Source organism: Nitrospina sp. P1_D6 (genome assembly GCF_052156615.1).
GTDB lineage: Bacteria > Nitrospinota > Nitrospinia > Nitrospinales > Nitrospinaceae > Nitrospina.
In genome coordinates this window covers 229461-317741 of record NZ_JBQKUN010000005.1, presented here as the reverse complement: position 1 = coordinate 317741, position 88281 = coordinate 229461, and the positions used below count along the sequence as shown (strand labels likewise).

Here is an 88281-nt window from a genome sequence, read left to right as displayed (position 1 = left end):
CCAGCATCGCTCCCAGCGTGCTTTTGCGTGAGGTGGAATTGCAGGGTGCGAAGAAAATGCGGGTTCGCCCGCCGATCCTCACACCGCCTGCCGTGTCCACATCGCTTCAATAAAATCTTTGGAAAAATAAAAAAACGGCCGGGAGATGTCTCCCGGCCGTTTTTCAGACCCGTCCTTCCCAAACTTCAGGCCGGCTTCCCGATTTGGGGGAAGTTGACACTTTCGGTTTCAAGATTTAAAACACGGAAAGCCGGCCCAGCCAAACGACGTTGACTCACTTGCAAATGACCTTCAACTTGGCGTTGCCCATCGTGGCGTTCACGATGCGCGCCTCGTCGAAGAGGGGGCCTTTGTTCGGTCCCCGTTCACCCGGAGCCACGGCGAAAATCGAGACGCCGTCTTTTTTGTATCCCAGCGTCTGATTGGGTTCCAACTGGTCCCAATCGTAATTGTCGCCGTTACCCCGGGCGATCCGGACCCGGGCCATTTCATCCCCGCTCAGGTTCTGAACGGTGATGTCCTTGTTGCAAAAGGCCGTGGTTCCCGGTTCCAGGATCATTTCCTCGTTGTTCATGCCTTCCACAAACCAGGGCTCGACGGTCTCTTCACCTGCTCCCAGTGCCGTGCTGGCGCCGAACGTCAGCATGGAACAAATTACGATGCCGGTAAAAAGCGTTTTCGTCCCTCTCATGAATAACCTCCAATCTGTATTCATTGAAGGGCCCGCACAAGCGGACCCGGTTTTAAAAGTGTGAGGCCAAACAAGTCAAGCGAGATTGACTTACTTGCAAAGCACCTTCAAATTCGCACTGCCCATGGTTCCATTGACAATGCGGGTTTCGTCCACGTGCTGCCGAGCGCCAGAATCACTGGAAAAAATGGAAACGCCGTCTTTTTTGTATCCAAGGGACTGATTGGGGTCGATCTGATCCCAGTCATAGTTGTCACCATTGCCCCGGATGATCTGGACGGTCGCTTCTTCACTTTCACTCATGTTGTGGACGGTAAAATCCTTGTTGCAGTAGGCCGTGGTGCCCGGCTCCAAAATCGTTTCCGCCTGGTTGTAACCTTCAACAAACCAGGGCTCCACCGTCATCTCCTCCGCACCAGCGGAGTTGGCACCGAAAACCGCCATTGAGCTGATTAACGCAAATGCCAAAACCGCTTTCTTGCTTTTCATGTAAAGACCTCCATCCTATCTAATATGTATGTGATGTTGTTTTTAAGGCAGGCACATTCCCGGAAACGGGAAACCCTCTATGTTCTATAATCAATACAAATTGAATGCCAAACCGCGGCATGGTCGTAACCCATTGATTCGATTCTCTTTGTAAAATGGGAAGTTAAAGAGGGAGGAGGGAAGTCCGGCCAAAATCTGCCCATTTTGGGTGATATTTATATAAGTAATTGTTTTTAATGATTTTTCAATTGGCCAAATTTCACCGAACTGACGAAAATTGGCCGCCGGATTGCGAGGTACCTATATTGATTTTATATCCCTCAATGAAGGATATTTCGGTCTTTTTCCTTAAATAAAGGCAAGTTGGAATGAAATACAATCTTCACCAGGTGCTCGATTCCGCGCGGGACGGCATCTTCATCGTGGGACGGGACCACCGGCTGGTCCTGTTCAACCGCGCCTGCGAGGAGCTGTACAACGTCTCCCGCGAGGACGTGGTTAATAAAGCCTGCTGGAAACTGTCTGATTTCGAAAAAAGCTGGCAGGAAGCCGCGCGTGCGGGCGGCCGCATTTCATACGGGGAACTGGGCGCGAAAAAGGAACGCATGGTTCTGCCCCACAAAAGCGGCAGGCAGGTGTGGGTGGAAACCATCTACACTCCCATTCTCGACGAGGAGAACAACGAAATCGCCTATGTCATGGGCGTGATCAAGGACATCACCGAACTCAAAGACATGGAGCGCGAAAAGGAACGCCTGCAGCAGGAAATCGGCAAGATCCGCGGGGAACTGGGATCGAAATACGATTTCTCCAGCATCGTCGGCCGTTCCGCGCCGATCATGCAGGTCATGAAGCTGGCCGCCGAGGTGGCGCAGGAGAACACCACCGTGATGCTGGTGGGCGAAAGCGGCACGGGCAAGGAACTGGTGGCCAAGGCCATCCACTACAACAGCCGCCGTGCGGACAAACCGTTTGTCGCGCTCAACTGTTCGGCGTTCCCGGAAACGCTGATCGAAAGCGAATTGTTCGGTTACGAAAAAGGCGCATTCACCGGCGCGGAAAAAAGCAAGCCTGGCAAAATCCAGCTCGCTTGCGGCGGCACGCTGTTTCTCGACGAGGTGACGGAGATGTCCCCGGCAACGCAGGCCAAGATTCTGCGTGTCATCCAGGAACGCGAATTCGAACCGCTGGGCTCGGTGAAACCGCAACGCGCGGACATCCGTATCATCGCTGCCACCAACAAGGACCTGGAGGCGCTTGTGGAGAAAGGGCAGTTCCGAGACGACCTGTTCTACCGGCTGTTTGTGTACCCGATCGTGATTCCGCCCCTGCGCGAGCGGCCGGAGGACCTGGCGCCGCTCATCGATCGCCTTCTGGAAAAATTCAACCACGACATGGCCAAGCGCATTCAGGGCATCGCGCCGGAAGCCCTGCAGATGCTGAAAAACTACCACTGGCCGGGAAACGTGCGTGAATTGCAGAACGTGATGGAACGGCTCATGATCCTGTCCAAGGGCGAGGTCATCCAGGTGGAGGACCTGCCGCGTTACGTGGTGGAATCCATGAAGCTGAACCACTCCCGCGAGCCGGGGACGAGCAATGGAATCCCTCCGGGGTTTTCGCTGGAGGATTCGGTCAACCAGTTCGAAAGTCGCATCATTCAGCAGGCACTCAAGCAATGCGGGCACAACAAGTCGCGGGCGGCGAACCTGCTCGGTCTGTCGCGCTCGACGTTCCGTTACAAACTGTCGCGGTTGAGTTGAGGGGAATTGTGAACCGGAACGGACGGATGTCAGTACATCAGGTATTCCCGTCGCAGGGGAAGGAAGGCCTGCGTGTCCGGTTCCCAGGACTGCTCGATATCGAGCAGCGAGAAGTTTGCGCCCAGCAGGTGTTCCCGCAATTCGGGGTTGCCGTACAGCAGGTCGATGGCCGGGATGTCGGTTATGAATTCATAAGGTTTGTCGCGCCAGGAAAACCGATCCGGAAAATCCTGCGAGATGGCGCGCAGGACAGCGATCCCCGTGATGAGGGGTTTGAACCGTTCCCGGTGTGTCACCTGTAAAAACACGCCCGCGCACAACTCGCCCCGGTGTTTCTGGAATCCCGGTTTGAAATACTGCGGACGAAACTGCACGCCAGGCAGGTTTTTGCGGTTCAGGCGTTCCGCCAGCCGGTAGGCATCGATCCCCGGTGCGCCACATTGCTCGAAGGGCAGGGTGGTCCCACGGCCTTCCGACAACTGCGTTGCCTCCAGCAGGCACATGCCGGGATACACGGTTGCGGTCGATACGGTCGGCATGTTGGGCGACGGCGCCACCCAGGGAAGCCCCGTTTCGTCGTACCACATGTTCCGGTTCCAGCCTTCCATGTGAACCACGCCGAGGTCGCATCCGATTCCGAAGTGTTCGTTGAACAGGCACGCCAGTTCCCCCGCCGTCATGCCGTGCCGGTTCAGAATCGGGTACTGTCCGACGAACGAGCGGTAACCCTCACCGACGCAGTTGCCTTCCACCTGGTGTCCGTTGATGGGATTCGGCCGGTCGCACACCACCATGCGCACTCCCGCCTCCCGGCAGGCTTCCATGCAGAACGCCATGGTGTAAACAAACGTGTAGTAACGCGAGCCGATGTCCTGGATGTCGAAAACCACGGTGTCGAGGTCGGCGAACAGCTCGGGAGAAGGACGGAGCGAGGCTTCGTCGGTTCCGTACAGGCTGTGGATGGCGAGGCCGGTGCCGGGATCGACGGAAGAGTCCACCGATTCCATGTCCTGCGCCACGCCGTAAAGGCCGTGTTCCGGAGCCAGCAGTTTCACCAGCTCGATTTCATCGTGTTCCTGGAAATGAAGCCAGCCGTAGCGGCCGTCGGCGGCGACGCAGGTGTGGTTGGCCACCAGTCCCACGCGCCTGCCTTTCAGGATATGGGCCGGGTCGGCCAGCAGACGGTCCAGCCCGGTCTTGACGTGAGTCATGGTGTGCCCGCTTTCGCTCAATCCCTATCTGGATGAGGGAAACTTGTATCCCTTGGGTATTACGATGATATTGGATTCCTTGTCCACATGGAACCGTTTTTCGTCTTCGGCGGGATCGTAGCCGATGACGGTGCCCGGCGGGATATACACGTCCTTGTCGATGATGGCCATGTTGATCTTGCAGTCGGGGCCGATGTGCACGCGGTCCATGAGGATCGAGTTGATGACTGCCGCACTGCCTTCCACCATCACGCTCCGGCCCAGGACGCTGTCCTGCACGATGCCGCCGCTGATGATGCTTCCCTCCGACACCAGGCTGTTCACTGCCTGCCCGCGCCGCCCTTCGACGTTGAACACGAACTTTGCCGGCGGCAGGCCGAAGGAATTGGTCTTGATGGGCCACTTGCGGTTGTACAGATTGAAAATCGGCTTTATGTTGCGCAGGTCCATGTTGGCTTCCCAGTAACTGCCGATGGTGCCGACGTCGCGCCAGTAGCCGATTTCTTCTTCCGTGATGTCCGGGACGCGGTTGGTGGCGAAGTCGTAAGCGTAAACCGCGTGGTTGCCGTACACCGAGGGCAGGATGTCCTTGCCGAAATCGTGCGAGGACTCCGTCTTGTCCGCGTCGGAGAACAGCACTTCCGTCAGGAACTTGGCATTGAACAGGTAGTTGCCCATGGAAACGTACGCCAGGTTCGGGCGGTCCGGAATGGGTGTCGGGTTTTTGGGTTTTTCCTGGAAACCGATGACCCGCCCCGCCTTGTCCACCTGGATCACGCCGAACTGATGCGCCTGGTCCACCGGAACCGGAATGGCGGAGATGGTGACGTCCGCCTGCTTTTCCGTGTGGTACTGCACCTTCTGCTGAATATCCATGCGGTAAATGTGGTCCGCACCGAAAATGGCGACGAGATCGTAATCCCGGTCCTGCACCAGGTTGATGTTCTGGTAAATGGCGTCCGCCGTGCCCCGGTACCAGCTTTCCCCGGTGCGCTTCTGAGCTGGAACGGGCAGGATGAAATGGTCCGGGAGAATCGAGCTGAACCGCCACCCTTCCTGCAGGTGTTCGGTGAGCGACTGGCTTTTGAACTGGGTGAGGACGTAGATCGCGTAGATGCGGGAGTTGATGAAATTGCTGAGCACGATGTCGATCAGCCGGTACTTGCCGCCAAAAGGCACCGCAGGTTTGGCCCGTTCGGCGGTCAGCGGGTGCAGCCGGCTTCCCTCGCCCCCAGCCATGATCATGCCCAGAATTTTCATTGTGTTCGCGCTCCAGTTCGTGAGAAGGGGAAAGAGGGGGAAGTTGCCCGATGGTTCTTATTTTAATGGTTTTGCGATGAATAGCAATCCGCAGGCCCGGCAATTCAACTTGATTTTCCTTTGGACAGTTGTATAGAATTGCCTCATGGGAATGAAAAGCTGGATCAGTGCAGGCTTAATCTTTTTGGTGTGTTGCGTGGGCACGTCCGCCTGGGCGTCTCCGCACGGCCACGTCATGGAGAAGTCCCCGTTTGTCAAAAAACAGGGAGCCCATGCCCTGCACTGTGCGCTGATGGGGCATGACATCCAGAAACCCTGCCCGCACTACCAGAAGCGGGGTTTGGGCGACCCGGAGATTCAACTGCCCTGTCATGACAATTCCGCTCCGGCATCCGGCTCCCCTTCTGCATCGAGCGTCTTTCTGCACAGTGTGCCTTTCAATACTCCCGCTTATGAGCGAGTGGTGGCGCTGCCTTTGTTCCGCTCCGGTTTTTCTTTTCATCTCCCTTCTATTCCGGAACCTCCTCCCCGGTTCCTCTAAACCCTTCGCTATTTCCAAAAAGTCGTTCCGGCTGGGAATCGAGTATCGTTTCCTTGCGCTTCTTTTCATTCCGGACCCCGGCTTTTCTTACAACAGGCGAAGCAACTCCATCGACAACATCATTATTTATTTTTGAATTGCTCGAAGTCCCTTCGGGTTCCGGCCCGTTTTGGGGTCGTTCCTCCCGAGAGCGGGGTGGAAATCCCTTTGAGTGATATTTCGGTCGAGTTCAAAGTGTTTGGAGGTTCCTTCATGTGGTGCAGGTATAAAAGACTCATTTATTTTGGAATGTTTCTCATTGCGGTCGTTCCCATTTGGGCGGGCACGGAATGGCAGACGCAACCCGCCTTTGCGGGTGATAAACCGGGTGCTTCCGGTGGCATCATTGAATGGGAACCGAACCCGAAGGCCATCGGCCAGGGCAACAGCGGGCAATTGAGCATCAGCGCATCGGAAGCCATCAAACTCCTTTATGCCGGAAAAGACAAGGGCAAGACGAGCATTCTCTATTCGCATTCGCACAACATGGGCGACTCGTTTTCGCCCGGGCACGCCGTGCATCCTGAAACTGAGAAAGTGAGCTCCCACGGCGAGAACGGACCCCAGTTGGAAACCGGACCGGGCATCGAAATATACACCACCTGGGACGGCAACGGGGATGTGCGCTTCGCCCGGTCCATGGATTTCGGCAGAAGCTTTACCGAACCGGTGCGGGTGAACGATGACGAGGGCGAATCCTTCCAGTCGTTCTTCGATACGGAAGTGGGACCCGACGGCAGCGTGCACGTCGCCTGGCTGGACGGGCGCGACAAGAACACCAACAAGCCGGGCACGTTTTCGCTGTTCACCGCCTCCTCCAAAGACCGCGGCACCACGTTCAGCAGGAACGTGAAGATCGCCGGGGACATCTGCCCCTGTTGCCGCCCGGCCATCGCCTTCGGTTCGTCGGGCGAGGTGTTCATGGCCTGGCGCCATGTGGATGAAGGCCACGAGCGGGTGGTGGTCGTCGCTTCTTCCAAAGACGGCGGCAAAACGTGGAGTGATCCGGTGCGTGTGACGAAAACGGGCTGGGTCATCGACGGGTGCCCGCATGCGGGACCGACCCTGCGCTTCATCAATGGCAAACTCTACGTTGCCTGGTACACCGCCATCGACCGCCGCGCTACCGTGAGACTCGCGGTGTCGGACGACCTCGGCCGCTCGTTCAAATGGGTGAAGGAAATCCAGGGCGGGGTGCTCGACCCGACCCACCCCTATATCGCCGAATCGGAAGACGCGGCCTACATCATTTTCCAGGGACGCGACCCGAACCTGGAGGGTGGGTGGGCGCCGGCCAAAGCATGGGTGGTCAAGGCGTCGGCTGACGGCGCTCTCACTGCTCCGCAGGCGCTGCCCACCAAGGGCAACGGGGTGGCGTACCCGTATCTGTTTTTCGGCAACGGCGGACGGGTGTATGCGACGTGGACCGAATTCAGCGAACAGGGCCCCGAGGTCATTCTGTGCCGGGGCCGCCTTCAACCTTTGTCTTGAGGGAGACGATCGATCATGCACGCTGAAGTGAGACCTCTCATTGACAGCATAAACTGGCCCCGCGCGGTGGTGTGTTCGCTTGCGTTCCACCTGGTGGTGATCTCGGTTCTGCCCCTGCTTCAAAGCGACAAGACGATTCCCGAACCGGAAACCAAAAAAGTGCGGATGACCATTGCGGAGAAGAAACCCGTTCCGGTTCCACCAAAGAAAAAAGCCGGTCCCAAACCCAGGGCACTCGAACCGCAGCTCATGAAGCAGGCACCCACTCCGGTGAAGACGCAGGTGAAACCGGTCCAGCCCATGATAATGCCGCCCCAACCCACAACGATGCCTCAGACACAACCGGTGTCCGCAAAGGTCGTGCATAAAACTCCGGTGGTGAAACCGATATTGCAACCGCAGGTTTTGAGCCAACCGGTGGCAACGCAGAAGGCGATGATCATGGACCGCACCTCCCGGCAACGGAAAACGAGACAGGTCGTCCACCCGATTCATCTGGAGACGCCGGTTACGAATTCTCAAAAGACCACTCAGGCCGCCGTCATGCAGACCCCGGTAACGACGCACGTGAAGCCGGCGCAGGTTCAGCCGGTGACGCCGCAACCGCTTTTCACCTCCAATGAAAACCCCGCACCGGTGACCGGCGCACAACCGGTGTCCCATTTTGAAAAGTATGCAAACGCATCCGTGGCCCCGTCGTTCTCCCAGCCGGTGCAACTGGAGGACTGGGGCGATGAAGGGCTGTCCGAGGAGGAACGCCGCCGGATTCTGGGCCTGTTTGCCCGGGGAGTTCAGCAACGGATCGCCGGCCATCAGGTGTATCCGGACACCGCCCGCCAGCGCGGTGTGGAAGGCCGCACTGTGGTGGCGTTCGAGCTGGCGCGTGACGGCAACCTGGTGCAGGTTTCGGTCGCCCAGTCGTCCGGATTCGACGTGCTCGATCAAGCCGCAATGAAGGCCATCCGCGACGGCAGTCCCTACGAGGCCATCCCGGCCAGGCTGGGCGATGCTTCGTTGTCCTTCCAACTGCCGGTTTCGTTTTTCATCGAATGACGGCCTGAATAAAGAAATTTTTGTAGAGAACAGGAGCGACACCATGACAATGTTTCAATCGGCAATGGATCTGGTCACCAAGGGAGGGATCATCATGGTCCCCATCCTGCTTTGCTCGGTGATCGCAGTCGCCATCATCATCGAACGGCTGGTGTATTTCAATAAACGTAAAGAAAACCCGGAAGCCCTGTACAAGGCGGTGCAGGAAGCGCTCCGCAAAAAGAACACGCCAAAGGCGCTGGAGTTGTGCCGTCGATCCAACGGGCCGGTGGCGCGGGTGCTGGAAGCGGGCGTGCACAATCACCACGCGCCCAAGTGGCAGTTGGAGGAAACACTGTCGATGGTGGGTCAGGAGGAGATGGAAAGCATGGAGCGCAATATCAAGGGGCTGGAAGTCATCGCCGCCATCTCGCCGCTCATGGGTCTGCTCGGAACCGTCATCGGCATGGTGCAGGCGTTCAACCAGGTGGCCGAATACAAGGGACAGGTGAACCCCAGCCTGCTCGCCGGGGGCATATGGGAAGCGCTGTTGACCACCGCCGCGGGCCTCGCGGTGGCCATTCCGGTTCTCGTCATGATGCATTTCTTTGACAAGCGCATCGAACGCCAGGGCTTCGCCATGGAGCGCTTCGCGCATTACTTCGTCCATTCCGTGGAACAGAACCGCAATACGCCGGGCACCGCCTCTTCCAAAACCCTGATTGCGTCATGAAGATTCGCCGTCATAAAAAACGGGCTCGTGTCGATCTCGCCCCGCTCATCGACGTGGTTTTCCTGTTTTTGATTTTTTTCATGCTCACCTTCGCCGTGCAGGGGCAGGGGCTGGACATGCTGTTGCCGAAGGAATCGCAGGCGGCCGCCGAGAACCCCGAAAAACCCATCATCATCGCCATCAAGCAGGATGGATCCATCAAGTTGAACGGGGAAACTCTTTCCACGGATGCCCTGCTGGATAAACTCACGCGAGCCCTGGCTACGCGCCGGGACAAACAGGTGGTTATCGAATCGAGTGAGGACGCTCGCTACGAGGTGTTCGTCAGTGTGCTGGACATCACCCGGCAGGCCGGGGTGAACGATTACTCGATCGTGATGTGAGGCCGATTCCATGATCCGCATCCGCAAATCCAAAGACACGTCCTTCGGACTGGACATGGCGCCGATGATCAACGTCGTGTTCCTTCTGTTGATTTTTTTCATGCTTACTTCCACCGCCATGAAGCACGGACAGGAAGTGGACCTGCCGGAGTCGCAGTCGGCGGAAAAAATCAATCAGGACACGGTGCAGGTCAAGGTGTACCCGCAAGGCGGCATCGAGGTGAATGGCAAGGCCACCGAACTGGCCGGGCTTCCTGCCGTGTTTGCGCAACTGGCGGCGGATAAAAAAGAGCCGGTGCTGGAAATTCAGGCCGACCGGAAGGCGTCCTTCAAGGTCTGCGGTGAGGTGATCCGCCTGGCCAATAAGGCGGGCATCCGCGAGTTTGTGTTCGCCACAGACCAGCCGCAGGGGAGCGCGAAGGTCCACACGCCGCTCTAGCGGTTTTTTCTCTTCTTAAAGAATCAGCGTGGTTGCGGCCAGTAGACCTGCGGCGGCCGGGTGGGGTCGGGCCGCTTTTTGCTGAAGAATTCCTCGAACAGCGCAAACGAGTCGCGCCAGGTGACGTTCAGGTGCGCGATGTGCACGAAGCGGTCGAGGATATACTGCCCCCGTACGTCGCCGGTGAGGTAGATGTTGTTGCCGAGCGTCCAGGTCTTGATGACGCCGACCTCCTGAAAATCCTCCGCCTTGTAAAACGGGTCGCCCTTGGCCAAAGGCACGCCCGGCTGAGTGGAATCGCCCCGGGGCGAGTTGAAATGCGCGCTGCCGCCTTCCCAGAACAGGCCGTACACGTACGTGTCCCACACCGTGGCGAACACGCGGAGCGCCACGCCTTCCTCATCCACCTGTGGCAGCGCCGGGGGATCGTCCTGGTTGACGAGGTAGTGGATGGTGAAGCCGATATTGTCCAGAAAACTGCCGGGGTGAAGAATTTTGCTGTGGTGGTAAGTGTAACCGGTGCCGAAGCCGTAACTGAGGTTGTTCCACACGCCGGGCCCGCTGTTCTTCTGTCCCCCCATGTGCACCCAGTAAACCTGTGCGTCCACCATGAAGCCACCCGCCTTCAATTGCGTGTAGTTGCCTGCCGCAAACTTTTCACGTTTCGTCTGCGTCTCCCGCTCCTCCCAGCTCAGCCACGTGTCCTGCAGGATATGTTGCGTGTCCCCGCGGATCTGGAATCCCTGCTCGATGGGTTCGATGTAGCGCAGGTTGTCGTTGAAGAACGCGTCGTGCAGGGGATGGTTCCGGTCGATGGTTCCGGCGGTGAACTGCCAGCCCGGTGCGAACCCCCAGTGCAGGGAGATGATGGGATCGACGCCCGATACGCGGTCGTCTTCACCGAAGGGAAAATCCAAAAACGCGCCGACGTCCACCGCCACCGCGGGTGCGATGGCGTACCGGAAATAGGTTTTGGTCTGGTTGCCGATCAGGGTGAAACCGTCGTTGATGGCGTCGATGTTCGTGTGTTCCTGGTTGTACACGAAGGTCTGGTTCTCCACCACGAAATGGAGAGGGGATTCGGCCCACGCCGGACGCGGTATCGCCAGCAACCCGCATGCGGCGACCCAAAGGGCCAGCCACCAGAGGATGGTTTTTAACTGGATTCGGTGTAATACGGGATTCGGGATCAAGACGGTCAGGGGCTCGTGTACGCCACAGGGAGTGGCGGGGTCCGTAACAAACAAGAGCCGTACCTTACCATAAAAGCAGGCTGGAACGAGGGAAAGATGCCGCAGGAGGTCCCGTCGATCGGCCGGGCAACCCCTGTCCTCTCCAGCGCGGTGAGTGGTGTCCGTCGCTCACCGGTAACTTGTAAGTAATTGATTTATAGAATTATATTTGATTCGTGCCCCGATGTCAACCGGAATTGGTAAATCCCCGGTGGATTTCCTCGAATATCGCCTTCCCTAACGGGCGAAAAAAATCCCCGGCCCCAAACGGGACCGGGGATTCTATTCAAAAAGGAGGGGGCTTTACATCATGCCGCCCATGCCTCCCATACCGCCCATGCCACCCATGCCCGGAGCGCCATGGGAATGACCATGGTCGTCCTTCTCTTCAGGCAGGTCGGTGATCATTGCTTCCGTGGTCAGCAACAGAGCAGAGATGCTGGCCGCGTTCTGCAATGCGGTGCGGGTGACTTTTGCCGGGTCGATGATGCCTTCCTTCAGCATGTCGACGTACTCGCCGGTGCGTGCGTCGAAGCCCATGCTTCCTTTCAGGCTCTTCACCTTCTCGACGATCACGGTTCCTTCTTCACCGGCGTTGGCTGCGATCTGCCGGACCGGCTCTTCCAGAGCACGGCGGATGATCTTCACACCCAGTTTGTAGTCGTGGGTGCCATCCAGCTTGTCCAGCGCGCTGAGGCAGCGCAGGTACGCCACGCCGCCGCCGGGCACGATGCCTTCCTCGACCGCGGCGCGAGTCGCATGCAGGGCGTCCTCGACGCGGGCTTTCTTCTCTTTCATCTCGGTCTCGGTGGCCGCACCGACTTTGATGATGGCGACGCCGCCGACCAGCTTCGCAAGACGTTCCTGCAGCTTCTCGCGGTCGTAGTCGGAGGTGGTCTCATCGATCTGGGTGCGGATCTGTTTGACCCGGGACTGGATTTCGGAAGGCTTGCCTTTGCCGTCGACGATCACCGTGTTGTCCTTGTCGATGGTGACGCGCTTGGCGCGGCCCAGGTCGTCCAGGGTGATGTTCTCCAGTTTCACACCGATGTCCTCGGTGATCACCTGGCCGCCGGTCAGGATGGCGAGGTCGTTCAGCATGTCCTTCCTGCGATCGCCGAAGCCCGGAGCCTTGACAGCGCAGACGTTCAGGGTGCCGCGCAGTTTGTTGACCACGAGGGTCGCCAGCGCTTCGCCTTCCACTTCCTCCGCCACGATGAGCAGGGGCTTGCCGCCCTTGGCCACTTTTTCCAGAACCGGCAGCAGGTCTTTCATGCTGGAGATTTTCTTCTCGTGCAGGAGCAGGTAACAGTCTTCCAGAACCGCTTCCATGCGCTCTGCGTCGGTGACGAAGTAGGGCGACAGGTAACCGCGGTCGAACTGCATGCCTTCCACGATTTCGAGAGCCGTCTCCATGCTCTTCGCCTCTTCGACGGTGATGACGCCGTCCTTGCCCACCTTGTCCATGGCTTCGGAGATGATTTCGCCGATGGCCGTGTCGTGGTTGGCGGAGATGGTGCCGACCTGAGCGATTTCCTTCTTGTCCTTGGTCGGTTTGGAGAGCTTCTGGATGGCCGGGATCACGGCGGCTACCGCGTCCTCGATGCCCTTCTTGATTTCCATCGGGTTGGCGCCGGCGGTGACGTTCTTCATGCCTTCGCGGAAAATGGCCTGCGCCAGAACGGTCGCCGTGGTGGTGCCGTCACCGGCGTTGTCGCTGGTCTTGCTGGCGACTTCGTTGACCATCTGCGCGCCCATGTTCTCGAACGGGTTTTTCAGTTCGATTTCCTTGGCGACGGTCACGCCGTCCTTGGTGATCAGGGGTGAGCCGAATTTCTTGTCGATGACCACGTTGCGGCCCTTGGGGCCGAGGGTCAGCTTCACGGTGTCGGCGAGCTGGTTGACGCCGGACAGAATCTTGTGTCGTGCTTCCTCGTCATATACGATTTGTTTTGCCATAGTATATCGTTCTCCTCAAATAGGGGGTTCGTGGGTTTATTTGCTGTCGATCACGCCCAGGATGTCGTCTTCCCGCATCAGCAGGAAATCTTCGGCGTCGATTTTCACTTCGGTGCCGCCGTACTTGCTGTACAGCACCTTGTCGCCGACTTTGACATCCGGTTTCACGCGTTTTCCGTCTTCACCGATCCGGCCCGGGCCGACGGCTTTCACTCGGCCTTCCGTGGGCGCATCCTTGGCGGAATCGGGAATGATGATCCCCCCTTTTCGGACTTCTTTCTCCCGAATGGGTTGCACCAGAATACGGTCTTGCAATGGACGAATGTTCATAGAACTGTGCTCCTTCCCAAAAAATGATAAACTTGGAATCCAGTAAACTGGATTGGTGATGGTGGGCGTCCTCCTGCAACGCCGCGTTGATCCATAACTTTTTATATAATAACCGGTTACGGGTTCGGGTCTGGGTCAAATAAGCAAGGGTTAGCACTCTTTGAGGTAGAGTGCCAGAAACGTTGGTCTTATATAATACGCCTTTCTGCAAAGGCAAGGTGTCCGGTCAAAAAAATCAAAAAAATGTTGCGAGTCCTATAAATGTCAAAAAAACAATCGTCTAAAGAGCTGGAAGTGTTCACCAATCCCAATCCGGACCGGGATTACGAGATCAACATGGAGTGCCCGGAGTTCACCTGCCTGTGCCCGAAAACGGGTCAGCCGGATTTCGCCACCATCGACATCACCTACATCCCGGACAAGCTGTGCGTCGAGCTCAAGTCGCTCAAGCTCTACCTGTGGTCGTACCGCGACGAGGGAGCGTTCCACGAAAAGGTGATCAACGAAATCCTCGACGACCTGGTGAAGGCCTGCCGCCCCCGTTACATGCAGGTGGTGGGCGAGTTCAACGTGCGCGGCGGCATCTACACCACGGTGTCGGCGGAGCACTACGGCAAAAGCGGAACGAAACGGAAATCGAAGAACAAACGCCCGTCGTCATGATGGGGCGGAGGGAGAAATCTATATTTAACTGGATGAGGTTCTATGTGGATCAGGGAAGGTGAGTGCCATTCATGCGGCGAGTGCTGCCAGACGGTGAACGTGACGGTGGTGCGGGACGTCACCCTGCGCCAGCACGGCACGGTTGAGGAACTGGAACGCTACCTGAAATACCGGGGCATTCAACTGGTGGGCGAGGACGTGGACAACAACTTCCTGTTTTACGCCATCCCCATTGCCTGCGACCAACTGGCCGATGACAAGCGGTGCCGGGTGCACGGTACGCCGGACAAGCCGCTCCTGTGCATGAAGTACCCGACGGAGCCGGACGACATTGAACAATGCGGCTACACGTTCCGCCGGGCGACGTTGCTGGACCGGGTGGGTTCATGACGGAACGGTTCGTCGAAAACGAAGACGGCACGGTGACCGACACCGCCACCGGCCTCGTGTGGCAACAGAGTTACCACTATGCCGAGACGGGCAACTACTGCTCGTGGTATGAAGCGAACGAGTACATCGAACATCTCAACCGCGTGCAACTGGGCGGGCATGCCGACTGGCGTCTGCCGGACCGGCTTGAGATGCAGAGCCTGTACGAAATCGCCCACACGTTCGAGTCGCGGGGACGGACGTACACCCTGCACATCGACCCGGTGTTCGAGTTCGGCTACGGCAGTTGTTTCTGGACGTGGCGTTCGCGCCTGTCGGGGGCGCTGGGGTTCGAGTTCGATGCGGGCAACCGGCACTGGTACCCGAAGGCCAGTTTTTCCGGCACCGTACGCGCAGTACGGGGTAATATGAACCCTTTTCTCCTTCTAACAAATCCGGAATGAAAAGAACGCGCACACCGCGAAACGGGCGGGCGGAGCCCGGCGGAAAACCCACCCCCCAGCAGATCGCGCGCGAAAAGCAGAAGGCGAAGGACCTGCGTCAGTCCACCTGGTGGCGGGTGCAGATCGACCGCGGATTGTGCCATTTCTGTGGCGAAACCTTCGGCCGGAAGGACTTGACGATGGATCATCTGGTTCCGCTGGCGCGTGGCGGCAAGAGCACCAAGGGCAACGTGGTGGTGGCGTGCAAGTCATGCAACAACGAAAAGAAGTATTACACCCCGGCGGAGATGATTTTAAAAAACAAGCTGGGTGGGGACGTTCAATTCTGACGAGAAAGGAATGCAGTCGGCATGGGAGAAGATAAAATGCTGAAGATCATGGGCTGGGGCACCCTGGTGGTCATCGTCCTTGGCATCGTGCTGTTTTTGTTCAAAACCTGAGCCTCCCGGACTGCAACGGTCCGGGTTCTCCCGTTTTCGCATGCAAAAGCTTCAGGTGGGGATGTCCATGCTTTTGGGCGGGGCCTGGATGGTCGGGTTGTCCTTCGCCATGAGGGCCTCGTACCGCGGGTCCACGCTTTCCTTCTTTTCCGCTTCCCGCTTGCAGATGCGCGACTCGCACACCAGCACGATGTGGTAACCCAGCTTCGACCGGATGGGCTCCGGAATCACGAACTTCTCGCATTTCAGGATGGCGTCCCTGAAATCCGGAGTCATGATGTCCTCCGACACGTCCATGTTGGGATAAACCCAGTCCAGGTCACCCCCTATGCGGCGGGTGCGGCAGGTGCTGTATTTTTTTGAGAATTTGGCAAAAAACTTTTCCACCTTGTCCCGGTCGATGAATTCCTTGTCCGGATCATTGCTCGGTTCGTTCTCGAGTTCTTTCTGGTAACCGATGATCGTCTGCCGAATCAGGTCCGCCGCTTCCCGGGTCGAAACCAGGATGTGCCGCGTACGGTGTTCCAGCGGTTTGCTGGTCTGGATTTTTGCCTTCTTTGGTTTGAAGACCTTGCGCGGCGGTTTCACCGGAGGCTTTTTGGGTTTTTCGCCTTCGGCCTTTTCCGGAACCTTGGGTTCCTTCGCGGTCAGGTCCCGCTGGTATATGGTCTTGTCCGGTTCTTGGGGTTGTTCGGTATCCGACATTTCAACACCTCAATCCAGTTTTCCGTTTTTCCAAAAGTCGATGTTTCATCTTATCGTAACCCGGTCCGGTTAAGATACCTTTTTTGGAGACCCGTACCAAACCGTCTCCAGGTAATTCAGGACCGCACCCTCGGCATTGCTCCCAATCACTTCATGAGCGGCCTGTTTGACCTCCGGAAGGGCGTTGGCGACGGCGATGGATTTCCCGGCGATTTTGAACATTTCCAGATCGTTCAGGTAATCACCAAACACCACCACGCGGTTCATGGGGATCCCCAGTTGTTCCGCCAGCTGGTCAAGCATGCTTCCCTTGTTTGCCTTTTTGTGAAACGCCTGCAACCAGTAATAACCGGGGTGCGCGATGTCCTCGGCGAAGTACAGGTTGAGTTCACGCGGAAACTGCCGAAGCAACGTGTCGTGCACGGGTTGCAGGGCTTCGGGCGTGTCAATCAGCAGGAATCCGGCGATGGCTTCGTTTTCCAGGAATTCATAATGTTCCACCCGGTGCAGGCGCCCGTCGCCTTCCAGGCTTTTCAGGTATTCCTGGGAGCCATGGTTGGTGACGTTGCGGTAGTAGAGACGGTTCTGGCTGCCGTACGCGTACACAAAGGGGTCGTCGCTCAGGTGATCGACCATTTGGATCATGGAATGAACCACATTGTGTGGAATGAAGTCGCACAACTCCAGGTTGCGCCCGGAATGAAAATCCGTGAGGTACACGCCGTTGAACAGAATGACCGGAATTTCAAGGTTCACCTCGCTCAGTATGGGGTGGGTCGATTCGTAACTGCGCGCGGTGGCGATGGTGAACATGAGACCGTCGTCAATCAGACGGTTGAGCCGGTCCGTGGACTCGGCGGAAAACTCACTGTGTGGATCCAGAAGGGTGCCGTCCAGATCGGATACGTACAAACAGTTTTTGGGATCTTTAAACATCGTTTTAGAATAAGGTGTAAGGAATCCGTAAAGCCGGGGACCTGATTTTGAAGCGAACCCCCCTCAAAGGAGAAGCAGCATGTATCCGCAACCGGCGCCTGCCAGGAAAGAATCTTCCAAGGTTGCAATCAAATTACCAACCTTGCAGCACGGGATCAAGATATTTGCTTGCCTGTGTGTGATCTTCATTGGGAGCCCTGCCGCGTGGGCGTTCGACTATTCGGAATGGGACGCGCTTCTTAAAAAGCACGTCAGGCCGACGACGCTGGACGGGGTGCGCCTGAATGCGCTGCCTTATAAAGTTCTAAAAAGCGACCCTGTCTTTGGCAAGGTGGTGGAGCAGTTCGAGGCGGCTTCCCCGGACGAGTTCAAAACGCGCGAAGAAAAACTGGCGTTCTGGATCAACGCCTACAACGTGTTTGCGGTGAAGATGGTGCTCGACCATTATCCCGTGGACAGCATCAAGGACGCGGGCGGGCTGTTTGGTTCGGTGTGGGAAAAGGAGGTCGGCGCCATTAATGGAAAGCCGATCACCCTCGATGAAATCGAACACGGCATTCTGCGCAAAATGGGGGAGCCGCGCATCCACATGGCCATCGTCTGCGCGTCGGTCAGTTGTCCCGACATCCGCAGGGAGGCCTACTGGCCGGATCGCCTGGAGCAACAATTGACAGAACAGGCGGAGCACTTTCTCATAAATCCGGGCAAGGGCCTGCGTGTGGACAAACAGCGCAAGACAGTTTATCTGTCGTCGATTTTCAACTGGTTCAAGGAAGACTTTGAGCCAAAGGGTGGGGTGCGGGAGTATCTTGCACCGTACGCACCGGAACGCAACCGCGCCGCATTAAAAGACTCCAGTTACGGCATCGAATACATGGACTACAACTGGGATTTGAACGCGCTATAAAGGAAGGAGGGGCGGGAAGGAAACCTTCACTCCTGACCTGGGGCTTCCTCCCCGCCTGGGCTTTGCTTCCTGCCTGCTCAATCCGCGTGTTTGCGGAGGAACGTCGGGATGTCGTAATTCGACTCGTTGGCCACCGAATCCGGCGACTCCTTGCGGATGGAGGCGGCCAGTTGCCTCAGCCCGCTTTTGCGGAACATGGGCGGTTTCGGCGCGCTGGGTTGCGGATCGCCGCCCACCACCTTTTTGTACGCGATGGCGCTCTCGTGAGGCGCGGCCACCGACCATTCCTCCTCCACCGGCTCTTCTTCTTCCTGCATTTCGGATTTTTCGAACCCCGTGGCGATCACCGTCACGCGCATCTCGCCCTGCAGGTGCTTGTCGATCACCGCACCGAAGATGATATGCGCGTCCTCGTGCGCGTTCTTCTGGATGAGCGATGCGGCTTCCGTGACTTCGTGGAGCGTCAGGTCGTCGCCGCCGGTGATGTTGATGAGCACGCCTTTTGCTCCGTCCACCGTGGCTTCGTCGAGGAGCGGGCTGGAGATGGCTTTTTCCGCCGCTTCCACCGCGCGATTCTCGCCGGTCGCCGTGCCGCCGCCCATGAGCGCCTTGCCCATGCCGGACATGATGGTCTTCACGTCGTTGAAGTCGAGGTTGATCAGCCCCGGGATGACGATCAAATCCGAAATGCTGCTCACCGCCTGGCGCAGAACGTCATCGACGTGGCTGAACGCGTTGGTGAGCGGAGTGTCTTTCGAGATGAAACTCAACAGGCGCTGATTGGGAATAACGATCAGCGTATCCACCGAATCTTTCAACGCCTGCAATCCTTCCTCGGCCTGCCGCTCGCGTTTCCTGCCTTCAAACACGAACGGTTTGGTGACGATGCCGACGGTCAGTGCGCCCAGTTCGCGGGCGATGTTGGCCACGGTCGGCGCACCGCCGGTACCGGTGCCGCCGCCCATGCCGGCAGTGATGAACACCATGTCCGCCCCTTCCAGCATGGCGCGGATCTGGTTTTTATTTTCTTCCACTGCGAGGCGGCCCATCTCCGGGTTGGAACCCGCGCCCAGGCCCTTGGTCACCTCCGCGCCCACCTGCACCTTGTTCATGCATGGGGACGATTCCAGTGCCTGCACGTCCGTGTTGACGATGATGAATTCCACACCCTGGATGTGCGAGCGCACCATGGCGTTGACGGCGTTTGATCCGCCTCCGCCGACCCCAACCACCTTGATGCAGGCGGAGTACTCGTTGTCCTGCTCAAATTCAATCAAGCCCATTTGTTCCTCCTTGTTCATTAAAAGAACTCTTCCATCCAGCCTTTCATGCGGCTGAAAATTTTATCGAACAGATTCCTTCCCTGGAGTTCCGTGTACTTTCCCGCCTTGTAGCAACGGTCTCCGTAAATGATCAATCCCGTGCACGTGGCGTACACCGGATTGTTGACAACGTCGATCAATCCGCCGAGACCCATGGGCGTGCCGATGCGCACCGGCGCCTGGAACACCTCCTCCGCCAGCTCCGCCATGCCCGGCATGGAGGCCGAACCGCCGGTGATGACAATGCCGGACGAGATGTGTTCCTCGAATCCCGATGTCTGGATCTCGTGATTGAGCATTTCAAACATCTCACGCACGCGGGCCTCGATGATCTCGCTCAGAATCTGCGCCGAGACCTTCATCGCCGGGCGGCCTCCAACGCTGGACACTTCGATGCCTTCATCCTCGGCGAGGAGCGCCGAGTAGGCGCACCCGTAGGCGTGTTTGATCTTTTCCGCTTCCGCGTTCGGCGTTCGGAGGCCGATGGCGATGTCGTTGGTCACCTGCGCCCCGGCGATGGCCAGCACCGAAGTGTGCTTGATCGCGCCCTCATAGAAGATGGCGAGATCGGACGTGCCGCCACCGATGTCGATGAGAGCCACGCCCAGCTCTTTCTCATCGCTGGAGAGCACCGACTCGCTGGAGGCGAGTTGCTGGAGCACGATGTCCTGCACGCCGAGTCCGGCCTTGTTCACACACTTGACGATGTTCTGTGCGGACGTTACGGCGGCAGTGACAATATGCACCTTCGCTTCCAGCCTCACGCCCGCCATGCCAAGCGGCGTCTTGATGCCGTCCTGGTTGTCGACGATGAACTCCTGCGGCAGAACGTGGATCACCTCGCGGTCAAGCGGGATGGCGATGGCCTTCGCCGCGTCGATCACACGGTCCACATCCTGCTGGTTGATCTCCTTGTTCTTGACGGCGATGATGCCGTGGCTGTTCATGCTCTTGATGTGGCCACCGGCGATGCCGACAAACACGGACTCGATTTCCGTACCGGCCATCAACTCCGCTTCCTCCACGGCGCTTCGAATGGATTCCACGGTGCCGTCTATGTTCACCACCACGCCCTTGCGCAGACCGCGCGATGGCGACTGGCCGAGCCCGATGATTTCGATTTCACCCTGCGGGCTGACCTCGGCGATGATGCAGCAGATCTTGGTGGTGCCGATGTCGAGGCCCACAACGTAGTTTTTCTTTTTGGACATGTGCGGGTTTCCCTCCTGTTAGGACTTCTTGATCGGTACGTCCGTGCCGCCCTCCCACGGCTCGTCGCGGACCACCACGCGGCCCGCAAACGACAGGTCGATGAACCGGGCCTTGCCGATGTCGGACTGCAATGCTTCCAGAACCACTTTAAAATTGTCGAACCCTTCCGCCAGCCGGTCCACCGCCATGCGCAAAGTCACCTGTCCGGATTTCGAGGTGAACATGAGATGATGCGGCTGGGTGAAACGCACAGCATGAAACGGTTGTTCGCGAAACGCCCCCAGTTGATTGAGTGCGTTCATGGCTTTGAGGCCGGGCACCACCCAGTCGATGTGCACCGGTTTGCCCAGTTCCACTTCACCGAGCGTCCCCGCCTGGATGATCGGCAGGTCACTGTAACCCCCGGAGTCGGGCGCGATCAGCACACCGTACGGGTCCATCAAATAGGTTTGTTCCAATTCCAAACGCGCGTAGGGGGTGCGTTCCTGAACATGAATATGCAGGCTCTGCGGCAGTTTGCGGATCGCCGAGACGTCCTGCACCCAGTGGTTGAGGCGAATCGGTTGCAACACCCCCTCGATGTCGGCGTGAAAAATGTTTTCACCGAACACCGGTTGTGCCGCCATATACAGGTGTTCCGCATCCACCGTCTTGTTGCCGTGAAAAGTGATGCGGCTGATGCGGAACTGCGGCGCCGTTGTGAAAAACTGGTACGCGTGGAACAGGCCGTACATCAACATAACTGCGAGCAACCCCTTGGCTCCCCAGTCGAGGCCGAGTCGCAGTACCTTCTGTACATTCACCTCGCGTTTGGGACCGGTGCGGTAACGCACAGCTTTTTTCTTCTGCCGCTTCGACCTCTGTGTGTGGGCGCGCTTCCATCCGGAAGAGCGGTTTTGCGGTGAGGTGGTGCTGTAATCGACCATGATGCGTCAGTCCCTGTAATCGCGCGTGGCGCGTTTGAGAATTTCCAGCACGAGTTCGTCGAAACTCATCCCGGCTTCCTTCGCCGCCATCGGCAGAAGGCTGGTCGGCGTCATTCCTGGAATCGTGTTCATCTCCAGAACGTAAGGCACACCGGCGTCGTCGAGGATCACGTCGACCCGCGGGAAGCCGCGCCCCTTGAGTGCGCGGAATACGGCGATGGCCACCTGCTGGCAGGTTTCGCGCTCGATGCCGCTCAGGTCCGCCGGACAGATGTATTCCGTCTTTCCCTTTGTGTACTTCGACTCGTAGTCGTAGAAGCCCGACTTCGGCCGGATGTGCACGATCGGCATCGGCTGTTCGCCGTGCATGCCGATCGCCAGCAGTTTGCCGTCGATGTACTGCTCGACCACGACCTCCTCCGTGTAGCGGAACGCCAGCTCCAGCGCGGCTTCCATTTCCGTTGCCTCGTGCACGATGGTGACGCCGAGGCTCGATCCCTGGTCTGACGGCTTCACCACCACCGGCAGGTCGAGATGACGCTGAAACGCGTCGCGCTCTGCTTTGCGCACCACCTGGTAGGCGGCGGTTGGGATGCCGTTCTGCATGAAAACCTCCTTCGAGGTGACCTTGTTGTAGGCCACCGAACTGCCCAGAACGCCGGAGCCGGTGTACGGAATCCGGGCGTATTCCAGCAGGCCCTGGATGGTGCCGTCCTCGCCGTAGGTGCCGTGCAGGGCGACGAACGCGAGGTCGATGCCCGCGTCCTTGATCTGCGTCCACACGTCGTGGGTGACATCGATCTCCACCGCTTTCAGGCCCAGTCGCCGGATCGCCTGCATCACTTCACGGCCCGTGGTCAGGGACACTTCCCGTTCTTTCGACAGGCCGCCCAGCAGGACGCCGATGGTTTTTTCTTTCAAAGACTGCAAGCGTTACCGGCTTTCAAAATAACTGGCCCGCCCCCGAACCGGCCAAAGTTCGGGGCAAAGGAAGGAGGGGTACCTTTGTTTTGCGGACCATATTCGTTTGTTCAGGCGAACGCCCCTTCCTGCGTCCGCGTTTCAACTCAATCCCATTCTCCGGCCAGCACGACCTCGGTTTCGAGATCGATTCCGGATTTTTCTTTCACCACCTTCCGCACGGTTTCAATGATCTCGCGGATATCCTCTGCTGTGGCCTCGCCCTGGTTGACGATGAAGTTGGCGTGCTTGATCGACACCGCCGCGCCGCCGATGCTGAATCCTTTCAGGCCCGCTTCCTCGATCAGGCGGCCTGCGGTGTCGCCTTCCGGGTTCTTGAAAACGGAGCCGGAATTGGGCAGCGTGAGTGGTTGTTTCCGCCGCCTGCGGTCGAGGTGCGCGTCGATGGCTTTCTGGATTTCCAGATGGTCGCCCTTTTTCAGTTTCAATTCGGCTTCAATGACGATGCCGCCCGGCGTGGGGAAAATCGTTTTTCGATACCGGAACGTCAACTCGTCGCGGCTCAGTGTTTCGACCTCGCCATCGTCGTTGATGCGCGTGATACTGCGGATGACGTCGCCGATCTCGGTACCGTCGGCCCCGGCGTTCATCACCACCGCGCCACCGAGCGATCCCGGAATGCCGACGAGGTCTTCGATGCCGGTCAGGGAGTACTTGGCGAGGTACTTGACGAGGTACGACATCTTGGTGCCTGCACCGACGCGCACGGAGGCCACTTCCTCGCCACTGGTGAGGCGCGAGAACACTGGCGTCTGGATGGTTTTGAACATTTCCTTGACCGAGAGCACGATTCCGGTGATGCCGCGGTCGGCCACTAGCAGGTTGGTGCCTTCTCCCAGCACGAACACCGGCAGGTCGCCGCGGTTCCTCAATACGTTTTTGATGTCTTCAATGTTTTTGGGGACGATGAAGTAGTCGGCCGGGCCGCCCACGCAAAGAGACGTGTGCCGGGACATCAGTTCGTTCTGCCGCACTTCTCCCTGAAGGGTATCCAGCCATTTCATGGAACGGGTCATGGCGTTTCTCTTATAAAATTTTTTGCCGAGGATGGTTTTGGGCACATCGGTGACGGTGGCGAAGTGCACGCTGTGTCCATGATTCATGTGGGCGTAACGGATGAGTCTGGATTTCCAGGGATCGTTCAGCATGAAGAGGAATCCTTTCCTGCATCTCCGCCGCGGAGCCGGGCGGGAAGGTTGGCGATCAGTTCGCGTCCGAGTTCCCAGATGTTCCCCGCGCCCAGCGTGAGGAGCACATCACCGGGCTGGAGAAGCTGGTTCAAACGGTCCTGGGTGGTTTTGCGGTCTGCAATGTATTCCACGTGCTTGTGGCCGAAGTTTTTGATGCCCTCGACCATGCGTCCGGCGGTCACCCCTGCGACAGGGTCTTCGCCTGCGGCGTAGATGTCGTTGACGATCACGCAGTCGGCGTTGTGAAACGACGACCAGAACTCCTGCATGAGCGAACGCGTGCGCGAATAGCGGTGCGGCTGGAACACGACCACCATGCGGCGTTCCGGCCAGACCTCACGCACCGTGCGCAGGGTGGCCTGGATTTCCACCGGGTGATGACCGTAGTCGTCCACCACCACCAGCGGTTCGGTGTCGTGGATGATCTCGAAGCGCCTCTGCACGCCGCGGAACTGTTTCAAGGCGTCGGCAATGGTGTCGAATGTGAGGTTGAGTTCCATCGCCACGGCCACCGCCGCCAGCGTGTTCAGCACGTTGTGGCGTCCAGGGGCAACCGAATGCAGGGTGCCCAGCGCTTTGCCGTGGTGGAACACGTCGAACCAGGTGTCGAGTCCCTTGAAGCGGATGTTGCGTGCGGTGTAGTCCGCCTGACTTGTCAGCCCGTAAGTGATGGCGCGTTTCTCCACGTGCGGGATGAGCGACTGGATGTTGACTTCATCGAGGCACAGCACCGCCGTGCCGTAGAACGGGACCTTGTTGATGAAATTCAGAAACGCTTCTTTCAGGGTGTCGAGCGTGCCGTAGTACTCCATGTGTTCTTCGTCGAGGGTGGTGACCACGACCACCGTCGGCATGAGTTTCAGAAATGAACCGTCGCTTTCGTCCGCTTCCGCCACGAGGAACTCGCTTTGTCCGAGCTGGGCGTGACTGCCCACGCTTTTGAGCTTGCCGCCGATGACCACCGTCGGGTCGAGTTCCCCGCCCGCAAGCAGGGTGCCGACCAGGGACGTGGTGGTGGTCTTGCCGTGGGTGCCGGCGATGGCGATGCCGTACTTCATGCGCATGAGTTCCGCCAGCATCTCCGCACGGCGGATGACCGGGACCGATTGCTCCCGCGCCGCTTTCACTTCTACGTTGTCCGCTTTCACCGCGCTGGAAGTGACCACCACCTGGCAGTCGGCGACGTTTTCCGCCGCGTGACCGTAGTGGATCGTCGCGCCTGCCTTCTCCAGGTGTTCGGTGACGGTGGAACGTGCGAGGTCGGAGCCCGTCACGTCGTAACCCTGGTTGATCAGCACTTCAGCAATGCCGCTCATGCCGGCTCCTCCGATACCGATGAAATGAATGCGCCGTGTTTTTCCCAGAAACATGGGGTCGCATGATCCTTCCTGTAAAAAGGGGCGGTATTAAATCGCCGCACCCATCAATTGACGGCACAGGTCGCGCACACGATTCGTCGCGTCGCGCCGCCCCAGCCTGAAACTGTTCTTCGCCCGCTCTTCCAGCCTGTCCGGATTCTGCATCGCGTCGAGGACGGACTGGGCGAGCTTGTGTCCGTTTATGTTGCGATCGAGGATGACCTCGGCCGCATCCGCCGCTTCCAGCACGCGTGCGTTGTGTTCTTGATGATTGTGTGCGGCGAACGGGAAGGGGACGAGCACCGAAACCTTGCCGGTTGCCGTCACTTCCGCCAGTGTTGTGGCTCCGGCGCGGCAGATCACGAGCGACGCCTTCCGGTACTGCTCTTCCATGTCGTAGATGAACGCCTCGGCGCGGGCGGAGAATCCCGCCTGTTCATAGCGTTGCCGAACGAGGGCTTCGTCCTTTTCCCCGGTCTGGTGAACGATTTGGAGATCCCCTTTCACGCTTTCGAGATGTTCAAGCGCTTCCAACATCGCCGCGTTGATCGACTGCGCGCCCTGGCTCCCGCCGAGGATCAGCAGGTGGAAGGGCTGGCCGGGTTTCCACGCCGTCGGTTCTTCTTCCCTGCAGAATTCTTCGCGGATCATGTTGCCCGTCTCCACCACCTTGCCGGCGGGGAAATAGTCCCGCGACTGCTCGAACGACACGGCGACCTTGCTTGCAATTCTGGCGATCAGCCGGTTGGTGACACCCGGCACTGTATTCTGTTCGTGCACAAGAACGGGAATTCGAAGCATCCACGCCGCCACCGCGACCGGACCCGACACGTAGCCGCCGACACCGACCACGAGGTTCGGCCGCTTGCGGATGAGAAAACACATCGACTGCGCCAGGCCCACCGGGAGCTTGCACCACGAAGTCCAGCGTCCCAGGCCCTTCTTGCCCAGCAGGCCGCTCGAGAGGATGGTTTTGAGCGGCAGGCCTTCGCGCGGTAGAACGCGGGCTTCCAGGCCGCGTTTCGTGCCGACAAAGGTGATTTCGATGTTTTCGTCCATGGCTTTCAAAGCTCTGGCCAGCGCGATACCGGGGTACAGGTGCCCCCCGGTTCCGCCTCCGGCTATGACGACGTAGTTCGCCATCGTGCATGCATCAACGTCGGACCGTTTGCTCCGATATGTTCAACAAAACCCCCATGCCGAGCATGGTGATCAACAACGACGACCCGCCCAGACTGATGAACGGGAGCGTCAACCCTTTCGTCGGCAGCAATCCCACCGCCACGCCCATGTTGGTGAACGCCTGAATAGCGACCAGCAACGTGAGTCCTGTGGCCAGGTGCGTGCCGTAAATGTCTTTTGCGTGGTACGCGATCTTGAAGCCACGCCACAGCACCAGCATGAACAGCGCGAGGATGCCCATGGTGCCGATGAATCCCAACTCTTCCCCGACGACGGAGAAGATGAAATCGGTGTGCGCTTCCGGCAGGTAAAACAACTTCTGCCGGCTGTCGCCCAGGCCCAGTCCCCATATGCCGCCACGTCCGAAGGCGAGGAACGACTGCACCGCCTGGAAACCGGTATCCGACGGGTCCGCCCACGGATCGAGAAACGACAACAGGCGGCGCTTGCGGTACTCCGCACTCAACACCGCCGAGATGAGGAACGGCGCGGCGGCGATGACGGAGTAGACCAGGTAATTTTTTTTCACTCCCGCGATGTACAGCATGGCGAAGCAGACAATCGAGATGATGAGTGCCGTCCCGAAGTCCGGTTGCAGGAGAATCAGCATGAAAAAGATACCGAGCACGATGAGGTTCGGCAGGAATCCGTAAGCGAAGTTGCCCAGCTTGTCGGCGCGTTTGACCAGGGATTTGGCCATGAACAGTATGACGGCGAACTTGGCCAGTTCCGACGGCTGGAACGAAAAGCCGCCCAGCACCAGCCAGCGCCGGGCGCCGCCGACTTCCTTGCTCATCTCCGGCATCATCACCGCGATGAGCAGGAATACGGTGGCGGCCATAACGGGATAAGTTGCGCCGTCCAGCTTGTGGTAGTCCACGGATTTCGCCGCAAACAGCATAGCCGTTCCAATCAGGACCCACAGCAGATGACGTTTCAGGAAAAACCAGGAGTCCTGGTATTCCTCCATCGCATACACCGCGCTCGAGCTGAACACCATGACGATGCCGATGAGCACGAGCAGGGCGACGGCGAAGGCCAAAATGCGGTCGCATCCCGGTTGTGCGTTTTTCTGGGCCATAAACCAATTCCTCAGGCGGAAACCGCATGAAATCCGCCGCTTCTTTCACAAACGTTGAACGCATTCGCGGAAGCGTTCACCCCGGTCCGCGTAATCGCGGAACATGTCGAAACTGGCGCACGCGGGCGAGAGCAGAACCACGTCGCCCGGTTCCGCGTGTCGGTAGGCGGCCTGCACTGCGGCGTCCATGCTTTCCGCCGCCTCGTGATCGAACGATCCGTTCAGCACCGCCTCTATCTTTGAACGGGCCTCGCCGATGAGCACAAGGAACTTGACCCGTCCAAGAAAGATTTCCTTGAGGGCGGAGAAGTCGCCCCCTTTGTCTTTGCCTCCGGCGATCAGGATCACCGGGCGGTCGAAGCTGTTGAGCGATTTTTCCACTGCGCCGATGTTCGTTCCTTTCGAATCGTTGATGAATTCGACGCCGTTGACGGTGCGTATCCATTCGAGACGGTGCGGCAGGCCTTCGAACTCGCGGAGCGTCGCCGGCATGGCGGCGGGATCGACTCCCGCAAGATAGGCCGCGGCCATGGCGGCGAGCACGTTTTCCATCTGCCGGGCTAGCGCCGGTTTCAAATCATCCATTTCAATCACCGGGATGGCGCTGCCGCCCCACTGCAGGAAGGCGGTGCCTTCTTCCAGGTAAGCACCCACCGGTAACTCGTACCGGGTGCTGAAGCTCACCGTCTGCGCTTTTTTGTTTTCAGCCATCTTTTTCACCCACGGGTCGTCTGCGTTGATCACCATCCAGTCGTCTTCGGTCTGGCGGGCGGCGATGCGTTCCTTCAGCGCGGCGTAGGTTTCCATTGAGCCGTGCCGGTCCAGGTGATCCGGAGTCAGGTTCAGAATCACACTGATGAACGGATGAAATGTATCGACGCCCTCCAGCTGGAAACTGCTGACCTCGAGCACCATGTAGTCCCTGGGGGGCGGATCGATCAGCGCCACGAACGGCACACCGATGTTGCCTCCGACCTTGATGTCGTATCCCGCGCCTTTCAACAACGCGCCGATGAGCGATGTCGTCGTTGTCTTGCCGTTGGTTCCGGTGACGGCGATGATCGGGGTCGTGCAGAGACGCGACGCCAGTTCCAGTTCGCTGATGACCTCCACGCCCTTCTGGCGCGCGGGTTCGAGTTCCGGATTGTGGATGTCCACGCCGGGGCTGAGCACGATGAGATCGAGCGTATCGCCCTCCGGGGCTGACGTTTCGAACCGGGTCTCGATTCCAGCATCGAGTTGCCGAACCGCCTCTTCCAGCTCCGCAAGGGGTTTCTGGTCGCACACGGTCACCTTCGCCCCGCGCTGTGCGAGGAAGTTGGCGGTGGCGATGCCGGTGCGGGCAAGGCCGACGATGGCAATGTGTTTTCCCGTTACGTCCATAAGCAATTCATCTCAGCTTCAGCGTGCTCAGGCTGAGCATGGCCAGCACGACGGCGATGATCCAGAAACGGACGATCACCTTCGGCTCTTCCCAGCCCAGGTGCTCGAAATGATGGTGCAGGGGGGCCATCTTGAAAAACCGTTTGCCTCCCGTGTACTTGAAATACGCGACCTGGATGATGACCGACAGCGCTTCGATGACGAAGATGCCGCCGACTAAAATCAACAGCAGTTCCTGTTTGGCGATCACCGCCACGGTGCCGAGGATGGCTCCCAGCGAGAGCGAACCGACATCCCCCATGAACATCTGCGCGGGATAGGCGTTGAACCAGAGAAAGCCCAGGCTCGCTCCGACGATGGCGGACGTGAGCACGGCGATTTCCCCCGCGCCGCCGACGTACTGGATATTCAGGTAGCCCGCGAATTTGAAATGCCCGGTGATGTACACCAGGGCGGTGTAAGTGAGCGTCGCGATGATGATGGGACCGATGGCCAGGCCGTCCAGGCCGTCGGTCAGGTTCACGGCATTGGAGGTGCCGACGATGACGATGACGATCAGCACCACGTACCAGCCGCCGAGATCCGGTGTGAAATCCTTGAAGAAAGGCACATACAGGTTGGTGGCGAATCCCATGCGATGAGGATCGAAGTAGGTGCAGAACAGGCCCACCATCGTGGCCACCAGGATCTGCCAGAACAGTTTCGACCGTGCGGTCAGCCCTTTGCCTTTGCGCAGTTTCAGAAAGTCATCGACGAAACCGATGAGGCCAAAACCAACCGCGACGAAAATCAGCAACCACACATACGTATTGGTGAGGTTCGCCCACAACAGGGTGGCGAGCAGGAATGTGAAGATGACCAGCAGGCCCCCCATCGTCGGGGTGCCGGATTTTGAAATATGCGATTGCGGTCCGTCGGTGCGGATGGTCTCGCCGACTTCCAGTTTCTGCAGGGCGCGGATGACCATGGGGCCAAAGACCAGGCACAGCACGAGCGCGGTGATGCCGGCGTAGGCCGAGCGAAACGTGATGTAGCGAAACACGTTGAAGATGGAATAGTCCGAACTGAGCGGATAAAACAGGTGATAGAACATATCCCTTTTTACCGGGCGGTGCCGGTGAACCTTTCGATCACGGTTTCCATTTGCGACCCACGGGACCCCTTGAACAGCAGGCAATCCCCTGCGCGAGCGTGTTGTTTCAAAAATTGCGCGGCGTTATCGTGTGTTTCCCCGCGGTGAATGTGTTCGGCGTCCATGCCTCGCTCGGCGGCGGCGTCTGCGGCGAGCCCCGCCAGCATGCCCACGGTAACGAGGTAGTCGATTCCGTTCTCCACCGCCCATTCGCCGACCTGACGGTGTGCGGGATTTTCCCGTTCGCCCAGCTCCAGCATGGCGCCCATTACCAGAAAACGGCGCCCGGTGCAGGGCAGGGCGTTGAGAGTGTGGATGGCTTCCCGCATCGAACGCGGATTCGCGTTGTACGTGTCGTTCAGAATCGTCATGCCGCTGTGTTCGAATACCTGGCCCCGCTGGTTGAGTCCCTGAGTTGCTTCCAGGCCGGGCACCATGCTCTCAATCTTCATTCCGAGGGCCGCGCCCGTGGCCAGCGCCGCCAGTGCATTCCGCACGTTGTGCATCCCCGAAAACGGCAGCCGGACCGGCGCCGTGGTGTCGAACACCCTTGCTGTGAATTCGATCCGGGTGATGTCGGCGGCGCGGATGTCGCGCGCCTGCACGTCGGCGGACGGATCGAGCCCAAACGTGATGGCTCGCGCGCGCAAGCCGTCGGCGAGCTCCAGCACCAGCGGATCATCCGCGTTGACGATGGCGGTCCCGTTTTCGTTCAATGCCTCGAACAGTTCGCCCTTGGCCGCCTGCACGTCCCTGATGGTTTTCAACTGCACCATGTGCGCTTCCGAGACGTTGGTGATGACGCCGATCTCCGGTTTGGCGATTTCCGCGAGGCGGCGGATTTCCCCCGCCGCGCTCATGCCCATTTCGATCACCGCCACATTGTGCTCGCGCGTCATGTTGAGAAGCGTGAGCGGCACGCCGATGTGGTTGTTCAGGTTGCCTTGTGTCTTGAGCGTTTTGAATCGGGTGCCGGTGATGGCCGCGATCATTTCTTTCGTGGTCGATTTGCCGTTGGTGCCGGTGACGCCGACCACCCGCACGTCCTGCTGATTGCGGTGATACGCAGCAAGATCCTGCAATGCTTTCAACGTGTCGGGTACGGCAACGGCGAAGGGACCTTCCTGTAATTCATCGAGGGGCAGGCGTGTGCGGTCGGAGACGATCACCCCGGCCGGCTTTTTAGCGATGGCCTCGTTCAGGAAATCGTGTCCGTCAAATCGATCTCCCTGAATGCATACGAACAGTTCGCCCGCTTTCAGGGTACGGGTATCGATCGACACGCCGGAGAAGCGTGATGTCGCAGAGCCCACTATTTTTTCCCCATTCACGGCTGAAATCACGGTTTGCAAATCGCTATCCATTCACGTTGAACCTTTGTTGCAGAGCTTCGGCCGCCTCTTCGCGGTCGTCGAAGTGAATCTTTTCCGTTCCGAGGATCTGGTAATCCTCGTGTCCCTTGCCTGCGATCAGCACCAGGTCGCCCGATTGCGCCTTGTTGATGGCGAAGCGGATGGCGTCGCGCCGCTCCGGCAGGACCATGTAGCGTTCCTCGGGATTGATGTTGTCCGGGATGCCTTCAAGAATCTGGTCGATGATCCCGTTCGGGTCTTCCGTGCGCGGGTTGTCGGAGGTGATGACGGCGAAGTCCGCCAATTCCGCGGCAATCCTTCCCATGACCGGGCGCTTGGTGCTGTCGCGGTCACCGCCGCACCCGACAACGACGATCACCTTTCCGGAAGAGATGGTGCGAGCGGCTTTCAATGCGTTGAGGAGAGCGTCATCGGTGTGGGCGTAATCCACCGCCACGGTGAAGTTCTGCCCCATGTCCACTTTGTCGAAGCGTCCCGGCACCCGCGCAAGTTCCCTCACGCCGCGCGCGATGGTGTCGAGGGCGATGCCCTGGATCAATCCCACCGCCGCCGCCGACAGGATGTTGTAGATGTTGTGACGGCCAAGCAGCGTTGATTGAATAGATGTGTCGCCGTAAGGTGTTTTCAGGATGAAGCGCACGCCGTCGGGATCGATCTTGATGTCTTCTGCCGTGACATCCGCGGATTGTTCGAGGCCGGTGGTCAGAGTGACCGAATCGATTTCGGAAGCGATTTCGCGACCGACGGCATCGTCGATGTTGATCACCTGCTTGCCAACGGTGCAATCCAGGAACAGGCTTTTCTTGCTTTGTTTGTAGTGGTCGAGCGTCTTGTGGTAGTCGAGGTGGTCGCGTGAGAAATTGGTGAAAACGGCGACGGCGAATTTGAGCTCGCGCACGCGCTTGAGAGCCAGCGAATGCGACGACACCTCCATGACACAACGCTGAACCCCCGCCGCCCACATCTCTGCCAGCATGCGGTTGATCTCAAGCGCCTCCGGCGTGGTCATCGGTGCCGGACGCAGGGTGTCCGCGTAGCGGTAGTTGATGGACCCGATGACGCCGCTGGGCTCTTCGTTGGCCTTGTAGATGCTTTCCAGCAGGTAAGTGAGGGTGGTTTTGCCGTTGGTTCCGGTGACCCCGGTGAGTTCCATGTGGTGCGACGGATCGCCGTGAAACCGGGCCGACACCCACGCCAGCGCGTGACGCGCGTCCCTGACGTGGAGCCCTGTGGCGTTCTGTCCGCCGACGCCCTGCTCCATCAAATCCTCGACGCCGGTTTCAGTGACAAACGCCACCGCACCGCGCTCCAATGCGTCGGCGATGAACAGACTTCCGTCGTGGTGGTGCCCCGGTATGGCGACGAACAAGGAACCCGGTTCCACTTTCCGCGAGTCGTAGGCGATCGAAACGATATCGCGGTCGAGCGTGCCCACGAGATTCTCCAGCGGAAAGCCGTTGATGAGTTTGGCCAGTTTTTGGTTCATCACAAAATAAACTCCGCAGTTTGCGGATGAGGATGCGTCATGGTTTGCCGTTTTAACGACGATCATGTCCGGTCCAGGACAAACACACGCTCCCTGCTCGATGGAATATGCAGGTAGCGCAGGGTTTTTTCAGCCAGGCGCTGGAACACCGGCGCCGCGACCTCTCCGCCCCAGTACGATTTTTGCGGCTCGTCAATCATCACCAGGATCACCAGCCGGGGTGCGTCCGCCGGCACGAAGCCGATGAACGAAGCGAGATACGCGGACGTGGAATATGTATGCGTTTCGGGATCGATCTTCTGTGCGGTACCGGTTTTCCCCGCGACCTCAAAGCCGGGAATGCCCGCCTGCTTGCCGGTGCCGTGTTTCACCGCCTGCTTGAGCATGTCGATCATCTGCCGGCTGGTATGACGCGTGAGCACGCGGCGAATGATCTGTTCTTCCGGCTGCTTCACCACTTCGCCGTTTTTCAGAACCTCGTGAGTGACGTGCGGCTTCACCAGAAGGCCGCCGTTGGCGATGGCCGCAATGGCCGCCGTCATCTGCAGGGGAGACACCGAAATCTCGTGCCCGAATGAAATGGATGCGAGTGACAGACCCGACCAGTCGGAAAGATCTCGCACCATGCCCGGCGTCTCACCCGGCAGGTCCACGCCCAGGCGGGAGCCAAAACCGAAGTTGCGGATGTATTCATGAAAGCGTTCCTCACCCAGCTTTTGCGCCACCTTGATCGCGCCGATATTGCTCGACTTGGAGATGATGTTTTGCAGGGTCAGCCAGCCGAAGCGGTGGTTGGCGGCTTCGCCGATGTGGATTCCGCCGATTTCGTAGTTGCCGTTTTCACAGAAAAAGATGTCGTTCGGCCGCGCAACGCCTTCTTCCAATGCCGCTGCGACGACGATGGGCTTGAAAATAGAACCCGGTTCGTATGCGTGTGTGACAGCGGGGTTGCCCCACCGTTTGCGCGGAAAGGCGGCAAAGTTGTTCGGATTGAATCCAGGGTAGGAGGCGAGGGCGTAGATGCTGCCGTCGTTCGGGTCCATCACAATAACCAGCCCGCTTTTAGCCTGGAACTCGCGCACCTGTTTTTCCAGTTCCTGTTCGGCATGGAACTGGATGACTTCGTCGATGGTCAGGACCAGGTCGCGGTTGCGATGCGAGGCGTCGTCCGGACCCGTTTGCAGATACCGGCCGCGCGCGTCCTTTTCCACCACCTTCCGCTTCAGTTTGCCCTTGAGCAGGGACTGGCGCTCGTGTTCGATTCCCGCCAGGCCCTGATTGTCCAGACCGACGAAACCCAGCGTGCTGGCGGCCAACTGGCGGCGCGGGTAGAACCGCTTGCTTTCCTTAATGAAACCCACGCCGGGCAGGTCCAGTTGACGAAGCTGCGCAATCTCGTCCAGACGTGCCTTGCGTTTGATCCAGACAAAATGTTTTTTTGAATTCACTTTTTCCAAAACGGCTTCCGGATCCAGGTTCAACGTACCGGCCAGGGCGCGGGCCGTCTCCTTGGAATTGAAAATTTCGCGGGGATCGATGTAAACGGATTCCACATCCAGGTTGGTTGCCAGCAGGTTCCGGTTTCTATCGAAAATATGGCCCCGGCCGGTGACGACTTCCACCGTCCGCAAGTACTGTTTCTGCGCCTGGTACAGGAGCTCGTCGTGCTGGAAGATCTGCAGATGCGCGAGCCTGCCCGCCAGGGCAAGGCCGCAAACCACAAACAGAACAGAAACCACGGCCATGCGGCCTTTCAGGGCGGAATACAGGGTTTGCGGTGAATTTTTTTTGATGCGGCGCATGGCCACGCCCTCACTTCACAAAGATCGTAACGATCTGTTCCGGCCGGGGCTCCTGCATTCCCAACCGGTGTTCGGCCAGGTACTGGACCCGGTCCAGGGACAGCAGGCTGTCCCGCTCCAACTGAAGGAGGGTGTGTTCACGGAGCAGCTTGGTGTGGAGCCGTTGCTGCGCCTGGAAGTCGTACGCCAACTTGACCATCTTTACGTTTGGCCAAACGTAAAAGAGTCCGCCAAGGAGAAACAGGAACAAGCCGATCGTCACCACGCGGAATTCCATGGGCGACAGGTGAATCTGGGATCGGACCCATCTCAACCAGGATTGCGGATCAGTCATGGATGCGCTCCGCCGCTCTCAACTTCGCACTGGAGGCCCGGGGATTGCGTTCCACTTCCAGGGCCGACGGTTTGACCACCCTCCGGGTCAGAACCTTGAGCCTGCTTTTTCGCCCGCACACGCACATCGGCGTCCTGGGCGGGCAGATACAGCCTTTTGCCTCGGTACGGAAAAAATCTTTGACGATTCTGTCTTCGAGAGAATGAAAGGAGATCACCACCATGCGCCCGCCGGGGGCGAGGCAGTCGATGGCGTCTTCGAGTGCTTTCTGGATGTGGTCCAACTCACGGTTAACCGCAATGCGCAGGGCTTGGAAGGCTTTTGTGGCTGGGTGAATACGGGGTTTACGCGACGGTTTCGCCGCGCTGGAGAGGATTTGGGAAAGTTCGAAGGTTGTTTTGATGGGATGGGAGCCCTGCGCTTTGCGGATCAACCGTACGAGTTGTCTTGGTCTTTTTTCTTCTCCATACTTGCGAAAAATCTGTTCGAGCTCGAAATCGGAAAGCGTTTCGAGCAAATCGGCGGCCGTAGGGCCTTCCTGGCTGCGATCCATGCGCATGTCCAGCGGCCCATCGAAACGGAAGCTGAACCCCCGCTCGGCGACGTCCAACTGCCGGGAAGAGACCCCGAAATCCAGCAGGATGCCGTCCATCGCCGGCTCGTTCTGCCGGGCGAGTATGCTTTTGACTTCGCTGAAGCTGCCGTGCACCAGAATGACCCTTTCCTTGTAGGTGGCCAGCCGTTGTCTGGCCCGTTCCAGGGCTTCGGTGTCCCGGTCGATTCCCAGGACCCGCAATGTCGGCCCGGCGTCTAGCATTGCCTGCGTGTGACCCCCGTCCCCCAGGGTGCCATCGACAATGAGCCTCTTGTTTTGGGGTTCTATATAATGAAGGACCTCCTCTAACAGAACTGGCGTGTGGTAACCCACCATGGCGGAATCGGCCCTCCACGATCCCCTCAAATCTCAAATCGGTCGGCGGACCAGATCTCGAACGTCTTGGACATGCCGACCAGAATCACTTCTTTTTTCAGCCCGGCGCGATCACGCTGGTGCTGGGGTATCAGGATTTTTCCGGACTTGACCTCGCATTCGCTGGCCTGTGCGTAAATTTCGCGCATTTTGTTGCGGTCGTCGCCGTCCAACCCGGACAGGTGGCTGAGCTTTTCCTCGTTCACCAGCCATTCCTTCTGGGGAAAGACAATGAGGTATTCGCGGTCCTTATTCCCCTCCTTGTCCGGCATCACGGCGACCACAAGGTTGTGGTTGTCGTATTGCTTGTCCAGAAGGCCCTTGAACTTCGCCGGAACGTTGAGACGCCCCTTTTCGTCCAGGTTGACCTGATATGTCCCTAAAAAACCAACCATTTCTACCCTGCCAAAGGTAATTCGGTTGCCCGCCATAATGTGACACTATATGACACATTTAGACACTATGCTAGCATAACGTGACATTCTGTCAATAAAAAAAGAAAAAATCGGGCGGAGGCCTGAAAGGCCTTCTGCAGGGCTCCGACAGGGCTTTGGTGGGGGGTTGGGTTTCCTATTACTCTGGAAACAGGCGGACAAAACCGATCCCGCAATGAGGCCAGATTTAGGTGGAATCCGGGTGGTGGGTTGTGGGTACAATAGGAAAGAGTTGATGGATTTTTAAAGCAGGGCTTCCGGCCCTGGCACGGGGTAAATTGCTTTGACAATATTTATTGGCCAGTGATACTATGGCTCCAATCGAAAAGGATTGGATTCATTCAGGTTAACCCTTTTATTTAAAGAGATTGCAGACCCATGCAACATCGAAAAATCAAGTTCATGGTGGGGGCCTTTCTGATTGTCGGCGCGATCGCGTACCTGATCACGACCAGCATCAGCAGCACCTCCAAATTCTTCGTTACGGTTGACGAGTTGACCGCGGGATTGGACACGTACCGGGGTGCCGGTCTGAAAGTAAAGGGAACCGTGGTGGAAGGCTCCATCACCCGCAACCCGGAAAACTTCCTGGATGTCGCGTTTCAGATAGAGGAAAAGAAATCCGTTTTGCCCGTCACCTATACCGGCGTCACGCCGGATATGTTTGAGGACGGCCGGGAAGTGGTCATCGAAGGCACCATCGGCCGCGACGGGGTGTTCCATGCCAATACCCTGTTGACCAGTTGTCCGTCCAAGTACGAAGCGGAAAAGGAAGCGGGAAAATCCCACCCGGGCGACATTCCCATAGACGGGAAACAAAAACAGCCTGCTTTGGAAAGCCCGAAAATTCTGACCAAAAAGACCGCCATCTAATTTTGCCCGCTACGGGATCGCCGGGAAGCGCCCGGTTTTCCAGTGCGGGTGTTTTGGGCGTGATGTTTGTTTTAAGGAACCGTAAAGCATGAATGAACTGGGTGAATTTGCATTGATGGTGGCGTTGGCCACCGCGCTGTACGGCGTCGTCGGTTACGTGATGGCGTTCCGCAACAACCGTGTCGATCTGTATATGAGCGCAGACAAGACCCCGCTCATCGTCTGGAGTTGCGTGGCGGTGGCTTCCGGTTCATTGTGGTACGCGTTTCTCACCAACGACTTCAGCGTCGAATACGTGTGGGCCTATTCCAACCGGGAACTGGATATCTTCTATAAATTTTCCTCGTTCTGGGGCGGGCAGAAGGGGTCGCTGTTGTTCTGGACGCTCATTCTGTCCACTTACATGATGGTGGTGTATATCCAGAACCGCAGGCAGAATGTCCGCCTGGTGCCCGTCGCTTTGGCGGTGATGATGGTCATTGCCATCTTTTTTCTCGGTCTGCTCAATTTCAGCACCAATCCTTTCGAACGCATTCCGCTTCCCCCGGAAGACGGGCGCGGCCTGAACCCATTACTGCAAAACTACTGGATGGTGATTCATCCGCCGACGCTGTACCTCGGTTACGTCGGCTTCACCGTGCCTTTCGCTTTCGCCACGGCGGCATTGCTCACCAAGAATCTCGACGACGGCTGGATCCGCATGACCCGCAAGTGGACGCTGGTGTCGTGGTTCTTCCTGTGCATGGGCAACCTGTTCGGCGCGCAGTGGGCGTATGTGGAACTGGGCTGGGGCGGTTACTGGGCGTGGGACCCGGTGGAAAACGCCGCGTTCATGCCTTTGCTCATCGCCACGGCGTTTTTGCATTCTGTGATGATCCAGGAAAAGAAGGACATGATGAAGGTGTGGAACATGTCGCTCATCCTGCTCACGTTCGTGATGACCATCTTCGGCACGTTCATCACCCGGAGCGGGCTCATCCAGTCGGTGCATACGTTCGACGAAGCGACCCTGGGTTATTACTTCCTGGCGTTCCTGGGAGTCATCATCACGTTTTCTACTGTCCTTATCCTCAAGCGCCTGCCGTTGCTTAAAAGCAAAAATGAGCTCGACTCGTTTTTGTCACGTGAAAGCAGTTTTCTGTTCAACAACCTGGTGCTCCTGGGCATCACGTTCGCAACATTCTGGGGCACCATCTTCCCGATCATCTCGGAAGCGTTTCGCGGCGTGAAGATCACCGTCGGCCCCCCGTTCTACAACCAGGTCAATGTGCCCATCGGGCTCATCCTGCTTGCGCTGATCGGGATCGGCCCCGTCATCGCGTGGCGCAAGGCGACGTGGTCGAACCTCAAAAAGAATTTTACCAAGCCGGTGATGATCGCGCTGGCGGGCGCTGTGGTTCTGTTTCCCTTCGTGCCGCTCACCGACAAGGCGGAGATTTATTCGTACATCACCTTCGTCCTCTGCATTTTTGTCATGGCGTCCATCATCACCGAATTCATAAAAGGTTCGGTGGCGCGCCACGCGGCTCATGAGGAGACGTATCCTGCGGCCCTGTCGCAACTGGTGTGGAAGAACAAGCGGCGATATGGAGGGTATATCGTGCACATTGGCGTGGTGCTTCTGTTCGCGGGCATTGCGGGATCGCAGGCTTACGATACGGAATTCCAGAAACACCTGCAGATCGGCGAGACGTTCAAGCTCCGCAATTACGACATCACTTACGAGCGGTTGATGGTGAAGGAACAGACTTCGGTGAAGACCCGCGTCATCGCGCAGTTGGGCATCTCGGAAAACGGCCGCCGTGTGTGGACCGGCAACCCGGAAAAGGAATTTTACAAAGGGCAGAAACAGCCTGTCTCGGAAGTGGATCTCAGGTCTACCTGGAAAGAGGACCTGTACCTGATCCTCGCGGACTTCAATCCGGACAACAGCTCAGCCACCATCAAGGTGCACATCAACCCGATGGTGAGCTGGATGTGGACCGGCGCGTGGATCATTGCCTTCGGCACGTCCATCTGCATGTGGCCGGACCGGCTGGAGTCGCGCCGCCGCCTGGAGCGGCTGAAGCGCCAGGAAGCCATCTTTGTCCCGGCCCAGGAGTGAGCAGTATGCGTAACCGAACATTGATAACCTTTTCGCTCTGCCTCTGGGTGTTCGCCGCCGTGCCGGCATTCGCCGCCACGCAGTTGGAGAACCTTGAGGATGCGCTGATGTGCACCTGCGACGACAAATGCGGCAAGGTGCTCATCAATTGCAGTTGCGATCACTCCGACAAAATGCGCGGCGAGTTGACCAAACAACTGGAATCCGGTTTGACCGTCAAGCAGATCATCCAGACTTATGTGGACAAGCACGGTGAGACCGTGCTCTCCGCCCCGACCAAATCCGGATTCAACCTCACCGCGTGGATCACGCCTTTTGTGGCGCTGGTGATTGGTGGCTTCGGCGTGCGCAAGGCCATCGTCGCCTGGACGCGCAGGTCCCCTGGAAAAGCCGAAGGTGAAGACGCATCCATGACGGATCAGGCCGACGGTGAGACGCCGCAGAAAAAAGCAGAAAACCAGCCGTACCAGAACCGGTTGAAAGACGAACTGGATCGGTTGGAAACCTGAGCCCATGACCGGTGTCAACATCCTTCAGTTCCTTGTCGTCCTTGCCATCCTGATCGCGGTCGGTATCCCTCTGTTTTCCAAGCTCAGCGGCAAGAAGTTATATTCCCCTCTCGACCCCGCCGGTGAAGAATACAAGCACCTGCTCGTACGCAAGGAAGAAGTGCTGTTGTCCATCAAGGAGCTCGAATTTGACTTGAAAACGGACAAGGTATCCCAGGCCGATTACGACGCCCTCCTCGCCAAGCTGGAAGAGGAGGCGTTTCAGATATTGAAACGCATCGACGAACTGGAAGAGCAGTTCAAATCCAAAAAGAAAAAGAAGCCCAAACAGTCCAAGCAGGTGGATGCGGCCTGAAGGACCAAACCGGCGCCTGTATTCCGGCGCGCCCCACCATCGAATAACCGCCAGCCATGTCCGAACCCACCGTCGCCCCGTCGCAGGAGCCCGCAATTCAGGTGCGGGGTTTGCGGAAAAGTTTCGGTCACATCGAGGCGGTCCGTGGCATTGAATTCGATCTCAAGTGCGGCGAATTCCTGACGGTGTTCGGGCCGAACGGCGCAGGCAAGACCACGCTCATCCGCATGCTGTCGTCGTTGACGCGTCCCACCAGCGGCAGCGCGATGGTGGCGGGATACGACGTGACGGCGAACGACCCCGCCATGAGGCGTGAAATCGGCGTCATCTCGCACGCAAGTTTTTTATATGCGGACCTTTCGGCGTTCGAGAACGTGCAGTTCTACGCGAAGATGTACGGTGTGGACAAGCCGGCGGACCGGGCGAAGCAGGTCATCGACGAGGTCGGTCTGCTTCCGCGCATGCACGACCGCGTTCGTACGTTTTCCCGCGGCATGCTGCAAAGGCTGTCGATTGCCCGCGCCATCGTGCACGATCCGTCGATCCTGTTTCTCGACGAGCCGTATACCGGGCTGGATCAGCACGCATCACTCAAGTTGCGCAAACAGTTGGAAACCCTGCATACCCAGCACCGTACGGTATTGATGACAACGCACGATTTTGCACGGGGGCTGGAAATGTGCGATCGTGTGGCCATTCAGGCGCGCGGCCGGTTTGTTCTGCACGAACCGGCGGCGAACATTGACAAGAGCTGTTTCGAAACCCTGTATCTGGAACAGATTGCCCGGTCAGGGTGATCACATCCAGCAAAGGGACATTGGCTGCGGCGTGGTTAATCGGGCATAATGGACGGCTGAACCTGGTCATAAATAAATGAACGGTTACTTTCAACAGATCGGCGCCATCGCCGCCAAGGATTTCAGCACCGAGTTCAAGACGCGGGAGCTGTTCAGCTCGATGTTCGTCTTCGGCCTCCTGGTGATCCTGATCTTTATCTTTTCGGTCGATCTGAGTCTGGTCAATGCCAATGCCGTGGGGCCGGGCGTGTTGTGGGTCGCCATCCTGTTCGCGGGCACATTGGGACTCAACCGCTCGTTCACGCTGGAAAAGGAAAACGGTTGTTTGCAGGGACTCATCCTGACCCCGGTGGACCGCTCTGCGATTTATTTCGGCAAGATGGTGAGCAACCTTGCGTTTCTGCTTGTCATGGAAGCGTTCCTGCTTCCGGTGTTCATGGTGTTCTTCAACATCGATCTGGTATCGCACCTGGGACCTTTGCTCGTCGTGCTGTTTCTGGGAACGCTGGGGTTCAGTGCGCTGGGCACATTGCTTTCGTCGCTGTCGTCGAACCTGAAGACGCGCGAGATCATGTTGCCGATTCTCCTGTATCCGCTGATGGTGCCCATTGCCATCGGTTCCGTGCGCATGACCAGTCAGATCCTGATGGGCAAGACGCTTGCGGACAACCTCAACTGGCTGGGCCTGACATTGTGTTTTGACGTGATTTACATCGGTGTGTCCATCATGACCATCGATTACATTTTCGAGGAGTGAAGGAATGGACAACCTGGGATTTCTGTTCGCCGCCAATGCCTTCGTGTGGGGCGGCATACTTGTTTATGTGTTCACCCTCATGAAGCGGAACCGTTCGCTGAAGGCGGATCTCGACCTTTTGAACGAAACCCTCAACAAGGACAAGCGGCATGACTGAGCCTGCAAACGAAACAGCCGCCAACAACGGCGGCAATGGTTCGGTCCTGCTGGTGCTCACCATCGGTGCGGTGGTGGCGATGCTGGTCGCCATATATCTTTATGTGCCCACCGAACGCACCGAAGGTGTGGTCCAGCGCATCATGTACTACCACATTCCGTCTGCGTGGATCGCATTCTTCGCTTTCTTCGTGGTGTTTTTGTGCAGTATTCTGTTTCTATGGAAAGGGGACCGGGAATGGGACATCTACGCACATGCTTCGGCGGAAGTGGGCGTTCTGTTCTGCTCGCTCGTGCTCATCACGGGACCCATCTGGGCCAAGCCCATCTGGGGAACCTGGTGGGTGTGGGACGCGCGGCTGACTTCCACGCTGGTGCTGTGGTTGATTTATGTCGCCTACCTGATGCTCCGTGTGCAGACCGATGCCGGGTCCACCCGCGCCAAGTACGCGGCGGTGGTGGGCATTGTCGGGTTTCTGGATATTCCGCTGATCCATTTTTCGGTTCTGTGGTGGCGCACGTTCCATCCCAAACCTAAAATGATCACACCGGAGGGATTCGGCGCAGGCATGGACACGCCCATGATCATCACGCTGATGATCGCCCTCGGCGCGTTCACCCTGCTTTACTTTCTGCTCATGTCCCAGCGCGTCTCCCTCGAACGGATGAAAGATGAAGTCGACCGGCTCAAAAAAGAGAAACTTTACTCTCATTAAAAAGTACGCCGCAATCTACATTGTGCTGTTTGCAGGCGCGCTGATGGCGTTTGTCAGTCACTATTACGAAACGCCGGTGACGCCGGAAGAGGTTCAGGTGGCCTCCGTGCAGACGCAGGAACGGTCGGCGGTGGGGTACATGGCTCCGGGGTTCACCGTGCGCAACCTGAAAGGCAACCGCGTCAGCCTTGCGGACTTTGAAGGCAAGGTGGTGATCCTCAACCTGTGGGCAACGTGGTGCGGTCCGTGCCGTATCGAGATGCCGGGATTCGAAAACCTGTACCGGCGTTTTCGATCGGAAGGACTGACCATTCTCGCGGTGAGCCTGGACAAGGACAACGACCAGAAGGTGCGTGACTTCGTGGAGGAGTATGGGTTGTCGTTTCCGGTGCTTCTCGACGCACAACATAAAGTGGAAAGCCGGTACAATACCTTCACCATTCCTACCACCTATGTCATCGACCGCAAGGGGCGCATCGTAGCCGTGGTGGACGGGGCCAAAAACTGGGAGGCGCAGGAAACCTTCGACGCCCTCGAACTTTTACTCAAACCATCCTGAAACCTCCGGGGCGGCAGCCCCGTTCTTTGTGAATTCCCATATGGAAGCGCATTCTGAAATTCTCTCAGCCAACAAACTGTTCTACGAAGCGTTCAACAAGCAGGATATCGACGCGATGAAATCGCTATGGCAGGACGACGGCTCTTCCATCTGCATCCATCCCGGGTGGCCCGTATTGCGGGGCTTCGATTCCATAATCCAGAGCTGGAAGGACATTTTTGAAAACACGGACCACATGGAAATCCGTTTGAGCGACGTCAGTGTGGTGGTGTCGGGGGACATGGCCTGGGTGAGTTGCCAGGAGAACCTTTTTTCCATTCACATGGCGGGGGTGCAGAGCTCGCATGTGCACGCCACCAATCTGTTCCGCCAGACCAACGGTTCGTGGAAGATGATCCTGCACCACGCCGCGTCGGTGCCGTCGCCTTCCTCCACCGGCGAAGACGAACATTAAGCCCACCGGCTTCTATTTATTTCAACTCCGCAGGTGACACGCCACCCAGTGGCCGGGCGTGGTTTCCTTCAACTCCGGTACTTCAGTCTCGCATTGTTTTTCCTTTATCGGGCAGCGTGGATGAAAGGCGCAACCTGCGGGTGGATTCGACGCGCTCGGTGCATCGCCTGCCACGATTTTATTCTTCTCTCGAGGACGGATGCCATCCATTTTCGGAATCGCGTCGAGCAGGGCCTCGGTGTAAGGATGGCCGGGAGAAGTATACAGGGTTTCGGCGGATGCCATCTCCACGATCCTGCCCAGGTACATCACGGCAACCTGGTCGCAGAACATCTCCACCACACCCATGTCATGCGAAATAAACAGGTAGGACAACCCCATTTCGTCCTGCAATGACTGCAGGAGATTCAGGATCTGCGCCTTGATTGAAACGTCCAGTGCCGACACCGCTTCGTCGGCGACGATGAAACGGGGCCGAAGTGCCACCGCGCGGGCGATGCCGATGCGTTGACGCTGGCCGCCACTGAACGCGTGCGGGTAACGTTTGGCATCATCGGGAGACAAACCGACTTTACGCAACAGCTCCGCCACACGGTCGCGGTGTTCGGATGGCGCGCCTCCATTGTGAATTCGAAACGGCTCTTCCAGAATTCTGCCGATGGTCATGCGTGGATTGAGCGAGGCGTATGGGTCCTGAAAAATCACCTGCATCTCTCTTCTTAGCGGAACCATCTCCGTATGCGAAAGGCTTGTGATATCCCGTCCGTCGAACACGATGCGTCCTGCGGTGGGATCGATCAGCCTCAACACCGCACGCCCGGCGGTTGATTTTCCGCACCCGCTTTCACCCACCAGTCCCAGCGTGCTGTTTTCCGGTATGGAAAACGAAATGCCGTCCACCGCCCGCACCCCGCCTGGGAAAACCTTTTTCAGGTTTTCGACAACGAGCAGGGAATCGTTATTTGTGGGGGTGGATGTATTCATCACTCAATCGTTGGGATACCAGCAGGCCACCTGCTGGCCGGGTTCGGTGGTTTCCAGTTCCGGTTTTTCCGTTTGGCATTTTTGCTGCGCAGAGGGACAACGCGGATGGAACGGGCAGCCTGGAGGCAAATGGCCCAGCGCAGGCACACTGCCTTCCATTTCATGAAAACGTTTGCGTCGGGACTTTGCACCGGGGCGGGGAATCGATTCAATCAATCCCAGCGTGTAGGGATGACGCGGTTTGGAAAACAGGTCGCGTACCCGTCCCGTCTCCACAATGTCCCCGGCGTACATGATGAGTGCGCGTTGCGCGATATTGACGACGAGGCCGAGGTCGTGGGTGATCAACAACACCGACATGTCGCGTTCCTGCTGGATGCGTTGCAGGAATTCCAGAATCTGTGCCTGCACCAGTACGTCGAGGGCCGTGGTCGGCTCGTCGGCAATGAGGATCCCGGGATCGCACGCCAGGGCCATGGCGATCATGGCGCGTTGCCGCTGACCGCCGCTCAATTCATGCGGATAACATTTCCAGCGTGACTGCGGGGAGGGGATCTCCACCTGCCGAAGGAGGTCAATGGTTATTTCCCGCGCTTCCTGGGTGGCGATGTTGCGGTGCGCGCGCAGGGTTTCGACAATCTGCTCGCCGATGGTCAGCACCGGGTTGAGCGACGTCATGGGTTCCTGGAACACCATGCCGATGTCGTTGCCGCGCACGGCACGTAATGCGTCGTCGTCCAGGGCCAGCAGGTCGCGTCCGTGGAACAGAACTTTTCCCGACACGATTCGCCCCGGCGGTTGTGGAATGAGACGAAGAAGGGACAGGGCACTCACTGTTTTGCCGCTTCCAGACTCACCCACCACCGCCAGTGTTTCTCCTGCGTTCAGTTTAAACGTGATTCCGTTGACCGCAGTGACTTCCCTTCCGTTGACGGTGAAACTCACCGTCAGGTTCTGAATGTCAAGTTCGGTATTGGATGCAGTCATAGGTCGGAAGTTTTGTGAAAGAGGGTGACTTGCGGGCAGCCCTTGGATTCCGTTCCACTCTCCGCAGGTTTCCGCCAGCCGCCCCCGGGCCTGCCATTTCAGTGCAGAACGGGGTCTCGCCCCTCGCGCCAGGAATATCGATTCTATCGTATCACTCTCAACCAATTCTAAGTCCGGACGCCGAATTTGCAAGCCGGGAATGGGTGGCGTCTACGGTATTGAACGGGTTGCAGATTTTGGATATGCTTGACCCTTTTGCGACTTCTTCCTACGGAATTCTATATGTTGATCTACAGCTGGAACGTCAATGGCATCCGTGCCGTGGCGAAAAAGGGCTTTGGCGACTGGATGGATTCGGTCGATCCTGACGTGGTGTGTCTGCAGGAAACCAAGGCGCACCCGGAGCAGGTCCCGCCGGAGGTGGCGTACCCCGAAGGCTACGAGGCCTACTGGTGCCCGGCCACGCGCAAGGGTTACAGCGGTGTTGCGGTGTTTTCCAAAACCAAACCGAAACAAGTCCACTACGGTATGGGGATCGAACGTTTCGACTCGGAAGGACGTTACCTGCGCCTGGAGTATCCCAAGTTTGATTTGCTCAATATTTATTTTCCGAACGGCACCAGCGGCGACGAGCGGTTGCAGTTCAAGATGGAATACTATGACGCGTTTCTCGACCACTGCGAGACGCTTCGCAAAAAACAGAAGAAAAAACTGGTGATCTGCGGCGACGTGAACACTGCGCACAGGGAGATCGATCTGAAAAACGCAAAGCAGAACGAAAAAAATTCTGGTTTTTTACCGATGGAACGCGAGTGGATCGACAAGTTCATTGCGCACGGATACGTGGACACGTTCCGCGAGTTCTGCCGGGAACCGGACCAGTACACCTGGTGGACCTATCGGGCCAATGCGCGGGCCAGGAACATCGGGTGGCGCATCGACTACTTTTTTGTCACCCGGGACCTGCTTAAAAACGTCAAAAACTCCTTTATCACTCCGGAAGTTATGGGTTCGGACCACTGCCCCATCGGGCTCGAGATCGTTTGACGCGAAATCCGCCCTCACCTGTGATATTCTGGCGGTGACAGAAATTAGACCCCCACCGGGCCCCGGCGGCCCGTTTTTATTAGAAAGGATCATTCATGAGTTTTGAAGTGGATCGCTCCTATCACGGTTTTAAACTGAAAAAACAGGAAAAGCTGAAAGAGCTCAATTCGCTGGCGTTGTTTTTTGAGCACGAAAAAACCGGAGCCGAACTGCTGGTGATGGAAAACGACGACGACAACAAGGTGTTCAGCGCCACCTTCCGCACGCCTCCTTTCAATGACACCGGCGTGGCGCACATTCTGGAACACAGCGTGCTGTGCGGCTCCCAGAAGTTCCCAGTCAAGGAACCGTTCGTCGAGCTCATGAAAGGAAGCCTGCAGACATTCCTGAACGCGATGACCTTTCCGGATAAAACCATGTACCCGGTGGCCAGCCGCAACCGGAAGGACTTCTTCAATCTGATGACGGTTTACCTCGACGCGGTGTTTTATCCGAAAATCACCGAGGAAATTTTCAAGCAGGAAGGCTGGCACTACGAACTGGACGCGCCGGAAGGGGACATCACCTACAAGGGGGTTGTCTACAACGAGATGAAGGGCGTGTTTTCCAATCCCGAAAGCGTGCTCGACCGGCACCTGGCGCACTCGTTGTTTCCGAAAACACCTTACGGCTACGAGTCCGGTGGCGACCCCCTTCGCATTCCCCAGTTGACCTACGATGAGTTCAAGGAATTCCACCGCAAGTATTATCACCCGACCAACAGCCGTCTGTTCATTTACGGTGACGGCGATACCAACGAATACCTCAAGTACTTGAATGAAGAATACCTGATCCGTTTCGACAGGCTGGAGGTGGACTCCCACATCGGCCTGCAACGCCGCTTCAGTAAACCCAAGTGGAAGGACGTGCCATACGCCGTTTCCAAGAACGAGTCGGTCGAAAAGAAAACCTACGTCGTGGTCGGCATGAAACTGGGCAAGGCAACGGATTACGAGCACTGCCTGGCGATGGAAATCCTGAGCCATATCCTGCTGGGCAATTCCGCCGCGCCGCTTCGCAAGGCCCTGCTTCAATCCAACCTCGGGTCGGAAGTCATCGGCGGCGGCTTCGACGACAACCGCGCGGAAACGCTGTTCGCCGTGGGCATGAAAGGTGCGGATCGTGAGGACGCGCAGAAAATCCTCGACCTCGTTTTCGACACGCTCAAGGACCTGGCGGAAAACGGCATCGATGAGGACCAGATAAAGGCATCGGTCAATACCATCGACTTCAAGCTGCGCGAGGCCAACTTTGGCGGGTTTCCCAAGGGCATCGTGTACAACATCCAGGCCCTGGGGTCGTGGTTGTACGACGCGGACCCGATGGGGCATTTGAAATACGAAAAGTTGATGAAGAAGATCAAGAAAATGATGAACGAAGGTTATTTTGAAACGCTCATCAAAAAGCACCTGCTCGATAACAATCACCGCAGTGTGCTGGTGCTGTACCCGAAACCGGGTCTGGGCGAGAAGCAGGATGCTAAGGTGAGAAAGGCGCTCCGGGAGATGAAATCCGGCCTTTCCGACAAAGACATCGAAAACCTGATCGAGGAAACCAGGGCGCTCCAGGAAATGCAGATGGCGCCGGACGCGCCGGAGGCTCTGGCCACCCTGCCTCGCCTGCATTTGAATGATGTCGAAAAAAAGGTGCCGAAGTTTCCCTGTGAGGTGAAACGAAAAGACAAGCCGACGGTTCTGCTCCACGACCTGTTCACCAACAACATTGCTTACACGCAAATCTGCTTCGACACCAACGCGGTACCGCAGGATCAGATTCAATACCTGGGCCTGTTGGGACGCATGATTCTTGGCATGGGAACGAAGAAACGGGACTACGTGGAGATGTCGCAACAGATCGGCATCCACACCGGAGGCATTTCCCCCTCGCATTTTTCTTCCGTCACGTTCGATGACCGGAGCCACCTGCTCTCGCACCTCAATTTCAGCGGTACGGTGCTGATGGAAAAACTGGATGCGCTGTTCGACCTTTATGCCGAGCTGTTCACCGAGCGCGACTTCAGCAACACCGGCCGGCTGGTGGAGATCATCCGCAGTGCCAAGGCGAACATGGAAACGTCGATCGTGCCGCACGGCAACCAGTACGTGCTGTCACGGCTGCAGGCCTACCATTCCCGGCTGGGACAGTATGACGAGTGGACCGACGGACTCACCTACTTCCGGTTCCTGGAGGACCTCTACGAACGCGTTGAAAAAGATCCGGAGGCGGTGGCGGACGAGTTTCGCCAGGTGGCGGACAGGGTGCTCAACCGCGACAACATGCTGGTGAACATCACCTCTCCGGCAAAGGATTTTTCAAAAATCGACAAACGGGTGAAGCACCTGACGGAGATTCTGCCGGAGGGGACCCATCCGCGTGTGGATTACAAATTTGAGGCTCCCGCGCCGAACGAAGGATTCATGACCACCAGCACTGTTCAATACGTCGGCAAGGGTGCCAACCTGTATCAACTGGGCTACCAGTATTCCGGCAAGTTCGAGGTGGTGAAGGCCCTGTTGCGCACCGCGTTTTTGTGGGACCGTATCCGGGTTCAGGGCGGGGCCTACGGAAGCATGATCAACTTCGATCTGTATACCGGCGACCTGGGACTGGTCTCTTATCGCGATCCCAACCTGAGCGAGACACTGGACGTGTACGACGAGATCGGCGACTTTCTCGCCCACCTCGATCTCCCCGGCGAGGAGCTGGAGAAAATCATCATCGGGTGCATTGGCAAGATGGACCCGCCGCTCACGCCGGACCGCAAGGGTTCCATCTCCCGCGCCGAGTACCTGACCGGAATGACGCAGGAATTCAAGGAGCGGCGGCTGGAAGAGTTGATGTCCACGACACTGGAAGACGTGCGCGGTTACGCCGAGCTGTTCCACGCGGTGAAGGAAAAGGGGTCCGTGTGCGTGCTCGGCAACGCGGCGCGCATCAAGAAAGACGCGTCGCGGTTCGACCATCTGGTGGACGTTTTCAAATGAGCGGCACGCCCCTCAGCTGAGGGAACGGGCCGTTTCGAACGCGCGTTCCATGTCCGGCAGTTGACCGAGATCCGGCACCACTTCCATGTAGCGGATGACCCCGTCCTTGTCCAGCACCAGCACGGCGCGGGCGAGCAGGCGGTTCTCACCGATCAACAGGCCGCTGGCCTTGCCGAAGGTGGCTTCACGGTAATCCGACAGAAACAGGATGTTGTGAATCTTGGCCTCGCGTGCGAAGCGCTTTTGTGCGAAGGGGAGGTCGCGGCTGATGGTCACGAGCCGCGCCGTTTCATCCAGCCCCTTGTTTTCCTCGCTCAGAATGTGCGTCTGCTTTTCGCACACCCGGGTGTCGATCGACGGCACGATGCTGACGATGGTCACCTTGCCTTTGAATCCCTCCTTCAGGTCCACCATATTGAGACCCGCATCGGGGAGTTGCACGTCCGGCAAGGGTTGGTTGACCTGCAACGGCTCGCCCATAAGCGTAAGCGGTTTGCCACCCATGGTGACGTGGAATCCACTTCGCGCGGAAAGCGTGGTGGCCAGGAGGGCCGTGGTGAAGACCGTAATTAAAATCAAAGCGATGGATTTTCTCATGATGAATGCCTCGCTGTGGTTGGAATGAATATTGAGGTCCCGGTATTGAAATTGGGATGCCCCGCTGCCCGGTGGGGATTCGCCCGGACTTCTAAAATTTAACGATGGTCGCCCCGTCGCCGCCTTCGTGGCGCTCGCCGGGGGTGAATTCCTGGCCGATGCCGCTTGTCGCCAGGTAGTCGCGCACCATCGTTTTGATCTTGCCCATGCCGTGGCCGTGGATCACCGTCACCTTCGGCAGTTTGTTGACCACCGCCTGACTCAGGAACAACTCCAGCGCATCCTGCGCTTCCTCCACGCGCATCCCGCGCAAATCCAGGGTACCACGCGGATGCGACTGCGACTCGGTTTGGATTTTCACGGTTTCCGTTTTCTGGTTTTTGCCCGCGGAGGGAGTGCGACGAATATGGCCTTTCAGCCGTTTGGTTTCGACAACCGTAACGAGGTTGCCGAGGCGCACGCGCACGCGGTCTTTCTGTTCAGGGTTTTCGAGGAGCACGCCGCAGGCATTGTAATCCTCGACCAGGATCTCATCCCCTTCCTTCAATTTGTCGGGCGGCACATCCCAGCCGTTGCGATCCGGACCGGTCTCTGACAAGGGTGTGTGACCCAGTTGCCGTAGTTGTTTTTCCGCTTTACGCAGTTTCGGCAGGTCGCGGCTTTGCCGCACGCCATCGATCAGGTGGCGGATTTCGCGTTTGGCTTCGCGCACGTAGGTCTGGATGCGCTTCGCCTTGGTCCGGGTGTAGTCTTTCTCCTGAGACCGCAGGGCATCGGTCAACTGCTGTTGCTCGCGTTTGAGGGCTTCGATGGCTTGCCTGTCACGGGCGATGGAATCCTTTTCGTTTTCCAGATCGAGTTTCTGCCGGTTGAGGTCCTGCAGGAGCGCTTCGGCGCGGCGGTCTTTTTCCGCGTAAATGCGCCGGGCGTGTTCGATGGTTTTCAGCGGCAGTCCCAGCCGTTGCGCCGTCTCCAGGGCCGCGCTGTCGCCGGGCACGCCGAAAACGAGGCGGTAGGTCGGTGCCATTTTATCGAGGTCGAACTCCATGCAGGCGTTCAGGAATCCCTCCTGCGTCTGAGCCAGTGTTTTGAGTGCGAGGAAATGCGTGGACACCATCGTTGTGAAGTTGCGCGCTTTCATTTCAAGCAGGATCGCCTCCGCCAGGGCCGCGCCTTCCTGCGGATCCGTGGCGATGCCCAGTTCGTCAAGCAGGATGAGCGCACCCGCTGCCGCCCGCTCCAGAATGTGGATGATTTTTTTGATGTGGCCGGAGAAGGTGGACAGGCTGAGCTCGATGTTCTGCTCGTCGCCGATGTCGGCGTACACTTCGGGAAAAAAGCGCATCTCGGAGCGGGGCCCGACAGGCAGGAACAGGCCGCACCTCGCCATCAGCGCCATCAACCCCACGGTTTTGAGGGTCACCGTTTTGCCGCCGGTGTTGGGCCCGGAGATGATGACAATGCGCGTGTCCGGGTTCCATTTGATATCGTTGGCCACCACTTTTGTGCCGTTCAGCACCAGTTCCGGATTGCGTGCGTGGTGCAGGGTGAGGGGGCCGTCCTCATGGAATGTATAGGGACGTGCATCCATCTTCCGGGCCAGTCGTGCGCGGGCGTGGATGCCATCCAGAGCCACCAGCTGCTGTTGGTTGCACATCAGCACGTCGGCGTGTTCTTTTATCTGAAGCGCAAGCGATTCCAGGATGCGCTGGCGTTCGCGTTGCACCGCGAGGCGTGCGAGCTTCACCTGGTTGTTGAGCGCCACCGCCTGCGTCGGTTCCATGAACACCGTCTGGCCGCTGGCGGAACTGTCGTGCACGATGCCCTGCAGCCGGCTTTTCGCATCGGCGCGCACCGGCAGAACCAGCCGCCCGTCGCGTTCGGTGTAGTAGGCGTCCTGCAAAATGTCCTTGTAGGAACCCGACATCAGCTTGCTCATGGTCGATTCCAGGTTGTCGCGGGCGCGCGCCGCATCGCGCACCGCCTGCTTCAACTCCGGCGACGCGTCGTCCTTGATTTCGCCGTCGTCGTCGATGCACCGTTCGATTTCGCGGATCAGTTCCGGTACCGGTTCCAGTTGTGAGGCGTAAGGAGCGAGGTGCGGGGCCGATTCACGTTTGCCGAGGTAGCGCTTGAGATCGCGCACCAGCCGCAGCGATTCGGCAATGTGCAGGCAATCGCCCGCTTCGACCAGCAGGCGTTCACGGACGGAGGTGAGGGCGGGATCGAGATCGGAAAACACGCGAAGCGGAATCGATTCCACCTCGTCGAACAGTGCGACCATTTCCGAGGTTTCTTGAAGACGCGTGTGCGCTGCTTCGAAATCTCCGGCGGGGGATTCACTTTCCAGTAAAGAGCGGGTGAGGGAAGACATCGCCTGTTCGGCGAGGGCGCGTTGAATCCATCCCCAACCCAGCAGGGTCATCGACTGGTTCAGCGTGATGTCAGGCGATGGGACGTCCTTGGGGTTCATGGCACGGAGGCAAACTGGACTTTTTCTTCCAGGTTGATGGTGATGCGGGCGTCATAAAGCAATTCCGGGTCCCAACGTCGTTTGAAACCCGAGAGCAGCACTTCCAGGTCCGGTTCCACCTTCTCATGGAAGCTCACCCGCTGGGGGCCTGTGACGAACTTTCCGTTTTGTTCGCTCAACTCCTGGAAGGTAACCAGAAATTTTTTGTCGAAGTCCACCTGGTCCGCATTCAGATACACTTCATGTTCAAGCAGGTTCTTGGCCACGATTTCGAACAGGTTCGGTTCTTTGTGTACCGCGAGCAGGGTGGTGATCTTGCCGTCGCGGATGTTCATATTTTCTTTTTCAGGTCCCGGCAGTTGCAGGGCAGCCATCTGCAAGCCACGCGTCACTTGTGCCCAGTGTATGTTGTCGAGGTGATTTTCCTCGCGCACCATTCGCAGGATGTGGGGATGCGGATCGCGTCTGGTTTTTTTCAACCATTCCACCAAAGGCGGGACCTCGGAGTCGGGCAGAAAATGCCCCCCGTGGGCCATTCCCTGTTCCCGGTGCTCGCGGTATTCAATTGTGTATTGGAGATCATTCAGGATTTTCCGGATGCGTCGGCTGTACTGGATCGGGAAAATCGGGTCGTGCACGCCCTGGATGCTGTAGATCGGCGTGTTCTTGAGGTTCACCAGAAAATGAAGGTAGCGGTCGGTGATGGCCCCGGCGATGGGCACGATTCCCGCGAAGTGGTCCGGATAGAACATGCCCGTCATGTATGCGCCGATGGCGCCGTTGGACAGACCCGCCAGAAACACGCGGTTGTGGTCCACGGGATACTGCCGCTTGACCGACTGAATGAGGTCCATCACCATCTCTTCCGCACGCAGGGACCACCATGCACCGGCCGGGTAGCTGGGGCAGAGAATGATGAAATCTTCGTCCTTAAGGCGCGGCAACCAACTCTTGACGGTGCGGTCGCCACTGCCACCCATACCGTGGAGGATGACGATCATGGGATAGTCCCGCCCCGCCTCCAGTTCCGGTGCGTACAACGCGTACGGGTAAGTCTGGTCGCCATTGGAGTATTCCAGATCCGTGTGCAGGCCAGGGGTTCCGCCGGTGCCCCGTCCGACCTGTTTCAGGTATTGCTTGACCGCATTGTGAGGCGTGTTCTGCTTGTTCAGGCGGGCCAGTGCCTCCTGCTCGACCTGGGGGTCATTGGTGGACAGGTAGAGATCCACGTCGCCTTCCAAATCGTAAGGCGGTGGAGCCGCCATTTTCGGCGCTTCCGGCTGCGGCAGGCAAGCCACCAGGACGGCGGTCAGTAGTATTCCGCAAATGGCATTTTTCATACTCTGATCTTGACACAAACCGAGCCCGCAAGTAAAGACTGGGGACATCTCCTGGTTTAGAAAAAAGTGTTGATTTTAAACGCAAAGCTTCATAACATTTGAAAAGTGACTGGAGTCCAACCCGTTCATCAACACGCTCTCTTGCCTGATCTTATGACTGCCACCGCAACCACCCCATCCCAAACCACAACGATAAAGCCCGGCACCGTGGTGCTCGGCGAAGGCCGGTTTTCCGGCGGCGATGCATACCGCGCCCTGTTCCGCATTAGAAAAGGGGGCTTCGAATACCTGGGCCAGGTGAATGTGCACCTGGGCGAGGAAGGGGTGCGCCTCGAAATGTTCAACGCCAACTACCTCCAGTTGTTTGACGCTGAACCGGAGGCGGTGATCTCTACTTTGGAGCGGATTGTGCTCAACCAGCTTCTGGGACGCGATGCACTCAACGACCGCTTTCGGGATGTGATCCATTCACGACTGGAAGAATCCATCCTGCAACCGCTGCAACCTCAATCTCCGGTTGAGGAGGAAGCCGACCCGCGCGATCTGCAGGGCATTTTTGACCGCCTGAATGCCGAGTATTTTGAGGGCAAGGTAGAAGCAACGATCGAATGGTCCAAGGAAACCAAGGCCGCCAACCGGCGCTCGGTGAAATTCGGGTCTTACGATTCCAGGAAGAAACTCATCCGCATCCATCCGCGGCTCAGGCAGGAATTTGTTCCCCTCCCCGTGCTGGAATTGACCGTTTTTCATGAGATGTGCCATCAGGCCGTTCCGCCGGTGCGCCAGAAAGGGCAGTGGAAAACCCACCACAAGGAATTCAAGGCCCGCGAAAAACAGTACAAGCACTACAAAGAAGCGATGCAGTGGGAAAAGAAGCACTGGGCCAAACTGCTCGCTCCCTCCTCCGAAGAATAATTTCTTCTTGATTTCAGTTTAATCACCTCAGGCCCGGTCCTTGTCCGGCGAGCCGGTGGGTTCGGTGTTGGCAGGTTCCGGCGACGTGGGCAGATTGATAATGAACGTCGTGCCCTTGCCGACTTGGGATTTGACATCAATGTGGCCGCCGTATTTTTCCACCACGCGATGCACAATGTTGAGACCCAGGCCCGTTCCCGACCCCTGTTCCTTGGTGGTAAAAAACGGATCGAAAATCCGCGTCAGGTGCTCTTCCGCGATTCCGGGTCCCGTATCGCGGATGGACACCGTGACGGTTCCATTCTGCTGGAACGTTTTGATGGTCAACGTCCCTTTGCCCTCCATGGCCTGCACCGCGTTGCGAACAATATTCAGGAACACCTGTTGCAGCTCTTCCGGTTTTGCTTTGACCTTTGGCAAATTCCCATAATGTTTTTCAAGCGCGATATCGTCTGAGTACGAGTCCAGCAGTGCGATGTCCAGCGCCGCATCGATGCGCTCATTGATGTTGACGGTCTGGTCCGAATCCTGTTCATTGGTGCGGGCGTAACCGGACATGTTCAAAATGACGTTTGCCATATGGCGGGACCGGTCCAGAACTTTCTGGGCATAGGCCTTGATTTTCGGCTCGGTGGCCTGGTCCACAATGGCTTCGGTGTAGCCCATGATGGAATAAAGGGGATTGTTCATCTCGTGTGCGATGCCCGCGGTCAGTGTGCCGAGCCCGGACAGTTTGTCCGCCTTGGTCAACTGGTCCAGAAGTTTTTTCTCTTCTGTGATGTTTTTCATGATGAGGCCGATCCGCCTCCCTTCCATTTGCTTGAATTTCATATCGAAAAACTGGTACGCGAAAAACAGTTCACCCAGTTTGATGGTCGGTTGCCAGTCTTTCGTATGCGGCGTGGTGGGTGCCAGCGGGTCCTTGGCGCGATAACTTTCGCTTTGCAGGTGGTGCAGTTTGGGAGGCTGGCCCGTACTGTAGTTTTTAAGCTCCATTGCGAGGAACGCCCATTCCTGATGTTGTTTTACTGGAACTTCCTGCAGGAGTTTGCCAAAGTAACTTTGCCGGAGAAGGCCGGTGATTTTTTCAAACGCCGGGTTTGCGTACTCAATGCGCAGGCTGGCATCGAAGATGAGAATCGATTCCGGCACACTCATCAAAATGCTTTCGGTGTACTCCCGCAGGTAAATCACTTCCCGGCTTTTTTCTTCAACCTGTTGCTCGAGCCCGGTGAACGTTTTACGCAACAACGCGTTCATGATATTGATCTCTTCCGCGAGCAGTTCGATTTCATCACCGGTTTTTATCTGGAGGGGTTTCACGGATTCCCCGCGCCCGATGGACTCCGCGGTTTTCTGAAGCTCGCGAATGGGTTGCACAATCCGGTTTGCGGCCAGCGACCCCATCACTGCGATGAGGAGAATGGAGACGAATCCCGCCGCGGCCATCCAGCCGAGAAGTTTCCGCGTAGGTGCAAACAACTCTTCCGAAGACTGCCATGCAAACGTGTACAGTCGTGGCCCCTGGGTCCCGGCAATGATCTTGTTTGTGGAAGCAAGAGGCGAAAAGCCGATGATGGACAGACGGTGACTTCCGTGGCCATCACTCTGAGTTTCCACCCAGTTGGCTTCCGGCCCCGTGACATGTTTCACCAGCTCAGGCTCGCTCAACCGGTGTCCCGTGGGCAGGATGGGGCAGTCCAGCACGACCCCGTTGGAGTTGATGAGCATCACGTGACCGGTCTCCCCGAACAGGATGTTTTCAATCGACGGCGAGAAAAAACGTTTGCTGGAATAAAGGCGGTGCAGGACACCCATGCGGGTCTGGTCACGGGTCCGAATCGGTACCGCGATTTCAAAAAGGTACGTGTTCAACTTGGTATCGAAATGCAAACGCCCGAAAGCTTCCGGGAGTCCCTTTTCCATGACACCAACCCATGTTGCGCGCGAACTGTTATCGCGTTCGGGGTAGTCATTGATGGTGGCCACCAGGTTGCCCGAGGCGTCGGTGACAAACAAAGCCTTGGTGGATTCCACCGCGCTGAGATCATCACGCAAAAAGTTGCTGAGTACGCGGCTCGCTCCATTTCCCTGGATTTCCTGATAGGTGGGGGGCAGGGGGGGGATGCTCTTTAGTGTGTCCTCGGATTCCGTGACCGAGCGGTTGTGTTCCTTGACATTGATGATGAGGGTGGGATGGGAGGCCCAGTGCCGCATCTTTTGAAATTCGTCTTTGATCAATAAATCGATCTTGGTGGATGTTTCATAGGCCAGTGCCTTGAAACTGGCACCGATGACCTGCGTCAGCGACTCGTTTCCCTGAAAGAACGACCACGCCATGGCCAGGACCAAAGGAATGGTACCCACTCCTATGACCATGCCGACCAGCCTGTTTTTCAGCCCGGAACGGACGCGGACGCGCTGTTTGGGTAATGGAGTACCGGCAATGTTCATAACCTGGTCGGGAAGCGACAGGCAAAACACGCCTGCCGTGGGGAAACCGGGACCTCCACCCGGAACGCATTGTTTCTTAACCCGAATTTGTTAATCCGGGCGGGCACCCTACCTTGTAGTCAATATAGGACCGGACTTCTCAAATTTCATCGGTTTCCCTAAAAAAAGTGGCCGGAATCCCACCCCGGCCCTATGTTTACTACTAATGAGTCGAAGGCCGAAAGGGGGAACCGCCCGGCCGTTATTTTTCCCCGCCTTTTCGGGCGGTGAGAGAGACTGATTTTAAAATTCCTATTGGAGGGACACATGGTTACCGGAAAAATTTTGGTCATTGATGACGAGCAGGATGTCCGGGATGTCATTCGTCTGCAACTGGAACAGCACGGGTTGCACGTGTTGGAAGCGGAAAACGGAGAGGAGGCCATCAAGGTCCTTCATTCTGAAAACAACCTGGTCAACATCGGGGTCATTTTGTGCGACATTCGAATGCCCAAGATCAACGGCATCGAAGCGATCGACTATCTCAAGAAAAACGCCCCGGGAATTCCGATCGTGGTGATCACCGGTTACCCGGATACGGAACTGGCCGTTGGTTTGATGAAGAAGGGAGTCAAGGACTACCTGGTGAAACCGGTAGAAAAAGAGAAGCTGTTCAAGGTGGTGGATCAACTCATCGCCGCCGGCAAGGATTTCGATTTTTGATAAGTTCCCATCCATTCAAGGTAAAAAAGGCTTTGCTTCCGTCCGGTTGCAAAGCCTTTTTTTTTCGACTACATTGCAGGCGGCATGCACAAGCCGTTTGACGGCAACCCCTCATCTTTCACTTTGTAGATCCCGTTTGAATGACCTCCCTTGATGAAAACATTGCAGTGGTTCGCCAGCGCATCTGCGAAGCCGCATTGCGTGCGGGACGAGACCCGGAGTCGGTGCGCCTGGTTGCCGTCAGCAAAACCGTGCCGATGGAACGGATCCGTGCGGCGAGACAGGCCGGTGCGGACGTGTTTGGCGAAAACAAGGTGCAGGAAGCGATGGAAAAAATCGAGACACTTGGTTCCAAAGACTTCCACTGGCATTTCATCGGACATTTACAGAAAAATAAAGTAAAGTATGTGGTCGGGCATTTCGACCTGGTGCATTCGGTGGACAGCACCGCATTGGCGGATAAACTGGACACGGAAAGCCAAAAGCAGGGGGTGGTCACGAACGTCCTCATCCAGGTCAATGTCTCCGGTGAAGCATCGAAGTTCGGCATCGATCCGGGGAACCTGGAAGACCTTTTGCGCCGGGCCGGTGCCCTTTCCGGCATCGCGGTGAAGGGATTGATGACCATCCCGCCCTACACGCCGGATGCAGAAGAGGTGCGCAAGCACTTTGCGAGTCTGCGCACTCTTCGCGACCGCATGCGCGAATGCAAATTCCCCGGCATCTCGCTGGAGGAGTTATCGATGGGTATGTCCCACGATTACGAAATCGCTGTTGAAGAAGGCGCCACCTGGGTGCGTGTGGGAACGGCGCTTTTCGGCGAACGCTCCGGTTGAGCTGGGTTGGTGATTTTCCCGAATAAATGGAGTGAATTGCAGTGCTGACCAACAAACGAATTGGATTCATCGGCGGTGGCAACATGGCGGAAGCCATGATCAAGGGGCTTTTGTCCGCGTCGTTCATCGAGGCCAAAAGCCTGATGGCATCGGACATGGTGGGAGAACGCCTGGAGTTTTTGAAGCGCGAGTTTAAAATCAAAACCACCACGGACAACCAGGAACTTGTGCAGAAAAATGACATCATCATCCTTGCTGTTAAACCGCAGGCGGTGAAGTCGGTGTGTGCCGGTATTCATGAGCAGATCGATGAGAAAAAACTGGTGATCTCCATTGCCGCGGGCGTTCCCATCCACGCCATCGAGTCCCTCTTGAATCCCGAAGCGGACAAGAAAGTCGGCGTGGTCCGCACCATGCCCAACACCCCGGCCCTCGTTCAGGCAGGGGTGACGGCGCTCTCGGCAAGCGACCACGTGAGCAAGAGCGACCTCAAGGTCGCACACCGTATTTTTGAAGCGATCGGCCGCACGGTGGACGTCCCCGAGGCCCAGCTGGACGCGGTCACCGGGTTGAGTGGAAGCGGCCCGGCGTACATTTTCATGATCATCGAGGCATTGTCGGATGCGGGAGTGAAGATGGGCCTGTCGCGCGATGTGTCGAACGCGCTCACCCTGCAGACGGTCCTCGGTTCCGCCAAGCTGGCGCAGGAAAGCGGGCGTCATCCGGGAGAGCTGAAGGACATGGTGTGCTCCCCCGGCGGCACCACGATTTCCGGTTTGCACTGGCTGGAAAAAGGAGGGCTCCGCACCACGCTCATCAATGCCGTCGAAGCGGCGACGCAACGTTCCATCGAGCTTGGTCGAAACGCGGAAAATAACCAGAATGGAAACGATTCTCAATAGCAGTCCCGCCCCCGGAAACCCCCGCCCCGCCATGGTATTTCGCACTTCAAGGCATTGACAGAAAGTCGGAGCGACATGATATTAATTATGGAAGGAGGCCAAGCCCCCTCCCATACAACCGGCGGTTCGGCTGGAAGAAGACCCGAGCAACTGGGTGGAAAGACAAAGAAGGAATCGCGACCGGTTGTATGCCAACCGGGGTAGGCAAAAATGAAGAAACAGGGTTGGCCTACCCCGCGGCGGCGAGAGGTCTTTCAGGAACAAGATGAAAATCCTGAAAGGCTTTTTTATTTAGCGCGGTATTTCTGCACCTCGCCCCAGCCCGCAAGTCCCAGCCCGAGGAACATCAGCCACACCGGGTGCAGGACTTTCTCCGGATCCTTGAACATCAGGATGAGCATGATGATCACCGCCGACATGGCGAGGATGATGCCCCAGTACATCTTCTCCTGTCCCTTGACGAACAGGTCCGGATTCTTCAGCTGCTTTCTCACCTCCGGACGCAATTCAAAATGAAACATGGCGGGGGATCTCCTTAGCGCAGGACCTGATTCAGGCTTCCGGAGCGGAAACCCAGTATGTCGACGGTGACGAACTGAAATCCGATTTCCCGGAATTTGGATTCGATGATCCGCGCCTGTTCCGGGTCCAGGAGCATCGGCAGGTCGTCCTGTGGCGCCTCGATGCGTGCGATGTCGCCGTGATGCCGAACGCGCACCTGCCTGAGACCCATGGCGAGCAGAACGTCTTCCGCCCGCTCGATCATCGACAGTTTTTCCGTCGTCACTTCCTGTCCGTAGGGCACCCGGGAAGCGAGGCAGGCCATTGCCGGTTTGTCCCAGGTGGGCAGGCCCAGCTCCTGCGACAGGTCGCGTACGTCCTGTTTGGTCATTCCGGAGTCGGCCAGGGGGCTCAGCACCTTTGCCTCGTCTGCGGCCACCAGCCCGGGACGATGGTCGCCCAGGTCGTCGCTGTTGGTGCCGTTCAGGATGTAGGGCAGGCCGCGCTCGGACGCGATGCGTTTCAGATGATCGTACAGCTCCGTCTTGCAGAAATAACAGCGGTTGGCCGGGTTGGCGGTGTAATCGGGATTGTGGATTTCCCCTGTATCGACAATCAGGTGCCGGGCGCCGATGTGCCGGGCGAGTTTTTTCGATGCTTCCAGTTCCCGTTCCGGCACGCTGGGTGAGCGGCCGGTGACGGCAAGCACACGTTCTCCCAGAGCAGCATGGGCTATCGCCAGCACCAGCGTGCTGTCGACCCCGCCGGAAAACGCCACAATCGCGCCAGGAAGCGCCGCGATCTGCGCCTGCATTCGTTTGTGTTTGTCGTGTAAGGTCATGGCCGGTTGGTCCGTGCGCTCAAAACAGCGCCATTACTGGTTACAACTTACCATGTCCCCGGAATAAAAAAAAGATCCGGGAGCAGGGGGGAGGCTCCCGGATCATCAGAAGGAGGTAAAACCAGATTGAAGTTAGCTGCTGACTCTCATTGTATAAAGTCCACGGAAATCTTGAAAGAAACGGCAAGAACGGGTTTCATGCGGCAGGAAAGGTGCACGAAAACCCTAATTGGGTAGGGTTATTCAAGTAAAGGATATGTTTCAGGAAACGGACGCAGGCCACCCTATTGGGTTACAGTTTGTTGTGTAGAAACTGCAGCGATTCCGATAGAAGAGGGGTTGCGCTGTAACTGGTAAATAAAGTGTGCGATCAGCCGCCGATGGCGTGCATGGCCCGGGCGGGGCGTTCGAAGTCGTCCAGGTTGATCTTGTGGCCCGGTTCCTTGGTGACCAGCGCGGCGCGGATGCGTTGCTCGATGTCCTGGTCCGTGGCCGCGCTGTCCCGCACCAGTTCCTTCAGGTTGTGCTCGTTGGTGGAGAACAGGCAGGTACGCAGTTTGCCGTCGGCGGTCATGCGGATGCGGTTGCAGTAATCGCAGAACGGGTTGCTGACCGCGGTGATGATGCCGATCTTGCCCTTGCCATCGGCGAACTCGTATTCGCTCGCCGGGCCGATTTCCAGCGAATCCTGGATCGGCGTGATTTCAAATTTCTTGCTGATGAGGTCGATGATCTCGTGACCGAACAGCACCTTGTCGCGTTCCCAGATGTGGTCGGCGTCGAGGGGCATGAACTCGATGAAGCGGATCTCGAATCCGTCGGAGCGGCCGAGTTCCACCAGTTTCAGGATTTCCGGCTCCGAGAAATTGCGGATGGCGACCGCGTTGACCTTGATCGGGAAGCCCGCTTCGCGTGCGGCGTCGATGCCTTCCATCACCTGTTCCAGGCAGTCGCGGCGGTTGACGTGGGTGAACTTGTCCTTGTCCAGCGCGTCGAGACTGATGTTCAGCCGGTGCAGTCCCGCTTCCCTGAGCGCCTTCGCATGTTGCTTCAGGAAAAACGCATTGGTGGTCATGGCGATGTCTTCAATGCCCGGCACGGCCCTCAACATGCGTACCAGTTCCGGCAGGTCCTTGCGCAGAAGCGGTTCGCCGCCGGTGAGGCGCAGGCGGAAGATGCCCATTTTGGACACCACACCGACGATGCGGGTGATCTCCTCAAACGAGAGCAGGTGGGAGCGGTCCATGAACTCGACGTTGTCCGCAGGCATGCAGTACGTACAGCGGAAGTTGCAACGGTCGGTGACGGAAATGCGCAGGTTGACGATGCGGCGGCCCATGCCGTCAATCAGAATAGGGCGTTCCTGGCTCTCGGAGATGGACATCGGACTTCCTCTCACGTCGGTGTGACACCCGGGTTTTCCGGCAGTTTGCCATACTCCGGGCAAGTTCGCCCACACTCTTGCAGGTGGGGGTTTATTTGGTAGAATTATACCCTTTTTGAAAAAGCGATGTACACCCCAAATGCTTTTCCCGGCAGGGGGTCGGAAGATTCCGGAAAGAGCATAAAACGAGCCCATCGCCCCACCCCGGCGAAGGCGGGGAAAAATAGCTTTTGAGGGAGAGGGGAGGCGCTGAACGCCCTGTGTGCCCGCATGCTCCGGAAATGCCGAAAAATCCTTAAAAATATGGAGATTTCGGGCTTTTGGAAGGAACCTGAAAGACGCCTTTGCATCTAATCATTAAGGGGATGGGTCTGCCTGCTCAAGATTGTCCTGATTTTCCCAGGCGTTTGATATACAATAGGGCCCATCTGACAGAGGCATGAAAACGGGATTGCCCGACTGTGGGAAACCCCTTGTAAACGTTTCAAACACAAAGATTTATAATGTCTGTCGCTGAAGAGAAATTCTCCACCAAATTCGAGGAAGCCGCGAGCAAGCCGAAGCACCGCGGAGCCTTCTACCAGGAAGATGCCACGGAAAAGGGAATGGCATTGGTTGAGGCCAAATTCAAGGATATGAAGCTGTACTGGCTGGTCGACGTGGTCGAGGGCCGGGTTTACAGCGCCAAGTTCTTCGCCTACGGCGGCAAGGTGTCCGTAGGCATCTGCGAGCAGCTGTGCTCCATGGTCAAGGGACTCACCATCGACGAGGCCTGTTCCCTGCTGGGAGCGGACGTCGAACGTGCGCTCCGCGACGATCCGGAGGAACCGGCGGTGCCGGAGTCCAAAAAGACCGCGTTCGGCAACGTGCCGGAACTGCTCAAGATCATCAAGGAAAAGTATCCGGAAGCGCAGGCGGTGGCACAGGCCACGGCGTCCATCAGAGACAGCGGCGCCGGCAAACCGAAAAGCACCCGCGAGCTGACCATGCAGGAGCAGGCATGGCTGGACTTGGATGAAGCCGACCAGATCAAGCAGGTCGAACTGGTTCTGGACGAGAAAGTCCGCCCGGCGCTGATGTCCGATGGCGGCAACATCCAGGTATTGGAAGTGGTTGACGGCGAGCGGGTTCTCGTCCAGTATCAGGGGGCCTGCGGCAGTTGCGGCTCTTCGCTGGGGGCGACGTTGTCGTTCATTGAACGGACCCTGCGTCAGGATGTGTACAGCGACCTGCAGGTCGTCCCCAACATGTAATGAATTTTTAGAATCCGTCTCTTAAGGAGTTGGAATATATGGCTAAGGAAACCGCCCGGAATGTAACGGACGTCGATGAGGTCCTGGAGAACCGGGGTGAATACAAATATGGCTGGCGTACGCTGATCGAATCCGAGACCTTCCCCAAGGGATTGAACGAGGATGTCATCCGTGCCATTTCGAAGAAAAAGGAAGAGCCGGAGTTCATGCTGGATTTCCGTCTCAAGGCCTACAAGAAATGGCTGGAAATGAAGGAACCGAAATGGCCGAACGTGCACTATCCGCCGATCGACTACCAGGCCGTGTCCTACTACTCGGCGCCGAAGCCGAAGGAAAAGCTCGACAGCCTGGACGAGGTCGATCCGGAAATCCTGCGCACGTTCGAAAAGCTGGGCATTCCGCTGGAAGAGCAGAAGCGGCTGTCCAACGTGGCCGTGGACGCGGTGTTCGACAGCGTCAGCGTCGCCACCACGCACAAGAAAAAGCTGATGGAGGTGGGTATCATCTTCTGCTCCATCTCCGAGGCACTGCAGGAATACCCGGAACTGGTCGAGGAATACCTGGGCACGGTTGTGCCGGTGGGTGACAACTATTTCGCCGCGCTCAACAGCGCCGTGTTCACGGACGGTTCGTTCGTGTTCATTCCGCCGGACACCATCAGCCCGATGGAACTGTCCACCTACTTCCGTATCAACACGGAAGAGACGGGGCAGTTCGAGCGCACGCTCATCATCTGCTCGGACAACAGCTACGTATCTTATCTGGAAGGTTGCACCGCACCGCAGTTTGACACCAATCAGCTGCACGCGGCGGTGGTCGAGCTCGTGGCTCTGGACAACGCCGAGATCAAGTACAGCACCGTGCAGAACTGGTATGCCGGCGACCCGGAAACGGGCAAGGGCGGCATCTACAACTTCGTCACCAAGCGCGGCAAGTGCCAGGGTAAGAAATCCAAAATCTCCTGGACGCAGGTGGAAACCGGTTCCGCCATCACCTGGAAGTACCCGAGTTGCATCCTGCTGGGCGACGACTCGCAGGGCGAATTCTACTCTGTGGCCCTGACCAACGGCCACATGCAGGCCGACACGGGCACCAAGATGATCCACATCGGCAAGAACACCCGGTCGAGCATCATCTCCAAGGGCATCTCCGCGGATCATTCCAGCAACAGCTACCGCGGTCTGGTGAAAGTGAACAAGGGCGCCACCAACGCGCGCAACTACACGCAGTGCGACAGCATGCTGGTGGGCGACAAGTGCAGTGCGCACACGTTCCCGTACATTGAAACCGGCAACAGCTCCGTGCAGGTGGAACACGAAGCGTCCACTTCGAAGATCAGCGAGGAGCAGTTGTTCTATTTCGAACAGCGCGGCATTTCCCGCGAGAACGCCATCTCGGCGCTGATCAACGGCTTCTGCAAGGAAGTCTTCAAACAGCTTCCCATGGAATTCGCCGTCGAGGCGGAAAAGCTCCTGGCCCTGAAGCTGGAAGACAGCGTCGGCTGAGTCCCATCATTCGGAAACACCGGCCAGCCAGGCAGGGCCCCGCGGCTCGATGCCTGGCTGGTCTGTTTTGAAAATCAGAGAGGAACAGGTTAATGCTAGAGATCAATGATCTGCACGCCGGATTCGAAGGCGTCGAAATCGTCAAGGGTGTGTCCCTGACGGTGAACAAAGGGGAGGTTCACGCCATCATGGGCCCCAACGGGTCGGGCAAAAGCACGCTGTCGAAGGTGCTGGCCGGGCACCCGGCTTACCAGGTGACGGCAGGCACGGTGAAGTTTGAAGGCAAGGACCTTCTGGACATGGACCCGGAACAGCGTGCGCTGGAAGGCATCTTTCTGGGTTTTCAGTACCCGGTGGAGATTCCAGGCGTCAACAATGCGGAGTTCCTGCGCATGGCCTACAATGCCAAGCGCGTTCACAGCGGTGAAGAGGAACTCGATCCGCTGGACTTCGACGACCTGCTGATTGAAAAGATGAAACTGGTATCCATGGACCCGCGCTACAAGGACCGCGCTCTCAACGACGGGTTCTCCGGCGGTGAGAAAAAGAAAAACGAGATCCTGCAGATGGCGGTGCTTCAACCGAAACTGGGCTTGCTGGACGAAACCGATTCCGGTCTGGACATCGACGCGTTGAAGGCCGTAGCCAGCGGCATCAACAAGCTCGCCACCAAGGACAACGCGCTGATCCTGATCACCCATTACCAGCGCCTGTTGAACTACATTGAACCCGATTTCGTGCACGTGTTCTCTCACGGCAAAATCGTCAAGTCCGGTGGAAAAGATCTGGCGCTTGAGGTCGAGAGCCAGGGTTACGACTGGGTCGCCACCGCCGCGAAGTGAGGAGAGGGTATGTCCACGACTTTAGATGTGATCAGTGAAAGTGAGCAGGCGGTCCTCGACCTGCACAAGGAATTTCTGAAAGACGCTGTCCCAACCCTGCAACCACTCAACGAAGCGGGCATCCGGCGTTTCGAGGCGGTCAAGTTTCCCCACCGCAAGCACGAGATGTACACCTTCGTCAACACGCACGACCTCACCGAAACTCGGTTTCAACTGACCGGTCACGCGGCCGCCGATGCGAAGGCGGTGGAGGCGGCGGTGTATCCGTCCTGCCGGGACCGGGTGATTGTGTTCGTCAATGGTGTGTACGACGAGAAACTGTCCAATACATCGGGACTGGAAGAGGAGGTGACGCTCACGCCGCTCGTCCAGGCCATTCAGGATGCGGCCGTTCAGGAATACCTGCTGGCGACGGCGGAAGAGGAAAACGATGTGTTCGCCGCGCTCAACAGCGGTTTCGTGAAAGACGGCCTCGTCGTGACCGTAGCGGAAAAGGCGGTGATCGAAAAGCCGCTGCAGGTCCTTTACATGTCCACCGGTACGGCCAACGGATCGGCGGCAAGTCACCCGCGCCTTCTGGTGAAACTGCAACCGCGCGCCGAGTTCAAACTGGCGGCGAAGTTCATCGGGCAGGGAGCCGGGTATTTCGTCAACGCGGTGCAGGATTTTCTGGTGGACCCGGACGCGGGGCTGACTTACTGGCAGGTCCAGCAGGACAACCCCGGTGCGTGGCACATGTCCAAAACGCGCGTGCAGTTGCACCGCAACAGCCGTTTCGTGTGTACCAACGGATCGTCGGGCAGCCGTCTCGCCCGCCACCATTACGAAGTCCGTCTGAAAGACGAAGGCGCGGAACTCAACATGCACGGCATTTGCGTTCTCGAAAACGAGGAACAGGCGCACAATTTCGTGCGCGTTCATCACGAGGCCCCGCACTGCACCAGCAACCAGTTTTTCCGCAACGTCATCAACAACAAGGCGCGCGCCAGTTTCGACGGCACCGTGATTGTCGACAAGGGCGCGCAGTTGACCAACTCCGACCAGTTGATCAACAACCTCATGTTGTCGGACGACGGCAAGGCGGACGCCAAACCGAACCTGATGATTTTCGCCGACGATGTGAAATGCACTCACGGCGCGACGGTCGGGCAGATCGACGAGGATCAGTTGTTCTACCTGAAGACGCGCGGCCTGTCCGCGGCGGTGGGCAAGTCCATTCTGACCAAGAGCTTCGTCACAAGCATCATCGATGCGGTTCCGTTTGAGGACGTGGTTCGGGATTTCAATCAATACCTGCTTAAGAAACTGGAGGCCGAAAATGTCTGACTCCGGCACCGTGACGTCCCCCAAACCGGTTTTGGATGTCGATAAAGTCCGCAAAGACTTTCCCGTTCTCTCGCAACAGGTGCACGGCAAACCGCTGGTTTACCTGGACAATGCCGCCACCACGCAGAAACCGTGGGCGGTCATCGAACGGGTGCACAAGTTCGATTCGGAAGAATACGGTACGGTGCGCCGCGGCGCATACAAGATGAGCGAGGGCTCGACGCGCATGTACGAGGAAGCGCGGCAGAAGGTGGCGGATTTGCTGGGCACGCCCGACCGCAACGAGATCATCTTCACCAGCGGCACCACGCAGTCGGTCAACCTGGTGGCGCAGAGCTACGGTCGCAAATTCCTCAACGAAGGCGACGAGGTCATCATCTCCCAGATCGAGCACCACGCCAACATCGTGCCGTGGCAGATGATCACCGAGGAGAAAGGCGCGAAGCTCAAGATCATCCCGTGCAACGACAAGGGCGAACTCCTCATGGAGGAGTACGAGAAACTGCTGAGCCCGAAAACGAAGGTCGTCGCGGTCAACCACGTGTCGAACGCGCTGGGTACGATCAACCCGATCAAGGAAATCATCGATCTCGGGCACAAGGCGGGGGCGGTGGTGTTGATCGACGGGGCGCAGAGCACGCCGCACATGAGCCTCAACGTGCGCGAACTCGACTGCGACTTCTATACTTTTTCTGGCCACAAGATGTACGGGCCGACCGGCATCGGTGGTGTGTACGGCAAGATGGACGTCCTCAAAAGCATGCCGCCTTATGTGACCGGAGGAGACATGATCCGGCAGGTGACGTTCGAGAAGACCACGTTCAACGAGCCGCCGTCGCGTTTCGAGGCGGGCACGCCGCCCATCAGCCAGGCCATCGGCCTCGCCGCCGCCATCGAGTACATGCAGGCCGTGGGCATCGACAAGATCGCCGAATACGAACACCAGCTTCTGGAGTACGGCACGCGCCTTTTGGAGAACATCGACGGGCTGCGCATCATCGGCACCGCGGAGAACAAGGCGAGCATCCTGTCGTTTTACCACGATCTAGTTCATCCGCATGACATGGTGACGCTGGTGGATCAGGACGGCATCGCCGTGCGCGGCGGCCACCATTGCGCCCAGCCGACCATGCAGAGGTTCAAGGTTCCGGCCACGACACGCGCCTCGGTTTCGTTCTATAATAAATTCGAGGAACTCGACGTTCTGGCTGAAAGCATTCGCAAGGCAATCAAGGTATTCTCCTGATCAGGCACCCGATAAAAAGGTGTCAGGCCGAATGCGCCCGGGAGCCCGCCTCTTGAAGTCGGACAGGCGACCGCTGGTTTTGAAAACAAATTGAAGGTAACTTGGGATGTCTTACAGTAACGAGTTGTACCAACAGGTGATTCTGGATCATAACAAAAAGCCCCGCAACTTCCGGGAAATCGATAACGCCACGCACCAGTGCCACGGATTCAACCCGCTGTGCGGCGACGACTACACAGTGTACCTCAACGTCGATGACAAGGGGATCATTCAGGACATCAGTTTCATGGGATCGGGATGCGCCATCTCCAAGGCCAGTTCCTCCCTCATGACCCACAACCTGAAGGGCAAAACGGTGGACGAAGCCAAGGTCATGTTTGACGAGTTTCACCGCATGGTGCTGGGGGAGTTCGACCCCGAAGAAAACAAAGACAACCACCTGGGCAAGCTGTCGCTGTTCAAAGGCATCCGCGAATTTCCCTCGCGCATCAAGTGTGCCAGCCTGTCCTGGCATTCCATGGTGGGGGCGCTGGATAAAAACAGCGACGTCACCACCGAGTAGAACCGGGAGCAACCCGGCCTGGCTCTCTCCTAAGCAAGTCTGGAGGTGAACGATGCCAACCCTCACCCTGACCGACCTCGATTCCCGGACCCGACCGGGCGATCTGTTCCATCCCCTCGACGACGGCAAACTCATCTGCACCGCCTGCGGGCACCGTTGCACCCTGAAGCCCGGCCAGCGCGGCGTGTGCAAGATCCGTTACAACCTGGACGGACAACTCCTCGTTCCCTTCGCCTACACGGCGGGGGTGCAGAACGACCCCATCGAAAAAAAACCGTTTTTCCACGCGCTCCCCGGCACCAATGTGCTCAGCTTCGGCATGCTGGGGTGCGATTTCCGGTGCGCCTACTGCCAGAACTGGTTCACCAGCCAGACGCTCCGCGACGATCGTGCGACACAGAATTACCGACCGACGACTCCGCGAGAAATCTGCGATCTGGCCATCCGTCACGGCTCCAAAACCATCGTCTCCACCTACAACGAACCGTTGATCACGAGCGAATGGGCGGTCGATGTATTCAGGGAAGCGCGGTCGCGGGGCCTTGTGACCGGGTATGTTTCCAACGGCCATGGCACCCCGGAGGTTCTGGAGTACGTAAGGCCCTGGCTCGATCTGTTCAAGATCGACCTCAAGTGCTTCGACGAAAAAAAATACAAACTGTTGGGCGGAAACTTTCAGGAAGTGCTGGACACCATCCGTCAGGTGCACGAGATGGGATTCTGGCTGGAGATCGTGACGCTGGTCATTCCCGGTTACAACGACAGCGATGAAGAACTGAACGGCATTGCCGAGTTTCTCGCCGACGTCTCTCTGGATATTCCCTGGCATGTGACCGCCTTTCACCCTGACTACAAGATGGGCGATACCGGGGCCACCCCGGTTGTGACGCTGGATCGCGCCCGCCACATCGGCCTTTCCAAGGGACTCCGGTTCGTTTACAGCGGGAACCGTCCGGGAGAGGTGGGCGATTCGGAAAACACGTTTTGCCCGGGGTGCAGGTCCACGCTCATAGAGCGGCGCGGGTTTCGGGTGATTTGCAATCGGCTCGGGGAGCAGGGGGCGTGTCCCGATTGCGGAGAGAAAATTCCGGGCAGGTGGACGCTGGCGGCTTGAAGAAAACCGCTCCGTGGCCGTCAGTTGACGGGGTCGCGCTCGATTTCAAACAGGAAGGTTGAGCCTTTGCCCTGCTCGGTTTCAAACCAGATGCGCCCGCGGTGCAGGTCTTCGATGATCTCGCGGCAGGAAAGCAGCCCGAACCCGTTGCCATCCGGTTTGGATGTGTATACGTCCTTGAACAGAACCTCCTGTATCTCACTGCTGATGCCGTCGCCAAAATCCTGTATGCCCACCTGAACCCGGTGGCCTTTATCATTCAGGTGAACGTGAATTTCGCCTTCCGGCTCGGTGGCGTACCCGGCGTTGATCAACAGGTTCTGGATCACACGTTTGATGTCCAGGTAATTGAACCGGGCGAAGTGCTCCGTCCCATTGTTCTGAAACACAACCGTTTTTCCTTTCAGGTGCTTGTGCAGGCTGATCTCTTCCACGGTGTCGTGCAGCAGTTTGGTGAGATCATAATCGGACTTGGTGTGTTCCACGGTCTTGCTTTTGATGCGTGAAAGACCTTGTTCGACCATGGTCAGCAGATCGCATTTAACGGAAGAGATGGTGTCGTGGCACTTCTGGGCGGTGTCCCACCCCTGCCGGGGCCGATGTTCCTGATTGGTGCCTCGCAGGTTGCCCAGCAGTTCGTAGGCCCAGAACTCCGCATAGCCCAGGGGAGTCAGGCAGTTCTTGAGGTCGTGGGTGAAATGGCGCAATGACAGGATGTCCTGCTCCAGCGCGCCCAGCAGGCCCCGGATGTGCGTTGACAGGATCTGCAACATCTCCCACAGCGCCTGTGGATTGCTGCCCACGGTTTGCCGGAACAATTCCTCCTCAACCTCCAGCAGCAGGCTTTCCTGGCAAGCATGTGCGTTTGCGGACCGTGGTTTGAAGTCGATGAGGGCCATCTCTCCCAGAAGATCCCCGCTTTGCAGCCGGGTAATAAGTTTGCCGCCCCGGGTCACCTCGATTTCTCCGCTCATGATGACAAAAAGAGACTTGCTGGTGTCGCCTTCCTTGAGGAGCACATCTTCTTCCTTCAGGTGCCATTCCCGGCCTTCGCTCAGAAGCTTTTCCAGATTCGCCGTGTCGAGAAGGCCGAAAACCCTGGTTTGCTTCAACAACTGGAGCTTGACGGCCGGTGTTTGAAAAGAGGGATTTTGAGGCTGGATATCGGAACTCATATGGCAGTATCCTGTCGTGTGATGAATCGAGACTGGTACTATTTATCGTAAAGAAATTACATATCAGGTTCAATGCTTTATAACGTCTTATGGATCTTTGTGATTTGGAAACTTATTTAAAAATAATGGTTTGCGGAATACCCGCTACCGTCTGGGTTCGGAAGAAACATAAGATCCCGGAGTGTCTGGGGTCTGGTCAAATGCTTTGAAATTTAGGACAATATAGGCAGATTCCCGGGTCATTTCACACATTTGCGGAATCAGATATTATCAACCATTGCGAAAATTCTTTCTGGAATTTAAGCCAATCCGAGCGAGGAAATTGTTTTGCGAAATAAAAAACAAATAGGCAAAGCCCTGGGCCGTGTGCCCAGTGGATTGTTCATTGTGACTGCCTCACATGAGGATCGGGAAGATGCGGTGCTGACGAGCTGGGTCAATCAGTGCTCGTTTGAACCGCCTGCGGTGACCATTGTGCTTGGCACAACCCGGCCGGCACGTTTGCTGGTGGAGGCCTCAGGCGCATTCACCTTGAATATTCTTGGTAAAGAATCCAACAGCCTGCTCAAACATTTCTTTAAACCGCCCGCGGAAGGCGTTTCCATTTTTCAGGGACTCAATGTGTCCAAGGGACACAAGGGAATCAAGATTCTGGATGATTCCGTGGCTTATCTGGAATGCGAGGTTCGCGAACAACAAAGGTTCGGTGATCATATTCTTTATACTGGCGAGGTTGTTGGCGGCAAAACCTTGAAAGGTGGGGAACCCTATGTACACGTGCGCGATACGGGGTTCAGCTATTGAGAGGAAGGAGGTGGGCTATTCCAGCCCCAGCATTTGCTTGAAATCGGTACGTGTCCACAACCAGTAAAACAGGGTGACGACGAAAATGAGGGTCGCCACCGTGCCGATAATGGCAAAAACCAGGCGTTTGGGGTTTTCCTTGTAATAGTCCTTCACGTCCACGGCGAAGCTTTCCACCACGCCTTCGTCGGGACGCTTGCGCCAGGTCTTGTCAACGACATCCTTGCTGTAGATGATGCCGATGATGACGAGGATGATCAGGATTTCAATTGCGCCGATCATGGTTGTGCAGTTCCTTCCCCTGTTGCCGGGCTCAGAGTTTCGAGACCGGGTGCCGGGTCAAACGAAATGTGTTTCTTCGGAGTCTGGCTATCGGGGGTGGTGGCGCTCCAGGCGCAACGGAATCCGTAATCGTCTACCATGGCTGCGGGGTAGCTGTTGTTACGAAAGGAAGCGTATACGAACGACCGGAGGTCCCGCCAGGAGCCTCCTTTCAACACCTTGTATTCGCCGCCGATCTGACCCTTCGGGTTTGATTTGTGATTTTCCTCTTTATAATACTCCCGGTCATACCAGTCGTCCACCCATTCTTTCACGTTTCCAAGCATGTGAAATACCCCGTAAAAGCTCTTTCCTTCGGGCATGGAATCAACGGGAACCATCACACGGTGCCGGATGTTTTCGTTCCATTGCAGGTTGTAGCGGCTCTTCTGGGGTGAAATGGGATCGTTCCCCCACGGAAACAGGTTGCCGTTCGGACCCCGCGCCGCTTTTTCCCATTCCGCCTCAGTGGGCAGGCGCTGGTCCTTCCATTTGCAGTATGCCGCCGCACCGAACCAGCTTACGTTGTTGGCGGGGTAATCTTCCAGACCGCGCCGTGGAATGAAACTTCCTCCCTTTTGTTCGATCGTTCCAAATTTGTTGATTCCGAAAAGTCCTTTGGTCTCCGGCATGGCATTCAAAAATTCGGCGAATTCGGCTGCAGACACTTCATATTTGTCGATGTAATACGTGTCCAGGTAAACCTTGTGTTTCGGCGCTTCATCGTCGCCATGATGATCGTCGCCCATGATGAAAAATCCCTGCGGCACCTTCACCATGCCTGCGGGCACGACCTCACCAATATTTTCCAGCATGGTGCGGGCCTCATTGGCCAGTTCGCCCTTCGGGTTGGTCGAAAGGAAGTCCTTCAGGCGTGACTGGGCCTGCCGGGTCTGTCCGCCTTCGAAAAGAACCCAGCCGGCGAAAAAATCGATTTCCACCAGGCCCGGATACCCCTCGCGTGCTTCGTTGAGGTCGTCGATCATGCCCTCGACCGTCTTTTCGTCTTTCGCTTCGAGAGCTCTTCGGTACCACTGCTGCGCGGTTTTGAAGTCTTTCTTCAGGACATGGTAGAAACCGAGGTTCATGTGGGCCAGCGTGGTGAATGGAGAAGGTTTCGGGCTGGCGGTCAGTCCCCGTTGGGTCCACTCCACCGCCTTGTCCAACTCCCCTTTGCGGTAATGCACCCAGCCCATTTGCACGTAGGCCGGAAGGCTTTGCGGGACCCGCTCAAGGATGTACTCGTACTGAACGATGGCCTTGTCGAAGTCGTCCATCAGGTAATACGCCTCGCCCATGCGCTCGTTGATTTCCAGGCGTTCAGGAAACGTTCCCTGCATCCATTCGAATACTCCGAGTGCCAGTTGAGCCTCCCCCATTTCCAGCAGGATGTTGCCCATCTGCATGCGCACTTCAAACTGGCCGGGTTGCAGGCGGTCGAGCAATTTGGTGTGGAGCAGGGCGGCAATGTGATTTCCCGTTTGCACGTAAAGGCGCGAGAGCAGGTCGTGCACCGGTGGAAAACGCGGTTCCCGCTCCGCCACTTGTAAGAACGTTTCTATCGCTTCGTCGGTGCGGTCCGCCTGAGCGTACGCCACGCCCAGGTTGAACAGCGACGACAGGTTTTCCGGATCCGCTTCCAGGGCTTTTTTGTACTGGGCGATGGCGTCTTCCATACGGCCCATCTCGGAATAAACGTTGCCAAGATTGTTCAGCGCGTCGATGGACTCCGGATTGATCTCTGTGGACAGGCTCAGGTAGAACACCGCGGTGTCGGGGTGCTGGTTGCGGTAAAATGTGAGACCCACATTTGAAAAATACGCGCCCAGCGTTTGCCGGGCGTTGAGGTTGGTCAGAAAGTACGATGCGTTTTCCGCAACCTGAAAACGGTCGCGGTAAAAATCATCTCCAAACTGGGCACCATCCTGTGTCGCCTCGATGTTGGCGCGGTATTGGGCTGACTGGTACCGCACGAAAAAGTGATTCGGCAAAGGCACACCGTAGAGGGGCAGGTCCAGCCGCTGGCCGAGGATCAAATATAGCAAGGACAGGTTCATGCAGTAACCACGTTTCGTCTCCAAAAGGCCGTGCAGGAACAGCTCCGCAGGAACCGTCGGCATTCCCGCCGCATCCACGGAATCAGTGAACCGGTATCCTTCCTGCTTGTGGATGAGGCGGGTGAGCACTTCAACGGCTTTCTGCGGGGTCGGCTCTTCTCCCAGTTGTTGTTTTGCCTTGCCGGTGAGGTCGTCCAACTGCTTGCGCAGGCGATCGAGATCGAGCGCCGGCTGCCAGTGTTTGGAGACCAGCAACAGGGTTTCGGACAGGTCGATTTCGTCCGGAGGACGATTCACCGCTTTCCGGATCGTGTCTTCCGAGACAGGTGCGGCGGCGGTGTTCCAGGGAAGGCACAGGGTCAAAATGAAAAAGAAAACAAGGGTAAGACGAGCGGGACGGGAAATCATACGGTACCTGGCGACCTCTTTTAAGGTGAAAAGGCAGTTCGGAATTTTTCCTATTATATCAAATGCAGGGACATTGACGAGACCCCGCTTTCGAGCCAGAAGACCGTCTCATTCCCGCCGAAGCATCCAGCCTTCCACCAGGAACACGCATGCCAGCAAGAACAGAAAGGGACCCACCAGGGGCAGGCCGCCTTCCATCTGCGACGATTCCCTGATGTCGGAATCGCGGAGAACCGTCACCGCATAACCAGGCAGGAATTTTTTCACCTCGTCCGGTGTGAGGGTTTCGGTCACGGATTCGGTCGTGTCGATGTTGACCGTCACGGTGCCGATGTACCGCGCATCCGCCGGAAGCTGATTGACTCGCGTGCCCGAATCGCCTTCACTGCGTTCGCCCTCAGGGGATTGGGTTGACTGGTACAGGCGGTAGGGGCCGGGGGTCCAGGTGTCCTGGAACTGCAAATCCGAGTCGCCGGTTTTTTCCAAAGCAAGGATACCCCCGCCCGGTGTTACGATGTAAGCATACGGCCCGACCTCTTCCATCAGGATGGGGTGCCCCACCTTGAGATCCTGATCGGACAAACTTTCCAGGCTTTGCGCGATGTACTTCACCCAGCGTTGCACCCACGGCAAAAACGTGGGCTGGATGGGGAACTGGTTCCAGTCGCGGTCGACACTGGAGGTGAATAGCATCACCTTGCCGCGGCCGAAAGATGATTCCACCAGCGCCGGGTACTCGTTGGTGTAGCGCATAGGTACCAGAAAATCGCGGTCCGCCCGCGGTGCCACGCTGTACAGCGCATAAAAAGCCACCTGCGCCATCTGTTGCATGGATTTTCCCTGAAACGTGCGGAGCACCGGGTGCGGGTTTTCACCCCCCTGCAATCTAAAAGGTTCACTCTTCCCATCGACCTGGTTGAGTGTCTGGAGGGTAACGGGAAGCAGAATCCCCATTTTCTCATTGTAGAATTTTGCATCCACCTGGTCGCCCAGCGATATGAACAGGCCGCCTCCCCGTTTCACAAATTCCTCCAGCCTGCGTTCGTAGTCAAAGGGCAGGGACCGGACGTTGCACAAAATGACCACGGAGTACTGTTCCAGTTTGCGGTCAGGGAGTTCCGCCAGGGTCGAAACCGTAGGCTGGATGTCCGTGACGGTGGCGCGAAACGGGTTCAGGGCCTTTTCCACGTAAAACGATTCGTTCTGGTGCGATACACCGCGCGGATCGCCATCGACAATCAGAACCTGGATCTTGCGGTCGGGTTGAAACGAAAACAGCCTGCGGTTGTCCACGTTCTGTCCGTCGTCCTGGATTTCAACATAACCCTGCACGGCCTCCCTTCCCAGATATGGAAAGGAAAACGCCTTGTCCATGCGGCCGCCGGCCGGCAGGTCGATGAAATCCTCGCTTTTGGTTTGGCCGTCCACTACAAGCGCCACGCGCAATTGGGAGATGGCAATGTCCGGTTGCAGGTTGACGATGCTCGCCTCCACGCGCAGGATGCGATTGTTGGTGAGAAATTCCTGCGTCAGGTCAACGTGCTCCACCAACGCGCGGTTTTTTTCCATGCGGTGTGCGGAGAAGTCGATGACCTTGATCGGCACCGATCCGGGATCCTCCGTCAGGTTCTCCAGTTCCTTTTCCTTCCAGCCGTTACGGTCGAGGTCGGTCAGCACGAAGATTCGCCGGTTTTCCTCCTTTGCCGTGCTCAGCAGGTCATACGCTTTGGTCAAGCCCTGGCCGATACTTGTGGTCTGAAACGATGGTTTCGAAAGTTTGAGCAGTTTGACGATCTGGGCCGCATCGCCGGTCCAGTCCTGCACCACCCGGGCCGGATCGGAGGCGTAAACGAGACTGAAGGTGTTGTTGGCGGGAAGGCGTTCCAGCAAAGCCGCCGCAAACGCCACAGTCTGGTTATAGAGGGTCTGGTCCTTGGACTGGGCCGCCATGCTATAGGAGTTGTCCACGAGGATCACGTTGGCGGTCGGTTTCGACGGAAGGAACTCCTCCGGTCCGCCGAAGGAAAAGATGGGGCTCGCCAGGGCGAGGCTCAAACACGCGATCGCCAGGCAACGGAACAGCAGGAGCAGAAGCCGGTTCGGTTGCGAGCGGCGGATGCTCCGCTTCTGCACCTGCTCGAGCAGGTAAACAGCCGAGAAGGGGATCCGTTTCTGCTGGCGGCGGGTGAGCAGGTGCACCAGGATGGGCAGGGCGATGCCCAGAAGGCCCAGCAGAAACCACGGTGATAAAAACTGGAGACTCATAGTTTCAGCAGGCTTTTGCGCCGGAGCAGGTAATAACGGAGCGCCTGTTCGAGCGGCGTCGCGGTGTCCAGAAACTGGTAATCGATTCCGAGGGATGGGCAGTTGGTCTGGAAATGGCCGATGAACTCCTGCACTGCGGCCTGGTATTGTTCCCGCACGTCTGCCGGATCCAGGCCGACAGGAGGGTCGTCCTCCAGCGATTCGAACATGATGTCGCCGTCGAAAGGCAGGTGGATTTCATCTGGATGCAGAACCTGGAACAGTAAAACTTCCAGTCCGCGAGAGCACAGGAACTTCAGGGTTTTCAGGACATCGTCGTCGCGAACCAGCAGGTCGGAGACCACTATGATCATACCGCGACCCGGCAGCCGTTCTATGATGTCTCCCACCACCTGGCTGATGTGCGTTTCCCCCTGAAACTCGCAACCCGCCAGCGCATGCAGGATGTGCTGGAAATGCGACGGTTTGGATCGCGGCGGGATGTGGTTGGTCACCGACCGGTTGAACGTGAGCAGTCCCACCGCATCGAACTGCTTGAGCAGCAGGTACGAAAACGCCGCCACCAGCGTGCGCACGTACTGCGCCTTGGGCATGGCGTCCTGTTTTTTGAGCGGCGAGGCGTAGCCCATCGATCCGCTGGTATCCAACAGGATGGTGCATTTGAGGTTGGTGGACTGCTCGAACTGCTTGACGTGGTACTTGTCCGTTTTGCCGACCACCTTCCAGTCGATATGCCGGATGTCGTCGCCCGGGGTGTATGCCTTGTATTCCGCGAACTCGACGCTGGATCCCTTGTGGGGACTGCGGTGCTGCCCGGAAAGCAAACCCTCCACCAGCGTCATGGCGCGCAGGCTGAGTGATGAAATTTCCGAAAGGATTTCCGGGCGATACAGGGTTGAAGGGTCTTCGGCCATGAATGGACTCTCAGGCGGTATCAGGAGGTATATAGATACATCTTGTTTCCTATCATCTCACAGTTTCCGGATTGCGGAAATACCCCGCACGCCTTTCGGACGGAAGAAAGGCAACCGGATTTCCCTTTAATATTGTTCTTACGTGTACAGGGGTCGGTTGACAAAATACCAAGGGGGTCTACAATTGAAACCAAGTCCAAACGATTTCAGCCGCTTTGGGCGCATCCGGAAAAATCCGACCGGACCCCGGAACTTGAGCTAATATCGGGGTTCCAAAATTAACCTGAGATGTTTATACTGAAATGACGAGACCGTTCAACGATCAACCCGTTGAAGTGCTGATTGAAAAAAATTTGAGTGCCGACGGCACCTCGCTTGACCTTCATGTGAAGTACATTGGAGACGAGGGAGTCAAAACGCTGGCACAGGACCAGCGATTGAAAAACCTGAAGCAACTGAACCTGGAGAGGAATGAACTCACCGTCGAAGGGATTCGCGCGCTGGCGGAGTCGCCCGTTCTCACGCAGTTGACCTGGCTTCACCTGGAGCGCAACGATTTGGATGACCAGTCCGTTCAGCTTCTTGCGGGGTCGGCAAACTTTTCGCACCTGAAACAGTTGAATTTGTGGAAGAACAAGGTGGGACCGGAAGGAGCCAAAGCCATTGCCGAGTCCCTCCATTTGTCCGGGCTGGAGGTGCTGGACCTGGCCCAGAACCGAATCGGCGATGAGGGGGCACGCGCCCTCGCCGCGTCGATGACGCTGACGGACCTCAAGTACCTCGATCTGTTCGGCAACGGCCTGACGGAGGAGGGCCAGACGGCCATCAAACAATCGGAGACGTTCGCCAAAGTCAAAGATCTGATCCTGGCTTGAAACTCTCCGCAGGAGGGGACAAATGCATACCTGCCAAAGTGTATCGGCTCGTGGATGGGGTTCAGGTTGGATCGGAACAATTCTGCTGGGTATTGTGATTTTTGGGGGCGCGGTTCTACAGCCCGTCCCGGCACTTTCAGCCAACGTCTATGAAGAAGTGGCCCAGCGGGATTCGGATATGGAAGTGACCGATGCGTCCAAAGAGGCGCAGGAAAAACTGGATGGGGCCACAGGCGGTATCACTGGCATATTTCAGGACATCAAAAATTTCTTTGTGGATACCTGGACGGGTTTCGACAACTGGATGAAAGCCCTGTTCGGGTTCGATCGTGGCGAAGGCTCGGAGGCCTTCTTTGGCACCATCATTTACGCCTTCCTGATTCTGGTTTTTCTGTTTGTCGGCAAGTTCATCTACAATATTTTTTCCGGCCTGTTCAAGTACCGGGGTGGCCGTTCGGGAGAGCGTTGATGCCCCCATTTGGACCTGCCCGTACATGCCGAGGTCAGGGCCTGGCCGGTCTCCAGCCGCCCTCACTGAGACGCACCGCGCGATCCCCTGACTTTTTAAGAAACGCTCGTACCCGCCTCATGGCACTTTCGTAATTCTTTTCTGAAAATTGAGTGTGTCCCGGCCCCCGGTACCGCCGGGAAAAAACGGACAGTCTCTGCGCCGTGCGCAGCCGGAACCGGCTTTCGTAAAACACCGCCTCTCTCTCCGTCACCCCCGTGATGGGTGGCGTCTTCCCCACCCGCGCCAAGAGTAAATTGAGAAACGATTCGTCCGTTTCGCGTTTGAGCGGCGGCACCAGCACCGCATCGGAATGTTCCAGCATGCGATTGTCGTCGGTGACCGCAGGCGCTTTCTTCCAGATTGGATTCAACGCATCGTTCCCCGAGATGTAGAAATCCATGAAGTCGATGAAACTGTAGAGACCGATGTCCTCTGCCAGGGATTTCAGGCTCTGGTTTTGGCTCACGGCATCGAAACGCCTTTTGTCGAGTTTCAGGGGGTGCTCCGTCCCGACCAGCAGGACGATTCGGGTGAGAAAACTGTTCCAAACGGAGACGTGCGGAAATTCGGCTTGGAAAGTGCTCAATATGGCCCGGGCGTCCTCAGGTGTCACCAGGTGCAGGGGCAGCCACTGCATCATGATGCCGCCGCGTTTCAGGCGGGCTCGCGCCTCGGCGTAAAATTCCCTCGAATACAGGTTGTTCACTCCTGCCTGCACCGGCGACATGGGCTCCAGGGTGATGACGTCGTACCGGCGATCCGTCCAGCGGATGAAGCGGCGCGCATCCTGAATGTGAATATCCACATTGGGTTTGTCGAGGACGTGGTGGTTCCAGCGCTCAAACCAGTGCGCCATGCCGAGTACGTTTCGGTCGATCTCCACTCCGTCCACGCTCACCCCGGGAAACGCCGCCACGGTACCCAGGGTGTTTCCCGTGCCGAAGCACATGACCAGCGCATCTTTCGGGTCGGGATGCAACAGCATGGGAACCAGTCCCATCGCCTGCATGTAAGCACTGCCGCCAAGGGAGTCGGACGCGGTGGCGGTACTGAATCCATCCACGTACAACGTGCGTCCGCCGCTTCGCGTATCCTCCACCACACTCAACGTGGAGAAGTCGCCTTCCTCGTAGTCGAGGAGTTTCAGTTTGCCGGATGGGGTGTCGATTTCAATACGCGCCAGGTTGCCCTCACCCGGTGTGTGGGTGGAGGCCATTGGAGGAGACGCGGCCCAGACGGCTCCCAGCAGAAATGCGGCGGTGGCGTAACCCGTGACAAAGCGTTTCAGCGTTTTCCCGCAGTGCCACGTCCACGCGGTGACGGCCAGGAAGAGCAGACCGCCGAACAGGGCGAACAACGACCCCCGGATGCCGAGCAGGGGCACGAAAAGGAACGGCGTCAACACCGTACCGGCAATCGCACCCACGGTGTTCACCGCGTAGCTGTTGCCCAGCGTGCGCTCGACCGTGCCGAACAGGTTGAAGTGAATGTGTCCGGCAAGTGGAAAGATCATGCCGAAGCCGAGGGTGGGCAGGATCATCAGGCCAAAGGCAACGAGTGACCGCATCCACAGGGTGCGGACAGCGGTGGCGTCCACGTCATAAAACAGCCTGTCCAGTTCCTGAGTCCATACGGTGATGAAGTCCAATGCCGGTATGGCCAAAAGGCCCAGCGCGGCGACGGCGATCTCAACGGAAATGAATTTTGTGACCCAGTTTCCAGTGCCGAGTATTTTTTCGGCGACGAGACTGCCAAGACCGATTCCGAACAGGAACGTTGCCAGGATGATGGCGAAAGAGTAAAGGGAGTGGCCGAGCGGAAACACGAGCACGCGCGTCCATAAAATTTCGCTCGACAGCGCCACCATGCCGGAAAAGAAAAACAGAAAGAGCAGCAGCCACGCGAGACCGCGGTCGGGAGGCGATTCGGTTTTTGATTTCGCCGATCCGGATTGTTTCTGCAAGGACGGGGTGTGCTGTTTCCGGTCGGGGGTTTCATCCGCCCGCCACAACCAGCACACGGCGAATATCAAAAGATTCAGCGCCACGGCCGAGTACAGGGTGCCCTCGATTCCCAGAAAGCGGGTGCCGCCGAACTGCGTGTACAGCACGCCGCCCATGGCGCCCAGCGTATTGATGCCGTAGAGCACCGAAAGGTCGGTGAATATCCGGTCCTGCCGGTCCCCGATGCGCCAACGCCCGATCACGGGCAGCGTCGCGCCCATCATGAACGCTGCGGGGAGCATCAGCAGGGTGCAAAGCACAAACTCCCAGAAATGGAGGAGCGTGTCCGACCCCAGTGAGAGGGCCAGCAACAGCGGATAACCCATCTCGACGAGGTGCAACAGGAACGGAAACCCCAGGGCGTAGAGGCCGATGGCTCCTTCCAGTACGCCGTAAAGGCGCACCAGCCGGTCGGGTTTATCGGTGAAACGCGGAAGTATGCGTGCACCGCCCCACGCACCCATTGCAAGCCCCGCCATGAACGCGCACAGCACCGCGCTGATGGCGTACAGCGTGCCACCAATGAGAAGCGTGATCTGCTTGATCCAGAGCAGTTCGTAGGTCAGGCTGGTCCAGCCGGACAAAAACAGGCAGCCGAAAAGGATCGCGCCCCGGGATCGAATAGGATTCCAACGCATTGAAAGGATTGCCCCAAAGTAGGCAGTGATTCTCACATAATCGTTGAAGGGAGTCAACGCCGACAGCCTCACTCGGGGCAGGGCAAAAGGGCGGCGTCCCCCGTCCGGGGCTTTATTCTTGCCACCGCGCATCCGGTCTGGTAAAAACGAACGTCCCTCCTCACGGACCGGGAATCCAATCTGGCCCGGCACCTTTTGGCGGCTTCTTGCCTGCCTCGTCCCGGAGTGATACCCTTTTTCACAATCAGACATTTCCACCGCCTGGTGGGCCGATTCCGGTCGGTTTAACTTTTTTGAATTTGTAAGGAAGAATACGGATGTGGGTTTCTTTGTTTAAGAAATGGACCGTGCCTGCGGTTTTGGTGTGGATGGTTACAGCCCTGCCCGCAATGGCGCAGCCGGAATATTTTGAGGGCGATGTCACCGGCGACATGAACCTGCCGGATGTGGTGGCCCGAGTGAATGGCGTGGACCTGGAGTCCAAGTACATCCGGTTCGAGCTCAACCGCATGCTGAAGGACCGGGAAGAGGCGGTGCCGCTGGACCAGCGTGAACGCCTGGCGCTCGATATTCTTGACCGGGAGATCAACCGCGAATTGATCTACAAGGAAGGCGGAAAATCGGGGTACACCGTTGATTCCGAACTGGTGTCGGAACAGTTCAGCAAGTTGAAGGAAAACTACGAATCGGAAGAGGCTTTCCAAAAAGCGCTTAAAGCCCGTGGACTGACTGAAGCGGACATCAAGAAATCGATCGAAGTCGATCTCACCGCCAACAGCCTTCTGCGTGATCAGGTGAAAGGCAAGATCGTCATCACCGATCAGCAGGTGGAACATTTTTACGAGCAGAGGAAAAACGTGTTCCAGCGGCCGGAGGCGTACCGCGCCCAGCATATTTTTGTGCCGCTCATTCCCGTGGATGTCATTGAGGCAACCCCCATTGAGCAGTTGAAGACGGACAAGGAAAAATACATTGCCGAGGCACGCAAAAAAATTGAAACGGTTTACGAGAAGGTGAAGGCAGGTGCAGATTTTTCGGAGCTCGCACGCGCGCATTCGGAAGATATGGGCAGTGCCGAAAAGGGCGGTGACCTGGATTTCATATACAAGGGCGTGTTCGACCCGGAAATCGACGAAGCGGTCTCCAGGCTCAAAATTGGAGAGGTGAGCGGCATCGTCAAAAGCAAGTACGGATTTCATATTCTCAAACTCAATGAAACCAAACCCGCAGAAAATGTGCCGCTGGAGGAGGTCAGGTCCTCCATCCAGAATTACCTGTTCACCAGCGAGGCGGAAAAAGTGATCGCACGCTACATCGACAGCCTGCGTAAAAAAGCCGACATCCAGGTTTTCTACCAGCCCGCGGGGTGAGGAATAGCCCTTCTACGGGTCGGAAAGCCTGTGCTAGAATGTGGGCTTCTTGACAGGTAAATCTGGAATCGGCGCGGGGCAGATCCGCCAACGCCCTGCGGTCTACATAACGATCACCCAAACATTTCAAACCCTCTGGCAATTCAAGGAGTAACATCATGGCCACCTACACCAAACCGGAAGACGTTCAATCCACCGTGGAGGACGATCCGCAGGCGCGTAAGGCGCTGGAAGAGGTGTTTTCGAACACCGCCCGCTGGGATGCGGGTTTCAAGGGCTTCACCGCGGATGTGACGGTCAACATCAACGGCAAGGAAGAGAAGGGCACCGTCACCGTGAAAGGCCCGAAGGAAATCGAGCTCAGCCTCACAGACGAGAGCATGAAGGAATTCGCCTCGGAAAACCTGGCGTCCATCGCCATGCACCGCGGACCGCGCTCGTTCGATCAGTCTGACGGCAAATACAAGCTGACCTTTGGCGACGACGGCACGCATCCCATGGGCCGCGCCGTGGTCATGGGCGGAGATGGCATGAGTTCGTTCTACCGCATCAAGGAAGGCCGTATCCGGCAGATCAACCGCAAAACGCCGCACGTTGTGTTTTCGATCAACATCGAAGACAGTGTTAAGAACGAGGAAGACAAGTTCCTGACCCGCAACTACACGGTTTACTATTTCAATCCGAAGGACAACTCGATCAAGAACGTCGAGAGTTACACCGACGACTACACCCGTGTTGGCAATTACGACCTGCCGCAACGGCGCCGGGTGATCGACGTGCAGAACAGCGAGGTGGTGGTCAGCACCATGACCCTGGAAAACCACAAGGCGCTGTAATCGTTTTTTACCGAAACGTAAAAACCCGGTGGGGGATGTCCCCGCCGGGTTTTTTTTATGGTTTAAGGGCTTTGGGGGGTCAGGCCTTTGCCGCCAGCACGGCGTCTTCGCACCGTGTGCCCGCAGGCACGGTGACTCCATCGCCCAGGACCGACCGGGTCACCTGCGCATCCGCCTCCAGTGTGACGCCCTGCCAGCAGATCGTGTTGTCCACGGTCACGTTTTCCCCGATCACACAGCCGTCGGCCAATACCGTGTACGGACCCAGCCGCGCGCTTGCGGCGATGGTGCAGTCGTTGCCGATGTGCAACGGCGGGATGATCGTGGCGCGGCCGGGATCGGCGGACGCCTCCGGCAGTCGCCAGCGTGCCGTTCCGTCCAGAAGGTCGCGGTGGACGCGGTGGTAGCTGGCCGGCTGGCCTATATCGATCCAGTAGTCCTCGTGAATGTAGCCATATACCGGCAGGCCCTCTTCGATCATCTGCGGAAACACGTCGGTGGTGGTGCCGGAGAACACGCCCTCCGCCATGTAATCGAAGACCCGCGGGTCCATGATCTGGATGCCGGTGAAAGTGTAGCGGTGATCCGTTTCCGGCGTGCTTTTGGACGGCACGCCGGGCATGTGCACGATGCGTCCGCCGTCGTCGATTTGGATGGGGTCGCAGGTTTCCGGCGAGTCGCCTTCCTTGAGCACCAGCGTCAGTACCGCTTTTTTTTCTTCATGGAACGCCCGCACGCGCGTGAGGTCGATGTCGGCGAACACATCAGAGTTCATCACCAGAAACGGCGCACCGTCCAGGAACTTCTGTGCTTTCTTGATACCTCCGGCGGTGCCGAGGATGGCTTCCTCTTTCGACCAGTTGATGTGCACGCCGAAGCCGCCACCCTCGCGGAAATACGCGGTCACTTGGTCCGGCAGGTGGTGCAGGTTGATGGTCAGGTCGTTGATGCCCTGACCGCGCAGGAGTTCGAGGGTGTGTTCCAGCATGGGTCGGTTCATCACCGGAACCATGGGTTTCGGGGTATGGAGGGTGAGCGGTCTCAGCCGCGTGCCGAAGCCCGCCGCCAGGATCATCGCCTTCATGATGGCCCGGCCAGCGCCTTCAGTGATTCGGTGTACGGGGGACGCGCGATGCCGCGTTCGGTGATGATGGCGGTGACGAACTCGTTCGGCGTCACGTCGAACGCCGGGTGCGAGGCGTCCACGCCTTCCGGTGCGATGCGTTGCTTGTTCAGCGTCACCACTTCCTCCGCACTGCGTTCCTCGATGGGGATGGCGTCGCCGGAAGCCAGCGTGAGATCGAGCGTCGAGACCGGTGCGGCGACGTAGAACGGGATGCCGTGCTGGCGCGCCATCACCGCCACCATGTAGGTGCCGATCTTGTTGGCGACGTCGCCGTTGGCGGCAATGCGGTCGGCCCCCACCACCACCACGTCGATCTCTTTCTTTTTCATGAAATGTCCGCACATGTTGTCGGTGATGAGTTTGACCGGGATGTTGTCTTCCTTGAGTTCCCACGCCGTCAGCCGCGCGCCCTGCAGGAATGGCCTCGTTTCGTTGGCGAGCACGCGCACGTTCTTGCCCGCGTTCACCGCCGCGCGCACCACGCCGAGTGCGGTGCCGAATCCCGCCGTCGCCAGCGCTCCGGCGTTGCAGTGGGTGAGGATGGTGCTGTTGTCCTCAATGAGCGACTGGCCGAAGCCGCCCATCTTTTCGTTGGTGGCGATGTCTTCGTGGTAGACCGCCATTGCTTCCTGCTTAAGCCGTTGCTTGAGGTCGGAGACGGACAGGTGGCTGTGTGCTTTGGTCACTGTCAGCATGCGGTCGATGGCCCATTTCAGGTTCACCGCCGTCGGTCGCGCCTGTCCCAGCCGTTCGCATTGTTGTTCCAGTTGAGCGAGAAACGCGTTGAAATCGGCGGCATCGGTGGCGTTGGCACCGAGGCTGATGCCCATGGCCGCGGCCACGCCGATGGCCGGTGCACCGCGGATGATCATGCCGCGGATGGCCTCGCCGACGTCTTCTATCGTTTTGCAGTCCACAAAAACGGTTTCAGCGGGCAGTCGGGTCTGGTCGATCATCCTGACCACCCCGTCGAGATATTCAATTGTTTTGACCATGTTGAAAACCAGTATGAGTGAATGAAATCAGGTCAGGTGCGGTTTCAGTTTTTCGTGGAACGCCGTTTCATCCATGCCGTTCACCTGGATCACCTTGTTGCGGGAGGTGGAACCGCTGACGATGGACAGCATTGACGGAGCCATGCCCAGTGTTTTTCCCAGCAGTTTCAGGCAGGCTTTATTCGCCGCGCCTTCCACCGGTGGTGACGTGAGCCGGATCTTCAACGCTCCGTCATGAACTCCCACGATTTCGTTTCGCGCCGCCCGGGGTTGAATCGTAACAGAAAACGTGAGGCCGTGGTCATTCTTTTTGACGGGAAGGGACATGGGAAAGACCCTGTAGGCGGCCAGTCAGGCTCACTTCAAATGGATTCGGTGCGCCGCCGGGGTCACTGCAATTGCATGGCCAGCATGCGGAGCGACGTCACCAGGAACTCCTGCAGGAACACGATGCCGAGCAGGATGATGATCGGCGAAAAATCGATACCCATGCCGCCGCCCATGCCGATCCAGTTGCGCACGCGGTTCATCAGGGGATCGGTCATCGCGTGCAGGAACTGCACGATGGGGTTGTAGGGATCGGGATTCACCCACGACAGCAGTGCGCGGATGATGACGATCCACATGTACAGGTTGAGCGCGATGCCCAACACGGTGGCGGTGGCGTTGATGAATTCGGCTAGAATAAACACGGACGGATGAAGTGGTTCCCGGTTGCCGGCAGGCGGTAAACGGGCGGAGAAAATTACAGTTTCGGTTTCGTTGTCAACCTGACTTAACCTATCTGAAAACCCCTGTCATGTCAACACGACCCGTGTTTCGGCACTTTTCCCTTTTCAGGCAAATCCGAAAACGTTTATAGTGGATTCGCCAACCGCATGACGCGAATTATTAGGGATGGAAAGTCATGGATAAAAGCAAACGCGCCCGCGTGAAAGAACTGCTGACAAAGGGCGAGCCGCGCGACGACGTCATTGTCGAAGGGTGGGTGAAAACCCGCCGCGATTCCAAGGGCGGCTTTTCGTTTCTGGAGGTCAACGACGGCTCCTGCCAGAAAAACATCCAGGCCATCGTCGATCACTCGCTCGACGCGTACAAACAAAACGAAAAGAAACTCCATACCGGAAGCTGTGTCGGGGTGCGCGGCAAGCTGGTTGCCTCTCAGGGCAAGGGGCAGTCGGTGGAAATCCAGGCCGGCGAGCTGTGGGTGTACGGCGGCGCTGACCCGGAAACCTATCCCCTCCAGAAGAAATACCATTCGCTGGAGTTCCTGCGCGAGATCGCCCACCTGCGGCCTCGCACCAACACCATCGGCGCGGTCATGCGGGTGAGAAACCGACTTGCGTTTTCCATCCACCGCTTCTTCCAGGACCATGGCTTCGTGTACCTGCACACGCCGATCATCACCACCAGCGACTGCGAGGGCGCGGGCGAGATGTTCCAGGTGACGACCCTCGACCTCAACCAGGTGCCCAAGGACAACGGGCAGGTGAACTACGGCGAGGATTTTTTCGGGCGCAAGGCCAACCTCACGGTCAGCGGTCAACTGGAAGGCGAGATCTACGCCATGGCGCTGTCGCTCATCTACACCTTCGGGCCGACGTTCCGGGCGGAAAATTCCAACAC

At 57.6% G+C, this 88281-nt stretch carries 85 protein-coding genes (1 of these 85 cut by a window edge); 41 read left to right on the top strand and 44 right to left on the bottom strand.

Annotated elements, in window-relative coordinates; all coding sequences use genetic code 11:
• Nucleotides 1–274: 274 nt before the first annotated feature.
• Both ACTRXA_RS11110 and ACTRXA_RS11105 read right to left on the bottom strand, forming a co-directional pair.
• Nucleotides 275–691 carry a hypothetical protein gene (locus ACTRXA_RS11110; protein WP_442427257.1) on the bottom strand — a complete coding sequence of 139 codons (417 nt, stop codon included), beginning with the start codon at nucleotides 689–691 and terminating at the stop codon, nucleotides 275–277.
• A gap of 90 nt (nucleotides 692–781) precedes the next feature.
• Nucleotides 782–1180 (bottom strand): hypothetical protein, encoded by a 399-nt coding sequence (locus ACTRXA_RS11105; protein ID WP_442427256.1) that lies wholly within the window; start codon nucleotides 1178–1180, stop codon nucleotides 782–784.
• A gap of 368 nt (nucleotides 1181–1548) precedes the next feature.
• On the opposite strand from ACTRXA_RS11105, the gene ACTRXA_RS11100 reads away from it, so the two are divergent.
• A complete protein-coding gene (locus tag ACTRXA_RS11100; RefSeq protein WP_442427255.1) occupies nucleotides 1549–2943 on the top strand; it encodes a sigma-54 interaction domain-containing protein in 1395 nt (464 codons plus the stop codon).
• Nucleotides 2944–2972: 29 nt separating this feature from the next.
• Here the strand turns inward: ACTRXA_RS11100 and ACTRXA_RS11095 are convergent, their stop codons facing one another.
• Nucleotides 2973–4154 carry an exo-beta-N-acetylmuramidase NamZ family protein gene (locus ACTRXA_RS11095; protein ID WP_442427254.1) on the bottom strand — a complete coding sequence of 394 codons (1182 nt, stop codon included), beginning with the start codon at nucleotides 4152–4154 and terminating at the stop codon, nucleotides 2973–2975.
• A gap of 24 nt (nucleotides 4155–4178) precedes the next feature.
• Complete coding sequence (glgC, locus tag ACTRXA_RS11090) at nucleotides 4179–5414, bottom strand: glucose-1-phosphate adenylyltransferase (RefSeq protein WP_442427253.1); 1236 nt, start codon at nucleotides 5412–5414, stop codon at nucleotides 4179–4181.
• A 196-nt stretch (nucleotides 5415–5610) separates the two neighbouring features.
• Here glgC and ACTRXA_RS11085 point away from each other — a divergent pair, with 196 nt between their 5' ends.
• The 6 genes from ACTRXA_RS11085 (at nucleotide 5611) to ACTRXA_RS11060 (ending at nucleotide 10072) form a co-directional block, all read left to right on the top strand.
• A complete protein-coding gene (locus tag ACTRXA_RS11085) occupies nucleotides 5611–5955 on the top strand; it encodes a hypothetical protein (protein ID WP_442427252.1) in 345 nt (114 codons plus the stop codon).
• A gap of 288 nt (nucleotides 5956–6243) precedes the next feature.
• On the top strand, nucleotides 6244–7485 hold the full coding sequence (locus tag ACTRXA_RS11080) for a sialidase family protein (RefSeq protein ID WP_442427251.1): 1242 nt from the start codon (nucleotides 6244–6246) through the stop codon (nucleotides 7483–7485).
• Between the two features lie 15 nt (nucleotides 7486–7500).
• Nucleotides 7501–8538, top strand: coding sequence for a TonB family protein (locus ACTRXA_RS11075; protein ID WP_442427250.1), 1038 nt, complete (start codon nucleotides 7501–7503; stop codon nucleotides 8536–8538).
• 43 nt (nucleotides 8539–8581) lie between these two features.
• Nucleotides 8582–9250 carry a MotA/TolQ/ExbB proton channel family protein gene (locus ACTRXA_RS11070; protein WP_442427249.1) on the top strand — a complete coding sequence of 223 codons (669 nt, stop codon included), beginning with the start codon at nucleotides 8582–8584 and terminating at the stop codon, nucleotides 9248–9250.
• Nucleotides 9247–9633 (top strand): ExbD/TolR family protein, encoded by a 387-nt coding sequence (locus ACTRXA_RS11065; protein WP_442427248.1) that lies wholly within the window; start codon nucleotides 9247–9249, stop codon nucleotides 9631–9633. Before ACTRXA_RS11070 ends, ACTRXA_RS11065 begins: the two co-directional genes overlap by 4 nt.
• A 10-nt stretch (nucleotides 9634–9643) precedes the next feature.
• Nucleotides 9644–10072, top strand: a complete 429-nt coding sequence (locus ACTRXA_RS11060) for an ExbD/TolR family protein (RefSeq protein WP_442427247.1) — start codon at nucleotides 9644–9646, stop codon at nucleotides 10070–10072.
• A gap of 23 nt (nucleotides 10073–10095) precedes the next feature.
• Here the strand turns inward: ACTRXA_RS11060 and ACTRXA_RS11055 are convergent, their stop codons facing one another.
• From ACTRXA_RS11055 to ACTRXA_RS11045, 3 genes are all read right to left on the bottom strand, one after another.
• A complete protein-coding gene (locus ACTRXA_RS11055; protein ID WP_442427246.1) occupies nucleotides 10096–11319 on the bottom strand; it encodes a hypothetical protein in 1224 nt (407 codons plus the stop codon).
• 288 nt (nucleotides 11320–11607) lie between these two features.
• Nucleotides 11608–13263 (bottom strand): chaperonin GroEL, encoded by a 1656-nt coding sequence (gene groL, locus ACTRXA_RS11050; RefSeq protein WP_442427245.1) that lies wholly within the window; start codon nucleotides 13261–13263, stop codon nucleotides 11608–11610.
• A gap of 36 nt (nucleotides 13264–13299) precedes the next feature.
• On the bottom strand, nucleotides 13300–13593 hold the full coding sequence (locus ACTRXA_RS11045; protein WP_005005736.1) for a co-chaperone GroES: 294 nt from the start codon (nucleotides 13591–13593) through the stop codon (nucleotides 13300–13302).
• A 261-nt stretch (nucleotides 13594–13854) separates the two neighbouring features.
• Between ACTRXA_RS11045 and queF the strand changes: the two genes are divergently transcribed.
• The 4 genes from queF to ACTRXA_RS11025 are packed head-to-tail and all read left to right on the top strand — an operon-like array spanning nucleotide 13855 to nucleotide 15418.
• Entirely contained in the window at nucleotides 13855–14256 is a 402-nt protein-coding gene (gene queF, locus ACTRXA_RS11040) for a preQ(1) synthase (protein WP_442427244.1), read from the top strand.
• A 42-nt stretch (nucleotides 14257–14298) separates the two neighbouring features.
• Complete coding sequence (locus tag ACTRXA_RS11035; RefSeq protein WP_442427243.1) at nucleotides 14299–14646, top strand: YkgJ family cysteine cluster protein; 348 nt, start codon at nucleotides 14299–14301, stop codon at nucleotides 14644–14646.
• Nucleotides 14643–15089, top strand: a complete 447-nt coding sequence (locus tag ACTRXA_RS11030; protein WP_442427242.1) for a DUF1566 domain-containing protein — start codon at nucleotides 14643–14645, stop codon at nucleotides 15087–15089. The genes ACTRXA_RS11035 and ACTRXA_RS11030 overlap by 4 nt, the downstream gene beginning before the upstream one ends.
• On the top strand, nucleotides 15086–15418 hold the full coding sequence (locus ACTRXA_RS11025; protein WP_442427241.1) for an HNH endonuclease: 333 nt from the start codon (nucleotides 15086–15088) through the stop codon (nucleotides 15416–15418). The genes ACTRXA_RS11030 and ACTRXA_RS11025 overlap by 4 nt, the downstream gene beginning before the upstream one ends.
• A gap of 162 nt (nucleotides 15419–15580) precedes the next feature.
• Here ACTRXA_RS11025 and ACTRXA_RS11020 read toward each other — a convergent pair whose 3' ends face one another.
• Together ACTRXA_RS11020 and ACTRXA_RS11015 are read right to left on the bottom strand one after the other, a co-directional pair.
• Nucleotides 15581–16234: a peptidylprolyl isomerase gene (locus ACTRXA_RS11020; RefSeq protein WP_442427240.1), complete on the bottom strand. Its 654-nt coding sequence runs from the start codon at nucleotides 16232–16234 to the stop codon at nucleotides 15581–15583.
• Between the two features lie 69 nt (nucleotides 16235–16303).
• On the bottom strand, nucleotides 16304–17170 hold the full coding sequence (locus ACTRXA_RS11015) for an HAD family hydrolase (protein ID WP_442427239.1): 867 nt from the start codon (nucleotides 17168–17170) through the stop codon (nucleotides 16304–16306).
• Nucleotides 17171–17249: 79 nt separating this feature from the next.
• Between ACTRXA_RS11015 and ACTRXA_RS11010 the strand changes: the two genes are divergently transcribed.
• The gene (locus ACTRXA_RS11010; protein ID WP_442427238.1) at nucleotides 17250–18077 is read left to right on the top strand and encodes a DUF547 domain-containing protein; all 828 of its coding nucleotides are present in this window, start codon (nucleotides 17250–17252) and stop codon (nucleotides 18075–18077) included.
• A gap of 77 nt (nucleotides 18078–18154) precedes the next feature.
• Here the strand turns inward: ACTRXA_RS11010 and ftsZ are convergent, their stop codons facing one another.
• From ftsZ to ACTRXA_RS10930, 16 genes are all read right to left on the bottom strand, one after another.
• Nucleotides 18155–19354: a cell division protein FtsZ gene (gene ftsZ / locus ACTRXA_RS11005; protein WP_442427262.1), complete on the bottom strand. Its 1200-nt coding sequence runs from the start codon at nucleotides 19352–19354 to the stop codon at nucleotides 18155–18157.
• 23 nt (nucleotides 19355–19377) lie between these two features.
• On the bottom strand, nucleotides 19378–20610 hold the full coding sequence (gene ftsA, locus ACTRXA_RS11000) for a cell division protein FtsA (protein ID WP_442427237.1): 1233 nt from the start codon (nucleotides 20608–20610) through the stop codon (nucleotides 19378–19380).
• Nucleotides 20611–20628: 18 nt separating this feature from the next.
• A complete protein-coding gene (locus ACTRXA_RS10995; protein WP_442427236.1) occupies nucleotides 20629–21537 on the bottom strand; it encodes a cell division protein FtsQ/DivIB in 909 nt (302 codons plus the stop codon).
• A 6-nt stretch (nucleotides 21538–21543) separates the two neighbouring features.
• On the bottom strand, nucleotides 21544–22467 hold the full coding sequence (locus ACTRXA_RS10990) for a D-alanine--D-alanine ligase (RefSeq protein ID WP_442427235.1): 924 nt from the start codon (nucleotides 22465–22467) through the stop codon (nucleotides 21544–21546).
• A 137-nt stretch (nucleotides 22468–22604) separates the two neighbouring features.
• Nucleotides 22605–23666, bottom strand: coding sequence for a UDP-N-acetylmuramate dehydrogenase (gene murB, locus ACTRXA_RS10985; RefSeq protein ID WP_442427234.1), 1062 nt, complete (start codon nucleotides 23664–23666; stop codon nucleotides 22605–22607).
• Nucleotides 23660–25078: a UDP-N-acetylmuramate--L-alanine ligase gene (gene murC / locus ACTRXA_RS10980; protein WP_442427233.1), complete on the bottom strand. Its 1419-nt coding sequence runs from the start codon at nucleotides 25076–25078 to the stop codon at nucleotides 23660–23662. The genes murB and murC overlap by 7 nt, the downstream gene beginning before the upstream one ends.
• A gap of 36 nt (nucleotides 25079–25114) precedes the next feature.
• Complete coding sequence (murG, locus tag ACTRXA_RS10975; protein ID WP_442427232.1) at nucleotides 25115–26209, bottom strand: undecaprenyldiphospho-muramoylpentapeptide beta-N-acetylglucosaminyltransferase; 1095 nt, start codon at nucleotides 26207–26209, stop codon at nucleotides 25115–25117.
• 10 nt (nucleotides 26210–26219) lie between these two features.
• Nucleotides 26220–27329: a putative lipid II flippase FtsW gene (gene ftsW / locus ACTRXA_RS10970; RefSeq protein ID WP_442427231.1), complete on the bottom strand. Its 1110-nt coding sequence runs from the start codon at nucleotides 27327–27329 to the stop codon at nucleotides 26220–26222.
• Nucleotides 27330–27374: 45 nt separating this feature from the next.
• A complete protein-coding gene (murD, locus tag ACTRXA_RS10965; protein ID WP_442427230.1) occupies nucleotides 27375–28712 on the bottom strand; it encodes a UDP-N-acetylmuramoyl-L-alanine--D-glutamate ligase in 1338 nt (445 codons plus the stop codon).
• A gap of 7 nt (nucleotides 28713–28719) precedes the next feature.
• Nucleotides 28720–29805 (bottom strand): phospho-N-acetylmuramoyl-pentapeptide-transferase, encoded by a 1086-nt coding sequence (mraY, locus tag ACTRXA_RS10960; RefSeq protein ID WP_005005707.1) that lies wholly within the window; start codon nucleotides 29803–29805, stop codon nucleotides 28720–28722.
• An 8-nt stretch (nucleotides 29806–29813) separates the two neighbouring features.
• Nucleotides 29814–31208 carry a UDP-N-acetylmuramoyl-tripeptide--D-alanyl-D-alanine ligase gene (locus tag ACTRXA_RS10955; protein ID WP_442427229.1) on the bottom strand — a complete coding sequence of 465 codons (1395 nt, stop codon included), beginning with the start codon at nucleotides 31206–31208 and terminating at the stop codon, nucleotides 29814–29816.
• Nucleotides 31201–32703 (bottom strand): UDP-N-acetylmuramoyl-L-alanyl-D-glutamate--2,6-diaminopimelate ligase, encoded by a 1503-nt coding sequence (locus ACTRXA_RS10950; protein ID WP_442427228.1) that lies wholly within the window; start codon nucleotides 32701–32703, stop codon nucleotides 31201–31203. Before ACTRXA_RS10950 ends, ACTRXA_RS10955 begins: the two co-directional genes overlap by 8 nt.
• A 62-nt stretch (nucleotides 32704–32765) precedes the next feature.
• Nucleotides 32766–34505: a peptidoglycan D,D-transpeptidase FtsI family protein gene (locus ACTRXA_RS10945; RefSeq protein ID WP_442427227.1), complete on the bottom strand. Its 1740-nt coding sequence runs from the start codon at nucleotides 34503–34505 to the stop codon at nucleotides 32766–32768.
• A 10-nt stretch (nucleotides 34506–34515) separates the two neighbouring features.
• Entirely contained in the window at nucleotides 34516–34839 is a 324-nt protein-coding gene (locus ACTRXA_RS10940; RefSeq protein ID WP_005005701.1) for a cell division protein FtsL, read from the bottom strand.
• Nucleotides 34832–35770 (bottom strand): 16S rRNA (cytosine(1402)-N(4))-methyltransferase RsmH, encoded by a 939-nt coding sequence (gene rsmH, locus ACTRXA_RS10935; RefSeq protein ID WP_442427226.1) that lies wholly within the window; start codon nucleotides 35768–35770, stop codon nucleotides 34832–34834. The genes ACTRXA_RS10940 and rsmH overlap by 8 nt, the downstream gene beginning before the upstream one ends.
• 26 nt (nucleotides 35771–35796) lie before the next feature.
• Nucleotides 35797–36204, bottom strand: coding sequence for a division/cell wall cluster transcriptional repressor MraZ (locus tag ACTRXA_RS10930; protein ID WP_052338284.1), 408 nt, complete (start codon nucleotides 36202–36204; stop codon nucleotides 35797–35799).
• Nucleotides 36205–36621: 417 nt separating this feature from the next.
• Between ACTRXA_RS10930 and ACTRXA_RS10925 the strand changes: the two genes are divergently transcribed.
• The 10 genes from ACTRXA_RS10925 (at nucleotide 36622) to ACTRXA_RS10880 (ending at nucleotide 43523) form a co-directional block, all read left to right on the top strand.
• A complete protein-coding gene (locus ACTRXA_RS10925; RefSeq protein ID WP_442427225.1) occupies nucleotides 36622–37116 on the top strand; it encodes a cytochrome c maturation protein CcmE in 495 nt (164 codons plus the stop codon).
• A gap of 88 nt (nucleotides 37117–37204) precedes the next feature.
• On the top strand, nucleotides 37205–39220 hold the full coding sequence (locus ACTRXA_RS10920) for a heme lyase CcmF/NrfE family subunit (protein ID WP_442427224.1): 2016 nt from the start codon (nucleotides 37205–37207) through the stop codon (nucleotides 39218–39220).
• A gap of 5 nt (nucleotides 39221–39225) precedes the next feature.
• Entirely contained in the window at nucleotides 39226–39729 is a 504-nt protein-coding gene (locus ACTRXA_RS10915) for a cytochrome c-type biogenesis protein (protein ID WP_442427223.1), read from the top strand.
• Between the two features lie 4 nt (nucleotides 39730–39733).
• Nucleotides 39734–40084: a hypothetical protein gene (locus ACTRXA_RS10910; protein WP_442427222.1), complete on the top strand. Its 351-nt coding sequence runs from the start codon at nucleotides 39734–39736 to the stop codon at nucleotides 40082–40084.
• 56 nt (nucleotides 40085–40140) lie between these two features.
• Nucleotides 40141–40881, top strand: coding sequence for an ABC transporter ATP-binding protein (locus ACTRXA_RS10905; RefSeq protein WP_442427221.1), 741 nt, complete (start codon nucleotides 40141–40143; stop codon nucleotides 40879–40881).
• Between the two features lie 76 nt (nucleotides 40882–40957).
• Nucleotides 40958–41638 (top strand): heme exporter protein CcmB, encoded by a 681-nt coding sequence (locus tag ACTRXA_RS10900; RefSeq protein WP_442427220.1) that lies wholly within the window; start codon nucleotides 40958–40960, stop codon nucleotides 41636–41638.
• A gap of 4 nt (nucleotides 41639–41642) precedes the next feature.
• Nucleotides 41643–41795 (top strand): CcmD family protein, encoded by a 153-nt coding sequence (locus ACTRXA_RS10895; protein WP_442427219.1) that lies wholly within the window; start codon nucleotides 41643–41645, stop codon nucleotides 41793–41795.
• Nucleotides 41788–42510 (top strand): cytochrome c biogenesis protein CcsA, encoded by a 723-nt coding sequence (gene ccsA, locus ACTRXA_RS10890; protein WP_442427218.1) that lies wholly within the window; start codon nucleotides 41788–41790, stop codon nucleotides 42508–42510. Before ACTRXA_RS10895 ends, ccsA begins: the two co-directional genes overlap by 8 nt.
• Complete coding sequence (locus tag ACTRXA_RS10885; RefSeq protein WP_442427217.1) at nucleotides 42467–43069, top strand: peroxiredoxin family protein; 603 nt, start codon at nucleotides 42467–42469, stop codon at nucleotides 43067–43069. The genes ccsA and ACTRXA_RS10885 overlap by 44 nt, the downstream gene beginning before the upstream one ends.
• A gap of 40 nt (nucleotides 43070–43109) precedes the next feature.
• Complete coding sequence (locus ACTRXA_RS10880) at nucleotides 43110–43523, top strand: nuclear transport factor 2 family protein (protein WP_442427216.1); 414 nt, start codon at nucleotides 43110–43112, stop codon at nucleotides 43521–43523.
• Nucleotides 43524–43544: 21 nt separating this feature from the next.
• Here the strand turns inward: ACTRXA_RS10880 and ACTRXA_RS10875 are convergent, their stop codons facing one another.
• Nucleotides 43545–44507 (bottom strand): ABC transporter ATP-binding protein, encoded by a 963-nt coding sequence (locus ACTRXA_RS10875; protein ID WP_442427215.1) that lies wholly within the window; start codon nucleotides 44505–44507, stop codon nucleotides 43545–43547.
• A gap of 3 nt (nucleotides 44508–44510) precedes the next feature.
• Entirely contained in the window at nucleotides 44511–45494 is a 984-nt protein-coding gene (locus ACTRXA_RS10870; RefSeq protein WP_442427214.1) for an ABC transporter ATP-binding protein, read from the bottom strand.
• 282 nt (nucleotides 45495–45776) lie between these two features.
• Here ACTRXA_RS10870 and ACTRXA_RS10865 point away from each other — a divergent pair, with 282 nt between their 5' ends.
• Both ACTRXA_RS10865 and ACTRXA_RS10860 read left to right on the top strand, forming a co-directional pair.
• On the top strand, nucleotides 45777–46541 hold the full coding sequence (locus ACTRXA_RS10865) for an exodeoxyribonuclease III (protein ID WP_442427213.1): 765 nt from the start codon (nucleotides 45777–45779) through the stop codon (nucleotides 46539–46541).
• Between the two features lie 95 nt (nucleotides 46542–46636).
• Nucleotides 46637–49564, top strand: coding sequence for an insulinase family protein (locus ACTRXA_RS10860; protein ID WP_442427212.1), 2928 nt, complete (start codon nucleotides 46637–46639; stop codon nucleotides 49562–49564).
• A 12-nt stretch (nucleotides 49565–49576) separates the two neighbouring features.
• Here ACTRXA_RS10860 and tpx read toward each other — a convergent pair whose 3' ends face one another.
• From tpx to ACTRXA_RS10845, 3 genes are all read right to left on the bottom strand, one after another.
• Nucleotides 49577–50161 carry a thiol peroxidase gene (tpx, locus tag ACTRXA_RS10855; protein ID WP_442427211.1) on the bottom strand — a complete coding sequence of 195 codons (585 nt, stop codon included), beginning with the start codon at nucleotides 50159–50161 and terminating at the stop codon, nucleotides 49577–49579.
• 91 nt (nucleotides 50162–50252) lie between these two features.
• Nucleotides 50253–52634, bottom strand: coding sequence for an endonuclease MutS2 (locus tag ACTRXA_RS10850; protein ID WP_442427210.1), 2382 nt, complete (start codon nucleotides 52632–52634; stop codon nucleotides 50253–50255).
• Entirely contained in the window at nucleotides 52631–53974 is a 1344-nt protein-coding gene (locus ACTRXA_RS10845) for a hypothetical protein (protein ID WP_442427209.1), read from the bottom strand. Before ACTRXA_RS10845 ends, ACTRXA_RS10850 begins: the two co-directional genes overlap by 4 nt.
• A gap of 153 nt (nucleotides 53975–54127) precedes the next feature.
• Here ACTRXA_RS10845 and ACTRXA_RS10840 point away from each other — a divergent pair, with 153 nt between their 5' ends.
• On the top strand, nucleotides 54128–54889 hold the full coding sequence (locus ACTRXA_RS10840; protein ID WP_442427208.1) for a SprT-like domain-containing protein: 762 nt from the start codon (nucleotides 54128–54130) through the stop codon (nucleotides 54887–54889).
• 27 nt (nucleotides 54890–54916) lie between these two features.
• Here ACTRXA_RS10840 and ACTRXA_RS10835 read toward each other — a convergent pair whose 3' ends face one another.
• The gene (locus ACTRXA_RS10835; RefSeq protein ID WP_442427207.1) at nucleotides 54917–57343 is read right to left on the bottom strand and encodes an ATP-binding protein; all 2427 of its coding nucleotides are present in this window, start codon (nucleotides 57341–57343) and stop codon (nucleotides 54917–54919) included.
• Between the two features lie 306 nt (nucleotides 57344–57649).
• On the opposite strand from ACTRXA_RS10835, the gene ACTRXA_RS10830 reads away from it, so the two are divergent.
• From ACTRXA_RS10830 to proC, 3 genes are all read left to right on the top strand, one after another.
• On the top strand, nucleotides 57650–58045 hold the full coding sequence (locus ACTRXA_RS10830) for a response regulator (protein WP_442427206.1): 396 nt from the start codon (nucleotides 57650–57652) through the stop codon (nucleotides 58043–58045).
• A 140-nt stretch (nucleotides 58046–58185) separates the two neighbouring features.
• On the top strand, nucleotides 58186–58881 hold the full coding sequence (locus ACTRXA_RS10825; RefSeq protein ID WP_442427205.1) for a YggS family pyridoxal phosphate-dependent enzyme: 696 nt from the start codon (nucleotides 58186–58188) through the stop codon (nucleotides 58879–58881).
• Nucleotides 58882–58916: 35 nt separating this feature from the next.
• On the top strand, nucleotides 58917–59783 hold the full coding sequence (gene proC, locus ACTRXA_RS10820; RefSeq protein WP_442427261.1) for a pyrroline-5-carboxylate reductase: 867 nt from the start codon (nucleotides 58917–58919) through the stop codon (nucleotides 59781–59783).
• A gap of 287 nt (nucleotides 59784–60070) precedes the next feature.
• On the opposite strand, the gene ACTRXA_RS10815 is transcribed toward proC, so the two are convergent.
• From ACTRXA_RS10815 to moaA, 3 genes are all read right to left on the bottom strand, one after another.
• Nucleotides 60071–60304 carry a hypothetical protein gene (locus ACTRXA_RS10815; RefSeq protein ID WP_442427204.1) on the bottom strand — a complete coding sequence of 78 codons (234 nt, stop codon included), beginning with the start codon at nucleotides 60302–60304 and terminating at the stop codon, nucleotides 60071–60073.
• A 14-nt stretch (nucleotides 60305–60318) separates the two neighbouring features.
• Nucleotides 60319–61125, bottom strand: coding sequence for an ATP-dependent sacrificial sulfur transferase LarE (larE, locus tag ACTRXA_RS10810; protein WP_442427203.1), 807 nt, complete (start codon nucleotides 61123–61125; stop codon nucleotides 60319–60321).
• 370 nt (nucleotides 61126–61495) lie between these two features.
• On the bottom strand, nucleotides 61496–62509 hold the full coding sequence (gene moaA / locus ACTRXA_RS10805) for a GTP 3',8-cyclase MoaA (protein WP_442427202.1): 1014 nt from the start codon (nucleotides 62507–62509) through the stop codon (nucleotides 61496–61498).
• Nucleotides 62510–63012: 503 nt separating this feature from the next.
• Between moaA and ACTRXA_RS10800 the strand changes: the two genes are divergently transcribed.
• From ACTRXA_RS10800 to amrS, 7 genes are all read left to right on the top strand, one after another.
• Entirely contained in the window at nucleotides 63013–63762 is a 750-nt protein-coding gene (locus ACTRXA_RS10800) for a NifU family protein (protein ID WP_442427201.1), read from the top strand.
• 38 nt (nucleotides 63763–63800) lie between these two features.
• The gene (gene sufB / locus ACTRXA_RS10795) at nucleotides 63801–65267 is read left to right on the top strand and encodes a Fe-S cluster assembly protein SufB (protein ID WP_442427200.1); all 1467 of its coding nucleotides are present in this window, start codon (nucleotides 63801–63803) and stop codon (nucleotides 65265–65267) included.
• A gap of 92 nt (nucleotides 65268–65359) precedes the next feature.
• Nucleotides 65360–66109, top strand: coding sequence for a Fe-S cluster assembly ATPase SufC (gene sufC / locus ACTRXA_RS10790; RefSeq protein ID WP_442427199.1), 750 nt, complete (start codon nucleotides 65360–65362; stop codon nucleotides 66107–66109).
• Between the two features lie 9 nt (nucleotides 66110–66118).
• Nucleotides 66119–67435 (top strand): Fe-S cluster assembly protein SufD, encoded by a 1317-nt coding sequence (gene sufD, locus ACTRXA_RS10785; RefSeq protein ID WP_442427198.1) that lies wholly within the window; start codon nucleotides 66119–66121, stop codon nucleotides 67433–67435.
• Nucleotides 67428–68681 carry a SufS family cysteine desulfurase gene (locus ACTRXA_RS10780; RefSeq protein WP_442427197.1) on the top strand — a complete coding sequence of 418 codons (1254 nt, stop codon included), beginning with the start codon at nucleotides 67428–67430 and terminating at the stop codon, nucleotides 68679–68681. Before sufD ends, ACTRXA_RS10780 begins: the two co-directional genes overlap by 8 nt.
• A gap of 106 nt (nucleotides 68682–68787) precedes the next feature.
• Entirely contained in the window at nucleotides 68788–69243 is a 456-nt protein-coding gene (sufU, locus tag ACTRXA_RS10775) for a Fe-S cluster assembly sulfur transfer protein SufU (RefSeq protein ID WP_442427196.1), read from the top strand.
• A gap of 52 nt (nucleotides 69244–69295) precedes the next feature.
• The gene (gene amrS / locus ACTRXA_RS10770) at nucleotides 69296–70357 is read left to right on the top strand and encodes an AmmeMemoRadiSam system radical SAM enzyme (protein ID WP_442427195.1); all 1062 of its coding nucleotides are present in this window, start codon (nucleotides 69296–69298) and stop codon (nucleotides 70355–70357) included.
• Nucleotides 70358–70377: 20 nt separating this feature from the next.
• Here amrS and ACTRXA_RS10765 read toward each other — a convergent pair whose 3' ends face one another.
• On the bottom strand, nucleotides 70378–71532 hold the full coding sequence (locus ACTRXA_RS10765) for an ATP-binding protein (protein WP_442427194.1): 1155 nt from the start codon (nucleotides 71530–71532) through the stop codon (nucleotides 70378–70380).
• Nucleotides 71533–71859: 327 nt separating this feature from the next.
• On the opposite strand from ACTRXA_RS10765, the gene ACTRXA_RS10760 reads away from it, so the two are divergent.
• Nucleotides 71860–72336, top strand: a complete 477-nt coding sequence (locus ACTRXA_RS10760) for a flavin reductase family protein (RefSeq protein ID WP_442427193.1) — start codon at nucleotides 71860–71862, stop codon at nucleotides 72334–72336.
• A 15-nt stretch (nucleotides 72337–72351) separates the two neighbouring features.
• Here the strand turns inward: ACTRXA_RS10760 and ACTRXA_RS10755 are convergent, their stop codons facing one another.
• From ACTRXA_RS10755 to ACTRXA_RS10740, 4 genes are all read right to left on the bottom strand, one after another.
• Nucleotides 72352–72618, bottom strand: coding sequence for a hypothetical protein (locus ACTRXA_RS10755; protein ID WP_442427192.1), 267 nt, complete (start codon nucleotides 72616–72618; stop codon nucleotides 72352–72354).
• Nucleotides 72615–75122 carry an SUMF1/EgtB/PvdO family nonheme iron enzyme gene (locus ACTRXA_RS10750; protein WP_442427191.1) on the bottom strand — a complete coding sequence of 836 codons (2508 nt, stop codon included), beginning with the start codon at nucleotides 75120–75122 and terminating at the stop codon, nucleotides 72615–72617. The genes ACTRXA_RS10755 and ACTRXA_RS10750 overlap by 4 nt, the downstream gene beginning before the upstream one ends.
• Before the next feature lie 108 nt (nucleotides 75123–75230).
• Complete coding sequence (locus tag ACTRXA_RS10745) at nucleotides 75231–77387, bottom strand: BatA domain-containing protein (RefSeq protein WP_442427190.1); 2157 nt, start codon at nucleotides 77385–77387, stop codon at nucleotides 75231–75233.
• Nucleotides 77384–78301, bottom strand: coding sequence for a DUF58 domain-containing protein (locus ACTRXA_RS10740; protein ID WP_442427189.1), 918 nt, complete (start codon nucleotides 78299–78301; stop codon nucleotides 77384–77386). Before ACTRXA_RS10740 ends, ACTRXA_RS10745 begins: the two co-directional genes overlap by 4 nt.
• 302 nt (nucleotides 78302–78603) lie before the next feature.
• Here ACTRXA_RS10740 and ACTRXA_RS10735 point away from each other — a divergent pair, with 302 nt between their 5' ends.
• Complete coding sequence (locus tag ACTRXA_RS10735; RefSeq protein ID WP_442427188.1) at nucleotides 78604–79176, top strand: hypothetical protein; 573 nt, start codon at nucleotides 78604–78606, stop codon at nucleotides 79174–79176.
• 178 nt (nucleotides 79177–79354) lie between these two features.
• Nucleotides 79355–79645 carry a hypothetical protein gene (locus tag ACTRXA_RS10730; RefSeq protein ID WP_442427187.1) on the top strand — a complete coding sequence of 97 codons (291 nt, stop codon included), beginning with the start codon at nucleotides 79355–79357 and terminating at the stop codon, nucleotides 79643–79645.
• 34 nt (nucleotides 79646–79679) lie between these two features.
• Here ACTRXA_RS10730 and ACTRXA_RS10725 read toward each other — a convergent pair whose 3' ends face one another.
• Nucleotides 79680–82328, bottom strand: coding sequence for a fused MFS/spermidine synthase (locus ACTRXA_RS10725; RefSeq protein WP_442427186.1), 2649 nt, complete (start codon nucleotides 82326–82328; stop codon nucleotides 79680–79682).
• Between the two features lie 317 nt (nucleotides 82329–82645).
• Here ACTRXA_RS10725 and ACTRXA_RS10720 point away from each other — a divergent pair, with 317 nt between their 5' ends.
• On the top strand, nucleotides 82646–83698 hold the full coding sequence (locus ACTRXA_RS10720; protein ID WP_442427185.1) for a peptidylprolyl isomerase: 1053 nt from the start codon (nucleotides 82646–82648) through the stop codon (nucleotides 83696–83698).
• A 158-nt stretch (nucleotides 83699–83856) separates the two neighbouring features.
• Nucleotides 83857–84534, top strand: a complete 678-nt coding sequence (locus tag ACTRXA_RS10715; RefSeq protein WP_442427184.1) for a DUF3386 family protein — start codon at nucleotides 83857–83859, stop codon at nucleotides 84532–84534.
• Between the two features lie 79 nt (nucleotides 84535–84613).
• Here the strand turns inward: ACTRXA_RS10715 and ACTRXA_RS10710 are convergent, their stop codons facing one another.
• From ACTRXA_RS10710 to ACTRXA_RS10695, 4 genes are all read right to left on the bottom strand, one after another.
• A complete protein-coding gene (locus ACTRXA_RS10710; RefSeq protein ID WP_442427183.1) occupies nucleotides 84614–85618 on the bottom strand; it encodes a sugar phosphate nucleotidyltransferase in 1005 nt (334 codons plus the stop codon).
• Nucleotides 85615–86655, bottom strand: coding sequence for an S-methyl-5-thioribose-1-phosphate isomerase (gene mtnA, locus ACTRXA_RS10705; protein WP_442427182.1), 1041 nt, complete (start codon nucleotides 86653–86655; stop codon nucleotides 85615–85617). Before mtnA ends, ACTRXA_RS10710 begins: the two co-directional genes overlap by 4 nt.
• A gap of 27 nt (nucleotides 86656–86682) precedes the next feature.
• Complete coding sequence (locus ACTRXA_RS10700; protein WP_442427181.1) at nucleotides 86683–86982, bottom strand: DUF167 domain-containing protein; 300 nt, start codon at nucleotides 86980–86982, stop codon at nucleotides 86683–86685.
• A gap of 62 nt (nucleotides 86983–87044) precedes the next feature.
• Nucleotides 87045–87347 carry a YggT family protein gene (locus ACTRXA_RS10695; RefSeq protein WP_005005617.1) on the bottom strand — a complete coding sequence of 101 codons (303 nt, stop codon included), beginning with the start codon at nucleotides 87345–87347 and terminating at the stop codon, nucleotides 87045–87047.
• Nucleotides 87348–87562: 215 nt separating this feature from the next.
• Here ACTRXA_RS10695 and asnS point away from each other — a divergent pair, with 215 nt between their 5' ends.
• Nucleotides 87563–88281, top strand: partial view of an asparagine--tRNA ligase gene (gene asnS, locus ACTRXA_RS10690; protein WP_442427180.1) — the 5' portion only. It continues 682 nt past the right edge of the window; 719 of the gene's 1401 nt are visible here — the first part of the coding sequence; it begins with the start codon at nucleotides 87563–87565; its stop codon lies beyond the right edge, outside the window.

Coding starts and splice junctions, on each gene's coding strand:
- ACTRXA_RS10945 (WP_442427227.1), bottom strand. CDS start 34,505: ATGCGCCGCATCAAAAAAAATTCACCGCAAACCCTGTATTCCGCCCTG.
- ACTRXA_RS11095 (WP_442427254.1), bottom strand. CDS start 4,154: ATGACTCACGTCAAGACCGGGCTGGACCGTCTGCTGGCCGACCCGGCC.
- amrS (WP_442427195.1), top strand. CDS start 69,296: ATGCCAACCCTCACCCTGACCGACCTCGATTCCCGGACCCGACCGGGC.
- ACTRXA_RS10800 (WP_442427201.1), top strand. CDS start 63,013: ATGTCTGTCGCTGAAGAGAAATTCTCCACCAAATTCGAGGAAGCCGCG.
- ACTRXA_RS11100 (WP_442427255.1), top strand. CDS start 1,549: ATGAAATACAATCTTCACCAGGTGCTCGATTCCGCGCGGGACGGCATC.
- ACTRXA_RS10875 (WP_442427215.1), bottom strand. CDS start 44,507: ATGAATACATCCACCCCCACAAATAACGATTCCCTGCTCGTTGTCGAA.
- ACTRXA_RS10870 (WP_442427214.1), bottom strand. CDS start 45,494: ATGACTGCATCCAATACCGAACTTGACATTCAGAACCTGACGGTGAGT.
- ACTRXA_RS10900 (WP_442427220.1), top strand. CDS start 40,958: ATGAACGGTTACTTTCAACAGATCGGCGCCATCGCCGCCAAGGATTTC.
- ACTRXA_RS10895 (WP_442427219.1), top strand. CDS start 41,643: ATGGACAACCTGGGATTTCTGTTCGCCGCCAATGCCTTCGTGTGGGGC.
- larE (WP_442427203.1), bottom strand. CDS start 61,125: ATGACCTTACACGACAAACACAAACGAATGCAGGCGCAGATCGCGGCG.
- ACTRXA_RS10720 (WP_442427185.1), top strand. CDS start 82,646: ATGTGGGTTTCTTTGTTTAAGAAATGGACCGTGCCTGCGGTTTTGGTG.
- ACTRXA_RS10950 (WP_442427228.1), bottom strand. CDS start 32,703: ATGAACCAAAAACTGGCCAAACTCATCAACGGCTTTCCGCTGGAGAAT.
- ACTRXA_RS10860 (WP_442427212.1), top strand. CDS start 46,637: ATGAGTTTTGAAGTGGATCGCTCCTATCACGGTTTTAAACTGAAAAAA.
- sufD (WP_442427198.1), top strand. CDS start 66,119: ATGTCCACGACTTTAGATGTGATCAGTGAAAGTGAGCAGGCGGTCCTC.
- ACTRXA_RS11105 (WP_442427256.1), bottom strand. CDS start 1,180: ATGAAAAGCAAGAAAGCGGTTTTGGCATTTGCGTTAATCAGCTCAATG.
- ACTRXA_RS10745 (WP_442427190.1), bottom strand. CDS start 77,387: ATGAGTCTCCAGTTTTTATCACCGTGGTTTCTGCTGGGCCTTCTGGGC.
- ACTRXA_RS10930 (WP_052338284.1), bottom strand. CDS start 36,204: ATGGTTGGTTTTTTAGGGACATATCAGGTCAACCTGGACGAAAAGGGG.
- queF (WP_442427244.1), top strand. CDS start 13,855: ATGTCAAAAAAACAATCGTCTAAAGAGCTGGAAGTGTTCACCAATCCC.
- ACTRXA_RS10885 (WP_442427217.1), top strand. CDS start 42,467: ATGAAGTCGACCGGCTCAAAAAAGAGAAACTTTACTCTCATTAAAAAG.
- ACTRXA_RS10840 (WP_442427208.1), top strand. CDS start 54,128: ATGACTGCCACCGCAACCACCCCATCCCAAACCACAACGATAAAGCCC.
- ACTRXA_RS10815 (WP_442427204.1), bottom strand. CDS start 60,304: ATGTTTCATTTTGAATTGCGTCCGGAGGTGAGAAAGCAGCTGAAGAAT.
- ACTRXA_RS10905 (WP_442427221.1), top strand. CDS start 40,141: ATGTCCGAACCCACCGTCGCCCCGTCGCAGGAGCCCGCAATTCAGGTG.
- ACTRXA_RS10925 (WP_442427225.1), top strand. CDS start 36,622: ATGCAACATCGAAAAATCAAGTTCATGGTGGGGGCCTTTCTGATTGTC.
- ccsA (WP_442427218.1), top strand. CDS start 41,788: ATGACTGAGCCTGCAAACGAAACAGCCGCCAACAACGGCGGCAATGGT.
- ACTRXA_RS11045 (WP_005005736.1), bottom strand. CDS start 13,593: ATGAACATTCGTCCATTGCAAGACCGTATTCTGGTGCAACCCATTCGG.
- ACTRXA_RS10910 (WP_442427222.1), top strand. CDS start 39,734: ATGACCGGTGTCAACATCCTTCAGTTCCTTGTCGTCCTTGCCATCCTG.
- ACTRXA_RS10915 (WP_442427223.1), top strand. CDS start 39,226: ATGCGTAACCGAACATTGATAACCTTTTCGCTCTGCCTCTGGGTGTTC.
- ftsA (WP_442427237.1), bottom strand. CDS start 20,610: ATGTCCAAAAAGAAAAACTACGTTGTGGGCCTCGACATCGGCACCACC.
- ACTRXA_RS10765 (WP_442427194.1), bottom strand. CDS start 71,532: ATGAGTTCCGATATCCAGCCTCAAAATCCCTCTTTTCAAACACCGGCC.
- ACTRXA_RS10700 (WP_442427181.1), bottom strand. CDS start 86,982: ATGTCCCTTCCCGTCAAAAAGAATGACCACGGCCTCACGTTTTCTGTT.
- murD (WP_442427230.1), bottom strand. CDS start 28,712: ATGGACGTAACGGGAAAACACATTGCCATCGTCGGCCTTGCCCGCACC.
- ACTRXA_RS10835 (WP_442427207.1), bottom strand. CDS start 57,343: ATGAACATTGCCGGTACTCCATTACCCAAACAGCGCGTCCGCGTCCGT.
- groL (WP_442427245.1), bottom strand. CDS start 13,263: ATGGCAAAACAAATCGTATATGACGAGGAAGCACGACACAAGATTCTG.
- ACTRXA_RS11080 (WP_442427251.1), top strand. CDS start 6,244: ATGTTTCTCATTGCGGTCGTTCCCATTTGGGCGGGCACGGAATGGCAG.
- ACTRXA_RS10880 (WP_442427216.1), top strand. CDS start 43,110: ATGGAAGCGCATTCTGAAATTCTCTCAGCCAACAAACTGTTCTACGAA.
- ACTRXA_RS11030 (WP_442427242.1), top strand. CDS start 14,643: ATGACGGAACGGTTCGTCGAAAACGAAGACGGCACGGTGACCGACACC.
- ACTRXA_RS11075 (WP_442427250.1), top strand. CDS start 7,501: ATGCACGCTGAAGTGAGACCTCTCATTGACAGCATAAACTGGCCCCGC.
- ACTRXA_RS11035 (WP_442427243.1), top strand. CDS start 14,299: ATGTGGATCAGGGAAGGTGAGTGCCATTCATGCGGCGAGTGCTGCCAG.
- sufB (WP_442427200.1), top strand. CDS start 63,801: ATGGCTAAGGAAACCGCCCGGAATGTAACGGACGTCGATGAGGTCCTG.
- rsmH (WP_442427226.1), bottom strand. CDS start 35,770: ATGGTGGGTTACCACACGCCAGTTCTGTTAGAGGAGGTCCTTCATTAT.
- ACTRXA_RS10730 (WP_442427187.1), top strand. CDS start 79,355: ATGGAAGTGACCGATGCGTCCAAAGAGGCGCAGGAAAAACTGGATGGG.
- ACTRXA_RS11025 (WP_442427241.1), top strand. CDS start 15,086: ATGAAAAGAACGCGCACACCGCGAAACGGGCGGGCGGAGCCCGGCGGA.
- ACTRXA_RS10920 (WP_442427224.1), top strand. CDS start 37,205: ATGAATGAACTGGGTGAATTTGCATTGATGGTGGCGTTGGCCACCGCG.
- ACTRXA_RS11110 (WP_442427257.1), bottom strand. CDS start 691: ATGAGAGGGACGAAAACGCTTTTTACCGGCATCGTAATTTGTTCCATG.
- ACTRXA_RS10715 (WP_442427184.1), top strand. CDS start 83,857: ATGGCCACCTACACCAAACCGGAAGACGTTCAATCCACCGTGGAGGAC.
- murC (WP_442427233.1), bottom strand. CDS start 25,078: ATGTTTCTGGGAAAAACACGGCGCATTCATTTCATCGGTATCGGAGGA.
- ACTRXA_RS10940 (WP_005005701.1), bottom strand. CDS start 34,839: ATGACTGATCCGCAATCCTGGTTGAGATGGGTCCGATCCCAGATTCAC.
- ACTRXA_RS10750 (WP_442427191.1), bottom strand. CDS start 75,122: ATGATTTCCCGTCCCGCTCGTCTTACCCTTGTTTTCTTTTTCATTTTG.
- ACTRXA_RS10845 (WP_442427209.1), bottom strand. CDS start 53,974: ATGAAAAATGCCATTTGCGGAATACTACTGACCGCCGTCCTGGTGGCT.
- ACTRXA_RS11020 (WP_442427240.1), bottom strand. CDS start 16,234: ATGTCGGATACCGAACAACCCCAAGAACCGGACAAGACCATATACCAG.
- ACTRXA_RS11010 (WP_442427238.1), top strand. CDS start 17,250: ATGTATCCGCAACCGGCGCCTGCCAGGAAAGAATCTTCCAAGGTTGCA.
- glgC (WP_442427253.1), bottom strand. CDS start 5,414: ATGAAAATTCTGGGCATGATCATGGCTGGGGGCGAGGGAAGCCGGCTG.
- ACTRXA_RS11060 (WP_442427247.1), top strand. CDS start 9,644: ATGATCCGCATCCGCAAATCCAAAGACACGTCCTTCGGACTGGACATG.
- ACTRXA_RS10865 (WP_442427213.1), top strand. CDS start 45,777: ATGTTGATCTACAGCTGGAACGTCAATGGCATCCGTGCCGTGGCGAAA.
- sufU (WP_442427196.1), top strand. CDS start 68,788: ATGTCTTACAGTAACGAGTTGTACCAACAGGTGATTCTGGATCATAAC.
- ACTRXA_RS10995 (WP_442427236.1), bottom strand. CDS start 21,537: ATGGTCGATTACAGCACCACCTCACCGCAAAACCGCTCTTCCGGATGG.
- ACTRXA_RS10830 (WP_442427206.1), top strand. CDS start 57,650: ATGGTTACCGGAAAAATTTTGGTCATTGATGACGAGCAGGATGTCCGG.
- ACTRXA_RS10710 (WP_442427183.1), bottom strand. CDS start 85,618: ATGAAGGCGATGATCCTGGCGGCGGGCTTCGGCACGCGGCTGAGACCG.
- ACTRXA_RS10850 (WP_442427210.1), bottom strand. CDS start 52,634: ATGAACCCCAAGGACGTCCCATCGCCTGACATCACGCTGAACCAGTCG.
- ACTRXA_RS11065 (WP_442427248.1), top strand. CDS start 9,247: ATGAAGATTCGCCGTCATAAAAAACGGGCTCGTGTCGATCTCGCCCCG.
- ACTRXA_RS11015 (WP_442427239.1), bottom strand. CDS start 17,170: ATGTTTAAAGATCCCAAAAACTGTTTGTACGTATCCGATCTGGACGGC.
- murG (WP_442427232.1), bottom strand. CDS start 26,209: ATGGCGAACTACGTCGTCATAGCCGGAGGCGGAACCGGGGGGCACCTG.
- moaA (WP_442427202.1), bottom strand. CDS start 62,509: ATGTCCATCTCCGAGAGCCAGGAACGCCCTATTCTGATTGACGGCATG.
- sufC (WP_442427199.1), top strand. CDS start 65,360: ATGCTAGAGATCAATGATCTGCACGCCGGATTCGAAGGCGTCGAAATC.
- ftsW (WP_442427231.1), bottom strand. CDS start 27,329: ATGGCCCAGAAAAACGCACAACCGGGATGCGACCGCATTTTGGCCTTC.
- murB (WP_442427234.1), bottom strand. CDS start 23,666: ATGCTGAACGATCCCTGGAAATCCAGACTCATCCGTTACGCCCACATG.
- ACTRXA_RS10725 (WP_442427186.1), bottom strand. CDS start 82,328: ATGCGTTGGAATCCTATTCGATCCCGGGGCGCGATCCTTTTCGGCTGC.
- ACTRXA_RS11070 (WP_442427249.1), top strand. CDS start 8,582: ATGACAATGTTTCAATCGGCAATGGATCTGGTCACCAAGGGAGGGATC.
- ACTRXA_RS10825 (WP_442427205.1), top strand. CDS start 58,186: ATGACCTCCCTTGATGAAAACATTGCAGTGGTTCGCCAGCGCATCTGC.
- mraY (WP_005005707.1), bottom strand. CDS start 29,805: ATGTTCTATCACCTGTTTTATCCGCTCAGTTCGGACTATTCCATCTTC.
- mtnA (WP_442427182.1), bottom strand. CDS start 86,655: ATGGTCAAAACAATTGAATATCTCGACGGGGTGGTCAGGATGATCGAC.
- ACTRXA_RS10735 (WP_442427188.1), top strand. CDS start 78,604: ATGACGAGACCGTTCAACGATCAACCCGTTGAAGTGCTGATTGAAAAA.
- ACTRXA_RS10955 (WP_442427229.1), bottom strand. CDS start 31,208: ATGGATAGCGATTTGCAAACCGTGATTTCAGCCGTGAATGGGGAAAAA.
- ACTRXA_RS10780 (WP_442427197.1), top strand. CDS start 67,428: ATGTCTGACTCCGGCACCGTGACGTCCCCCAAACCGGTTTTGGATGTC.
- tpx (WP_442427211.1), bottom strand. CDS start 50,161: ATGAGAAAATCCATCGCTTTGATTTTAATTACGGTCTTCACCACGGCC.
- ACTRXA_RS10740 (WP_442427189.1), bottom strand. CDS start 78,301: ATGGCCGAAGACCCTTCAACCCTGTATCGCCCGGAAATCCTTTCGGAA.
- ACTRXA_RS10755 (WP_442427192.1), bottom strand. CDS start 72,618: ATGATCGGCGCAATTGAAATCCTGATCATCCTCGTCATCATCGGCATC.